Below are 83896 nucleotides of genomic sequence, written 5' to 3'. Positions count from 1 at the left end.
GGCGTGGGCGTGCTGTGCGCACACAGCGGTGTCGCGCTTGAGCGCTTCCCACCGCACTCCACGACGCTTCGCGACTTCGGCGCTTAGTAGCCTAGCGCGGTGCCGATCTGGAAGATGGCGAGGGAGAGGACGTAGGCGGTGCCGCTCATGTAGAAGAGCTGGAACCACATCCAGTACCAGGAGTTGGTCTCGCGCTTCACAATGGCCATGGTGCTGACACACTGCATGGCGAAGACGTAGAAGACGAGCAGGCTGATGCAGACGAGCGGGGTGTAGACCGGGGAACCATCGGCTCGCTTCTCGGCGTGCAGGCGCTCGCGGAGCGGCGTCATGTCCTCGTCGTCGGACTCGACGGCATAGACGACGGACATGGTGTTCACGAAGACCTCGCGTGCGGCGAAGCTACCGATGAGGCCGATGCCGATCTTCCAGTCGTAACCCAGAGGTTTGATGACAGGCTCGATGAGGTGGCCGGCACGTCCGGCGAAGCTTTGCGCTAGGTGCCGGGACTTGATGTCTGCGAGCTGGACTTTGGCGGCTTCGAGCTCGGGGCTGTCCTCGGACTTGGAGGAGAGGACTTCGATCTGATCCGCGAGAGCGCGCTCCTGCATGCGCAGGCCTGAATCTACGGGATAGTTTGCCGCGGCCCAGATGAGGATGGAGATGCCAAAGATGATGGTGCCGGCACGGACGAGGAAGGCTTTGGCACGCTGCCAGACGAGGAGGAAGATGCCTTTGAGGGAGGGCCGTTTGTAGCTCGGCATCTCGAGGATCATCGGCGCATTCGCACCGCGCATGACGCCTTTGTTAAAGAGCCAGGCGAAGGCAAAAGCGCCAAAAGTGCCGAGTGCATAGAGGCCGACCATGACGCTGGCTTTGGCCAGGAGCGAGACGGTATCCGGCATGAAGGCACTGATGAGCAGCAGATACACGGGCAGACGCGCGGAGCAGCTCGCGAGCGGTGCGATGAGAACGGTGATGAGGCGGTCTTTGGGGCTATCGATCGTGCGCGCGGCCATGACACCGGGCACGGCACAGGCATATGAACTGAGGAATGGCAGGAAGGCTTTGCCATTCAACCCTACGACACTCATCAGGCGGTCCATGATGAAGGCGAGACGGGCCATGTAGCCCGTATCCTCCATGAGGCCGATGAAGAAGAAGAGGATCAGGATCTGCGGCAGGAAGACCACGACACCGGCGACTCCGCTGATGGCACCATCAACGATGAGGTCTCGTAAATCACCGGGGGCCATCATGTTTGTCACCCAAGTGCCCAGGGCACCGAAGCCTTCCTCGATCCAGCCCATGGGGCCCTCGGCCACTTTGAAGATGAGGTAGAAAAGGAAGACAAGGAAGGCGAGCAGAGTCACTCCGCCAAAGACGGGATGAAGGAACCATGCATCGAGCTTCTGCGTGATGGTGGGCGGCTCAATTTCCGGGCGGTGAAGCACGTCCTTGCACAGCTTTTCGATGGCGGTGTAGCGATCATGGACGAGCTGGTCTTCCCAGCCTGGGTGGGCTTGTTCGAGAGCCTCGCGACCTTTCAAGATTTGACCGAGCTGCTCGTCACGAATGCCTGCATGAAGCGGATCGTGGTCCGAAAGGAGATAGAGAGGCTCCAGCAAAGACGTGCGCTCATGGGCGGCCCCTGTGAGCAGTAGCTGCGCACGTGTGCTCATAAGGGATGCACGGATCTCATCCGGCAACGGAGCAGAATGCCAGCGAGACGGCGGGAGATCCTCGCGGCTCATGGCGGCCTTGAGCTCGATCAGCCCCTTCCCGGTCGTGGCCTGCATGGGGATCACTGGCACGCCGAGTTCCTCGGCGAGCTTCTTCACATCAATGCGCCACTGTTTGGATTCGGCGATGTCGACCATGTTCAGGGCGACCACTGTCGGAAGGCCGAGCTCGAGGATCTGGGAAGCGAGGTAGAGATTGCGCTCCAGGTTCGCGGCATCCAGCACGAGCACGACCTTGTCAGGCTTCGGGGTATCGGAGCGGCGGCCGAGCAGCACGTCTCGCAACACTGCCTCATCAGGGCTGCGGGCGTTCAGGCTGTAGGCGCCGGGGAGGTCGATGAGACGGAGCTTTTTACCGTGCTGGCTCCAGCATTCGCCGATCTTCTTTTCCACCGTGACGCCCGGGTAGTTTGCCACCTTCTGGCGCAGGCCGGTGAGGAGATTGAAGAGGGTGGTCTTGCCCGAGTTCGGATTACCGACGATGGCGAGCAACGGGGATTCAGGGGCGCTCATGCTTCAACCGGGGTGATGACAATGTCCGCCGCCTCGTGATTGCGCATGGCGATGTTTGACCCGCGCACGCGGATCTCCAGCGGCTCCCCCAGCGGGGCGCGGCGCACGACCAAGACCTTCACCCCCGGTGTCAGCCCCAGCTCACGAAGCCGGGTCAGGCCAACCCTGCCGGTGGGCAGGCTCTGAATCAGGGCGCTGCTCCCGACGGGAAGCTGCGCCAAAGTGGAAGGGGGGGGCATGGCTGGGTGCAATTGAGACGCTTTTGCAGTCCAACGGGTAGCCGGGGGTGTTTTCCTTTGCAAGGGTTGTCTGGCAGCCTTCCTAGCTTTGGCGATCACCGCCACCAACCGAAGGTTGGCCGATGGCTTGCCTTCCCTTCTCTGCGCCCTCTACTAAAAACGACACCTGATCATTTCAGTGGCCAATTGACCGACTCGGGAGGCATCAGCCCCCGCTCTATTTGCCCCTGCCGGTAGCTCGCCTGCCGACGTTTTATCTCCCAATTGACCGCGCAGCCAATAGCCACCAGCGAGCCTATAAAGATGACCCGTTTGGCCCAGTCTTTGGCTCTCTCGCTGAGTCCACCCTTCTGCTCACTGGGGTCGTTTTGAGCGTCTTTCATGGTGAGGTCTCAATTTCTCGGAAGCTCGCCTGACGATTCGCTTTACTCGTCCCCGTCTTCCGCATCGCTGTCTGCGTCTTCACTGGCACCATCATCCTCTTCGGGGCGTTTGGTGAAGCGGAGCTGCTGGATGCGGCGGGTGTCGGCTTTGAGGGTGACGACTTCGTAGTCGCCGATGCGGACCTTTTCGCCGACTTTGGGGAGGTGGCCGATCAGGTGGGTGACGTGTCCACCGATGGTGGTGACTTCGTCGTTTTCGATCTCGATGCCGGCGTGATCGGCGAGTTCGTAGAGATTGAGGGTGCCGTCGACGTCGAAGCTGTTTTCGTCGATGCGGCGGAACTCGCTGACCTCGTGGTCGAACTCGTCCTGGATGTCGCCCACGATCTCCTCGAGGACGTTATCAAGCGTGACGATGCCGACGGCGCCGCCGTACTCGTCCACGGCGAGGGCCACGTGGGCGTGCTTGTCGAGGAAATGACGCAGCAGTTTGTCGATCGGCATGTGCTCGGGCACCATGGTGAGATCTCGCTTGATCTTGCGGAGGTCCGCCTGCGGCTGGCCGACGAGGCCTAACAAATCTTTGATATGGATCATGCCGATGCTGTGATCCAGGTGGCCTTCAACAAGAGGATAGCGCGTGTGCTTGTGATCGACGGCGCGTTTGAGGTTGGTGGCGAAATCGTCCTCGACATCCAGGGAGATGACCGCGTTACGCGGAGTCATGACATCACGCACGCAGCGATCATTGAGGCCGAGGGCATTGAGAAGGATGTCCTTCTCGGTCTCAGTCACTTCCTTGGACTTCTGGCTCTCGGCCACGATGTGGCGGAGCTCTTCCTCACTGTGGGCGATTTCGTGCCCGGAGACGGCCTCGATGCGGAAGAGGAACTTCAGCACGAAGTTCGTACTGGCATTGAGGATGTAGATGGCGGGCTTCAGCAGCACGTAAAAGACGTGCAGCGGCTTGGCGATGAGCAGCGTGGTCTTCAGCGACTTGCGGATGGCAAAGACTTTTGGGGTCTGCTCACCCAGCACCACGTGAAGATAGGTGACGAAGGCGTAGGCGATGACGATGGAGACGCCGTGCACCCAGGCATCACTGGTGATGCCGACTTTAAACAGGAGCGGCTGGACGATCTCGGCCACATAAGGCTCGCCGAAGATACCCAGAGCAATACTGGTTAGGGTGATGCCGAGCTGTCCGGCGGAGAGATAAGCATCGAGATTCCGGGTGACCTGGCGGGCGAACTTGGCGCCCTGCACGCCGTCTTCCTGGGCGGCCTGGAGCTGGCTGTCACGCACCTTCACGATGGCGAACTCAGCCGCGACGAAGAAAGCGTTCAGCAGGATGATGACGAAAACGATCAGACCGTGCCAAGCCAGGTTACCACCCGTGAAATGCCATTCACGCACAAGCTCCCCGGAGGAGTTGGCTAAGAGAAGAGTGAAGGCAGCAAGAGAGGAGCCCGGCATCGGCGTGGGAGAAATCAGGGATGCGCTGGCTACAGCTTCTCGTAGTTCCCATCACAACGTTTTTCGAGGATGGTGAAGCCGGCCTTCTTGGCGTCCGAAACTGAGACGGGCTTGGTGTATTTGGGGGTGGAAAAACCCGTGACCATCTTCTTCACCGGTTTCCGGCAAAGCGGGCAGTGGGTCAGCGGTTCCCGATCCATAGGGCGCCGCAAGTCAAACCCGCGACGGCAGCGCAGGCAGCCTTCCTCAGGGTTTTCAGCAATGTAACTGTAAGTGGGCACAGTAGAGTGGGTGGAACTGGGTTATTGAATCAGTTCCAGCCCAAATTTCTTCATCAGCGGTAGAATGTTGTCCATCAAACAGGATCATACACCCTTTTCCCCACAACACCAAAGCCCAGGGAGGACATCCCTGGGCTTGGAAGGGGAAATGCTGTGAAGCAGCAGCGGGGCTTACCAGCTGGACTTCGTCACTCCCGGAATGAGACCGGCGTTTGCCATCTCGCGGAAGGTCAGACGGGACATCTGGAAGCGACGGATGTAAGCGCGACGACGACCAGACACGCGGCAGCGGTTCTGCAGACGGGTTGGGCTTGCGTCACGTGGCAGCAGTGTGATGCCCACATAATCGTTGTTCGCCTTCAACTCCGCACGGAGTTTGGCGTACTTGTTCACAGTTTTTTGTTTGCGCTTTTCGCGTTCGAGCCAGCAGGTTTTTGCCATAGGGGCGGCGAAAGTGGAGGATTCCGGCTGCTTTGCAACGTAAATTTTCACTGGCGCGTGTCTAGTTATGCATTAAACACCTTTCACTATGATATCCGGAATGGTCATCGCCGTCGCTTTTCTTCTGCTTGGGGTTGTTGTTTTCGCCTTTCTGCAGAAAGCCTGATCGGCATCAGTTATTCACAATCAAGGGCGTCTGAAGACGTCTGGTGAATTTTGCCTTCGTGGGAAGTCCACGGCTGAGACGCATGGTGAGGATCAAGACTTGGAGGTGCTTCTTTTTTCAACTTCGAGGTTTCCTAGCCTTCGCTTTAGCAAGCGAGCCTGCGGCCAGCAGCCGAGCCTTTCGTTCTGGTCCCGCAGCGCGGGAAGCGTACAGCCAGATCAGTCTTCGCCGTCAGCGCGGGAGATGCCGGCGTAGAGCTCTGGGAAGCGGCGCTCGAGGGCCCTGGGGGTGATATGGCCGATGAGCTGGGCCATGCCCCACTCCGCCAAGCCCCAGAATTCGGTCGGGATGGCCATGATGACCGTGCTGCAGGTGGGCATTTTAGCCACGTGGGCACGAGCGAGGATGCGCTCAGCAAACTCATGCATGCCGGGATTGTGCCCGTAGAGCACCACGTGCTGCCAGCTTTCATCCAGATGGCGCACCACCTCAATGATGCTGCTGGCCTCCGCCAGATAAAGACGTGAGTCGAGCAGAAGCTGCTCTGGAGGAAGGCTGATGACCTCCCGCATCATCTGAGCGGTGCTCAGGGCGCGAAGGGCCGTGCTGCTGACCAGACGATCTGGCTTTGGCAGGAGGGCTTGGGCATCACCCCCGCCAAAGTAAGTCTTGTTCAGAAAGGCTGCCACAGCGGGCGCGGCCTTGCGCCCGCGTTCGTTCAGGGCGCGGTCATGATCCGCCAGACCGGGCTGGTCCCAGCTCGATTTGGCGTGACGAATGACGGTCAGGTACTTCATTCCAAGAAAGGAAGCGCGCTCTGTGACATCACGCAGGCTGGGTGTCAACGAATGTGGATACGTTCAGAAAAACCACTTCGCGGGTATGAGAAGCCCGCATTGCCCTTGCCGGAAGTTTCATCTCACTATAAATTTTATATCAATCACGAATGATCCTCTGTCTCGAATCCTCCATCCTTGGCGGCTACCTCTCCAACGAAGTCCCCGGCCTTGTCACCGGCCAGCTTCACCTTGCAGGCCTTGGGAAGCCGGTCCGGGTCGAGCTGGTGGGGAACTTTATGAGAGACATCGCCGGCTGCCGGGTGGACTTTCACAATCCTCTGCCGAATGGGGACCTGGATGATGTGGCCTGGCTGAGTCCGACACAGGTCGGCTTTACCGGGGTGATGACGGCTTCCAACCGTGTGTCCAAGCTGCCGCGCCGCCGGCGTGCCGGTGACACCGTGCTCCCTGATCCCGCGGGCCTGAAGAACCTGCTCTTTTTTGAATGGTTCAATGAGCAGTCCCAGCGGATCCTGATCCAGTCCTGGCATCTGCATCTGCGTGTCAGCGCCCCGCGCTGGCAGCTCAGCGCCGAGGAGGACGCGCTGCAGTTCCGCCAAGCCCGTGCCCGCCGGAAGCATTTTCTTCTGGCCTCCAGCAATGCCAACGACGGGACCTCCCCTGCCCTGCATGCGCCTGGAATGGCGGACCCCTTTGAGCCGAAGGCACCGGGTGGAGATCCCTTTGCTGATTTCGGGGCGCTAGAGTCGCGCTCCGCGCTGGCGAGTTCAGATGACAAATTACCGCCTGATCCGACGAAGCGGGCGATGGCCCTGGCGCAGGAGCTGCGCCGCTTTGAGCGCCTGCTTTCCCAGACACACGAAGTGCGGAACCGCCCCGCAGTCGTGCAATTGCTTTCCACGGTGGCGGATCTCGCCGCGCATCTCGTGCATGTGCTGCGTCAGTTCTCCGCCGCGGATAAATCTGGCTGGCACTATCTCGTCATCGATCTGGAGCAGTCGCTGCCGCTTTTCAGCGCGGCGCTGAATGCCACGGACCGTCTGGTACAGCAATCCACGCCGGGGACGGACAAGACCTGGTTAGGCCATGTACAGGCGAGCTTGCTGAACATCGAGCTGAGGATGCGCGAGTTGCTGGGGCTGCTGAGGTAGGAGGCAGAAAGTTTAACCGCAGATAACACAGAGGCCGCAGATGGTCTTTGCAGGAGAGCTAATGAAGTCTTGACGGGTAAACAACGTACTCGTGGGCACGAAACTCTTTTGCAAAAAGCGATGGAAGCGGCGTTACGAGTCTGGATGCGTTTTGCTTTTGTTTGGCTCTGCCTGTTTCTTGCCTGCCCCCTCTTGAGTGGAAGTGAGGTCCCTTTGACCTGGGGGCCGCATAAGGATCTGAAGGCGAAGCCTGCGGAGGGTGGGGCCATTGAGATCACGCTGGAGGCGGGTGATCCGCATTTTTGGACGGGCGTGGTGCCGAAGCAGTTTGATCCGGTGAAGCATCGTGTCTTTGAGATGGAGTACTTCGCGCCCTCGGGGATGGAGTCAGCCATCTTGAGATTTCGCATCGCGAATGGAGACATGGTCATCGCTGGCTCAGAAGCGATGCCGCTGAGCGAGACCTGGCAGCCGTGGACTTTTGATCTGAGTCGTGTGCCGGAGAAGCCAGCGGCGAATCATCCGGAGATGAGGTTTCACATCGCGCTGAATGGCAAGGCTGGTTCGGTGATGCGCATCCGCAACTTACGGGTACGGGAGATGAATGCCGCGGAACTCCAGCAAGTGGCGAATCGTGAGCAGATCAAGGCAGCACGGCTGGCTGATGACGAGCGCATTCGTGAGTATCTGGATCACCAGTGGCCCGCGCGCATTGAATCCGTGGAGATCAGTGTACAGGAGATCACGGTGCAAGGCATGTGCAGCTCAGTGGCGCGATTGCGCTTGATCGGCATCGCGCCGGAAACGGCCTCACATCTGGCGAAGGCGAGTGGTGGCGAGGAAGTGAAGCCTGATGCGGCGGGACACTTTAAGCTGTCTCTGCCCCGCCAAGATCCCACCACTCAGCGTGATCGCGCTCTCTGGCGCTGGCGGCTGGCTGAGGCCGGAAGCGAGACGTGGGTTTCCAGTGCTGAGTGGCCCACGAAGCTGGGTGAAGGGCTGGGTGGCAAACTGCCACGCATGATGGTGAAGCATCAAAAAGGACTGGGTGGTGTGCCGCCGATCCATGATGCGAACCATGAGATCTTTCAGCTCGGCATCGGCCATGTGACGCTAAACATGGTGGTGAATGCGCTGCTGCGCGACAAGGCTGCCCCCGGGCATGCGGAGTGGAAGTGCGATGGCCGAACCTATTATTACAATGAGAGCATGATCCGCGGGACGGACGTGACACTACGGAATCTTCATGACAAAGGCATCATCGTCTCCTGCATCCTGCTGGTGGGGAATCATCGCCACGCGGATGGCACACCGCACAGTGTGATGACACATCCAGAGGCTGAGGCACGAGGCATCTACGCGATGCCAAATCTGACCCAGGAAGAGGCAGCGAGGCTTTATGCGGCAGCCATTCGCCTGCTGGCAGAGCGCTATGACGGTGGCGCTGATCATCCGGGGCGCATCAACCAGTGGATCCTGCACAATGAGATCGACCAGGCAGGCACATGGACGAACATGGGGGATCAACCGCTGGCAAGGCATCTGGAGGCTTACATGAGATCGGCACGCGTGGTCCATCACACGGCGCAGTTGTTTGATCGGCAGTCACGCGTGTTCATGTCCCTCACGCATCATTGGACGAAGCAAAGCTCCGGCACGGGCACCTATGTCGTGAGAGACATGATCGAGCTTTTTGCCCGCATGGCCCGTGCTGAAGGCGACTTCGAGTGGGGTGTGGCCTATCATCCGTATCCCCGTGATCTGCGGAATCCAGACACATGGAAGGACACGGAGCTGACGACGGATTTCGACACCCATTACATCACGCCGAAGAACATCGAGGTTCTGCCGGCCTTCATGAAGCAGGAGCGCTTTTTGTATCAAGGGAAGCCACGCGGCATCCTGCTGAGCGAGCAGGGGTTTAACTCACCCACACTCAGCGAACCAGATCAAAAGCGGCAGGCGGCAGGGCTGGTGTATGTCTTTCGCAAGCTGAAGTCCCTGCCAGAGATCGAGGCCTATCATCTGCATCGCTATCAGGATGCACCTGCAGGTGAAGGTGGGCTGAGGCTGGGCATCATCACGGAAACGGGAGAGCACAAGGTGGGCTGGGATGTTTATCGTGAGATCGGGACGGGATCGGAGGCGGAGAAGAAGTTTGAGGAGATGGCGGAGGGGGTCATGACGAAGCCCGAATGACGAATGACGAAATAAGGCACACTGAATGACACACCCAGTCATTCGTCATTCGTCACCCAATAAAAAAGCCCGGCATTGCTGCCGGGCTTCTCTGGATGATTGATGAGGCGAGCCTCAGGCGAATTAGGCCTTGGCGATCGTGGTGATCTTGCCGTGGGTGCTGTCCACCTTCACGTCTTTGCCGACCAGCTTCTCAGCTTCGTCAGCGCCTTTGGAGTCAGGGGTGAGGGTCAGGGTGGCGGCTTTGCCGTCCTTGCCTTCGACCACGACTTTCTTGGTAGCGGCGTCAAAGGACTTCAGTTTGCCTTCGTTGGTGACGATCTTGCCGCAGCCAGCATAAGCGGAGCCGAGAGCGAGGGTGGAGACGGCGAGAAGCGCGAGTGCTTTTTTCATGGATTTGTTGGGTTGAATGACTGGCAACTTGTTAGCGTTGCTTATTCAGAAACGAGTATTCATAACCGTACTTAGCAAGGCAAGTCTCTTTTTTTACCCTTATGCGCGTCCTTTTTCCCCTCCTGGCCCTCTGTCTGCTGCCCTTTTTGGCCCGCGCCCACCCTGTACCAGACATTCCCGTGCGGACCTGGTTTTCCCAGGACGGCACCTGTACGGTGACCGTGGAGGTGGATCCCCGCTGCTTCGCCGCTGATCCGAACAGCGAGCCTTCCCTGCTGAATGCAGTCTTCCCCGGCATGACTGAGGAGGCCCGAACCAAGCTGAAAAACAAGGCGGCGGACCTGGTGCGCCGGTATGTGGAGTTCATCTTTGAGCCCACCGGCCCGGTGCAGCCGGACTTTCAGTTCGAGTTCACCAGCTATGCCCAGGCCCCCCTGGCCATCGAGGAGGACGTGGTGGTGATGACGGGGACCTGGAAGACGAAGATTCCCGCAGGTGGCAAGACCTGGCGCATCCGGGCCACGAAGGAGACGCCGCTGGCGGTGGTCTTCCGCAACTACCTGGAGGGTCTGGAGAACCCGAAGTTCTCGGTGTTGTTCCCCGGCGAAACGAGCTTTCCCTTTGATTTCAACCAGGCTCCTGAGCCTCTGGAGGACGTCGTTTTCGGCTCCTGCATCAACGCGGTGGAGCACCCGATGCTGGATCGTGCGGCTTCCCTGCCGATGGATCTCTTTCTTTTGATGGGAGACAATATCTACGCGGACACCACGGACATGCTGGTGATGCGGGAGAAGTATCAGGCGCTGGCCGCGAGCAGCTTTTTCCAGGCAGTGAAATCCCAGGCCCCCATCCTGGCGACTTGGGATGATCATGATCTGGGTCAGAATGATGGCGGCGCGGACTATAAGATGAAGCGTGAGTCGCAGACGGAGTTCTGGAACTGGCTCGGCGAGCCCGCGACATCGCCGAAGCGCAAGCAGGAGGGTGTATATCAGGCCCGTGTCTTTGGCCCGGAAGGCAAGCGGGTGCAGGTGATCATGATGGACGCGCGCTACTTTCGCAGCCCGCTGAAGCGTGTGCCGAAGGAGCAGGCGACACCTGGCGGCAGTGCAGTTCCGCACACCGATACTAGTACTACCATCCTGGGCCCAGCGCAGTGGGAATGGCTGGAGGGCGTGCTGAAGCAGCCTGCGGAGGTCCGGCTGCTGGTTTCCAGCATTCAGTTTGCCGCGCAGGCTCATGGCGGTGAAAGCTGGGCAAACTTCCCGCATGAGCAGAAGCGTCTGGTGGACCTGATCCGCAGCACGAAGGCGAATGGAGTCGTGGTGCTCAGCGGTGACCGGCATTGGTGTGAGTTCTCCACGCTGACTGAAGGAGCGCCGTATCCGCTGCATGACATCACCGCCAGCTCCCTGACGCAGAAGCATGAGCGCGGCACGCCCACACCTAACCAAAACCGTAGTCTACCGCAGACCTACCATCTGCCGAATGTGGGCACGCTGCACATCGACTGGCAGCAGGCGGATCCGGCGCTGGCTCTGCGCATCCTGGATGTGGACGGGAAGACGCAGATCGAGAAGGTGGTGAAGTTGAGTGAGTTGAAGCCCCGGTAACAGCAAGCCGCTCATTTGCAGGCGTTGGAGTGCAGGCTTTAGCCGATGCTTGGACTCCACGTCTCCCAGATGCGGCTAAAGCCTGCACTCCAACGTGAGGTTTCGCACCACCGAGAGCGTCCGACACCTCTTCAATCTCTCGCTTTCAGCACACCGACCATGTCGAGCTTCCGGAGCATGCGGCCAACGAGCAGGAAGCAGGCGACGGCGGCGCCGCTGACGACGATCACAGCGATGGCATAGGTCTGGTCACTGATGATCAGCGGGAGGCGCACGGTTTCGGTGCGGACTTTGGTGATGATCCAGGTGACGAGACCTTTGCCAAAGACCAAGCCCAAGGGCAGTGCTGTGACGAGAAGCAAGGTTAGTTCTCCCAGCAGCACGCCGGCGACCTCGCGCTGGGTGAAACCCACGACACGAAGGGTGGCGAGGTCGCGGCTACGTTCGCTCAGGGCAATGCGCGCGCTGTTGTACACGACGCCGAAGGCGACGATGACGGCGAGCGTGAGGTAGAGCTTGCGCAGGATGCCGATGCTCTCGCCCGTGGTGGTGCGGAAGGCGCGAAGCTGGTCCTTTTTCACCAAGGTGGCGGCCAGACGAGGCGTGTCCTTCACCTTCTTCATGAAGTCTTCCCAGCGTGTTTCATCAATAGTTAGGTAGGCGCCGCTCACGGAAGCGCCTTCCTTCATCACACGACGGAGTGCGTCGATGTCCATGAAGGCGGACACGCCGGAGAAGTCCTCGATCACGCCGCGCAGAGGGATGTGCAACGTGGGCCGCTGACCTTCCAGCACGGCCACCTGGACACTCTCCCCCACACGCAGGCCGAGCTTTTCCGCCAAGGCCTGGGACATGACGATGCCCTCCTCAGGAAGCGACACACTGCGCTGCTGCGCATCCAGGAGACGGAAGAGATCACTGCCCTTCGGCAGACCTGTGATGGCGAGCTTCTTCTCACGCTGCGCATGACGCAGGCGCACCTGCACAGAGCGGATGGGCTCGGCATAGATCACGCCGGGGAGGTGCTCGAGATCATGCAAGGCCTCGCCCGAACCAGGTTCGATGAGGATGGCGACGACATCCTGCCGCTGCGAGTCATTCCACTGGTAGGTGAGAAGGTAGTCAATACTGTCCGCCATGCTCCCCGGCAGCACCATGAGGCCGGTGGCCAGCGCCAAGCCGAGCACGGTGAAGGCGGACTGCCAGGGACGGCGCTCGATATTGCGCAATGCCATGCGCATGGAGGGTGACATCCAGTTGGTGAGGCCTGCGCGCTCCAGCAGACTGGGCTTGAAGCTGGCCGGAGGTTCCGGGCGCATGGCCTCGGCTGGCGGCAGGTTCACCGCCATCCAAACCACGCTGAGCACACCGATCATGGAGGCTACGGTGCTGACCAAAAGCGCCAGTCCGACAGCGGAGTAGTCCAGGGTGAACTCCAGCCGGGGGAAGCGGAAGAACAGCCGATACATCGCCAGCAATCCCCCGCCCATAAAGCGGCCCGCCAAGCCGCCCAGAATGGATCCGATCACCACAATCACGAAAGCGAAGCCTAGATAATGACGCCCCACCTGCCACGATGAATACCCCAGCGCCTTGAGCTGGGCGATCTGCTCCCGCTGCAAACGCACGAGACGAGCGAGCACAGCATTTACCATGAAGGCGGCGACACTCAGAAACACCACGGGATAGGCCACGGAGAGCGCATTCAGTACTTCCAGTTCATCATCCAGACGCTGGGCGCTGGCATGGTCAGAGCGTGTGTAGGCCCCGGTCGCACCGTAGACGGCCAGCAGGCGGTCCATTTCCTCCAGCACCGGGCCTGGCTCGGCCCCGGGAGAGAGATCGACGGCAAAGTCGTTGAACGCACCATCCATGTTATAGGCCACGGCAAGGGCGCGGTAGTTCATCCAGAAGACGCCGAAGCGTTTGTTGTCAGGCAGGGTCTCCCCTGGTCGGGCTTCAAAAACGAATTCGGGAGAGAGGCCGATGCCGCAGATGAGCAGCTGGTCCCGACGGCCATTGATGATGGCGGTCACGGAGTCGCCGAGCTGCAGTTTGTTGGCTTCCGCAAAGGCTTCGCTGACAACAGCCTCACGTCTGGAGTCCACCTGAGGCATGCGACCGCGCCGAAGGTAAATCTGGTTCAGCAGCGGCGTGCCTCCGTCTTCCGGCAAGGAAACGAGATGCCCGGTGCAGGGCTCCAGCACTCCCGGCAGATCCAGCACGGCATCACGAACCACTCGGGTTTCCAGCTCCGCCACCCCTGGGATAGCTGCCAGGCGAGGCTTTAGAGAAAGTGGCGCGCGCTTCATCATCCCAAACACGTCCGCCATGCGGTAGGTCTGGTAGTAGGCATCCCGCGTGCCCTCGAGCGTCAGGATCAGGCTGCGGGTCATGATCATCATCGCCAGACCGCAGGCCATGACCAATGACACAGCCACCACCTGCCCCTTCATACGCCCGAGATCACGCAGCAATTTGAGATCAAGGGGGGTGAGCATCGAGTGGCATACGCTGGCGAGCATTGGCAGGCGCTCAAGAGGCTGGTTTTTCCACGTTCGGGTGATGAGGCGCGCGATGGCGGCTCTTTCCCACACGCAGCCCGGGACGAGCATCCGCTCACTTCCGTCCGTTCCACTCTTGGAGGCCCTGGGGAGAGCGTCCGGGCCAAGCCCAAACATTCAAATATTCTAAAAATTTCAGGTTTGTGAAATTTATTCTTGCTATATTAACTATAATTTATAAAATATTCGTGAAATTCGAAATAAATTCGAACCACGATTATGAAGAAGCTCATCCTCCTCCTGAATGACTACCCTTCAACGGGCAAGAGCACTCTTGCCCGCTGCTTCAGCCATTACCTCAATCGCTTTGGCGTCCACCACCAGCTCAAGACCCTGGTGGAGGAAACCGACTGCGAAGACGTCGAGACCCTCCTCGATGCCAGCCGTCTTACCCCGCGCTCCTTCTTGGAAATGCTGGATGAGAGTCCGATCACTGTCCTCGAGGTAACTACTGGCCAGGGGGACTTCTTCGGCAAATTTTACTCCAACCACGGCCTCGACGTGGTGCTCGAGGAAGCAGGCGTGAGCCTCTCCGTCGTGCTGCCCGTCACGAGTGAAAGCGAGAGCTTTGACTCCGTGATCGAGTCCGCCGAAATCTACTCCGACCACGCCGAGTACCTCATCGCCCACCTCATCACGAGCAGCTATGAGGACGACGACAAGGTCTGGGACAGCAGCTACGCCGCGCGTGTCATGGACATGTTCGAAGCCGTGGAGCTCCACATTCCCGAAGTGGGGTTCCAGGTCGAGCACGAACTGCACGCCCGCCATCTCGAGCTCTCCGATGTCCTCCTGGATGCCGAACTCCAGGAATCTCTCGGCAAAGACTTCACCAAGTGGCACGCCCGCGTGCTCGGCCAGGTGGAAAGCGCCCGCCAGTATCTCTTTGGCGAAGCCTTCCGCCCAACCCTGCAGCCGAAGCCGCTGGAAGTCGCCAAAAAGACTCGTGGCAAAGCCCGCGCGGCCTAACCAACGGCAATACAAACAAGCAAACAATTTCTCGGGCTGATGGTTCCTTCAGTCGAGTTGTGTGGTTAAAGACAGTCACATCCCCGCAGTGCCTTCAATGGTGCGCGGGGATGTTTGCGCTTGGCAGCACACACACCAAGCAAACATTCCAATTCTTCTCCTTCTCGTCCCGCGAGCGGGAAACCTTCATCAAATCACTGCTCTGACTCCGCCACCGTCACGCTGATGACTTCATCAATGGAGGTGAGGCCCGCCAGGATCTTGCGCACCCCATATTCTCGCATGGGGCGGTAGCCATCTTTATACGCTTGCTGATAAAGCTGCGCGCTGCTGGCTTTATGCGTGATGAGCTCGCCCATCGGCGGAGTGAGGCGCACCAATTCATAGATGGACATACGTCCGCGATAACCTGTGTGACGGCAGGCTTCGCAGCCGCCTTCCTTGGCACGGTAGACGATGTGCAGCCCCAGCGGCTGGGTGTATTGCAGCTCGCGCAGACGTGTTTCAGCATCGGTATCACGCTCACGGCATTCATTGCAAAGCACACGCACGAGGCGCTGGGCGATGAAGGCACGCACGGAGCTGGAAACCAGGAAAGGCTCCACGCCCATGTCGATCAGACGCATAATGCCGCCGAGCGCATCATTCGTGTGCAGCGTGCTGAACACCAAGTGACCGGTCAGCGCGGCTCGAATGGCGATTTCCGCCGTCTCCAGATCTCGCATTTCCCCGATCATCACGACGTTCGGGTCACCACGGAGAATGGAGCGCAAACCCGTGGCGAAACTCAGATTGATCTCCGGCCTAACTGCGATTTGAACCACGCCCGGCAGCTTGTTTTCCACCGGATCCTCGATGGTCACAATGCGCCGGTGCTCGGTATTCAGCTGGCTGAGGAAAGTATAAAGCGTCGTCGATTTACCGGAACCCGTGGGACCGGTGACGAGGATGATGCCGTTCGGCTTCTTCAGCAGGGCCTCCACCTCGCTGCGCAGATCTGGCTCAATGCGGAGCTTGTCGAGATTGAACTTCTCCTGGCCGAGCAAACGAAGGCTCACGCTCTCACCTTCCACACTCGGGATCGTCGCGACACGGACGTCGATGAACTGCCCCGCGATCTGCAGGTTGATACGACCATCTTGAGGAAGCCGGCGCTCGGCGATGTCGAGCTTCGCCATCACCTTCAGACGAGCGATCACGGACTGCTGGAGCTGCTTGATGTTCTCCGGCACAGGCACCTCACGCAGACGACCGTCGATGCGGTAGCGCATGCGCAGTTTGTCCTCCATCGGCTCCACGTGAATATCCGTCGCGTGCTGTTCCAGCGCCTCACGAATCACCGTGTTCACAAACTTCACCACGGAGGCTTCTTCGTCATCGGCATCGATGATGTTCGCCTCATCTCGCTGCTCCAGGTCGGCACCATCGACATCACGACCTTTTAACAGCTCTTCAAAGGTGTCCGCGCCAACACCATAAAAGTCACGCATGGCATTCAGCAGACGCTTGCGCGGAGCGATCTCCATGCGCACGGGCGCATCCACCTCGCGGGCGATCGCCTGATGGGCGATGAGATCAAAAGGATCATACCCGGCCACCAGCAGCTTCTTCGTCTCTGAGCCCTCTTCTTGAAGGATCTTGAGCGGCAACAAACGATGCCGCAAAGCCACTCGCGGTGGCAGCAGGCGCTTCATCTCCGGGGCATCAGCGGAATCCGGGATCGGATTGGACACAAAGCCCATGCCCATGCGCACGGCGAGCTGCGAAAGAAAGCTCTCCTCATCAATGCTGCCCAGGTCCAGCAACTGGCTCACCACGGATGAGCTCGGCGTGGCTGAGGGCAGCGGAATACCTGCGCCGCCGGAGGATTCCAGACACTGGACAATAGCTTGGCGGATGTTTTTCATCGCGGGTTCACGGAGCCTTCGGCAGTGCCTCAGGCGGGAAAAGACTGGCGTCGATGATCGACCCATCTTCCTGGATGGTCTCGACCTCGAGCTTCATGGGCGCGGAACCTTCATCCGGCGCATAACCATACTTTTCCAGAAGCTCCACCACATAGGACACAGCCAGAGTCTGCGAGGTAAAATGCCGCGTCGCGATGCTTGTCAGATCCTCACGCAGCGTGCCTTTGATCACCGCGCTGCCGATCATGCCGATCGATCCATCACTGGCAGGTCCTTTGTCAGATTCATCATCTGCGGCCATCAGGCGACCATGCAGCGTCTCGGCCACACGCAGCACCTTTTGCCCACCGGTCTCTGCCACATCCAGCAGCAGCGAGCGGTTCAGATTTCCAGAGGCTGTGTAAAGAGCCTGCGCATTGCCAGAAATCGCCAGCGCGGAGAAAGCTGCCTTCCTCTGCGTGGCATTCGCCGCCAGGAAAAACTTCGCACCACTGTCCGCCACGGCGAAATAGCGACCGCCATCATCCGTGGTCAGCACCATCGTCGCCGCACCACCATTGGCCGGAGCCACAAGGTAGGCGCTCTTATAACTGCTGAAGTTCACCGAATCCTTCTCCGGCGTGAAGGTCAGCTCATAAATCAGCCACTGCGCCTGTGCCCCCACCATGGCAGTCAGCCAGAGCGCGGCAGCAAGGAAAAGGGGATGAAAGCGTGAATTCAGAACCATGAAGGCGCGGTTTGTAGCCGACACAGACCCCGTTGTCTATAGGAGCGTTGAATGAGGCTGACACATTCCTTGAAAGCCTGCCCTAATGTCTCGCCGGATTGAGAAAGCAGCCCCTTTCTCAGATGTATTCTCAGCACTTGCCAAACCACCCCAGCTTGTCCCAATCTCGCGCCCTCCCATGAGCAGCCCTGCCCCGACCCCAGACATCACACGCCTGCGCGATCTCTCGCCCCACCAAGTCCGCTCCGGCATCGCCGCCTGGCTCGGCTGGCTGTTTGATGGCCTGGACATGCATCTCTACACCCTGGTGGCCACCGCCTTCGTGGCCCAGCTCATGGCCCTGCCGGAGAGCGATCCCGCCGTCGGCCAGCACGGCTCCATCATCCAGGCCGCCTTCCTCGTCGGCTGGGCACTCGGCGGCGCCTTCTTCGGCCGTGTGGGAGATCTCCTGGGCCGCAGCCGCACGCTCACCCTCACCATCCTCACCTACGCCTGCTTCACCGGCCTCTCTTTCTTTGCGCAGACCTGGTGGCACCTCATGATCTTCCGCTTCCTCGCCGCCCTCGGCATCGGTGGCGAGTGGGCCGTCGGCGCTTCCCTGCTCTCAGAAACCTGGCCTAAAAAGTGGCGCCCATGGATCGCCGCCACCCTCCAGTCCGCCGTGAACTGCGGCGTGCTGCTCGCCTGCTTCGCGGGCTTCATGCTCGCCGGCCGCGAGCCGCGCTACATCTTCCTCATCGGCGTGCTGCCAGCCTTCATCACCCTCTGGATCCGCAAGGCCGTCCCTGAAACCGATGAGTGGGAAAAAGCCCGCGAAGGCCAGCCCGTGCCCCGCATCAGTGATCTCTTCGGCCCCGAAGTCCGCAGCACCACGTGGCGAGTGCTCATCATCTGCGCCGTCTCCCTCACCGCCCACTGGACCTTCCTCTTCTGGCAGCAAAAGCACGTCCTCAGCCTGCCCGAGATCTCCTCGCTCTCCAAAGAGGGCAAAGACAGCGCCATCGTCACCGCCCTCTTGTGGATCATGCTCGGCAGCCTCATCGGCAACTACATCGCCGGCGCCCTCGCGAAGCTCATGGGCTATCGCAAAGCCATCGTGCTCATGATGCTCGCCTACTTCGGCATCATGTACATCTCCTTCTCACGCCCTTGGGATTGGGAGACCACCAAGCTTCAATTCGCCGTCATCGGCGCCTGCCAGGGCGTGTTTGGCCTCTTCACCATGTGCCTGCCGCCCCTCTTCCCCGTGCTCCTGCGCACCACCGGCTCCGGCTTCTGCTATAATATCGGCCGCATCGTCGCCGCCGCCGGCACCGTCTACTTCGGCATCTACGTGAAGGTCGACAAGGAAGTCGGCGACTTCCGCACCGCCCTCCTCTACGCCGGCTTCCTCTTCATCCCCGCCGCCCTAGTGTCCATGTTGCTCCCCCTCGAAAAAGACGAGCCCGGCAAAGTCGACCAGCCTGCGGAGTGAAATCCGTTTGCGGTTGTTGGCAGTAGTTGACGATGGTTGGCGGTTGTTTGGCCAAACCATGCCAAGCAACCAGATCGGCTAACCACTGATAGTCACTGATGTCCATGCCCCGCTAACGGCTTATCAAAGCATGTGGTACACTCATCTCCCTGAGGTTGTTTGATAGCCTCGGTCCCTCCTGTCTTGAAGCCCAAAGGGCTTCCGGAATATAGCCCAGGGTTGGTGAGCTTTAGCGAACCTACCCTGGGACCACCGGTCCACGATACCCATTTGTCCGGACCCCAACGGGGTCCCGTATCTCAAGCCAGCCACATCATCTCATTCAACCACGCGCCTCATGCCTTGGAACCCTTTGTACCGCTTCGTGGTTAAAGAACCCCACAAAAAAAAGCGGCGCATGACATCCATCACGCGCCGCCTCCATTAAAAACATTTCGTTAGGCCCACCGATCACCGATCACCGATCACCGATCACCGATCACCGATCACCGATCACCGATCACCGATCACCGATCAAGGCCCCGTCGGAATTGGATCCACCGAAGCAGCAGAAGCCGCCGCCGGAGCCGCGTCCTCCTTCTTCTTTTCCTTCCACGTGCTCTGCACATACAGCTCGCGGAGCTGCTTGAACTCCACGTTCGTCGGCGAGTCCGTCATCAGGTCACAGGCTTTGTTATTCTTCGGGAAGGCGATGACCTCGCGGATGCTGTTCTCACCAGCCACCAGCATCGCGATGCGGTCCAGGCCCAGCGCCAGACCACCGTGCGGAGGCGCGCCAAACTTGAAGGCTTCCAGGATGTGGCGGAACTTGATCTGCTGCTCTTCAGGAGACACGCCCAGCACGCCAAACATCTTCGCCTGCAGGTCGCTCTCATGGATTCGGATGGATCCACCACCCAGCTCATAGCCGTTCAGCACCACGTCATACGCCTCAGCGCGCACCTTGCCGTACTCACCGGCATCCAGCAGCGGCACGTCTTCCGCTTTCGGACGCGTGAACGGATGATGCACCGCCACCCAGCTCTGGTCTTCAGGGCTATACGCCAGCAGCGGGAAATCCACCACCCACAGGAAGTTCAGCGCCGTGCTGTCCTTCGTCAGATCCATCATCGTGGCGATCTCCGTGCGCACCTTGCCCAGGATGTTGCACGCATCATCCCACGAGCCTGCATAGAAGAAGACAATGTCGTTCTCCTCCACACCCAGCTTCGCGATCAGCGCCTTCTGCTCCTCTTCGCCAAAGAACTTCCACAGCGGGCTCTTGTACTCCAGCACACCTTCCGCGTTGCGCTCCACCTTGATGAAAGCCAGCTGCTTCACCTTCATGCCAGCTTGGATCGCCAGCTCATTCAGGCGGATCATCTGACCCGTCGTAATGCCGGCAAAACCCTTCGCATTGATCGCGCGCACCACACCGCCGTTCTCCAGCGTCGTGCGGAAAATCTTGAAGCCGCTGGCAGCAAACACATCCGCCATGTCCACGATCTCGTTGCCATAGCGCGTGTCAGGCTTGTCCACACCATAGCGGTCCATCGCCTCCTGATAGGTCATGCGCTGGAAAGGCAGCGGAATGTCCACGCCCTGTCCGGCCTTGAACATGCTTTTGAGTAGGCCTTCCACCAGGTTGATGATGTCATTCTGCTGGATGAAGCTCGCCTCGATGTCGATCTGCGTGAACTCCGGCTGGCGGTCCGCGCGCAGGTCCTCGTCACGGAAGCAGCGGGCGATCTGGAAGTAGCGCTCCAGACCCGCCACCATCAGCAGCTGCTTGTACTGCTGCGGCGCCTGCGGCAGCGCAAAGAACTTGCTCGGGCTCAGACGCGCCGGCACCAGGAAGTCACGCGCCCCTTCCGGCGTCGGGTTCGAGAGGATCGGCGTCTCCACCTCGATGAAGCCCTCTCCATCCAGATAGTTGCGCGCCGCCGTCGTGATTTTGTGACGCTGGCGGATGTTCTTGTTCATGCGCTCGCGGCGCAGATCAAGGTAGCGATACTTCATCCGCATGTCCTCGTTGGAAAGCTCGCGGTCCAGGTGGAAAGGCAGCACGTCAGACTTGTTCAGCACCTTCAGCACCGTGCACACCACCTCCACCTCGCCCGTGCCGAGCTTGGTGTTTTCCGTACCCGTCAGGCGCTTCTCCACGCGGCCCGTGACCTGGATCACATCCTCATCACGCAGCTCATGACTCGCCGTCGCCACATCCGCATTCTCTTCCGGGCGGAAAACCACCTGCGTCAGGCCCTCGCGGTCGCGCAGGTCCACAAAGATCACCCCCCCGTGGTCACGGGCCGAATTCACCCAGCCACTCAGCGTGACGTTCTGGCCGATGTGTTCGGCGCGGATGGCGTTGCAGTGCAGGGAGCGATAATCGTTAGGAATCATGGCAAAAACAAAAGTGCTAAAAGGGGCGCGGATCATCGGGGGAAAACCCCGAAGTGCAAGCTCTCGCTAGGCGCATTCACCAGAATGCCCACCCCGCGGAGCGCGAGTGTCCCCACTCGCAGCCCTCCCCAGAATGAAAACCCAACCCCGATCAGGTCGGATCCATTCGGATAGCTTCGGAGCACGGGCTTTAGCCCGTTCTGCCCTGCCGAGCCTCGGCAAAGGCGACACCGCCCCCAACCACATCCCTCACCCTCGATCCAGCCCCCTCACCTCCCCTCCGTCCTAGTCGGATCAGGTCGGATCCACTCGGATAGGTTCGGAGCACGGGCTTTAGCCCGTTCTGGTAACGGCTGGCGTAAGCCCGCCATCCCCATCGCCCCCCGGTAGGGGCCTGCTCCGCTCTCCGTAGCAAGACTGCGAAGGACGAATGCGTCGGGCCCCACTTGTCTGCGGGCGAAGGCGGCGCGGAGCCCCTCCGCAAACTCCCCCGGCCATCCCCCCAACCCCGAGCAGGTCGGATCCACTCGGATAGCTTCGGAGCACGGGCTTTAGCCCGTTCTGGCCCACCGAGCCTCGGCAGATCCACCCGGATCTCCCCGTGGAGCGCGAGTGTCCCCACTCGCAGCGCCCCTCAAGACTAAAATCCAACGCGATCCACCTTGATCAGCCTGGATCGGCCAGCGTGGCCAACTTTCTCCGAAAGTTGAGTCCAAGCCCCGCCTCCACAAATCCACCACGATCCGCCTTGATCCACCTGGATCTAGCCCCTCTCCATCGACCTCCCCAGCGCCAAAGGCGCGCCCCATACCAGCCTAGGGCGTCAAGCCCTAGATTCCCGGCCCCCACCCAGCGCCAAGCGCTGAAAGCGCGTCCCATGCGCCCCCCGTTCCTTTCGTCTCCACCACCCCGATCAGGTCGGATCCACTCCGATCGCCCCCGGCTCAGCCTCCCTCTCAAACCACCGTAAACACCTGTCCTCCGAAGCGTTCCGCGAAGGAGGAACCGCAAACGGCTCCCGGGTTCCCGTCTCCGTCGGCCATCCCTCCCCAGTCCCCAGCACTCAAAACCTCCAATTCTCCTGTAAAAAAATCATCTTCATAATCCCCTCAATCTCCACCACCCCATCCCCCAAATCAACGGACCCAAGCGGCCCCTTTGGACACCGCCAAAAACCTCCTCAGTTCCCCCTCTGTGCTCCTCCGTGTCCTCTGTGGTCAAACTCATTGCTCCCATTAGCGTCCCATCAGCGTCCCATCAGCGGTTAAAAAATCCCCGCTCCAACCTCCCAACCTCCTGTGAAAAAACCTCAGGAGAACAGGAAACCGAGAACAGAGAACCGCCAACCGCCAACCGCCAACCGCCAACCGCTCACCGCCCACCGCCTACCGCGAACCAACCCTCCAAAGATGCCCCTCCGTCCGAATAAGCAGATCCTTCCCCACCACCGCATAGGACGCCAGGCTCTTCTCCGCCAGATCATTCTTCGCCAGCACCTCAAAGGTCTTCCCCGCCTTCACCACCACCCCCACGCCCTTCTCATCCTGCAGATACAGCTTCCCGTCCGCAGACAGGATCGACGCACTGATCGGCCCCGTGCACCGCTCCTGGTAGTGCACCGTCCCGCTCTTCGCATCCACACAGGAAAGCACCCCGTTGTCCGCCACCATAAACAAGTCATCGCCCGCCACCACCATGCTCGGGTTATGCGGGGCGAACTTGTCCAGCGTCCACACCACGTGCGTGTCCGTCACATCGCCGGCGCTCTTCTCATCCACCTTGATGCCCAGCACCGTCGGCTTGTCATACCCCGTCGCGATGAACACCATCCCGTGCGCAAACACCGGCCGCGGCACCACTGAGTAGCCCTCGCCATAGCGCACCTTCCACACCTCCTGGCCCGTCACCGGGTCCAGCGCATTCACCACCCCGCTCCCCGGCGTGATCACCTGCTTCTTCCCGCCCACCTCGATCACCAGCGGCGTGCAAAACGAAAACTTCTTCTTCGCCTCGCTCACCCGGTCAAACTTCCACCGCACCTTCCCCGTCGCCTTCTCCAGCGCGATCACCACCGGATCCGCCTGCCCGTCAGAGCTATAGATCAAGAGGTCACCCACCAGCACCGGACTTCCGCCAGCCCCATGCACCGGCGCATAGCTCAGCTCGCGATTCGTCCACACCTGGCTCCCATCCTCCGCCTTCAGGCAAGCCGTCCCCTGGTGGCCAAAGTGAACGTAGAGCTTCCCATCTTCAAAGATCGGCGTCGGGCTCGCATGACTGTTCTTCCGGTGGATGTTCGGCGCCTTCGCGGCCGACTGTGGAAACACCTCCTTGTCCCAGATCACCTTCCCGTCCGTCGCGCTCACGCACATCGCCCGCAAACTCCGGTCCACCACCGCCTGCTCCTGCCCCCCCACCGGCACCGCACTGGTCAGGTAGATCTTGTCACCCACCACCACCGGCGACGACCACCCCACCCCCGGCAACGCCGCCTTCCAGAGAATGTTCCGATTCACATTCGGATTCCACTCCACCGGCAAACCCGCCGCATCAGTCGCATGCCCCTGCCCATCCGCCCCCCGAAACTCCGGCCAGTCAGCGGCGTGGGTGAGGGATAAGACTGACAATGAGAGGGCGGCGAAAAAGACTGAGGTGGGCATGGATGAATCTTCTCAAAGAGACTGCGAATACGATTCTTTCTTTGATCCCCAACAGAATTTTCGCTTAGTTGATTGGAATGGACACTGCTCAGCTATGGTTCGACGTCGAATCCCCTCCGGTTCCCCCACCAACCATAACCCGGGAGCAAACACTTCCCTTTGGAAGTCTTTCTTGGGAAAACTTCGAGCGTCTTTGCTTTCGACTCGCACATCGGGATGGCGATGTAGAAGCCGCGAGAGTCTATGGGGAGCCTGGCCAAGCACAGGAAGGAATTGATCTATATGTTCGTGATTCGGCTGGCGGGTATGGCACTTGGCAATGCAAACGATACAGGGAAATTACAGCAACTAACATCAAGGATGCCGTCACAAAGTTTTTAGATGGAGATTGGGCAAGCAGGAGCAAGAGCTTCCGGCTTGCGGTAGCTCCAAGCTTAAACGCAACGGAGCTAGCCGAGGAGATAGAAAGACAGCACAAACGATGCAAAGATAGAGGCATCGTTTTTGAGCCTTTAGACAGGGACCGTCTTTCATTGATGTTGAAAGACCATCCTGATCTGGTTGACGATTTCTTCGACCGACCTTGGGTTCATGCATTTAATGGGCCACAAGCGGCAAACAACTTGTCAGGGCGTAAGCTCAATCGGGAAAATCGGATCAGCGCACGTCGTTTCATTTTAACTTTATATGCTACTCTTTTTCAAAGCGTTGATGGTGGTATTCCTGCGGCGTATCCTCATTTCGGCGGGGCGGTAAGGCCAGTGGCAGTCTTTGATCGCTATGTTGAGCCATCTATCGAGCTTGTTGAATCTGTGGTTGAACAAGACCGCAGACCTCGATCACAAGACAGCACTGAAGAAAGCGCTCGATCATCTATACACACGCGATTCCAAAGAAGAGAAATAAGAACCACAGTCTCATTATCCGTAGGCTTAGCTGCGAGTGATCGATTTCTATTAATTGGTGGTGCAGGCTTCGGGAAAAGCGCTGCTTTACGGGTCGTGATCTACGCACTACTGAGCGACAGCACTCGTTTCCCCACACTTGCGAAATCTTGGGCGCATCGGCTACCGCTGTTACTTCCTTTCGCATACTTAACTCATCATTTCGCCGAGAACGCAGCCCCTTCCATTGAGGGCGCACTCCATTCATGGCTAAGTGTTCTTGGAGCGAAGAGTGAAGTGCTATCGCTCCTTGAAGAAATGTTAGCAGACGAACGCCTTATTCTTCTAGTTGATGGTCTCGACGAGTGGCAGAATCAAGAAGCAGCAGCGTCGGCATTTACTGCTTTGACTGCCTATGTTCAAACTAGACACCTTCCAATTATCGCAACGAGTCGCCCGCTTGGATTTGAGCGCATCAGTGATTTTGGTCCTGATTGGAAGAGAGCGAGCCTTCTCCCCCTCACGGTCCCACAGCAACGAGAATTTGCCACCTACTGGTTCAGGCATTTTCATCAAGCTGAAGGATCTCTTGCCATGGTGGCATTGGAGTCGGCAGTAACGCGTGACGCGTCAGAGTTTACGGACGACTTATACACTGATCCTGCTTTATCCGAGTTAGGAGGCGTTCCGTTACTGCTCTCAGCAATGATCTATTTGCGCCTTATGGGACGGGTGCTTCCTAATAGCAGGCTGGCTGCTATCGAGGAACTTGTAAAAGCACTGTTGGATGATCAGCCGCATCGCCGAGCAAGAGCAGCAATGCAACGAGCCGATCTGTCCATTTTGCGCTCCAATCGAGTTCGACGTGGGATCGAGTATCTGGCATATCGCATTCATCACGAGCCTAACTCACTGGTCGTGTCGAATGAACGGGCAATTGAACTCCTTCGCGCCTATTTCCACTCTGAAATCGATTTACCTACGGGCGAAGCAGAAGAATGGTCGAATCGTGTTCTCGAATTAGGCCAACATGAGTTCGGGATATTGGTAGCGCCGCAAGAACAACATGTTGGGCTGGTTCACCGGATCTTTCAAGAGTACTTAGCTGCCAAGTATCTGTCTAGATTGCCTCTTGATCGAGTAAGAGAATACTGCGCAGAATCAGGTAGGAGGACACCATGGCATGAAGTGACGCTATCTCTCATGCAGTTGTTAGACCGTCCGGATGACGTCGACGGGCTAATTGAAGAGATTCTAAAACCACCGTTAGATCAAATCGACGAACCTACTCAACAAATTTTACTAACGCGCCTTGCCGTAGCAGAAATTAATTGTTCCCGCAGAAAAGCGCGCGAGCTCGTCAACCAAGCGTTCTCATGGATTGAATGTGGCCGTTGGATGCCTTTGCGTCTTGTACTGATAAGGGAGATGGCAAGAGGCCTGCTTTCGGAGCATGTAAGTGATCTTGTCGCGGCACGGATGAGCAGGTGGTTTCCTGGCCGTGTCGAGTGGATGAATGAGGCCCCGGCAAGTGCCGCAGAGAATCCCATGCCTGACACGGTTTCAAATTTGCGCATCGCATTGCACAACTGCACCAGTAGGTATGAGTATCGTAGGATTGCCGAAGCTCTGGCTTGTTGCGCTTCAAATGCGCCACAATTAGCCGACGAATTGCTCACAATCCTCAAAGAAGGAGCCGAGGCAACTTTGCTTGCATCCGCCTTGCACGCCTTTGCTAGAGGGTGGCCCGAACATCCAGCACTCCCCTCGGTTTTGGAATCAGCAAGTAAAGCTAAAGCACTAGAAATCCGATACGTCGCAGTGCTAGCTCAGTTTCACCGTGGCGAACGTTCTTCGGAAGTGCGTTCGGCGTTGATAGGTTTCTGTCGCCAAGAAAGCATGCTTTGGCCTTGGGGCAGGGATATAGTAAGTGCGCTGTCGGCAGGGTGGCCACACGATCTCGAACTAAAACGTGAAGCATTAGGACAGGTTGGACGTGTTGGGTTCCCGGACTCGATTCCTTCTCGGCTGGCAATACAATATCTTGTTAGCGGATGTCCAGGCGATGACGAGGTAGCCCAGATGCTAGCAACCCAGATGTCGATGCATCGCAGAAACGACCTCGATCTTGTTCTCAGCGATATACATGAATCGTTACTCGCGGGCTTCACCCGACACAGATTGCTAATTTCTCCCGCAGAGGAATGGCTCGAGAGGAATCGCACGGGCCATAACCCAATGGAGACTGCTATAATTGCAAAACTTGGAGGCACGCTAAAGTGTCGTCAAGCCTTGCTCGACTGGCTACGTCAAGGTCACTCTATGCCCGCATGGATTATCTCTACCCTATTCGATATGTATGGGTCGGAAGACGTGGAAATACATGCCGTCTTGGCCGAATACATACGCGATGAAAAGAGACGCGCAGAAGCTGCAAAGTGGCTTCCCACTATCATTCAAGAAAAGAGCAATCTGAGCGACGCGCTGCGACAAATTGCCCGGCAATCACATACTTCCGAGTCTTGTCGGGCTTTGGAGGCTCTAGTAGAGACAGAGGGGCGCGACACACCGGATATCTGGCTAATAGCTGAAACTAGGCTTATAAATGACAGTGAGGGTCATTACTGGCGCCTCGGGCATAAAACCCTTTTGGGAATTTGGCCCGAAAAACCTTTGATTCGCCAATTGGCAAAATCCAACATGTATTCGAGCGACATAATGTTGTCGTCGCTCTATGAAGTATATGCGACCGATGCCGAGATACGTCCCATGTTGGATAAGACTATGCAAGCCGTTCATGAGGATCTCAGGCTGGAGCTAGTGCGTGCTATTGATCCCTTGGCTCGAAGGGGTATAGCAAGCGCCATCACGATTCTAAGTGAATATCGACATGAGCCGAGGGGAGAAACAAGAACCGTGGCAGCTCGCGCCTATGCCCGCTCATGTATCCGCACAGGATATCCTACACACGACTTTATAGCAGAGCTTGAGTCAGACCTTAAATGTTTTGGACTGGAAGAAGCACGGCAACAAGCGGCCATAGCCGCCTTACTGGAACTCGGACGTGTTGATGTGATAGCAAAAGAGCCAAAAAATGGACGCCCGCTCGAACTGAGCACCTTTGCCAACTCTCAGAACAATTGGGAGTTCGTATCATCACTTGTAGAGCATTGGGACTCTTTGGTTACAAACATACCTGACATCTGGGCCAAATTTCGTCATGTAGCAGTTCTTGTCAGCGAGTTGGCCAAAGCTGGAAAAGGAAAGCATGCCATTGAGCAAACAAGCGCCCTTGAGGAAACCGTTAGGAATACCACCCATCTGGACCTTGAAGATGTGCAAGCTCTGATCATTCTGCATGGACGTAGCACAAATCTCCGAGATCTGTTCCTAACTAGACTCCAGCACTTTCAGTCAGGAAGGGGGCAATCGATGATGATGTTGGAAACTCGTGCATATAATGCAATGGCTTCCTATTTGGTCGATCATTTCCCTGGAGATGCGACAGCAGGCCAAGTGTTAGCATTGGTGGCAGAGGATGGACTTATACAAGAAGTTGGTTTGGTGGCATTGTGCAGGGGTTGGCCTGACTCAAATCGAATTGCTGACGCAATCGAAAATTTGCCTCGTTATATTGATGGGCCCGAACCAGTAACCGCATGGTTATTTGCTTTAAAGGCAAACGCATCCCTGATGGCAGACTATATCGAACGTTATCCGGCCAAACTAAAAAAATCATATTTCGGCGAGGCTAGGGATGGCCTCCAGGCTATAAATTCAAGACTACAGACAGATCGAGACTGCAGAGATTTGACTCTGGGTAAGTTGCAAGTTGTTGCCGATCTCGACACTCAGATCACACTAGCGGGATTGATAGCGCCAGCAGTACAGACTGATCACGTATTTCGCGAATGGATTTCTAATCAACTCTTATACCTCCGTGAGGATGCCGGACCACTTTGTCAACTCGCTCGGGATACCGCAACCAATGAGGTGAGACCTGTCAAGTTTGCACTCCTCGAGGCAGCCCTAACAACATAGTCGAGTAACTGGAGAATAGGTTTACAAACTCCACCCCTTCCTCGGCTCCCGTGACAAGAACCGGTTCGCAGCCTCATTGTTCGTGATCTTCATCGCCTTCGCATCCCACAGGATCTTGCCACCGGCACGGAACGCGACATTCCCCAAATGGTTCGCCTCACTGAGCGGCCCGGCATAACTGAACGGGCTCGCCGTCGGCGTGCCATTCTTGATCGCGTTGATCCACTCGGCGTGCTGGCCGGGGCTGTCGGCGATGAAGGGCTTGGGCGGTTGGAAATCCTTGAACTGGGCTTCGGGCAGCAGGACGTGCTTGCTGTAGTCGGAGAGCAGCATGCCTTGGTCACCGATGAAGAGCACACCGCTGCCCCACTGGCTGATGAGGGGATCGTTCTTCCACACGTCCGGTTTGCTGCTGCCCTGGTGCCAGTGCAGCGTGCAGGCGGGCATCTCCCCGCGCGGACCGTATTCATACACCGCATGCATGTTCGCCGGGGCGATCTCCGGGTGCGGCTCGGGCCCAAAGGCCTCGATGCTCAGCGGCGCGTCCAGCTTCAGCGCCCAGAACGGCAGGTCGTTCCAGTGGCTGCCCAGATCAGACATCGTGCCATTGCCGAAATCCCACCAGCGATACCATTTCGGCCCCGGGAAATAAACCTCGTTGTACGGGCGATACGGCGCCGGGCCTAACCAAAGATCCCAATCCAGATACGGCGGCGGAGTCTGCTCCTCCTTCGGCCGTTCCGTCACAAAGACAATGTCCTTGTTCTTCTCCGCCTCCTCCTGGCTCTGCAAACCCCAGGAGCGCGACACACACACATGCGCCTCCCTGACCTTGCCGATGGCCCCGCTCTGGATCAGCTCCACCACCCGGCGATAGTTCGGCATGCCATGGATCTGCGTGCCCATCTGCGTCACCACACCCGCGTCCGCCGCCGCCTTCGTGATCAGCCGCGCCTCCGCCACATCCCGCGTCAGCGGCTTCTCGCAATACACCGGCTTCTTCATCTTCAGCGCCGGCATGGTGGCATACGCATGCGTGTGCTCCGTCGTGCTCACCACCACCCCGTCTATCTCGCTCTCCTTGATCGTCTCATACAGCTTGCGGAAATCCCGGAACGCCCTCGCCCCTTTGAAAGCCGCCGCCGCCCGGTCCAGGTTCTCCCCGTTCACATCACAGATCGCCACCACATTCTCGCTCGGCTCCGGAATCGGCGCGCTGCTCGTCTTCTCATTCGCACCCTTCCCCCTCAAAAGCGGCACCCCCACCAAACTCTGCACATTCGAAGCCCCCCGTCCCCCCACCCCGATGAACACCAAGTTCAACTTCGAGTTCGGCGACCGCGCACGAGTGATCGCCGGAAACCCCAGCGTCCCGGCAGCAGCGGCCAATGAACTCTGAGCAAGAAAACAACGACGGGAAGAAGTCTGGCTGGGCATGCAGACCAAACGGTTCCTCAATTCGGTGTCTTGCGTGCACTCCAGCTCCGGGGTTATTCGCGGGTGATTTTGACAGGATTAACAGGATGATAAGATGAACAAGATTCGAACCCCTTTCTTGTTTGGGTTCCCGTGATGGTCACGGCCTTGGACAGGAGCGTGGACACTCTTGTCCACGGCTTGGATGGTGACCGAACGAGCGTCCGCTAGACACCGCTCACAAATTCCGTCTCCGATCCCCCAAAAGCCCAAAACCTAACCAAAAGACCTTCCGGAATCCTGTTAATCCTGAATCCTGTAAATCCTGTCAAAAAAAGCCCCGTTACATTCACGAGCCAAGCCCTGCCTTCTCACCACTCCAACCACAACCGTCTCTGCCTGAAATCAAACGTCACGCGGTAATCCTTCAGAAAGAACGACCCCACCCGCGGCAGCCCCGGCGAGATATCAATCTCCGCCTGCTTGTACTTCCCGCCGAGCAGCGAGATCTCCGGCAGAGTCACCGTGCGCAGCCGCGCCTTGTCAGACGTCACCGTGCCACCCACCGCCACCAGCACCAGCCCCTCCACAATCTTCCCCTGATCCTGCACCCCCAGCTTCGTCGCGATCGTCTCATCGATCTCGATGCCATTAAAAGAACCCGTATCCAAGAGGCACGACCACTTCACCCCCTTCGACTCCAGATTGATAAACGCCACGCCTTGCTGAACGCGAAACGGCGCCGTCGAACGCCTCAGCATCGAATTCGGCCGGAACGCCTCACGAAACCCAAACGTCGCCTTCTTCGTCCGGTAATCGATCGTCAGATACGAGCAGTACCGCGTCGGCAGATCAAAGCCCAGAATGTTCGCCGGGTAATGCACACCCTGGCCAAAATTCTCAAACGTCCGCACAAAACACGGATACGCCGGCAAGCTCCACGCCCCGATCTGCAGCGGCGAAAGCAGCCCCACCAGCCCCTGCTCCTTCCCCACCACACCCAGCATCGTCGCCTGCACCTGCCGTGAGTCGATCGTCGCCACACCGGCCTTCACCGCATCCTGCGCGCCCATCACCAGACGCGCCGCGCCGCTGTCCAGCAGCATCTCCATCGGCTCATCCTTCGGTCCCGTCGCCTGGATCACCGGCGTGCCCGAGCGCAGCACAAACGGCACCGTCACAGGATGCGACGGCAAGTCAGCGCGGATGGCCTTGTCCAGCCCCGTCAGACGGCTCTGAAACTCCGCCTTCGAAATCGTCCCCGCCTGCAGCTTCCGCATCGTCCCCGCGCTCACCGGACCATGTCCGGAATTCACACACCCCGTGCCCAACAGCGCCAGAAGCGCGACACTGAGAGGAACAAGACAGCGAAGCATAGAGAGATAGAAACAAAGACAGAGCGAGAGCAAAACCGCGACCGCAATCTAGCGAAGACTTCCCCGCCGACAAGACTTCAACGCACGCGGGCATCTCGCGGATGCCCGGCGCTCATCAAGCCGCATCACAAGAAGCGCTTCATACGATCCGCCACATCCTTTTCCAGACGGCGCACATAGTTCAGCGTGTACTCTTCCACGTCGATCTTGTCATCCTCGGCCAGCGGCGTCAGATCCATCGCATACGTCAGCAGGCTGGTCTTGTCCGTCGTGTGGGAGTCAAAATACGTCGCGTTCGCATGACGCAGACCTTCTTCAGCGAGGTCATAGCGCTTGCCACCGCTGATCTGGCTGTCAAACACGCCTAACAAAGGACGCAACAAATGCGGATACTTGTCCACCCAGAGCATCACCTTGTCATCCGTCAGCATCCAGTCCAGCTTGCGCCAGACCTCGCAGCCATAGACCTTCTTCGGGCGCATCTCCGGCGGCAGCTCGCGGATGGCCTCGATACAGCGCAGAAAGGTCGCCACATGCGTGTCATGACGGTCGCAGGGATTGTGCACATACAGGATCTGCGGCTGCGCATGCTCCAAAATGAACTTCAGGTCCGCGACGACACCCGGGCGGTTCTCGCGCTTCACCTCATCACTCGGATAGCCAAGCTGGATCATGACGCTGTACTCACCCACATAGGCCGCCTTGCGCTGCTCCGTGAGACGCACCTTCTGCATCTCCTCGTCCGTGTAGTTTTCATACGGCCCCTTGCGCGGGCTGCCAGCGCCGTCCGTCACCACCACACCACCGAACCATTTGTCCGCCGTGTGAAAGCACTCCGTGATGCCGTGGTAGGCCGCGATCTCCAGGTCATCCTGGTGAGAAACGATGCCCAGGTGCGTCACGCGATGCAGCGCAGTCCAGGGGTCGGTGTTATCAGGGATGAAGACGTCGTTTTTGGGGTGTCGAAAAGTCACTGGACCCCCAATAAGCGCAGCGGTCCCCCCGGTGCAAGATGCGATCCCGGTGCATTTGGACCGCCTCTCGGCCCTTCTGTTACCCTCCTCCCGAGGGAAGCCCCGCCTCACCCTCGCCCCGCTTCCCTTGCTCATTGTTCTCCGCCTAATGACCACCACCCCACCCTTCCCCCGGCAAACGCGCTCCCCATTTCACGACCGGCCATCCCTCATCCCTCCAATTCAAACTTTCCCCGCAACCGTCTTCTACGACCGATGTTGAAGGCCTGCATGATTGCCGCTAGCGTCGCCGGTCTCCTGCCCACCACACCCGTCATGCCGGAACCGGAATGGCCCTCCTCCGTCACACCCTCCGTGTCCGCTGACACGGAGGATTCGTCATGCGATCTGGAGAGCGTCCGCCTCATGCTGCGAGTCAAAGAGGGCGATGTGAAGGCCTTTGAGATGCTCGTGGAGCTTCATCAGGGTGTCATGATCGGCACAGCCGCGCGCATGCTCGGGAACATTGATGACGCGCATGACATCGCCCAGCAGGTGTTTCTGCGCGTGTGGAAGAGCGCCCCGCGCTATGAGCCGACGGCCAAGTTCACGACCTGGCTCTTCACCATCATGCGGAACCTCGTCTTCAACGAGACCCGCCGCCGCAGCCGCCGGAAAGAAACCTCCCTCGAAGGTGACAGCGAGCAGGATGATGGCCTCCAGCGCCAGTTTGCCGATCACACCTCCCCTGCCCCCGACCACATCACCCAGCAGGACGAGCTCGAAAAAGCTCTCGATAAAGCCATCGCCGCTCTTCCTGAAAAACAGCGTCTCGCCGTGGTCCTGCGTCGTCACGAAGAGATGCCCTATGAGCAGATCTGCGAGATCCTGAAGATGTCACTCCCCGCCGTGAAAAGCCTCCTCTTCCGCGCCCGCACCGAGCTGCGCAAACACCTCGTCAGTTACCTCGGCGAAGATCCGATGGAGTAGGCAAGGGCTAAATCATCGCTCAATGACAGGAGCAGCTGCCGCAGCCCTTCTTGAGGCCTGCGAGCCGCTTCTCGATCGCCAACGAGGTCGGCGTCACCGCCAGACCGCCCAGTGAGGTGCAGCGATGCTCACGCGGCATCCGCTCGGCCACCGCTTTCGCGGCATCGATGACTTCATCCAGCGGGATGAGAGGGTCAAAACCCGCGAGCGCCATGTTCGCGCAAGAAAGGGCATTGCTGGCAGCCATGACGTTCTTGCCCAAGCAAGGAGCTTCGACACGGTTCGCGATGGGATCACAGATCAAGCCCAGCATGGATTGAAACGCCATCGAAGCCGCGGCAATGGCCTGATCACGCGTGCCACCTGCCAGCGTCACGAGAGCCGCCGCTGCCATGGATGATGCCGCCCCGCCCTCGGCCTGACAGCCGCCCACCTCCGCCGCAAAAGTCCAGCGCGTGGCAATGAAGACGCCGATCAAGCCAGCGGCGAGCATCGCCTTCGCCATCTCATCCTCTCCGCGATTCATGGATTCTGCCATGCCGATCACCGCCCCGGGAAGCGCGGCACATGCACCCGCCGTGGGCGCGGCCACGATCACGCCCATGCTGCTCTTCACCTCCATCAGAGCCGTGACGTAGAGCACCATGCGGTTCAGCGCACCACCATCGAGCAACAGGCCCGCATTCAGCATGTCCTGAAAGCGCCCGCTTTGATGCCCCAGAACACGATCCTCATAACTCGTCCCCGCAATCCCTTGCGTGATCGACTTTCGCAAAATGCGCACAATCTCGACCATCTTGGCGATCACTTCCTTCTCAGTAAAACTGCCTCGCGCGCATTCATACTCCACCGCGAGCTGCCACAGCGGCGTGTGCTTCGCGGCATCATGCGCTAGCATCTCCGCACAACTCGCAAACGGCACGCGCACATCCTTGCGTGACGGCACAGGCAGCACCGGCGCGAGCCTCTTGACTGAGGCCGGCTTCAATCCCTCCGTGGAAACAAAGCCAGCCGCCTCGATCTGCACGATCACCCCCTTTTCTACCGGGTGGATGATGATCTCATCAGTTTCAAAGCGTCCTGAGATTCCATTGGGCAGCCAGATCAGTGTCTCATGATAGCCGCCGTCCATGTGCATCGGCACACCATCAATGCTGAGCACCTCCATCATGCCACCACCGGTGGAGACAGCGATGAGCGAGTGCTGCTCCCGCCTGTTCTTGAGCGTGAGCCGATACGTGTTCGGGTGCGCGTCACCGACATCGATCGTTTCGATGCGCATCTTGATCCCCGCATCGGCCAGTGCTTGCGCAGAGTCCGGCAGGCGTTCATCATCAGCCTCCCAGCCAAGCAAGCCACCAAAGAGCCCCATGTCACTCCCCTGGCTCTCATGCGTCGTTGGCAGCGAGCCTGAGACGTCAAACTCCACGAGCACCTCCGTGATCTCACCGTCCATCAGATCCCTCGCCAGTCGTCCGATGCGCAGCGCCGCCGCGCAGTGAGAGCTTGATGGCCCTCTCATCACAGGACCGATCACGTCGTTGAAAATGGAGACAGGTGTCATGGCGTTTCCAGTTCCTGTTGGGTTGCGATGGGCACGTAGCCGATTTCTAAACCCTTCGGCGGCGTGAGGATAAGAGCTGGGTCGATCTCGGCGAGCTTCCCAAAATCAGGCGGTGGCAGATAGTCACGGTCCTTCGTCCAGGCACGATGCAGTTTCTCGGCACGTTTCTGCACCTGTTCGCGCTCTTCGTCGGTGAGGTCAGCATTCAGCATCGCCGGCTGGTCGGCGAAGCGATACCAATAATACGTCACCACACTGCCATCACCCAGGCGCGCCTTGAATGGACCAGCCGCAGGCCCGGGTTTCTTCCAGCAGCTCGCGGCATCATCCGGTGTCGTGCGTGGCTCCTGCGGCTTCTCCTTCGGCGTTTCAAAGCGGTGCTGGGTGAGGCCTAGATGGGCAGGCACATCCTTGGACGAGATCACCTGCCACTGCGGCTTTTTGCCATTCGAATCCAGACGAAAATATTCCGGCAGCGTGACGAGCGGACCGTGGGCAGATGTCGTCTGCTCATTCCATTGGTAGCCAAACGTGATTGCGTCTGGAGAAAAGGACGTGGCAAAGGAATTCCACGCTAGCGAGATCTTGTCTTCGCGCTTCGTGCCCGGCGGATAGATGCTCCAGTTCGAGCCACCGCCCTGACGAAACTTGTGCACGGCGGCAGCCTCTGATTGGATGCGCCCCTCAGACGCGGCACCACCCTCAAACCAGCGCTGCACATCATCCCACAGCGCCGCTTTTTGATACGCGGTGATGCGGTGCAGCACCCTCGAATGTCCATCCGCCCCCCGGGGAAACGAGGTCGGGGCCACACGTGCATACTGAGTGCCATCGTTGTCGGTCGCCAGCATGGCGGGCACATGCTGGGTCTCCATCTGGATCGCCTTGTTAGGCCCGGCTGGGCATGAGTCGAGCATCAATCCAGCCCACTCAGGATGCTCCACCGTTGCCTGCGACCAGAAGAACGGCGTGAAGAAAGCCACCGGGCCTTTGAAGTTTCCGGTGCTCAGAAACAACGTCCAGCAATGGTTGCCCGTGGGCACATCCTTGCCTGCGGTGGTCCTTTTCGGATTCGTCAGCGGCAGCGGCAGGTAGCCATAGCCGAAGAGCTCGCCGCACGTCCCTTGCTTCAGGTTCAGACCATCGAGCGGAAACAGCACCCACGGACTGAGCTGTGCCACGCCATATTGCCCACGCGGCTTTTCCCACGTGCCTGCGCCATAACCCGGACCATTCGCGATCACGGAGAAGTTCGGCCCCACACCACCCATGATGAACTTCGGCGTGATCGTCGGGAAGTGTGTGTCCCTCCACCAGCCGAGTCCGCCCTCGATGTCGGTGTAGCATTTTTCCTTCGGCTTCTGCGCCTCCGTCCACTGCGGATGCATCCATGTGCCGCAGAGTCCGGTTTGAAACTTGTGTCCAGGATAAGTGCCGACCAGCGGCCATGCCGCAGCATACAGGGAAAAGCCGCCATTGAACTCCTCCGGCACCTTTTCTGCCGGACCAAAAAGATAGCCCGCCATCTCACCCTCTTTTGGTGCGTTCACCGCAGCAGTGGGTTGGCGCAGCAGAGTCTCCGCAAACGCCTTGCCCATGAGCGCGAAGGTCTTCGCGCAGCCGAGATAATGATAGCCTGCATTCGAGGCCCCGCGCTTCCACAGAGCCTCTTCAGCGGGCGAGATCAGCTTGGCTTCATAGTCTTGGAGATATTCGCGCTTCTGCTCCTCGCTCATGTGACCGTCCGCGTTCGCATGATCCTTGTGCTTGTTGTTCAGGTAAGAGCCCATCTGGCGGACCTGGGCGCGCTTGTCATCGATCACGCCGAGTTCCTCGGACCAAAACGGCGCGGTGGGCACCGCGAAGACATTTCCGTTGAACTCAGGCATCTGCGAGGGAGCCGTCATCGCCTCACGGAAGACCAGCGTTTCTGGATTGGCATTCAAGCCACCGACTCCCATGACACCGATGACGAAAGGCATCTTCGGCGCTCCGAAATCCTTGCGCACATCACGGATGAAGTGGGCAAGCGCATCACTGTAAGCCGCGAAACGGTTCGGCTTGCCGCGATCGGGATAGGTGTGGCCGTCCACCATGTCATTCCAGCCTTGCAGCCACACGAATCCAGCAATCTCATAGCCCTGCGCAGCATCATAGGCAGGACACACGCGCTTGGGATCAGCCAGCACCCTTTTCACATGGTCCACCATGAACCGGTAAAAGACACCCGTCTCCTTCACCTTGTCGGCCTTCCACTTCTCCAAGTTCTTCGGGATGCCATGGCCCTCCTGTTTAGGGTAGTTCTCCTTTTGCCACTCACTCATCTCGTAGGGCCCGGCGCTCGGCGGGCGGAAGTCGGTGTGAAGACTCCTTCCACCCCACGCTGTCTTGATGATGAGCACCGGCTCCTTCAGCGCTGCATCCATTGTTAGGCCGAAGGTAAACTCCGGACCGATCTTGCCGCCATCCTTCGTGGGATCACCTCCGCGAGCACCGAAACCCGCCGTAAGCTTCCCGGTGCCCTCACCATTCGCGCTGCCATCGAACTTGCCGGTCAAATAGGAAATCCATGTGTGGTCGCACACCTTGGGTTTACCATCCGCACCCCGCATCTGCTGCAGCAGCGGAGCTGTGGCCGGGTCATCGCCGATGTAGTCAAACGTCTCGATCTTCGCATGGCCTTCCATGTTCGACTGTCCGGCGAGGATGAAGACCTTCAGCGGTTTAGCATGCGAATGGCCGCCAAGGAATGCCGCGAACGCAGCGAGGGTGAGAATGAGCTTCATGGTTTCGATGGGTAGGTGGGCGCGATATGTTTGGGCGCGAGCAAACGCATTTCAGCGAGCCTGGCAGTGTGATCGGGCTTGGTGGCGAGGTTGTTCCATTCGTGCGGATCAGTCTCGATGTCGTAGAGCTCTTCCTCGCTGCCGGCATAGTGAATGTAGCGCCAGCGCTGCGTGCTGAGCGCGTAGTTCTCCGGCTTGTCGAGATGGGTGATGGCTGCGTGAGGCCATTCGATTCTGGGGTTGCGCAAAAGCGGCGCGAGGCTGCGACTGGCGATGCCCGGCTTCGCTGGAAGGCCGCAAAGCTCGGTGAGAGTGCTGAACAAATCGACAAGGCTCACCGGGCGATCACAGATGCCGCCTGGCGCAGTGCCTTCGGGCAAACCGGGTGCGCCTTTGGGCACCCGGATCATGAGCGGAACGCGGGCGCACACACGCCAGCCAGTGAATTTTTGCCAGTGCTCCTTTTCGCCAAGATGCCAGCCGTGATCGCTCCAGAGTACCACGATGGTGTTGTCGCGCCCCGGGCTGCTTTCCAGCGCATCGAGCACACGGCCGAGCATCGCATCCGCGAAATGAATGGACGCAAGGTAAGCCTGGATGGCATTCTTCCACTGCTCGTTCTTCTGAATGTGTTCAAAGTAGCGATTCCGCGCCAGGCGCTGCCCTGCGGGCGGCACATCCACGAGATCTCCCTCTTTATATCCAGGCGGCAGCTGGATGCTTTCGAGCGGGAATGGTTCGAAATACTTCTTCGGCACAAACCACGGCTCGTGCGGCCGGTAGATGCCGCAGGCGAGAAAGAATGGGTTCTTGTGCTCGCGCTGAAGTTGCTCGCCAATCCACTTCGTCACGGTCCAATCACCGCCAAACTGCTCATCGGTCACGTCCAGCTCGGCCCAGTCGGTCTCAATGTATTGCCAGTCACCAACCCTTGGCAGACTCACCGGGCGCTCCTTGGGATAAAACGTGCGCGGGAAGGGATCATCCTTCGCTTTGTCCGGGAAGTAGTCATCCCAACTCTGCGGATCAATGATGTAGTGGAGCATCTTCCCGGAACCTGCGGACCAGTAGCCGTGGCGTGAGAAATAGCGCGGCAGGAGTTCCGCCTCCGGCAGCACCTCACGCATCTTTTGCACGTTGTTGTATAGCCCTGAGCGATGCGGCGGCAGGCCGCTGAAGATCGCACTGCGCGAGGGGTTGCACGATGCCGCTGCCGTGTAGGCATTGCGAAACAGCATCCCGCTCGCCGCCAGACGATCAAGATTTGGCGTCTTCGCCTGCGGATGTCCACCGAGGCAGCCGATCCAATCATTGAGATCATCCAACGCGATGAAGAGGACGTTAGGCCTTGGCTCTGCGCCAGACAGCGGCACACTGCCGAGGACACTGAGAACACAAAGAATGGTGAGCAGAGTTCTCATGGACGGCTGCGGCCCGCAGTTTTGGAAAGGTCCAGCAGGGCTTTGAGTTCCCTCACGATCTCAGGCTTCCTTGAGTAAAGATTGGTCGTCTCGCCGGGGTCAGTGGCGAGGTCGTAAAGTTGGGCGGGGACTTCCGGCGTGGCTTCAGCCAGGGCATAGGAGGCCATCTCGCCTCTCTCGTAGTTGTTTCCGCCGGATCCGCGGTGGTGGATGTATTTCCACTGACCGCGACGAATGGAAAGCGTGCGAGAGCCGCTGAAGGCTTGAGTGATCAAATAGGGGCGGATAGGAGCAGTGGCTTTGCCTTCGAGGGCGGCAAGGAGATTGAAACTGTCCTCCGCAGCATCGCGCGGCAACTCGCAGCCAGTGATGGCGGCGACGGTGGCCATGATGTCAGTGAGGCACGTCAGTTGATCACTCGTCGTGCCCCCTTTGACGCGGGCAGGCCAGCGCACGATGAACGGCACGCGGTGCCCGCCCTCCCAGGAGTCGCGCTTCACCCCGCGCCAGGGTTTGGCACCGTCATGGGCGTGATCGGCGCGCATGTGGACGACGGCCGTGGTTTCAGGGCCGTTGTCACTACTCAGGATGACCAGCGTGTTGTCGGCGAGGCCGCTTTTCTCAAGCTCGCGCATCAACTCGCCAACGACGTGATCGAACTCGGCGATGAAGTCACCATGCGGCCCGGCCTGCGTTTTTCCACGGAAGTCCTTTCCAGGGAAGGACGGCAGATGCACGGCCTGCGTGGCGTGGTAGAGAAAGAAAGGCTGCTTCGGTGACTTGCTCGCGTGCTGCGTGATGAACTCACGGCTCTTTTGCAGAAACAGCATGTCCACCTCTTCCATCGGGTAATCCGGCGCGATCAGACCTCCGCGGCAGTCATTCGCATACGGATGCTTCGGCAGCGTGGAGCGATCGATCGGTCCCATTGGCGGCGCGGGAATACGATCACCGTCGATAAATGCATAGAGCCAGTCGGTGGTGGGACAGCACGCAGTGCCAAAGAAGTGATCAAAACCATGATCAAGCGGCCCGCCTTCGATTCGACGTGAAAAGTCGGTGCGGCGGACGGCTTCGATGCCGTCCTTGTGGATGGGTTTGCCTTCGGAATCACGAAACGTTAGGCCGATATGCCATTTGCCGATCGCGGCAGTCGCGTAGCCCTGCTGCTTCAGCATCGCCGGCAGCGTCAGCCTCCCCGGAGAGATCAATGACGGCCCGCCCGCTCCCGTGAAGACCGTTCCACCTCGTGGCACACGGAAAGCCATCTGCCCTGTCATCAGACTGTAACGTGACGGCGTACAGACGGTGGCCGGACTGTGTGCATCCGTGAAACGCATGCCCTCGCTCGCAAGCTTGTCGATGTTCGGCGTCGACACCTTCGAGTCGGTATTGTAGCAACGCACATCGCCATAACCTAGATCATCGGCAAGGATGATGACGATGTTTGGCTTGTCCGCCGCCAAGGTGCCGCAGAGCAAAGCCAGCGAGATGATGAAGGTGAGCAGGCAGTTCATGCAGTCGTCATTTCCTTGATCGCTTGAGCCCTCACAGATGTCAGGGGCGGGTCACCATGCTGGCCTGGTCCCTTGCCAGCAGATCGGCGAGGTGTTGGCCTTCGGCGGATCGTCCGGGTAGCAAGTTCTGGGTTTCGCCGGAGTCTTTGGCGAGGTCGTAGAGGCCGGGGAGATTGCGGGCTGTGGCGCTTTTCTTTTTGTTCGCATACCAGCCATCAGCAAGGGAGAGGTCGGGGACATATTTCAAATGGCCACTCCGGATGGCAAGGTCGCCGTTGCCGCTCATGAGGATGAGGTGATCGCGTTTGGGCGCGTCTTTTTCGCCAAGCATCGCGGGCAGCAGATTGTAGCTGTCGGGCAGTGAGCCTTTCGGCAGCGTGATCCCGGCGGCAGCGCAGATGGTCGCAGGCATGTCGAGCGTGGAGACGAGGTCCGCAGACACACCAGGCTGGATGCGCGCGGGCCAGCGGACGACGAAAGGCACGCGGTGCCCGCCCTCCCAGAGCTGGGATTTTTTGCCGCGAAAAGGACCGCCGGGCTTGTGGCCTTTTTCGTCGATCACGTAGGCACCATTATCACTGCTGTAAAGTATGAGCGTATTTTTCGTTAGGCCGAGACGGTCGAGTGTCTGGAGCAGCTCGCCGATGCATGCATCCAGTTCCTGCAGCATGTCAGCACGCGGAGTGAGGCCGCTGCTTCCGGCAAATCGGGGGCCGGGAATGGCGGGCGCGTGCACATTGTGCGGGGCGTAGAGCAGGAAAAACGGCTTCTCCTTGCTGCGCTCGATGAACTGCACACTCTCGCGGACGAGCGTCTCGGCAATCTCGGTGTCCTTCCACCACGCGGCCTTCCCGCCCGTGCCCCACCCGATGCGGTTGCGCCCGGCGGCCCAGGGACTCATGCCCTGAGCCTTGGCCTCGGCAGCATCGTAGCTGTAGCGGATGGGATCAGCGGGATCGAGCCCCACCACACGATGATCTCGCACAAACACGACGGGGATGCGGTCGTTCGTCGCGGGCAGGCCGAAGTATTCATCAAAGCCAGTCTCGAGCGGCCCGGGACGCAGCTCTTGATTGAAATCCGGCTTCGTCAGACCAAACCCGAGATGCCATTTGCCAATGAGCGCTGTGCGGTAGCCCGCCTGCTTCAGCAGTCCAGGCGCGGTCGTCATCGTGGTTGGGATGAGAAGCGGCGCATCCCCTTTGGCCACCCCTTTGTTCAATCCCTCCGCCTGATGCCGCCACGAATACTGCCCGGTGATTAGCGAGTAGCGCGTGGGCGTGCAGACAGCCGCCGAGGCATGACCATTGACAAAGCGCTGCCCCTCACGGGCGAGGCGGTCGATGTTAGGCGTCTTCACCAGAGTGGCCCCGTAGCACCCAGCATCCCCCCAGCCCACATCATCAGCGAAGATCAAAAGTATGTTAGGCTTCGCGCTGTCAGCGGCGTCGGCTTGCCCGCCAAAGAACGCAAGGAGCGCAAGGAAGGTGGAGGCGATCGGTTTCATGAGCGATCAATGACAAACGCGGGACGGGAGAGCACGCCTTTGGACAGCGCGCCATAGTGGTCGGAGCGCCAGAAATCCTTCAAATCCGCGGCGGTGATGAGCTGCAGCCCAGGTGTGGCCACGGCGGGATTGCAGAGGATGTAGAGGTCCTCCTCCGCGATGTAGCCGCAAACACTCAGCGTGTGCCCCGCACTGCCGTTCGGGTATTGCGGGCCGATGTATTTGAAATCGACCACGACCGGGCGGCCATCATCCAGCTCGCTTCGCAGCATGGCGGTGGCCTTTTCGAAACCTTCCTCATCAGGCGTGAAGGTCGTGAGCTTCCACTTCTGGCCGATCTTCGCCGAGGCATCCAGCAGATGTCCCCAGTCCGTGCCGGTGCCGAGAGGTGAGGGGCAGAGTTTCTTAAAATCCCAGCCGCAGATCTCGCTGCCTTGGAAGCGCGCAAACGTCGCGCACGCGGTGGAGCCGCAGTTGTTATAGCCCTGAAGGATGTGTGGCATCGGCACATGGGCGAACTTGCCCGGCTCGCCCTTGCGCTGGCGGTAGTTCATGATCCTCAAAAGGTCCGCGGCCTGCTGCGCGGAAGCATTGTCAGAAGGCTGCGAAGGATGACCGGTCGCTTGCGTGGGAAGGAGTTTGGAAGCCCGAATCCAGCTCGCCTTCGCGGCCTCGAATTCACCCGCCTGGAATTGCAGCTCCCCCAGAAAAACGAGGCCGGCCGGATTGTTCAGCTCTGCGGCACGTTCAGCCAGGCGGCGGGCCTTCACCGCATCGCGTGGGATGCCTTCGCCCGCATGGTAAGCCATCGCTGCCGTGGCGGCCGCGCGGCCGTGACCTTGATCCGCGGCCTTCACCCACCATTCCAGCGCCCTCGTGCAATCCTGGGCCGTGCCTTGCGCGCCGAAATAGCACTGACCGAGGTTGAAGGCGGCCTGCGAGGATTCATCCGCCGCTGCTTTGAAGTAGCCAAACGCGACCTCGGGATTCCGTTTCACCACCGCACCGCGCAGATAGGCGAAGCCGATGAAATCCATCGCGCCCGCATGTCCCTGATCCGCCGCCTTGTGAGCCCACTGCATGGCCTCGGCATCGTTTTTCTCGGCGCCTTTGCCATCACGCAGCGCCATGGCGAGCGAGAGCTGCGCGGCGGCGTCTCCACTCGCCGCCTTGGCCCGCAGAGATGAAGGTGCATTGAGTTCAGCGGCAGCCGCCAGGGAAGCAGAAGAGTGCATCAGCATGGCAGCAACGGTCAGGATGAGTGATGGCGGAAAAGTTCTCACAGCAACGCCGACCATGACTGAGTTTGCCGCCAGCGTCTTGACTCGAATGGCCGCCACAGGCAGTGAAAGCCGCACAAATGCGTGTGTGGATGCAAAGGCGTTCACCCCAGGGCCGTTGCTCAACCTCGCATCGCATGAAAAAACCGAACACGGGTCTCCCAGGACTGTTCTCTGACAAGGGAGCCTTGCTCATCGACACGACTCACATCGAGCAGATCGCCGATCTCATGCACGACACGGCGTTTTTCATCAAGGATGCCGCAGGGCGCTACGTCGTCGTCAACCACTCCCTCGTCGAGCGGCACGGACTCAGCGAAAAAGCCCAGATGATCGGTAGACGTCCCTGTGATGTCTGCCCAGGCGACTTCGGCCGCATCCCCACCGAGCAAGACGCGCAGGTCCTGCGCACCGGGCGGCCCATCATCGAGCGCCTGGAGATGTTCTGGCGGAAGCCTCACAAGCCTGTGTGGGGTCTCACCAGCAAGATCCCCATCCGCGACGAGCACGGCCGCGTCACCGGACTCATCGGCATCTCCAAAGATCTCACCGCGCTGGTAAGCCGCGACGACGTGCCACCCGCGATCGCCGTGGCCCTGCGCCATCTCGAAAGCTCGTTTGACCAGCCCCTGAGTCCTTCGTCACTCGCCAAAAAATCCGGCATGAGCTCCGCGCGCTTTGCCCGCGTGATCAAGCGCATCCACGGCATCAGCCCCATGCAGTTGATCACCAAAACCCGCATCACCGCAGGCTCGCGTCTATTACGGGAAACAGATGCTTCCATCGCCGAGATCGCGCTGGAGTGCGGGTTCTCAGATCACAGCGCATTTACCCGTGCCTTCCGCGCCGTCACCGGCATGTCGCCAAGCGAATGCCGGAAAAGCGCCACGACCGCCGGTACCTGAGCCAAGCCAAGCAGCGTCTGCTTGGCTCTGCACGAAGGCGTCAGCTCACTTGAACAGCTTTGCTGCTGCCTTGAGATGCGGACCGTATTCTTCCATGCGCACTTCCACACGCTCGCGGATGGTCCGCTCGCCGATGCCATCATGCTTCGTGGCTACGAGAGCCTTCAGCAGATCGATCAAGGAACGCACGTCATTCATCATCACGTACTCAGGAGCGATCTCCTTGTTCGCGTCCAGATTGTGGTAGTTGCCCAAAGGCACCGAGACACCGACAGCGCGATAGCCAGCAGCCTGCACCGCCGTGGCTTCACAAGCACCGGCATCCAGCAGACAACGCTGCACGCGGATGCCCTGCTCCTTCGCAGTCGTCATCAGCACCGCCACGCCTTCACTATCAAAGACCGACATGCGATCTCCCACGCGCACCACCGGGCCGCTGCCCATCACCGCGCCATTCACCGGACGGCTCGTCTCGATGGAAAGGAAAACGTCATTCTTCCCGAAAGGCCACTTCTGCGCCAGATGCCAGGCTCCGAGGAAGCCCACCTCCTCCGCACGCGTGAAGACCGCATGACAGGTGGTGCTCAGGTTCAGGGAGGCCAGCTCCCAGAAAGTGGCCACGATCACCGCGCAACCGATGAGGTCGTCACAGGCGGTCGCCTCGATCTTTTCAAAACTGATCTGCGTGGGGAAATTCCATGTAGCGATAGCTCCCGTGGGCTTGCTGCGCAGGCCGCGCTTCACACCGGCATCCACCAGATCCTGCGGCACACCGCCCAGGAAATCCCACTCGCTCTTCTTGCTGTTCGGCTTCTTCACAAAGGCCGGGTGATCCATGTGCGCGCCCAGCACCCAGGTCGGGCTGCTCTTGCTCTTGCCGCTCTTGTAGGTCGCCATCAAGTTGCCGAACTTGTCGCGCTTCAGCTTCACATTGGGGCAGTCTTTCAGCAGTGCCTCGATCTCCGCCCGGACATGATATTCATGAAAAGGAGCGGTAGGCGCTTTGAGAATTCTCTTGAGAATGGATGTGAGGTTGGGCACTGCCATACCTGCACCTGTAACGCCTTTTTCCATTCGTCCAACTGCCAAGGTGAAGAAGCTCCGATATTTCTTTGAAACCGCCCTGGTGGCATTCGCCGCCTGGCTGCTGCCGCGCCTGCCGCGCTGGTTCATCATGGCCTTGGCCCGTGGCGTGGGCCGGATCGCCTATCTGGCGGACTCCCGCGGCCGCCGCACCGCGCGGCAAAACCTCCGCGCCGCCTTTCGCGGCACCTTGAGTCATGCTGACGTCCGCCGCATCACGATCGGCTCCTATCAAAACTTCGCCCGCACCTTCCTCGATCTCTTCTGGGCCCAGGCCCTGACCCAGGAAAACTGGCAGAAGCATGTCAGCATCCGCATGGATGATCCCGAAGCCGAGACGAAGGCGCGCGAAACCGGCGCCGTCTGGGTCACGCCGCACTTCGGAAACTTCGAGTTCGTCAGCCTCATCTGGGGATTTCGCAAAGTGCCCTTCACCGTGGTGGCGCAGGATTTTAAAAATCCGGAACTCACCCTTATCTTCAAGCGCCTGCGCGAGCACAGCGGCCACACCGTCATCTCACAGGAGAGCGCCATGCTGAAGCTCATGAAGGCGCTGAAGCGCCAGGGCCACGCCGGCCTGCTCACCGACCTCAACATCAAACCCGGCAGAGCCGCCACCGTCATCGAATGCTTTGGCATGAAGACCTGTGTGCCCACGCTGCATGTGGAGCTCGCGAGGCGCCTCGGCCTTTCCATCATCACCGGCGTCTGCCAGCCCGCAAGCGATGGCACCTACCAGGTGCAGATTTTCGAGGCCATCCGCCCCCAGCCCGATGACGATACTCAAGCCCTCACCCAGCGCGTGTGGGATCACTTTGAAAAAGCCATCCGCGCCTACCCCGAAGGCTGGCTCTGGATGTACAAGCACTGGCGCTACCTCCCCGGCACCGAACGCGATCCCGCGTATCCCGACTATGCGAACCGCTACGAGCCTTTCAGGAAGCTGGTGGAAGGGGAAGGAAAGTAGCAATCGCAGATCGCCTTCAATGCTATTGACTCCACCGGGTAGATCGCGCTCACATAGTGTGGATTCAGAAAGACCCGGCACCTCATGTCACTGTTCTTCCGGCTCAGACTCGCTTTACTTCGCAAGCCCAAGATGATCGAGGCGCCTCTGGGCGAAGACTTTGCATCCCTGCAAAACCGGCTTCCAGAGCTATCGCCCAGCGATTCGCCGAGTGAATGGATGGACAGCACTGACTACAGACTCGAGCTGCCCGACTACCTCCTCCACGTCACAGCCAAAGAGGGAAAGGTCGTGGCGGTCATCCACAATACCGACCGGTATCGGAACACGGGGGCACAACGCATCAAAAAGCTGATCTATTTTCTGGAGGCCTACGCAGGCGAATCTTCATTCGACCAGGTGCTCGATAATGGTTTCGGCCTCAGCTACAAGACCGAGGACGACGAGAGATGGGCAACTTATAGTTATGCTTGCGACATCTTCTCCACCTACTTCAAGGATTTGGAGAAGACCCCAATGTAGCCATGGCTCCATGAGTGCTGATCTCGATGAGCATATCGTGGGGGCACACCTTTGTTTCCTCGAACGGGCTGGACGAAACCGACACTGCGTAGATTCAACGGCGCTCAACATTGCCTGTCCCACTCACCCCATGAGCGCGATCCAACCGCCAGACTTAGAACAGAGTGAGCAGCCACAGTCATCGCCGAAGCAGAGGTATCCATTCGTGTCCGTGGCGCTGGCATTGATGATCGGATTTGGATTGTGCACGGTCGGGTTTCTTCGTCTCGCGGAGATGGCAGACTCCATGGTCTACGTCGATGAAACATACGCCATCCCGCCATTCGCTGCCGGGCTCTACTTCCTCCTTCTGGCAGTTGTGTCTTCGGCCATGCATCCCCGCCCTCCAGCCCCGAGGCTGCCCCTGCCTCGGATCTTGCTCTTAGCCGGGGTGCCCGCATGCACATGCATCGCGATCGCGTTCGTCTACATTTCTACTCGCTCACATGACCATGTCGTCCTTGGATTCTGGGACTCGCTCGGTGCAGACGGAATGTATGCCTGGAACATGCTCGCTCTCCATTCAGTCTGGCTCATTTCCTTATGCATTTTTGCCTGGAGCTTGCCAGTCACCCGTCATCGACTGGAGTCACGTCGGTCAACTCTATGCAGCACAAACCGCGGCGTCTGAAAGCGCGCCAGAAGCCGACTCGTCGTGATTTCAGTCACTGTTGGACCAAGTCAAAATCGCAGGCCGTGGATAGGGGCCAAAACCCGCGAACACTCCCAAGCTTGGATCATTCCACTCGTCTTGAATCAGAGTCACATGAACCCAAGCCTCATTGGAGTCTCGAAGCCGACCTCGATCCACCATGACGGCACGGCTTAGATTCGCTCGCTGAAGCACTCCATCAATGAAATCAGCATCTATGACGTCCAGGCCTGAGACGGCACCAGATCCGCGATGCTTCGGTCCACGGAAATAGGCGCTCAGCTCAATCTCGGGTGACTCGAAGACGAGACCCTCGATCCGATAGTCATTCCGCAAAGGAACATAGATCCCCTCCATCTCAGGCTGCAGGCAGGAGAATCCTCCCGTCTGATTTGAAATAATGACACCACTCTTCCAGCCGATGATCAGGCCAGTTCCTACCGTGTCATAAAGTCGAATCGTTGGCTTCGGCATGCCCACCCAGAGTAAAGCCAAAGCGGATCGTGGCCAGAACATCCTTTCGAAGGCACAGCTTCCGCATCAAATCCCAAGCTCCTTCCTCACCATCTCCGCCGTCCACCCCTGCTCTCGCAGGGTACGCAGCGACCTCGCATCATCCCTCTTCGCGAGTCGTCGTCCCTGATCATCCAAAATCAGCCGATGATGCTCCCACTCAGGCACAGGAAGACCTAACAAATCAATCAACAAGCGATGCAGATGCGTGGCAGGAAGCAAATCCTCGCCGCGAGTAACCCGCGTCACTCCCTGCCTTGCATCATCGAGCACGACCGCCAGATGATAACTCGCCGGCGTGTCTTTACGGGCCAGCACCACATCACCAAAAATGGCCGGAGTCGCCGTGAAGGCGCCATGAGCACGATCAATCCATGACAGCTCCTTGCCCGCCAGAGCCATGGCCTTGACCACATCCAGGCGCAGGGCATAAGCCTCACCACTGGCGATGCGCTCCTCTCCCTCAGCCGCACTTTTGCCGCGACAGGTGCCGGGGTACAGCGGACCATCGGGACCATGCGGCGCATTCCCCGCCTGCGCGATCTCATGCTGGATCTCCTTGCGTGTGCAGAAGCAGGGATAGAGCAGCCCCAGGGCTCGCAGCTTTTCCAAACCCGCGCGATACACCGCCACATGCTCCGACTGCCGGATCACCGGCTGCTCCCACTTCAGGCCTAACCAAGAAAGATCCTCAAAGATGCCCGCCTCATACTCAGGCCGCGCACGTGTGGCATCAATATCCTCGAGGCGCACCAGAAACCGTCCATCCCCTGCCCTGTCAGCCGCAAACAGCGCCGCATACGCATGCCCCAGATGCAGCCACCCCGTGGGGCTGGGAGCGAAGCGGGTGGTGTGGGTGGGCATGGAGTGTGATTGAGCGATTCAATCGTCATCACGTCAAGCGTAGGAGTCGCGACTTACTCACCCTCCGCCAAACAACCGGTTGAAGAATCCTCCACGACTCGACGAAGGCCTCGAAGACGCGGCCACCAATCCCGGAATGCGCCCATAGCCATAGATTGCAGCCTTGGCACCCGGCTTCGGCATCACAAAATCAAACAGACTGACCCCCGTGCGCTTCTGGCCTTCATAGCGGCGGCCATCACTCGCACCGAAGACCACCGGCTTGCCGGTGCTGCGGCTTCGGCCCAGGTAAATCATGACATGCGTCACCGGCAGGACGCGGCGTCCCGCGCTGTAGGTGCCGGACCAGAAGACAAGATCTCCCGGCTGAAGATTCGCGAACTCGGGATGACTCAGCGAGGTGGCGGTACGCGTGCGGTAAAAACGCGACTTTGCCTGCACCCACGCACACATCTCATCCGACTGGCGGGGCAGCTCGTTAAATCTCACACCTCCTTGACCTAACAAATAATAGATCGTCCCGGAGCAGTCCATGCCACCGCGCGCCGGATTGGATGAGCCAAAGATATAGGTCAGCTTCCGTCGTGTCAGGGCGAGCGCATCTCGGATGAGCCGCTTCACACCCTCGGGCTGGCGCTCGAAGTCCACCAGATCCGTCTCGGACATGGTGCTGACGGCAGCCTGACGCGCCTGGGCCGCACTGGACCCGGCAACCAAAAGCATCGCAGAGAGAACACGCCGCCGGTTCATCCTTGCGCGGCGAGGGCTGCCTCGGCTCTGGCTTTCGCCTGCGCGGCCTTGCGGAGGATTTCATCGGGGCTGGGCAGACTGGCCAGCACATCTGCGGGAATGAAGCCGTCACCCACAAGCTTGGTGAGGCACTTTTTACGCTCATCCAGTGCCTTGTCCGGACTGCGTTCCTTGCTGAAGCGGGACTTCGCAGCAGCACTGCGATCCTTTAGAGCGGAGTAGATGTCGCCACCGAGCAGGGAGGAAATGTCCACCTTGATCTTTTCACGTCCGGCCTCAGTCGCATTGACCTCGTCACCATTGATGGGCCCCTGCTGATACTTGGGGAACATGATCGCCACTTCCGGACAGACACGGGAGCAGGCAGGGCAGTTCGTTTTGCAATTGTCGTTATTCTGCACCTGGATCTTGTTGTCCGAGCTCACGCCATAGACATCAAAGAGGCAGAAGCTCAGGCACTGCATGCAGTTCGTGCAGCGGGTGTAGTCGATCACCGGGAACCAGGGCTTCCATTTGCCCGGCTCGTTCATCGTCGTGGTGCCGCGGTTCTTTTCCACCAGCGCCAGGATGCCTTCCACATCCAGCCCGCTGATGTCACGCGTCTCGATCTTCACCTGGCCGGTGGCGTCCTCGATCTGCGGAGCGGTCTGGTCAGGGAACAGGCCGAGCACGAGCAGGCTGCGGTCATCATGCGGCATGGCCGGCGTGCCCCCATTGCTTGCACGGGTGACAGCATAGCCCTTGTCCAAAAGCGCCATCATCACCTTCGTGCGGGCTTCCGCCGGCAGAGCGATGGCCCCCTGCCCTTCATAAAGGACAACCCGGAGCGGACGATGAGTGTGGGTGATCATGAATGGAAAACGTTTAAGCCGTCAGGGCCGTTGCAGAATCGGAGGAGAGAAGCGCCTCGGTGATCTCCACCGCCGTTTGCGTGCGCATGTTCAGTACCTCCGTGTCTTCAGGAAGCGGTGCCCCTGCCTGCTGGAAGAGCCCCTTCACCGCACGCGGATAGCAGGCGGCGATGCGCAGCTTGCCACAGGAGGCCAGCGCCGTCAGACGCGGATCACGGTGCGCAGCCATCTCACAGAGGTCAGACACACTCTCAAAGCTGGCTCCGGAATCACAGAGGCGCTGCAGCACCTCGTTCTTCACTCCACTGGGCACGACCTGCGCATACGCACAGCGGCAGTAAAGGAGGGTGGATGGGGATTCTGGCATGTTGGGGGTTGAGGATGGAAAATGGAGCCACCCAGCGCATCTGCAAGCGCGGGCATGCCCCTTCCGGGATAAAACAAAAAACAAGCGAGGCGGGCCAGAACGGCCCGCCTCGCGGAAAATAAGAATCCTTAGTCAGATGCTATTAGCGCACTGGGATGTGGGAGCGCTCAGGATGCGTTGGCTGGTAGAGCCAATGGATCACATTGCCGTGCTGCACCAGGGCGCGGGCCTTGGAGATGTGCACTGCATTGGAGCCGGGCTTGCCAGCATAGGTGTTCGGGCCGGTGAAGCCGTCAGCCAGGGTCACAGTGATCGCCCAGTAGTACTGGTCACCGAACTTCTCGAGGGTGGCATCTTCATAATAGACGATGCGGTCACGGGTGACGGAGGTCTCGCCGCGGTTGATGCTGCGATTGATGGAGGTGTAACCACCGAAGATGCTTTTGCTAGGGCGTTGACCGCAGTATGGGGTCGCGTCCGGGGAAGGAAGCGGCACATAAGCGATGTTGGAGTTCATCGGAGCGGCGAAGCTGCTCGTGACCACGGTGAGAGCAATGAGGGAGAGGATGTGTTTCATGAGGGATTGAGGCAGGTGACGCTAATTTAAGGAGTTTAAACCGCTTTCGGCAAGTGTGAATTTCATACAGACCGTGACATTTTCTATTACACTTTGGGACTATATGCGGACGGGTCCAATTTCCGGTACACCCCAAAATCATGGTAAAAGAAGCGTTTGGCGACTTTATACATCCAATGCTTCTCGGGAATTTCCTCTTCTTCCCGCCATTGACTGGTGCGGGATTTCATGGACTCGATCTCGGCCATGGCCGTCTGGCGGATCGTCGTGTCCTTGGCGGAGTGCTTGATGGCCAGGGCCTTCACAAGATCCGGGCGCTCCAGCACCACGCACCCTCGCGTGTGCTGCGCCGCCGTCTCGCGGAAGTCCTTTAAAAAGGCGGACTGGGTGAAGACATCAAAAAGATCCCGGTCCGTGCGCACATTCTCCGTGGCAAACTGGATGATCGGGCACGGCTCCAGCCCCCCGGTAGGCCCGATGTGATGGCTGATCCCCGTGGCCATGGGACACAGCGCCTTGCCATTGTGATCATAGTAGGCATCCACAATGGCGATCGGCATCTCCGCGCGCATGTCGGTGACAAAGCGCCGCGTCTGCGTGATCTGGTCCGGCGTCAGGGCGAGCTGCTCATTGATCTTCGGCCCCACGGGCCGGTAGGTATGATACCAGGTGTAGTGCACACCCATGTCGATCAGCTTCTGCAGCCATTCACGGGTGAGCAGATCATTGATGTTCGTTTGGCACAGGCTCGTGGCCACACCGGTCAGCAGCTTGGCATCCAGGCAGTTCTGCAGGCCGCGCAGCGTGCGGTTCAGCACATCTTTTTTGCCGCGACGCTCATCACTCACCGTGCTGTTCCCTTCCACGCTGACCAGCGGCGTGGCATTCCCCAGCTTGCGCAGCGCGGTGGCCACCTTCTCCGTGATGAGCTGGCCGTTCGTGAAGATCTGAAAGTAGCAGTCCGGATGCATCGCCAGCAGGTCCAGCAGCTCCGGATGCATGAAGGGCTCCCCGCCCAGCAGGCCAAAGAAGGAGTTTCCATGCTTCTTCGCATCATTCACGATCTTGTTCAGCTCATCGAGGTTGATGGCCTCTCGCGGCTTGTCCACATCCACCCAGCAGCCCTGGCAGCGCAGGTTGCAGGAGTTCAGGATGGAGATGTAGAGGAAGGGCGGGAAGAACTCCCCCTTCTCCATCCGCTGCTTGAAGAGCATCACCGAGCGGGCACCTTTAAAGCCAAAGTTCCAGCCAACCTTGGCCAGGCAGACAGGATCAACGGTGCGCAGGATGCGTGATGTGAGGGAAAAGATCATCAACGGGGGAAATTCAGAATACGAGGCAAAACGGCACCAAGGAGAAGAGAACGGTCATGGAGCGGCTTTCTTCACAGTCGTGCTCCATGAGGTAAACTCGGGTGACTTCTTGAAGTCATCATACACCGATTCCGTCAGCCTGTCAGGCGTGATCGTGGCCCCTGTAAAGGCCTTGAAAGCATGGATGGCCTCAATCACACCCGCGTAATCTTTTTCCGCCGCACGGATCTGCATCTTCAGATCCACCAGATCAAACAGGTCCGGCTCGAGGCTTTCGGCACGTTTGAGCGCGTCCCTGGCGGTTGGCAGGTCGTTCGTTCGCACACACATCAAGCCCTGCAGATGAAGAAGGTAGGAATCGTCCCCGATGGTCTTGAGAGAGGCCTCCACCGCCTTCCGTGCGGCCGTGTAGTCCTCCTTCAACAAATGGCGGTCCATCAAGAGCAGGTCGATGGTGACCTCCTCGCCTAGGATCCCTCGTGCCTTTTCCAGCGCCGCCACATATTCTGCCTCCCCCACTTCCCCCAGCCGCTGGAGTGCCGTCACATACTGAAGAAAGATCGTGGACTGGTTTTTCATCTCGGGAGAGAGCTTGTGAAAAAGGGTGATCAGGTCTTGAAAACGACCCTCGCGGCTCGCCTGGGCAATCTCTGCCAAGGCATCCATGTCATTCTTTCTCGCCACCCGTCCCATGATCTGCTCCAGCACACCCGCATCCGCTCGAGTGATGAAGGCCATCGTCTGCCGGAGTTGCTTGCTGAACTGCACGCCGAAAAGGTAGCTGTAAAAGTCGCCGACTTTGAAGCCTCCCGCCTTCTGCCGGATCAGCAGGATGTCGAAATAGGAGGCTCCGCCATCGTCCGGCAGGAAGCGCAGCGTGATCGTCGGGATGCCGCCTCGCTTCCAGTGGCGCACGATGCGTCCAGATTGCCCCACCACCTCCCGGAAAATCCCCCCCTCATTGTTGGTCGCCGAATCCATGAAACCCTTCTTTGCCTGGGTGAAGTCCCTGAAACCATGGAAGATCTCCTCAGCAAGGAAATCATAATCCATGCTGGCATGGATCTTTGCATTGTCGCTCTTCTCCACCGCCTGGATCAACTCTTTCACAAAGGCCTCGGCCTGCACTTTCTCCGCTTCAGTTAAGGGCACCATGAGTTCCTTCACACGAGTTTCCGCCCTCAGTTTCTCAGCCTGTTCCTGGATCTTGTTGAAGGTCGGAACCGCCAGCGCGGCAAGGATTGTCACCCCGACAATGGCCGCGATGGCGCCTCCAGACAGGCCTTGCTTCGGCGCTTGGGGAAGCGGAGGCGGTTGGGAGAACAGCGGCGGAGGTGTGGAAGCTGGGGGCGAGTCCATAAGCCGTCCATGTAGCTCTCTCACCAGACGGCAGCAATGCATTCCCGGGTCGCGCCGACCGCCACGATTCGAATTTCACCCCCATTTTCCACTCAACATTCCTCCTGACTCCGCTTTCTCTTTTCCCTCGTAGAACCTTATATAATCCCCCCCGATTCCATGACATTCCTGTTCATCATTGCCGCCATGCTCCTCGCCTTCTACGCCCAATGGAAGGTCAGCTCCAATTACAAACGTTACTCCCAGGTCCGCGCCAGCTCCGGTTACACCGGCGCGGAGATCGCCCAGCGCATCCTGGATCTGAACGACATCCGTGACGTGTCCATCCAGGCCGCGCCAGGGCACTTGATTGACCATTATGACCCCAGCAACCGACGTCTGGTACTGTCCGAGGAGAACTACTATGGCCAGTCCGTCGCCGCCCTCGGCATCTCCGCTCATGAGTGCGGTCACGCCATCCAGCACGCCAAAGCCTATGCTCCCCTCCAGTGGCGCATGGCCGCCGTGGGCATCACCACGGCTGCCGGTTACATCATCGGCATCTTCGGCCTTGCCGCCATGTTCGCACCGAAGATCTTCCTGCCCATCCTGGTGGTCGCTTTCGGCATCATCACCCTCTTCCAGCTGGTCACTCTGCCCGTGGAGTTTGATGCCACCGCCCGCGCCAAGAAGATCCTCGCCAGCACCGGTGCCGTCACCCAGGGCGCCGAGTTCAGCGCCATGAGCAAGGTGCTGGATGCCGCAGCTCTCACCTACGTCGCAGCCTTCCTCAGCGCCCTCGCGAACCTTCTTTACTACCTGCTGCCCCTGATCATGGGCCGTAGTGATGATGAACGATGAGCATTTAATGCTCATTCAGGCAGCTTGAGCAGGTCAAAACTTGCTCAAGTCGTCATTGCAGTGGGGAAATCCTGGAATGAGTTTCGTGCATGAACTCTCATCCACGTTCTCCCCTGCCCTTGCGTTTGCTGACTGCCATCACCGCCCTTGGACTGCTGAGCGCTCACGCCCAGCAGCCGGCTGCGCCTGCGGCTCCCGCTCCAGCTCCATCCTCATCCGCCACACCTGCGGTCGATGGCGCCAAACAGCTCGCTGAAGCCCAGCAACGGCTGAAGAAGATCTCCGCCACCGAATATGATCTTGATGGCATCCGCATCAATGCCTCCACCCGCGAGGTGCGCTTCCCTGCCCAGGTCTGCCTGAAAAAGGCCCCGATCGAGTACATGCTCACGACGGACACGGGCAAGACCCACGAGACCGTCCTCACCACCACGGTGCAGCCCACTTCCATCCAGGTCGCGTTGCTGCTCGCAAACTACCAGGCCGCCACAGAAGGCCTGCTCAAACATGTGCCGCAGGACGAGCGCCCCACCGTTTGGAAGGAAGAGCCTCCAAAGGACAAGGGCGGCAACCTGGTGAAGATCAGCGTCGAATGGAAAGTCGGTGAGGAGATCAAGAAGGAGCCGCTGAACGCCATGGTGCAGAACATTGACACCCGGAAGTCGCCGCCCGATCTCGATACCTGGATCTTCAACGGCTCCTACATCGATGAGCGCGGTTTCATCGCCCAGCACGAAGGCAGCATTGTCGCCGTCTGGCTCGACCGCGGTGCCATCCTCAACTCCGGCGCCAAAGGCAACCACCGCGACGAGCTCTGGATTGCCCTCCCCGACAACATCCCCGACGAAGGCACCCCTGTGACCGTCGTCATCTCACCAGCCACATAAGCCGTTTACGATAGTTTACTGTTGTTGACGGTGGTTGACGATTGTTTCCCAAGCCTCCGATTCCATTCCTTCCGACCTTCATCTTTTCCCCGCCAACCACTGTAAACAATCGTCAACAACCGTAAACCACCGTCAACTTTCTTCCCATGAAAACCACCGCCCTCGCGCTGCTTCTCGCAGTGCCCCAGATCGTCTTCTCCCAGGCTGCCACCCAGCCTGCGCGCCAGGAGTCCTTGAAGCAGGAAATCCGCCTCGGTTATGACCGCGGCCTCGCCTTTCTCAAGTCGAAGCAGAACGCCGAAACCGGCCAGTGGGGAGATGCCGAGCCCGTCGCCTTCACCGCTCTCGCCATCACCAGCATCCTGCTGGCTCCCGAGCGCAAGCCCACCGATCCCATCCCCGCTGAAGTGGAAAAGGGCATCGCCTTCATCCTGAAAAACGTGCAGCCTGATGGTGGCATCTACGTGAAGGCCCGCGCGAACTACAACACCTCCCTGGCCCTCACCGCCCTCATGCTCGCCCCCAGCAAGGAGCGCGAGCCCATCCTCATCGCCGCGCGCCGTTTCATCATCGGCCAGCAGAACGACCATGATGAAAAGGGCAAGCTCGACAACCCGAACGATGGCGGCATCGGCTACGGCACTCCAAAGCCTAACAATCCGGCTCACGCTGACCTTTCCAACACCCATTTCGCCCTTGAGGCCCTGTACTACGCGCAGGCACTGCTGGCTGACAAAGGTGATGCCGCCAAGGACGAGCCACAGCTCAACTACTCCGCCGCCATCCAGTTCGTGAAGAACTGCCAGAACCTGCCAGAGAGCAACAAAGCCGCCTGGGTCAGCACAGATGCAAAAGACAAGGGTGGTTTCATCTACAGCCCCGGTGAAACCCGTGGCGAGGAAGCCAAAGGTCCGGACGGCAAAGTGGCCCTGCGCAGCTACGGCAGCATCAGCTACGCCGGTCTCCTCAGCTTCATCTACGCCGGTCTCGGCAAGGATGACGCCAACGTGAAAGCCGTGCTTCAGTGGCTCAACGAAAACTACAGCCTCAATGAAAACCCCGGCATGGGCGCCAAAGGCCTGTACTACTATTACCACACCATGGCCAAGGCCCTGAGCATCGCCGGCACCGACTTCCTCAAGACCAAGGATGGCAAGGTCATCGACTGGCGCGCCGACCTCGCCGGCAAGCTTCTCAGCCTGCAGACTGGCGACGGCTCCTGGACCAACGCCGAAGGCCGCTGGATGGAGAGTGACTCCACTCTCGCCACCACCTACATGCTCATGGCCCTGGCCCGCATCCACGCCACGATGTAATCTCTTTTTAGTTAGGCCTGTTGAAGGTCGTTGTTGATGAAGCCCCGGATGCCGTGAGTATCCGGGGCTTTTTCGTGGATGGATGAAGGTTGCGTGCGGTGCTTTACCCTCAATCTTCCTGCCAAACTCTGACTCCGTTCACTGCGGCGTCGCACCAGACTCGAGCTTCTTCAGCAGTTCCTCGGCTACGTGATGTTCTGCCTCATCGTGGCAGTACTTCACATAAACACGCAGCGGTTCCTTGGCCTCCTCGGTCCGCTTCAGTTCCACCAGAGCCTTGGCCTTGAACCAGGAGTGGGCGTAAAAGGTCGGATACTTTTCCATGACCTCCGTCGCCGCTTTGAGCATCCCTTCCCAGTCCTTGTTCATGCGCGCGATGAAGATGGCCAGCGTCAGTTGATCCTGCCGCTCTGGATAAGCCTTCTCACAGAAAGCGACCCATTCTTTCGGCAAGGCATCAGGCTTTCCGAGCAGCTCCGCCAGGGTCACGGCACGGCGCACAGCATAGACATCATTGCCGCCCCAGCTGTCCAGGATGGCTTCCTTCATCGCAGCCGGGGCCTCCTCCAGCGCCAGCGTCAGCTCATCTTTGCGCCCGGCTTTCTTCAGCGCCGGGATGATGATCGGCAGTTCCTCATGCTCCAGCAGCGCATCAGCCCCCATCTCATCCAGCGCACGCTTGATGCTTGGCACATCACCACGGCTCATCGCGCGTGAGAGCGCCAGACTTTGCAGGAAGCTGCTCATGCCCGCATCCTTGAGCTGCTCCTGAATGGCCTTGAAATCAAAGTCTCCACCGGTGCGCAAGGCCCACTGTGCCTCCTCAGAACGGATCTCGGCATAGGTCTCGGGCAGTTTCGGATCACGCCACGGCTTCACCAGGGACAGCGCAAACTCACGCTCCTCCGCATTATCAAAGTCGATGGCAGACAGAATGAGATTGGCGGCCAAGCGGCGGGTTTCATCCTCCACATCATCAGCCGCAGCTGCGCCAAACACAGCCTTGGCCAGGGCCAGCCGCAGCGGCCTCATGCCATTGGTATCCACTTCCGCACAAGCCTGTCCGAGGAGGTTCCAGACGTGCAGCCCTCCGCGGTCATATTCACCCTTACGCACCGCCTCGCGCATCCAGGCCATGTAGGCAGCCGAGCCCACGTTGGACGGATTCACAGCACCGAGCACATCCGGGACTTTCACCTTCGGCACAGCAGCATCATGTTCCACCAGCACTTTCTCCAGCGCCTCATGCATCGCCATGGAGCGCCTCACCTCGCTGATGCTTTTCATCAGCGTGAGGCGCAGGCTCTGCAGCTCTTTCGTCGGGATTCCTTCGCTGTTGCGCAGTTGCGTGAGGGCCACCGTCACAGCTTCCGCACGATCGACCTTGCCCTTCGCCAGCGCGCGATCCACCAGCGTGGTGGCAAACAGCTCCACCAGCACCATGGCGTTGTTGTCCTTCACCTGTGCCAGCAAAGATTCGGCGATGGAGGTGTTCGAGCCAAGGTCCGTGGCATGCACACGGTCCAGGCAGAGCATGTAGGCCCGGGTGTCATCCAGCCAGTCCTTGTCAGCCATGCGCTTCCGCAAAGTTGGGTAGTCTTCCGCCGTCCCCACCTCCGTGGCAAAGAGCACCGCCATGCGCAGCGTGGAGTCTTTCAATGAGACGGGAGCCTCCGGATCATCCAGGATGGAGAAGATGCACGCCTCATAGGCTGCGCGGCTCCATTGCTGCGCCTTCAGGTAACGGATCAATCCCTGCCGCCACCATTCAAGGCGCAGATCGATCGAGCCCTGACGCTCCGCTGCCGCCAGGATGTAGACCTTCGCCTGCTCCTGGAACGGCAGGTTCTCCACCGCGCTGGAGATGTCTTCTTCATCTGCCTTCAATCCGGCATCCGCCAGCGTCTTCGGTCCCGCATACGCCCACCATGGCGGCGCATGCTTGGTGATCCAGTTTTGGAGAGTGCTGCCGAGAGCCTCCGTCTCGCCCGCTCCCCTGAGCATGCCCTTCAATTCCGCCAGCGCGCTTTCATCCACGCTGAAGACCGGGCTCTTCAATTCCGCCGTCAGGAGTGACTTGAGGTCCGCCGTGCGCTTCTGCACGCGCAGCAGGTCCACCATGGCTTTCACGCTCGCCATCCGGTCATCCCGCAGTTCAGGAGATGCCAGGTGCTCCCGCAGGCTGGCCTCGGCGGCAGGGCGCTCCGCTTCCTTCTCCATGGCGATGAGCGCCCACAGACGCGCCATGACGAAGCTGATCACATGTACATCTTTTGGATAGGCCTTGAAGTAGTCATGCACGTCCACCAGCGCCTGCGTTTTCAGGTTGGAGTCGATGCCGCACATGGCCAGGTACATGAAGCGTGAGCGCTTGTCGTTGTCCAGCATCACCGGTGCATCTCGCAGGATGGTCAGGATGAACTTCCGGCATTCCGTCCGCAGATTCGGCCGCACCTGGGCGATGCGGTACAAACTCAGCCACGAAACAGACACCGTGTTTCCTGGCACCCAGCGCGCCTGATGCGCTAGGCGCTGCATGATCTGGCCGCAGCGCACACCGTCCTTCGCTTCCATGGCCTCGCTCAGTTCCGTTCCCAGGGTTCCAGGATCCGTGACCATCGGCTCCACCTCAGTCTCCATGACACCGAGCTGTTTCGCCAGGTCCTGCCAGGCCGGCCACCAGGCGGGTTTCGCCTGCCATATGGCAAGGGCGTGCTTCTCATCCTTGGCCAGGTCTAACAACTGGGTCAGCACTTCCTCCATCGTCGTGTTCTTGAGATGAAACTCACGGCTTGTCTCCACCACACGCAGCAGACGCAGCGCTTTTTGCGGCTCTCCCATCTCCAGATGCAGATGTGCCGCACGGGCAAGGCCGTCTCCGGCGCTGGCATAGGTCTTCCAGCGTTCCAGGCGGGCCAGCATCTCCAGCGCCTTCTTCCACTCCTTCAGCTTTTCATAGTTGCTCGCGGCGCGGATGATGATGGTGGAGCGGAAGCCGTCGGGCAGTCCCGCATCAGCATCCATGGCGGCAAAGTGTTCCGCCGCTCCGCGCCAGTCCTGGCCGCGATACTCAAACACGGTTCCTTCGAGAAAGCGTATTTCCCAATGATGATCCTCCGTCTCAGGCAGCTTCTTGCCGAGCTTGATGAGCAGCCGCAGCAGCGTTGAGGCGGTCTTCGCTTCCGGACCGCGCTCATAGTGCTCCAGATGCGAGGCGGCGCGCCAGAGCACGCGGGGAAAGTCCGCATCAGGTGGATACTCCGTGAGCAGACGCAGGGCCAGCCGGTGCCCCGCATCTGAATTGCTGCTTTCGTCCGCGGCCTTGAAGGCGGCGGCACAGGCCTCCCGATTCTCCGGCCAGCCCGCCGTGGGCGGCTGCAGCGCTGTCGGGCTCAGCCTCAAATAAGCCTTTAGCTCCTTCTGCAGCTCACCAGAGACTTCCTGCCCCGCCAACGCCCCACGCGCGCTGTCCATGAACTTCTGATAGTCGGCGTCTGCGGACTTGAAGTTCAGCGCTTCGAGAGCTTTCAGCGTGCCTTGCGCATGCTGTGGCTTGTCATTCTTGGCCCAGGCATCCGCGAGCTTTGCCAAATGCACAAGCAAGGGCGTGGCCTTGTCAGCCTGCGCATCTGCCAGCTTTTTAAGTTCGGTCTCAAGCTCCTTCTCCTGCTTCAGCTCGATCAAAAGGAAGGTGATCTGGGCGATCAGCCCCTCCGCCACTTCCTCATGATTCAGCGCCATCCCCTTGCGGGCCTCCGTCAGCGCACGGGCGAAATCCTTCTCCTTCTCATACACATAGGAGAGCTGCAGGAAGGCCCACGCGCGGCGGTATTCCGAAAGACTCGCCTTCTGGGTCAATGCCTCAAAGATCGCCGCGGCTTCCTTGGGCTTCTCCATGTCCGCCAGCACCAGCCCCTGCATGTAGCGGCCCCACGCGGCGGTCTCCTCATCCACCTTGCTGTGAGGCTTTTGGTTAGTCTCACGCAGGGCCTTTTCCGCCTCGGCATCCTTGTCATCGCTCCAGTCCGCCAGTGCCAGCCGCACCTTCGCCATGAAGACCGTCAGCGGATCATCCGCGAAATGCTCCAGCACCTTCCGCAGGGCCATGCGGCGCATGTCGCGGTTGCCCTGGCTTGGAAACTTCTCCTCCACAAAGGCCAGCTGCCCCTCGCCGGTGGGCATGAGCGGGAACTTGCCCAGGGTGAGCGCAGGCTCGGCAGGTGCAGGGCTGGCGGCGCCTTCACCACGCTTCAGCCAGAGCGGCTTCTGCAACCAGCCCATGAGCGTCTTCGTGCCACGCCAGGCCGTGCCATGCTCCGTCGCCGACATGGAATTCCGGATCACCTTCGCCTCAAAATGCGGCAGGCAGGCACCGTCCTTCATCTCCCAGCGGGCAGACACCTCATAAGCTTCCGTGCTGAAATCAAAAGAGGCGGGCACATCCGCCGCCACCCAGCCCTCCGGCAGTCGGATGCTGCCGCTGACACGCCAGTCGACCGGCCAGAGAAACCTTGTGGTCTGCCGCTTCTCATCATCACCCATCCTCAGCATGACAGCTCCACCAGCTGGAAAGGTGATCGGCAGACGCTCGTCGTTCCCGCTGACCTGCGTCGTCAGGGTGAAAAAGACACGCCAGGCCACATCGCCCTCCAGCTTGCCTTTCTCCACATCGATCAAGCGCGCACCAGGCAGCAGAGAGTTGAGGCTGCTCTGCACATCACGCTTCAGCTCATCCTGCCCCATGCTTTCATAATAGCTGCGCTCAGAAGCCAGATAGTACCCGCTGTTCCGCAGTTCCAGCCAGCCCTCGATGGAACCGTCCACCTCAAAGTCCGCATCCAGCCGGTAGTGCACCTCGCCCCCAGGAGACACGGGCGTGCGTGTCCACTCGATGCCGTCCGGCTTCATCAGCAGCACATCACGATCACAGCTCGAAGGTGCCAGCATGCCCGGCGTGACATAGCGGATGGTCGGATCCGTGAACTGCCAGCCATTCGCCGATTTCACCGCCAGGATGGCATGATTGAAATGCCGTGTGTCAGGACTGCGCCGCTCGATGCGGCCCAGGTGATCCGTTTGAATCAGGGCCAGACTCGCCTCCACACCCACAGACCGCAGCAGTAGAGCAGAGAGGTTGGACTTGTCCTTGCAGTCGCCATAGGCCGTCTTCCACACCTGCTCTGGAGACCTGGGCTGCAGGGCGCCAAGCCCAAACTCCAGCCCCGTGTAGCGCACATCACGCGCCACATGGGTCACGATGGCCTGCACCTTCTCCTGATCGGTCTTCGCATCCTTCGTCCACTCACGCGCCAGATCCAGCAGCGGCTGGGGCACTTCAGACCGCTCTTTCAGCAGCTTCCGGTACCACTCGCCAAAGGTCTCCCAGTCCGCCAGCGTGCTGAGAAACAGCACCGGGCCCATCTGGTCCATCGGCGGACGTCCGCCCTCCGCATAGTCAGGCATGATGCGCTCCTTCTCATACTTCCAAAGGTGAGTGCCGTCTGGCTGCGTGGATTTCACGGCCTCGGGATATCCCGTGCCAAGCCGCGTCTCCTTCACCCGGCTCACCACGGAGTCCGGCATGAGCAGCACAAACCGGGACTGCCGCACCGGCCAGTAGGCTGACATGTATTCCTGCGCTGTGAAATGCCCGTCAATGCGCACCTGCGTCTCCTCATAGCAGGTGATCACCTCCCGCACGATGCCAGGCTTCATGGCGGAGAAGATGAGCCGCATCTGGCCGCGGTCCCCGTACACACTGGCGCCAGAGTCGTTCTGCGCGGACTCCATGATCACACCCCGGTCGTCCACCGGCACCTCCTTGCCATCCTTGAGGATGGAACGTGCCAGCACCAGATGCAGTTTCTGGTCATCCGTGCGGAAATCATGCGTGTCCTCCGCCAGGGTCTCGGCTCCTGACTCGTTCACAGCCTCCTCAATCATATGGTGGGCCCAGACACGTCGCCCCGAGGCATCCGTGTACATCAGAGTTTCATCCAGCAGGATGACGCCGTCCTTGCCCTGCGAATCGAAATCACCACGCCGTGCCAGGACCTCCTTCAGAGGCGTCAGCAGCGGCTTGAGACGTTTCTCATAATCCGCAGGTGGCTTTCTGGACAAGGTCAGGGAAACCGAGGAGAGCCCCTTGCCCTCCATTCCCCCCTTGGGGGAAGCCTCCTGGGCCAGCCCAGAAGCAGAGAAAACCAGCAACCCGAGGGAAAGTGAGGAAAAACAGCGCCAAAGCATGCACCCCCATGGAAACGAAACCTTGGGAAAGGCGCAAGATCAAAGCGGCCAGACCTCGGAGAAACACCTATCAAATTTGCTTCAAGCCAGGTGACGAAAGCGTCAGCAAGCCGCTTCCCGGAAATGCGCCTCCCCCGGCTGAGATTCCATCTTGCCACCGCCCCCACAGCCTGCTAAATCCCGAAACGCTATGGCAAAAATCCAATTCACGACCCCTGAAGGCCAGTCTGGCGAAGTCGAACTCACCTCTGAGCGTCTTTCGCTCGGACGCGCTGAGGACAACTCCATCCAAATCGCTCACGACTCGGTCTCCAGCAATCATGGCGAATTTATCTTCGACGGTAACAACTGGGTCTTCACCGATCTCGGTTCCACCAACGGCACCTCCGTCAGCGGCCAGCGTGTCGAAAGCCTGGAAATGGCGAACGGCGGCACCTTCAACATCGGCCACGTGGAAGTCACCTTCTACGGCGACTATGCGGAGGAAGCTCCGTCCTACGCTGCCCCTGCTCAGACCGTGACTCGTGGCGGCTACAGCGCCACGGCCATCGACAAAGGCCGCCGCAGCGGTTTCGGCCCCAAGGCCAAGCCCAAAAGCAGCGGCTACGGCCCGCTCTATGCCGTCGGCCTGCTGGCGCTCGGAGCTGTCGGTTACGCAGTCTTCACTTTCCAGAACCTCTCCGCCTGATGCGGTAACTTAGAGGCCCGGTTTTACGCTGTCGGCCAAGTGGCCGGCAGCGTTTTTTTCTCCCCCCAACTCAACCAGCGGCAGTGAGCCGCGCACTCTCCAGAAATGTCCAATACCATTGTTGTCGGCGCCCAGTGGGGCGATGAAGGAAAAGGCAAGATCGTCGATTTCCTCACTGAAAAAACAGATGTCGTCGTGCGTGCAGCAGGCGGCAGCAACGCCGGCCACACCGTCATCAACAACGGCCAGAAGTACATCCTGCATCTCATCCCCAGCGGCATCCTTTGGGAAGAGAAGCTCTGTGTCATCGGCAACGGCGTCGTGCTCGACCCCATCGGTCTCCTTGAGGAGATGGCCAAGCTCCGCGGCCAGGGTGTGAAGATCACCGCGCAGAACCTGCGCATCAGCGAGACCTGCCATCTCGTCATGCCTTACCACAAGGCTCTCGACCGCGCCCGTGAGGCCCGTCGCGGCAAGAACGCCATCGGCACCACCGGTCGCGGCATCGGCCCGGCTTACGCGGACAAGGTGGAGCGCAACGGCCTCCGTGCCATCCTGCTCACCCAGCCTGAGAAACTCGCCGAGGCTCTTCGTGAGCGTATCGCAGTGAACAATGAGTTCATCGTTGCCTCCGGCATCGAAGCCGTGCCGGTCGAGGAGACCATCGAGAAGATCCTCGCCGCTGCCAAGGATCTGGCTCCGCACATCACCAACACCACCGTCGTCTGCCACGAAGCCATCCAGGCCGGCAAGAGCCTCCTCTTTGAAGGCGCCCAGGGCACTTACCTCGACATTGACCACGGCACTTATCCTTTCGTCACCAGCTCCAACACCACCTCCGGCGGTGCCTGCACCGGTTCCGGCGTGCCTCCGCGCATGATCGACAAAGTGGTGGCCGTCTGCAAAGCCTACACCACCCGTGTCGGCAGCGGTCCGTTTGTCACCGAGAACGATGACATCGGCGACATGCTCCACAACATGGGTCGTGAGTTCGGCGCCACCACCGGCCGTGCCCGCCGCTGCGGCTGGCTGGATGCCGTGCTCCTGCGCTACGCCGTCATGGTCAATGGTGCCGACGAGCTCGCCATCACCAACCTCGACGGTCTCGACGGCCTCGATGAAGTGCAGATCTGCACCGCTTACAAACTGCGTGGTGAAACGATCAAGTATCCGCCGAGCACGGTGGAGGACATCGAAGCTTGCGAGCCGATCTATGAAACCCACCAGGGCTGGAAGGTCGACCTCAGCAACACCAAGAACTTCGCCGACCTGCCTCCGCTGGCCAAGGCCTACCTGAAGCGCGTGGAAGAACTCACCGGCGCCAAGATCAGCCTCCTCGGCATCGGACCTGCCCGCGAGCAGACCCTCGTCGCCTAAAGAATCACGAAGCTCGAATGACGAATGACGAACCTTGAGGCCTGCCAGCCAGGTCTTGGAGTTCGTCATTCGTCATTTATAGTTCGGCCTTCCTTCGTCATTCAGTTTTCGTCATTCGTCATTTCCATTCATGTCTCCTGAACTCACCTGGCTCTACTCCACCCAGCTCTTCGGCATCAAGCTCGGCCTGGAGAACGTGCACAAGCTGCTCGCAGCGCTCGAACTGCCCGGAGCAGGCATGAAGTTCATCCACGTCGCCGGCACGAACGGCAAGGGCAGCACCTGCGCCTTCATGCACGCCATGATGCAGGCTGCGGGCATCAATGCAGGCATCTTCACCTCCCCGCATCTCATCCGCTTCAACGAGCGCATCCGCGATGCCGAGCGCGAGATCACCAATGACGAGATCGAGTCCGGCCTGAAGAAGATCCGCGAGCTCGTCGCGAACTGGGAAACTCATCCCACCTTCTTTGAGATTGCCTTCGCTCTCGCTCTCGACTGGTTCCGGCAGCGTGGTCATGAGTGGATCATCCTGGAAACCGGTCTCGGTGGCCGTCTCGATGCCACGAACGCGATCACGCCCGAGGTCAGCGTCATCACCCGCATCGGTTATGACCACATGGAACAGCTGGGGGATAGCCTAACCAAAATCGCTTCTGAGAAGGCAGGCATCATCAAGCCCGGCGTCCCCGTCGTCACCGGCATGCAGGACCCCGCTGCGCTCGCTGTCATCGAAAGGACCGCCAAGGCTCAAAAGAGTCCGCTCCTCCTCGTCGATGCACCTCTGACCGAATCCAAGCTCGGCCTCGCCGGCCCGCATCAAGCCTGGAACGCCTCCATTGCCCTCGAAGCCGTCCGCGAGGCTGGCATCCGCCTTCCCTCCGTCATCCTCGAGCAAGCCTTGCTGGATGTCCGCTGGCCCGGCCGTTTCCAAAGCCTCTGCGATGGCGAAGTCATCCTCGATGGCGCGCACAACGTCGAAGCCGCCATGGTCCTCGCCGGCACCTGGGAGCAGCAGTTCGAGCGCGAGAAGGCCGAGATCATTTTTGCTTCTGCCAAGGACAAAGACACCCCCGGCGTCATGGAAGCCCTCAGCCCCATCGCCGCCTCCTGGAACTTCACCGCCTTCCAGTCCCCCCGTGCGAGCACGCCCGAGCAGCTCCGCCAATACCTCACGCACTTTGATGCCCCCAAAGTGCCCGTGACCCTCCACGAGAACCTGGCAGCAGCCCTGAAACCCCGCGCCAGACACCGCCGCCTCATCTGCGGCTCGCTGTATCTGGTGGGAGAGGCTCTGGCATTGCTCGAAGGCGAGGCGAAGGCATTCCAGTCCAGTTTGCAGTAGATAATCCCTCCAGGGCTCCCAAAAAGGAGGCGTGCCACTGCACGCTAAAGAAAACCTGCCGCGGGCGAAAGGTGGCCTGGATCAAGGGGGAATCTGGACATCTGACCAACAAAAAAAATCAAATTTTTTTGTTCTTCATTCTGTTATACAGCCTTGACCATTTTTGTGCTGCCGCACTAAAACACAGGTCCTGTTAGGCAAGTATAACCATCAACTCATACTCCCGATGATGTCCATGAAGATGCTTCGTTACAGCGTGACTGCCCTGTCCGCGCTCCTGCTCGCCGCCTGCTCCTCCGGCGTTGGCGGTAAGAAAGACCCAGTCCAGCTCGGCGTGACCTCTCCGGTCACTGAGGCGCCGACCATCGTGGTCCTGCCCTTTGAGACGGCCGACCTGGCGTCTCTTCCTGAGGATGAGCAGGGCATGCGCGGCTTTGAGCGCCTCTACCTCGCGAGCCGCCTGGTTCGGCAGCTTCGCGTGACTCCGGGTGTGGCCGGGGCCTATTTTTCCCCGGTGACCACCCCTGCGGCCGATCTTGTGGTGCAGCCCCGCATCGTGAAGTCGGACGGCAAGACCACGAGTGTCTCCTTCACCGTGCTGCGTTCGGACGGCAGTCGCGCCTTCCGCTCCACGAAGCCTTTTGTGGTGACGGCAAGCTCCTCGGAGTTTGCCGACAATGGAGACCCCTCCTCGGCTCTCTGGGGCCAGATTGCCAGTTCAGTGGTCCACACCAAGCAAAAGCCCGGCGAATTCATTGTTAGGCGCGTGAAAGGCTTCATTGGTAATGAGACCCAGCTTCTCGTCACCGATGACAAGGCCCGCCTCGCTCAGGAGGGCGTGGCCGTGGAACGGGAGAAGGTCCTCGCCGCCTACACGGACAATCTCCTGACCAAGGCCGTGATCCCTGAGGTGGATGCGAAGTATCTGGCCTGGCAGCGCGAGTCGACCCCTCTCATCGAGGAGAAGCAGCGTGCCCAGACCCAGCAGACAGTGAACATTCTCATGGGAGCAGCCTCTGCTTTTGCAGCAGGCTACGGCGCAGGCATGGCCACGCAGTACGGCAATACCTCGCTCATGCAGAGCAGCACCCAGATGATGGGTGCCTCCATGCAGTTCATGCAAAACTCCGAAGTCGCCGCCACGAAGGTTCAGGAGATCAAGCAGACGCTCAGCCAGCTTCGTCTCGACAGCAGCCTGGTTGCCGGCCTGCCCATCTCCGTGGCCCTCTATGACCGCACCTACAAGCTCGAAGGATCTCCCGAGACCCAGCTGAGCGCGCTGCATCAAATTGTGGCCGAAAAACTGCGTGAGCAGACAACTCCCGTCACAGCACCTGCCTCCACGCCTCCGGGTTCAGCCCCTGCCTCCACCAGCCCTGCAAACGCTCCCGCAGCAAGCCCCGAAACGACTCCCGTCCCGACACCCATCCCCGCACCAACCGCGCCCTCCCGGGTGCGCACGCCAGCGCCTCGTGTGACGGCATCTCTTTAACCTCCAATGCGCCAGTTTTGGAACCGCCTGATGAAACCGGCTGCCACTGCGGCAGCCGGCCTGCTTCTTGTCAGCACAGCGCCTCTGACGCTCGTGCTGACGATCGGCGTCTCGGGGGAGGCAAAAGCGGACTACTCCCAGGTTCAGGCCATCCAGAAGCGGGCCTATAACCTCCGCTCCAAAAAGCAGCGGCTGATCGAGGAGCATAAGATCAAGGTCGTGGAGCTACGCGCCGGGCTTTATTGCAGTGAATGCCGCCGGTCAAAATCTGAAATCGAGAAAGGTGGACAGCCGTTTGGCAAACATCTGAAAGACGTGAAGGGGCATGCCATCCCCATGTCCGAGGAAGAAATACGGGAAATCACCAAGCGGCTCGAACGAGAGCTTGCCGAGATTGACCGTGAACTCGCCAGTCTGGAGCAGGAGGCGAGGCAGGCGGTGTATGACGAGCAGAAGCGTGAATTCGAAAACTGGCAGCGCCAGCAGCAGGCCAACCGGGACAAATTGAAGGCTGAGAACGACAGGCGGCAGCAGGACTTCAAGGACCGGCAGGAAGCCATGCGTGAGCAGGCCGAGCAACGCCAGGAGCAAATGCAGCGTGATCAGGAGGCACTCAGATCCACGCTCGATGATGTGATGCAGAAGGTGCAGGAAGGCGCCGCCCGCGCACGTCAGCAGATCGCCGAGATCCGTGATTACTACAACAATGAGCGGCAGCGCCTCTCGGATCAGAGCCGGCAGCTCGACAATGATATTTTGAAGGGTTGGGCGAGAGTCGATGCCCAGAGCAAAGCCAGCAGTTCCCCAGGCTCCGGCAAGATCGCCCAGGCCCAGCAGAAAGCTGATGATGAAAGCTTCATCGCCAAGGTGAGCAATGTTTTTGCCGACAGCTACAACTCGCTCTCGACGCTCGTCCGGGACAACTACAGCGAGATCAAGGAGTACGCAGTCGACAAGATCACTGATGCGCTGCCCATCCTGGGGCTGGTCCAGGGAGACAGCACGCTGTCCATGTCCGAATCCCTCAAAAACATCGGCGGCAAGGTCATGGATGTCATCAACCCCTTGAGTGAGACGTCGTTGATGGACGAGCTGCGGAACTTTGACGGCAACTTCTTCGCCGATGGCAAGTCACTCAGCCAGCGCCTGGAGAAAACGGCCGAGACGCTGACAGAGTGGGCGGGAATCAAGTCGGGCAAGGAGCTTTACGAATACAGCAAGGAAGCCATCAAGGGTGAGATCAAATCCCAGGTGATCGAGAAGGCCACGCAGTGGTATGATGACCTCACCTGGAAATACGCGCCTGAGGCGAAGATGACCTCGGAGTATATCTCAGGCATTCTCGATGCGCGTGCCGGAAACTTTAAAGGCGGCGTGGAGCGTGCTGCCAACGGACTGACTCGCGGGTTTGATGAAATGGTGGCCAAGCCCATGAACAAGTTCATGGATGAAATGGGCAGTCAGGGATCCAGCAGGGCCCCATCATCACTGTCATCTTCCTACAGTCCTTCCGGAGGCAGCATGAGGCAATCAGGCGGCGGCACCTTCATCCCCTATCGCCCGCAGGTGGATCCTGTCCCTGATACGGCCGCTACCACGCAACCACCAGCCAGCACCCAGGCCATGATCCCTTACCGGAGCGGCCCCTCACGGTCAGGCACCGCCCCCCCTGCTGCCGCCAGCAGTACCACGGGCGGCTACAGCACCACGAACTATCACGTCTACCAAGATGTGTATGAGGAGTTCAACGATCATGCATCACCCCAGCCCGGCGCCAGCCAGCCGACTTCGAAGGGCACCGTCTCCACCCAGCAGGCCGTTCAAGTGATCCATCAATACCGCGAGACACAGGGACAGATCACGAACCTCATCAAGGAAGAGGAATCCCTGAAAGCCGCGCTGGAAGAGCCTGGAGTGACCAGGAGCCGCCGCACCGAGCTGCAGAAATCCCTAAAGAGCACCACTGATCAGCGCGTGAAACTGGAAGCGTATGGGAAGGCCAGACGGGCCGAGGTCAGGCTGGCTGGCCAGCATCTGGCGCTTGCAGGCATGGATCAGGAACGTTCACGCTGCAGCCGCGTGCTGACCCAGGTGCGCTACAAGGTCTCCATGGTCGAGCAGGAAATCGAGCTGACGAATCGGCGTCTGCTCGTTCTCGGCAACAGCAGGCTTAGAATGACCTGGGAGCTGAGGCTCACTGAAAAGATGCGCGAGCTCGCCACTCTTCAGACTGAGGAAATGCAATGTTTGAATGCCATGAAAGACATGGGAGTTTCCGTCTCCGACCCCTGATCCCAAATGCGCCGGCTCTGCCAGATTCTTTTCATCCCATACCTGATCATGGCCTGGCTGGCCGCGGACCTCGCAGGCCAGCAGCCAGCAACCGCTCAGGAGCAGGCATCGCCATCATCAGCCAGGGAGACACCGATCTCCGCCGAACAAGCTTTGGAACAATATCAGGTCCACGAGAGCCCGAAACGTTTCTATGAGGACATGATCACCCTTCTGGAAAAGGAACCTGAGAATGCCCGCCTCTGCCAATGGCTGTACCAATTTTGCATCTCGCTCGGTGATGCCAGGCAGGCCCACATCTGGCTGACGGATTACCTCGCCCTGCAACCGGAGCTCGCCCAGGAACCCAAGTTTGAACAGCTCAAACAACAGCTGGCTGAGGCATCACCGCGCCAGGCCATCACGGGCCCCGTCCTGCTGGAATATCATGACCTGATCAGCCAGGGCAAACGCTCCCTTGAAAAGGGTGAAGCCGGTGTGGCCTTGGATCTCAGCACCCAGGCGTGCTTGTTGTATCGCGAGGGATGGGAAGCTCTGGCGCTTATGTCCGCAGCGCACCTGAAACAGGGTTTCTTCCCCGAGGCGCTGGCGGAGATCGAAGCAGCTGCTCAAAGCGCCCCCGACGCCGTGAAGGAGAAACTGGCTGCGCTGGTCAGCGAGGTCACCCTCGTCGAATCTGGCCTGCGCTTGAACCCCGAGGCCGTGCAGATGGCCTCGGCAGGCAAGGTGGAAGAAGCCGCCAAACTCTGCGAGGCAGAATGGCGTGCCGACAAAACCCAGACTCAAAACGGCTTTGGCGCTGTGGGATACTGGTTCCAATGCAAGAAGTACACCAAAGCGCTCGAGCTCGCCAAAGAGGTGGGAACTGAGGCCGGGCGAGTCGCCAAAATCTCGCCAGAGAAGCTCGAGTCCGTGTACAAACCGCTCTCCCAACTGGCTGGTGGAGGAGCATCCTCCTCTCAGACAGCGAGCCGCTCCACCACCACCAAATCATCATCGTCATCCAGGTCGAAGTCGTCAGGATCCTCCACCAAACCTTCGGCTCCCAAGAAGAGCGGTCTCGTGGGTGACTTTCTCAACCGGATCAAGTGAGAGCGCACATTTTGCGGCACTCAGATAAAAGCCGTCTCAAGGCTCCAATTCGCGAACTGTGTTATCTTGTCTTCAGTCTATACGACCACGCATGGCCCAGAACGATCGGAGGCACAAAGATCGCAGCCACGATGGCCCAGAGATTCATGCCCGAAGAGTCCGCATGAGGGATATGAAGTGCTCGCACAACCAACGTCGTCACGATCACTCCCAGGCAAAGCCCAAGCCCTAGATGGGCGGGGCGGCTCTTAGACTTCCGCAGCAGCCACTGGCTCAGAAATCCCAGGAGAAGCTGAAACAGGAGAGCCGCCAGAGGAGCCATGAACACGGCACCCATATACATCATGTTTGAATTGGATGGCCCCGTTCCCGAAGTTGGGGCAGACCAGTTGAGACAACCATCCAAAATGACGCCCAACCACATCCAAATCGTCAATGGCAGGAAGATGGGATGCAGGAACCTCATGCGCCACTTTTGATCTAAGTCCGATGCCTCAGCGCTCCCAGAAAAACAAAACCCTCCGCCAGAGAGGGGGCTCAAAGCAGATTCCACCCATGATCTGCTTGCCCCCCAGTTTCGCGGGAGCGGAGACCTCGGAAGTCGGCGGCGACGGCGGTGTGGGTGGCGGAAGATTCTTCGAGGAAGGAGAACTGCAACTTGCCAACAAGGCCGCGACGATAGCTGACAACGAAAAGGCCACACGCCGAAACGGCCTGAACAATCTGTGCACCGCCACCCAGGTGTTCGTGCACACACGCATCTCGTTCCCCTTCTCCAAGTACGTGATGCAGCTCTTCTCATCGCGATGGGAGAAAACCGCCAATTGCTCATCCGGCGTCATGGCCGAGAGATTGTGCACATGCAGCTGGCAATGGCTGCAAAATCTCTTCTTCTCATCTCCTGTCATAGCATCCCAGTTCTGCTGACAAGGCTTGGTGATTTGGGGAAGGATTTTCATGGGTGTTGAAATACGTAATCCGGCGTGAGGCTGCCTACTCATACTGAGACAGCTCATCTCTCAACTCCTGCTCGAAACGATCAAGTTCAGGAGACACACCTTTCTCAGAAGGACTTGGAAAAATGCCAATCCTTGTTCCCCGCTCCATCAAGCTCGGGAGAAGTTCCTCCAGCAGCTCATCGACATCGATGTCGCTCGGCTCATACCCAGCCCACTCACCCACTGCACACAGAGCGGCATACTCCTTCGCAGGCCACAGTGGAAAAACTGGATTGCCATCATCATCCGCTGCCAACGCCCATCCATCTTCATAAAGCCCCCAAGCACTCTCCTTGTCCGCCACCACCTTCAGAAAATGACGATAGCGATCATGCCCCGACAGCTTCAGCACCGCTTCAATTTGCTTGGGGTTCATTGAATCAAGTTGGTTATAGAGTCTCGCCTACAAGCCCGCTCAACCTCTGTCGAAACTCAGCAGCAGATGCATTCATCGTCTCCATCGGATCTTGATACCACAATCTTAACGCAGGACGCAGTTCAGGAGAGGTTAGTTTTTGAATGATATCCCGCACCTTGTCCGAGTCCTCTCCTTCAAGATGTTTGAAAAGGTCATATGCATCCATCAACGCAAACACTGGCCAGAGTTCTTCCGGCAACCCCATCAAAATGGACAGCGTCGAAACAGTCCGCTCATATCGTCGCTGCAGTTCTGGATCGGAGAACTTGATGTCACTCATGGGGAACCAGAATTTAGAACCGCTAATCAGACGCTAACAGAACGCTAATAATGAAAGGATCCCATTAGCGTTTAATTAGCGTCCTATTAGCGGTTAAAAACTGCTGACTAACCAGGATCAATGCGCCACAGCCTTCTCCGCCCCAAGCCCCGTATGCGCACGCACGGTCAGCTCGGCGAACTTCGCCTCAGCCTCAGGATCACGCTTGGTCAGGATGGTGCCGAGGTAGGCGGCCAGGAAGCCCAGCGGGATACTGACGATGCCAGGATTCTCCAGCGGGAACGGATGTCCCAGGAAAGCCGGACCATTCTTGCTCAGCAGAATCAGAATGATCGCCGAGGCCAAGCCCACGCTGAGACCGGCAGTAGCACCGGTAGTGTTGAAGCGCTTCCAGAACACGCTCAGCACGATGACCGGCAGGTTCGCGCTCGCCGCCACGGCAAAGGCGAGTCCAACAAGGAACGCCGCATTCACGCTAGGCCCGAGGTAGATCGCAATGCTGATGCTGACCGCACCGACCACGAAGGCGGTGATGCGGGCGACTTTCACTTCCTGACCTGGGCGGTTCTCTTTGCCGTGATGAATCACGTTGGAATAGAAGTCATGCGCGAACGAGGCCGAAGCACTCATGGTTAGGCCGGCCACCACCGCAAGGATTGTCGCGAAGGCCACGGCGCTGATGAAGGCGAAGAAGAGCTCGCCACCCAGGAACTGCGCCAGCACAGGCGCCACCATGTTCGGGTTCGGTTTGCCGTCGGAAAGGATCTGCGCCTTCTGCAGGATCGTGGCTGCACCGAAGCCGAAGAAGGTCGTGAGGATATAGAAGATGCCGATGATGGCCATGGCCCACACCACGCTGGAGCGGGCGGTCTTGGCATCAGGCACGGTGTAGAAACGGACCAGGATGTGCGGCAGACCGGCGGTGCCGAGCACCAGAGCGAGACTCAAGGAAAGGAAATCCGTCGGACCCCACGGCCCTTTGACCGCCTTGCCGTATTGCAGACCCGGCTCCAGCAGGTTCTTCGCGGCTTCCGTGCCGGCATAGGTGGCAGCGCTGATGGAATCAAAGAAGTTAACGATGCTGTATCCATGATGCTTCAGCACCAGGAAGCTCAGCATGAAGGCACCGATCATGAGCAAGATGGCCTTGATGATCTGCACCCAGGTGGTGGCCAGCATGCCGCCAAACACCACATACACGAGCATCAGCACACCCACGCCAATCACAGCGACGTGGAAAGAAGCACCGATGAGCTTCTCAATGATCACACCGGCGCCCACCATCTGGGCGATCATGTAAAACGTGGACACCGTCAGCGTGCTCAGCGAGGCCATGGCGCGCACTGGCCGCGGCTTCAGACGATAGGCGAGAAGATCCGCCATGGTGTACTTGCCCGCATTGCGCAGCGGTTCAGCCACCACCAGAAGCACCGTGATGTAAGCGACGAGGAACCCGACGCTGTACATAAAGCCATCATAACCATTTAGACAGATGGCTCCGGAGATGCCGAGGAAGCTGGCGGCGCTCATGTAGTCACCGGCGACCGCGAGACCGTTCTGCCAGCCAGTGATGCTGCGGCCAGCGGCAAAGTAAGCGCTGGCGCCGGTGTTCTTTTTCGCGGCCCAGAAAGTGATGAGCAGTGTCAGCCCCACAAAGCCGAAGAACATGGTGAGGGCGATAGGGGAACCCGCCTTGGGCTGGGCTGCTACCTGAGCGGCGGCTTCGGCGAGCATCGAGAGAGTAATGGACATGAGGAGAGAGAGTGACGAATGACGAAATCCGGATGACGAACGAACCCGCGAATCAATGGTGATCCTTGATCACCGCAGCGGCTTCCTTGTCCCAGGCAGAGGCCTTGCGGACGTACATGAAGGCGATGATCCAGGCCATGAGGAACTGTGACAGCGCGAAGATGTAGGCGATGTTCACCTTGCCCAGCACTTGTGTCTTCATGAGCTCTGGGAACCAGCCGACCAGCACCGGCAGCGCGAGATAGTAGGCCATGAAAAAGATCGTGGCGCTGACGATGAAGCGCGTCTTGCGGCTCACTAAGCTGCGAAATTCGGGCTTCGCTTCGAGTGCGTCCCAGTTCACGGGGGATTTTTGATCGGACATGGGCGCGGAGGCTAGGGAGTACCTGCCGATGTGGCAAGAGGGGAAATTGTCTCATTCATCAATCCAGACCGGCGTCCCCACCGGCACCAGATCGAAAAGCTCGATCACCTCGCGATTGCGCATGCGGATGCAGCCATGACTGGCGATCCGGCCGATGCTGGCCTCGTCATTCGTGCCGTGGATGTAGATGTAGCGCTGGTAGGTGTTCGCATTCCGCGGCTCCAGCCCGCCCAGCCACAGGATGCGGCTCAGCACCAGATCACTCTGCGTCTCCATGCCCGGAGTCCATTTCCCCACCGGCTGGCGGGATTTGAAAATGGTGCCCATCTCGGCCCCGTCACCATGCTTCTCCTGCACCACAAAGCTGCCCAGCGGCGTCTTGTTGCTGCCCTCGGTGAAACCGAGACCATACTTCGAGGTGCTGCACGCCCAGTCACGCACGATACGGTGCCCGTCATACAGGCGCACCTGCTGCATGCCAGCGCTGATCTCAAGGCGTGGTGAGGCGAGGCTCATGGGTTGGATCAATCAAACGGTGGCACTCTTGTTCTGCGGCACATACGCATCCTCATGAAGGATGGCCACCTTCTTGCCGCTGAGGAGCTTGATCCACTCACGCAGGCAGCCCAGGAAGATGATCGCCACCGCGAGCAGGAAGAAGGCCGTGACCACCGTGTCCACATTGAAGTTAAACTGCTGCGCGCCCCACTCCGCCAGTTCCTTCTCCGTGCCACCCGCGACAATCTTGTCGCCATAGAACTTGGCCCCGGCGATGAAGCCCATCTTCGGATTCGCGTCGAAGAGCTTGATGTAGCCCGCGCTGAAAGTGGCGCTCATCAGAAACACCAGCGGGATCACCGTCACCGCCATGTAGCGTGCCTTGCCCATCTTGATCAGAATGGTCGTACCCAGGCAGAAGGCGATTACCGCCAGGAGCTGGTTGGCGATGCCAAACAATGGCCACAGCGTGTTGATACCACCGAGCGGATCCACCACCCCTTGATAAAGGAAGTACCCCCAAGCTCCCACCAGTAGCGCGCTGGACAGCACATTGGAGGGCAGGCTGCGGGTATTGCCCAGAGGCTTCCAGATGCCGCCGAGGAAGTCCTGCAAAATGAAGCGTCCCACTCGCGTGCCGGCATCGATCGTGGTCAGGATGAAGAGCGCCTCAAACATGATGGCGAAGTGGTACCAGAAGGCCATCCAGCCAGGACCAAAGGCGCGTGCAAACATCTGCGCCATGCCCACCGCAAAGGTCGGGGCACCACCCACGCGACCAAACATGGTCTTTTCACCGATGTCCGTCGCCAGCTTTTCCATCCCCGCCACCGTCACCGGGAAACCGGCCTCGGTGATCATCTTGGTCACAGCCGCAGCCTGGGAAGGATCCGTCTGCACCACCTTGGCAGCGCCCGCATTGATGGCGAAGTATTCACCCGGCATCAGCGCACAAGCCGCCACGAGCGCCATCAGCGCCACCAGCATTTCAGTGACCATGGCACCATACGCCACGCTGCGGATGGACTCTTCACGGTCCAGCAGTTTCGGCGTGGTGCCGGAGGAGATCAGCGCATGGAAGCCCGAGATGGCACCACAGGCGATGGTGATGAACACAAACGGAAACACACTGCCTAGGAACACCAGTCCGGTGCCATCGATGAACTTCGTCACCTTCGGCATCTGCAGATCAGGCGCCACCCAGATCACCACCACGGCCAGCACCGCCACGGTGCCAATCTTCATGAAAGTGCTCAGATAGTCACGCGGCGCGAGTAGCATCCACACCGGCAGCACGGAAGCCGCGAAGCCATAGATCATGATCGACCACGCGATGGTCTCGCCCTTGTAGTCAAAGAAGTGCTCGATGCCCCAGTCCTTCAGATGGCTGCCTGCCCACACACTCACCAGCAGGCCCACGATGCCAAAGATGGTGATGTTCCGCACGCTCACCTTGAAGATCGTGTGCCCGAAACCCATGATGAAGGCCAGCGGAATGGTCATCGCAATCGTGAAGAGGCCCCAAGGGCTCTCTGCCAGCGCCTTCACCACCACCAAGCCGAGCACGGCGAGCAGGATGGTCATGATCGTCAGCACGGAGATCATGGCCACGAAGCCGACCACCGGATTCACCTCTTCCTTCAGCATCTGGCCCACGGATTTACCACCACGGCGGATGCTGGCAAACATCACGATCGCATCATGCACACCACCGCCCAGCGTGGCACCGATCAAAATCCAAAGCGTGCCCGGCAGATAACCAAACTGGGAAGCCAGCACGGGGCCAACGAGTGGCCCAGGTCCCGCGATGGCTGCGAAGTGATGGCCGAAGACCACCCACTTGTTCGTCGGCACAAAGTCCTTCCCGTCCTGCTTGGTGTGGGCAGGCGTGGCACGCGAGTCATCCAGCACCAGCACCTTCGTCATCAGCCACTTGCTGTAGAAGCGATACGCCACCGCGAAGGAGCATACCCCGGCCACCACCAGCCACAGCGCATTGATCGTCTCCCCTTTGTGGAAAGCAGTGAAGGCGACAGAGCCCGCGCCGAGCGCGGAAATGGCGAGCCAGAGGAGAATGCTGAGAGGTTTGGGCATACGGGGCGCGGATGGTATAGAGGGGCAATCAGGGCTTCAAGGTGGATTCACGGACTTCCAGGCTTCGAAACCAAAACAAAACAGGGCCGGATAAGACGTCCGTACAGCCGTCATCTCTGTCAGTTCGGACATCTTTTTGCACACTCTCTGCAGTTGAGCCCTCAAGTCGTTTCTACAGGTAACGCCTGACCGAGGGCACATCCGCTGCCTAAGGGCATCAGGCGAGGCCGCCAGAGGCGTATGTGTGCGTGGCTGTAAAGTTTCCTCGCTTTTAAATCCAGGATTCACGTTTAGTACAGGCCGCCCACCCCCCCATGCGTCTTTTTCTCCAGATTATCCGCACACTTTTGCCCATCGTCATCGTCGGGGCGTGTGTTTGGGTGGTGTGGTGGCTGGTCAAAAACCCGCCCAAGCCTGAGGAGAAAAGCCTGCCGCCGACACAAGTGCGGGTGGAAGGCACCCTCTTAAAGAAGACAAGCTACGACCTGCATGTGCGCTCCCAGGGAACCGTGCAGCCGCGCACCCGCAGCACCCTGCTGCCAGAGGTGAGCGGCAAGATCGTGGAAATGAGCCCGTCCTTCCGCCCAGGCGGTTTTTTTGCCAAGGACGAGGTGCTGCTGAAACTCGACACCACGGACTATGAGACGGCCATCGTCATCGCCAAAGCCGAGGTCGCGCAGGGTGAGGTGGTGCTGGCCGAGGAAAAAGCCCGCGCCGACCAGGCTCGCGAAAACTGGAAGGCCATGGGACGTGGCGGTCAGCCATCCTCCCTGGTGGTGCGCGCGCCTCAACTGGCCCAGGCGGAGGCCAGCCTGGCGGCCACGCGAGCCCGGGTGCTTAAAGCCGAGCGTGACCTGGAGCGCACCGTGATCCGCGCGCCCTACGCTGGTCAGGTGATGGAGCAGAGTGTGGATGTAGGGCAGTTCGTCTCCCAGGGCACGGTGCTGGGCCGCGTCTTCGCGGTGGATTATGTGGAGATCCGCCTGCCGCTGCCGGAGCGCGAGAGCCAGTTTTTAAAGCTGCCCCAGCCTTTCCGCGATCAAGCGAGCACGGATAACCCGAAGGTCTTTCTCAAAGCCACCGTGGCCGGTAAGCAAGTGGCCTGGGAGGGCAAGGTGGTGCGCGTGGAAAGCAGTCTGGATGAGCAGACCCGTCAGGCTACCGCAGTGGCCCAGGTGACGGATCCCTATGCGAAGAAGGCCGATGGCACGCCACCCCTGACGATCGGCGCCTTTGTGGAGGCAGACATCGCCGGAGACGCTCTGCAGAATGTGTATGTGATCCCCCGCCAGGCCGTCCGTGCAGGCAACGAGATCATCCTGATCGAGCGCCCGCAAAACACCCTGCGCCGCATGACCGTGGATCCGCTGGTCAGCACGGAGAAGCACATCGTGGTCTCCGCGAACGCTGAGAAGGCCCCGAAGGATGGTTCCGTGCTCTGTCTGACTCCCATCCCCTTCCCTGCAGATGGTGCGCGAGTCACCCCGACCATCGACGGTGTGGCACCGCCCCCACCGGCTGACAAAGAGCCAAAAGCCGCAGACAAATCCAAGGACGGCAAGCGGCCCTTCGTGAGCCAGAAAGCGGACACGTGAATGTGAACCACTGAATTCAACCGCAGAGGGCACAGATGTATGAAGAAAAGCTCTGAGCCCCGCCTTGAGACCCCGGCAGCGTAAACCAGGCTTAACCACGTTTTCTACTCCCGTGTCTTCACCAGCCTCTCCCGACCGCTCCCAAGGCATCTCGCTCATCACAGCCACGGCGATCGTGATCGCGAACATGATCGGCACGGGCATCTTTACCAGCCTGGGTTTCCAGGTCGGTGACCTGCCTTCAGGCTTTGTCATCGTGGCGCTGTGGGCTGTCGGTGGCATCTGCGCCTTCTGCGGGGCCCTGGCCTATGGTGAACTGGCCGCTGCCATGCCACGCTCAGGTGGTGAGTACCACTTCCTCTCTCGCGCCTTCCATCCCTGCGTGGGCTTCATCGCCGGATGGCTCTCCGCCACCGTGGGTTTTGCGGCGCCCATCGCGCTCGCGGCAATGGCACTGGGCAAGTATTTCGGCGGCATCACAACCAGCGTCCCGCCCCTGGCTGTGTCCATGACCGTGGTGATTCTGGTGACACTCGTCCACACGCGCGGGATCAATGTGGGGGCGAAGTTTCAAAACACCGCGACATGGCTGAAGGTGGCGCTGATTTTGGTCTTCATCGCCACGGGATGGATGATCGGCGAGGTGCAGCCAGTGTCGTTCCTGCCGAAGCAAGGCGACTGGAAGCTCATCACCAGCCCGCCCTTTGCCATCAGCCTGGTGTTTGTGATGTACTCCTACGCCGGATGGAACGCGGCCACCTACATCGTGGACGAGGTGCGGCAGCCGCAGCGCAATGTGCCGCTCGCCGTGGCCATTGGCACATTCTTTGTTAGTCTTCTCTACATCGCGCTGAACTCCATCTTCCTCCGTGTGGCTCCCATGAGCGAGCTGGCGGGCAAGGTGGATGTGGGGCATGTGGCTGCGGATCACATCTTCGGCACCACAGGCGGAAGCATCATGTCCGGCCTCATCTGCCTGGGGCTGGTGTCCAGCATCAGCGCCATGACCTGGGTCGGCCCACGGGTGACGATGGTTCTCGGGCAGGACATCCGCCTGCTGGCCCCCTTTGCGAAGCGTACGGCAAACGGCGTCCCCCTTCGTGCCCTGCTGGCCCAGCTTGCCATCGTCATCGTGCTGCTGCTCACGGCCAGCTTTGAAAAGGTGCTGGGCTACGTGCAGTTCAGCATCCAGCTGTGCTCCTTCCTCACGGTCTTCGGCCTGATCCGCCTGCGCCAGACACACCCAGACATGCCACGACCCGTGCGCTGCTGGGGCTACCCGGTGACACCGCTGCTGTTCCTGGGCATCAGCATGTGGATGATGGCCTACCAGATGAAGGAACACCCGTCCGAGTCCCTGGCAGGCCTCTTCACCATCCTGGCCGGCCTGGTGATCTGGAAGATCTCACCCAAGCAGGCGGATCCGGAGAAGTATTGATACTGATACCGATCAATCACTCCGGGCATCTGTGCCCTCTGCGCTATCTGCGGTTAAATCAGAGTTCTGTTCAAGGATTCACCTTCGGAGCCTGCGGCGGCACTTCTGGGTCGAAGTCCAGGATGTCCTGATGAGTGCGCAGGGCTTGGCGAGCCTTGTTAAAGTAGGAGGAGAGGTCCTCAGCATTCGCATCCTGCTTGCCCTGGATCAGGTCATCCAGCTTCTTGAGGAGTGCATTGGTGTCCAGGTTCACCGCGCGCATGGACTGCTGGGCGGAGGCGTACACGGCGTCAAATTTGACCTGGGCCTCCTCAAAGGCACGGCGGGCGCCTTCCTCACGAAGGTACTCCTTCTCAGCCTCACGGAAGTTTTTGCTGAAGATGCGTTTGAAGAAACCGAATTGCGAGGTGGGCTTGTCATTCGGGCGCTTCGCCACCTCCTCAAAGTAGTCCTGGAGGGCGGTGAACTCCTGGAGCGGCTTTTGATACTGTTTTTGCAGGAAACCCACGCCGCTGGCGATGACGGTCATCTTCTCCAGCTCAATCTTGGAGAGAGCCTGACCGGCCTTCACCTTGTTTTCCAGGGCGGTGATGTAGTCCAGCGTCTGCTTGTTGCCGCTGAAGATGTTCTCGAACTCCTTGTACGCCTTGGCCATCTGCTGGCGCTGCTCGCTGCGCAGGTCGGTCAGCTTTTTGTCATGGTCGTCATTCAGGGATTGCAGGGCTTTTTGATGCTGGTCGTTTTGGGCGTTCAGCGCACGCTGCATTTCCTCATCCTTCGCCTGCAGGGCCAGTTCGTAGGAGTCCTTCATCTGATCCATCTCCTGCCGGAGACGGCCAGCGTCCGAATGGAAGTGCCAGTTGCCATAGCCAAGGGCCAAAACGACGAGGATCAGGGGGATGAGGCGGGGGTTCATGACGGGGAGGGGGAGGCGTACAGTCCACGCTCCAGGAAAATGCGCAAGACACAGGACGGCGCCTCCCTGGCTTTCCTTGCGCCTGATCCTTGCCCCTCAGACTGGGAAAAAGGCCGCTTTCGTGACCTGCGCTCCCTCCCATAACAAGCCCTGCGCGTTACCCCTGTTAGAAAGCCCAGAATTGAATATTCCGAGGGGCCAAAAATTGGTGTTGTCGAAAAAGCGTGGATTCGGTAGAACAACGCTCTAATTCCCATTTAACTCACACAATCATGGTCTGGAAGATCCTCTCTATTCTCGCCGCCGGCTGCCTCGGCGCCTCCTGCTATTTCGCCTGGTCCAATCAGAAAGACCTTGCCACAGAGCGTGATCGTGAAAGCAGCGCCAAGGCCAACCTGAAGTCCTCCCAGGAACGCAAGAAAGAGGGAGATGAAGCTCTTGTGGTCAAGAAAACAGCCTTGGAAACCGTGCAGAAAGACCTCGCGACCGCGAAGGACGAAACGGTGAAATTTGCCGCTCAGGTGCAGGAAAAAGAGGTCTCCCATGGTGTGATCAAGGGAAACCTGGACCAAGTGCAGCAGCAGGTCACCGCGGTGGAAAAACAGATCGATGACGCCGGTGATATCGAGAAGCTCATCGCCCAGATCGAGAAGCTGAAAAAGGATCAGGCCGAGGCTGAATCCGCAGTCGCCAATCAGGCCCAGCGCTTTGCCGCCGCCCAGGAAGCCTTCACCAGCCTCACCGCCCAGACCGCCAAGCTTCGTGAAGACGAGACTCGTGGCCGTCGCGGCATCGTGGCTCCTGAGTTCACGGCTCGCGTCTCCCAGTACTTCCCTGAGTGGGATGTCGCCATCCTCAACAAGGGCAATACCGGTGGTGTTTTCGCCAACGCCGACCTCGAAGTGAAGCGCGGCAAAAACGTCATCGCCAAACTCAAGGTCAAGAACGTCGAGCAGTTTGGTTCCGTCGCTGAAGTCGTTCCTGGCAGCATCGCCTCTGGTCAGGCCATCCAGGCAGGTGACACCGTCGTCGCCGCCGCCACCCAGTCCGCCTCCACGCCTCCGCCGCCACCCGCTCCTACAGGTGGTTCCGCTCCGGCTCCTGGCGCAGCCCCGGCTGCTCCTGCCGCTCCCGCTGCTAGTGATCCATTCGGCGCTGCCCCAGCCGCCGCCCCTGCTGCTCCCGCCATGAGTGATCCATTCGGCGCGGCTCCTGCGCCAGCCCCGGCCCCTGCCGCTCCTGCGGCTGATCCGTTTGGCGCAGCCCCCGCGCCAGCTCCGGCTCCTGCCGCCCCTGCTGCTGATCCGTTTGGTGCCGCCCCGGCCCCGGCTCCTGGCACGGCTGCAAAACCTAACACGGCTGATCCTTTCGCCCCTGCCCCAAAGCCCTGA

Annotated in this window: 62 protein-coding genes; 23 read left to right on the top strand and 39 right to left on the bottom strand. The window is 59.4% G+C overall.

From position 1 onward, the window contains the following. Nucleotides 1-83: 83 nt before the first annotated feature. The 7 genes from feoB to BGE01nite_RS08540 all read right to left on the bottom strand — a co-directional run bounded on the left by feoB (nt 84) and on the right by BGE01nite_RS08540 (nt 6038). Complete coding sequence (feoB, locus tag BGE01nite_RS08570) at nt 84-2255, bottom strand: ferrous iron transport protein B (RefSeq protein ID WP_146850025.1); 2172 nt, start codon at nt 2253-2255, stop codon at nt 84-86. Then, nucleotides 2252-2494: a FeoA family protein gene (locus BGE01nite_RS08565; protein WP_146850024.1), complete on the bottom strand. Its 243-nt coding sequence runs from the start codon at nt 2492-2494 to the stop codon at nt 2252-2254. The genes feoB and BGE01nite_RS08565 overlap by 4 nt, the downstream gene beginning before the upstream one ends. Before the next feature lie 170 nt (nt 2495-2664). Continuing rightward, nucleotides 2665-2877, bottom strand: a complete 213-nt coding sequence (locus BGE01nite_RS08560; RefSeq protein ID WP_146850023.1) for a hypothetical protein — start codon at nt 2875-2877, stop codon at nt 2665-2667. A gap of 42 nt (nt 2878-2919) precedes the next feature. Continuing rightward, a complete protein-coding gene (locus BGE01nite_RS08555; RefSeq protein WP_146850022.1) occupies nt 2920-4353 on the bottom strand; it encodes a hemolysin family protein in 1434 nt (477 codons plus the stop codon). A 29-nt stretch (nt 4354-4382) separates the two neighbouring features. Beyond that, the gene (locus BGE01nite_RS08550; protein ID WP_246145685.1) at nt 4383-4553 is read right to left on the bottom strand and encodes a hypothetical protein; all 171 of its coding nucleotides are present in this window, start codon (nt 4551-4553) and stop codon (nt 4383-4385) included. 252 nt (nt 4554-4805) lie between these two features. Next, nucleotides 4806-5075: a 30S ribosomal protein S14 gene (gene rpsN / locus BGE01nite_RS08545; protein ID WP_146850020.1), complete on the bottom strand. Its 270-nt coding sequence runs from the start codon at nt 5073-5075 to the stop codon at nt 4806-4808. A 384-nt stretch (nt 5076-5459) separates the two neighbouring features. Continuing rightward, on the bottom strand, nt 5460-6038 hold the full coding sequence (locus tag BGE01nite_RS08540; RefSeq protein WP_146850019.1) for a SixA phosphatase family protein: 579 nt from the start codon (nt 6036-6038) through the stop codon (nt 5460-5462). 149 nt (nt 6039-6187) lie between these two features. Here BGE01nite_RS08540 and BGE01nite_RS08535 point away from each other — a divergent pair, with 149 nt between their 5' ends. After that, entirely contained in the window at nt 6188-7192 is a 1005-nt protein-coding gene (locus BGE01nite_RS08535; RefSeq protein ID WP_146850018.1) for a hypothetical protein, read from the top strand. Between the two features lie 213 nt (nt 7193-7405). Further along, nucleotides 7406-9391: a DUF5722 domain-containing protein gene (locus tag BGE01nite_RS08530; protein WP_146850017.1), complete on the top strand. Its 1986-nt coding sequence runs from the start codon at nt 7406-7408 to the stop codon at nt 9389-9391. 123 nt (nt 9392-9514) lie between these two features. On the opposite strand, the gene BGE01nite_RS08525 is transcribed toward BGE01nite_RS08530, so the two are convergent. After that, nucleotides 9515-9784: a hypothetical protein gene (locus BGE01nite_RS08525; protein ID WP_146850016.1), complete on the bottom strand. Its 270-nt coding sequence runs from the start codon at nt 9782-9784 to the stop codon at nt 9515-9517. Between the two features lie 101 nt (nt 9785-9885). Between BGE01nite_RS08525 and BGE01nite_RS08520 the strand changes: the two genes are divergently transcribed. Then, complete coding sequence (locus tag BGE01nite_RS08520; RefSeq protein WP_146850015.1) at nt 9886-11397, top strand: alkaline phosphatase D family protein; 1512 nt, start codon at nt 9886-9888, stop codon at nt 11395-11397. Between the two features lie 131 nt (nt 11398-11528). Here BGE01nite_RS08520 and BGE01nite_RS08515 read toward each other — a convergent pair whose 3' ends face one another. Further along, the gene (locus BGE01nite_RS08515) at nt 11529-13898 is read right to left on the bottom strand and encodes an ABC transporter permease (RefSeq protein ID WP_146850014.1); all 2370 of its coding nucleotides are present in this window, start codon (nt 13896-13898) and stop codon (nt 11529-11531) included. 282 nt (nt 13899-14180) lie between these two features. Between BGE01nite_RS08515 and BGE01nite_RS08510 the strand changes: the two genes are divergently transcribed. After that, the gene (locus BGE01nite_RS08510; RefSeq protein WP_146850013.1) at nt 14181-14930 is read left to right on the top strand and encodes a hypothetical protein; all 750 of its coding nucleotides are present in this window, start codon (nt 14181-14183) and stop codon (nt 14928-14930) included. 194 nt (nt 14931-15124) lie between these two features. Here BGE01nite_RS08510 and BGE01nite_RS08505 read toward each other — a convergent pair whose 3' ends face one another. Continuing rightward, on the bottom strand, nt 15125-16837 hold the full coding sequence (locus BGE01nite_RS08505) for a GspE/PulE family protein (RefSeq protein ID WP_146850012.1): 1713 nt from the start codon (nt 16835-16837) through the stop codon (nt 15125-15127). A gap of 7 nt (nt 16838-16844) precedes the next feature. Then, complete coding sequence (locus BGE01nite_RS08500) at nt 16845-17564, bottom strand: hypothetical protein (protein ID WP_146850011.1); 720 nt, start codon at nt 17562-17564, stop codon at nt 16845-16847. A 178-nt stretch (nt 17565-17742) separates the two neighbouring features. Between BGE01nite_RS08500 and BGE01nite_RS08495 the strand changes: the two genes are divergently transcribed. Next, complete coding sequence (locus BGE01nite_RS08495; protein ID WP_146850010.1) at nt 17743-19038, top strand: MFS transporter; 1296 nt, start codon at nt 17743-17745, stop codon at nt 19036-19038. Between the two features lie 513 nt (nt 19039-19551). Here BGE01nite_RS08495 and aspS read toward each other — a convergent pair. Both aspS and BGE01nite_RS08485 read right to left on the bottom strand, forming a co-directional pair. Continuing rightward, entirely contained in the window at nt 19552-21420 is a 1869-nt protein-coding gene (aspS, locus tag BGE01nite_RS08490; protein ID WP_146850009.1) for an aspartate--tRNA ligase, read from the bottom strand. A gap of 1385 nt (nt 21421-22805) precedes the next feature. Further along, complete coding sequence (locus BGE01nite_RS08485) at nt 22806-24080, bottom strand: PQQ-like beta-propeller repeat protein (RefSeq protein ID WP_146850008.1); 1275 nt, start codon at nt 24078-24080, stop codon at nt 22806-22808. Nucleotides 24081-24157: 77 nt separating this feature from the next. On the opposite strand from BGE01nite_RS08485, the gene BGE01nite_RS08480 reads away from it, so the two are divergent. Beyond that, nucleotides 24158-29005: an NACHT domain-containing protein gene (locus tag BGE01nite_RS08480; protein WP_146850007.1), complete on the top strand. Its 4848-nt coding sequence runs from the start codon at nt 24158-24160 to the stop codon at nt 29003-29005. A gap of 21 nt (nt 29006-29026) precedes the next feature. Here BGE01nite_RS08480 and BGE01nite_RS08475 read toward each other — a convergent pair whose 3' ends face one another. From BGE01nite_RS08475 to BGE01nite_RS08465, 3 genes are all read right to left on the bottom strand, one after another. Next, a complete protein-coding gene (locus BGE01nite_RS08475) occupies nt 29027-30265 on the bottom strand; it encodes a Gfo/Idh/MocA family protein (RefSeq protein ID WP_218032937.1) in 1239 nt (412 codons plus the stop codon). Between the two features lie 527 nt (nt 30266-30792). Continuing rightward, the gene (locus BGE01nite_RS08470; protein WP_146850005.1) at nt 30793-31797 is read right to left on the bottom strand and encodes an aspartyl protease family protein; all 1005 of its coding nucleotides are present in this window, start codon (nt 31795-31797) and stop codon (nt 30793-30795) included. A gap of 125 nt (nt 31798-31922) precedes the next feature. After that, on the bottom strand, nt 31923-32771 hold the full coding sequence (locus tag BGE01nite_RS08465) for a PIG-L deacetylase family protein (RefSeq protein WP_146850004.1): 849 nt from the start codon (nt 32769-32771) through the stop codon (nt 31923-31925). 270 nt (nt 32772-33041) lie between these two features. On the opposite strand from BGE01nite_RS08465, the gene BGE01nite_RS08460 reads away from it, so the two are divergent. After that, nucleotides 33042-33740 (top strand): RNA polymerase sigma factor, encoded by a 699-nt coding sequence (locus BGE01nite_RS08460; protein WP_246145684.1) that lies wholly within the window; start codon nt 33042-33044, stop codon nt 33738-33740. Nucleotides 33741-33759: 19 nt separating this feature from the next. Here the strand turns inward: BGE01nite_RS08460 and BGE01nite_RS08455 are convergent, their stop codons facing one another. The 6 genes from BGE01nite_RS08455 to BGE01nite_RS08430 are packed head-to-tail and all read right to left on the bottom strand — an operon-like array spanning nt 33760 to nt 43776. Beyond that, nucleotides 33760-35304, bottom strand: coding sequence for an L-serine ammonia-lyase, iron-sulfur-dependent, subunit alpha (locus tag BGE01nite_RS08455; protein ID WP_146850003.1), 1545 nt, complete (start codon nt 35302-35304; stop codon nt 33760-33762). Beyond that, nucleotides 35301-38090 carry a sialate O-acetylesterase gene (locus BGE01nite_RS08450; RefSeq protein WP_146850002.1) on the bottom strand — a complete coding sequence of 930 codons (2790 nt, stop codon included), beginning with the start codon at nt 38088-38090 and terminating at the stop codon, nt 35301-35303. The genes BGE01nite_RS08455 and BGE01nite_RS08450 overlap by 4 nt, the downstream gene beginning before the upstream one ends. Next, nucleotides 38087-39511 (bottom strand): sulfatase, encoded by a 1425-nt coding sequence (locus BGE01nite_RS08445; RefSeq protein ID WP_146850001.1) that lies wholly within the window; start codon nt 39509-39511, stop codon nt 38087-38089. The genes BGE01nite_RS08450 and BGE01nite_RS08445 overlap by 4 nt, the downstream gene beginning before the upstream one ends. Further along, a complete protein-coding gene (locus BGE01nite_RS08440; RefSeq protein WP_146850000.1) occupies nt 39508-41028 on the bottom strand; it encodes a sulfatase family protein in 1521 nt (506 codons plus the stop codon). The genes BGE01nite_RS08445 and BGE01nite_RS08440 overlap by 4 nt, the downstream gene beginning before the upstream one ends. A 40-nt stretch (nt 41029-41068) precedes the next feature. Next, nucleotides 41069-42535 (bottom strand): sulfatase family protein, encoded by a 1467-nt coding sequence (locus BGE01nite_RS08435; RefSeq protein WP_146849999.1) that lies wholly within the window; start codon nt 42533-42535, stop codon nt 41069-41071. Continuing rightward, complete coding sequence (locus tag BGE01nite_RS08430; protein WP_170266680.1) at nt 42532-43776, bottom strand: SEL1-like repeat protein; 1245 nt, start codon at nt 43774-43776, stop codon at nt 42532-42534. Before BGE01nite_RS08430 ends, BGE01nite_RS08435 begins: the two co-directional genes overlap by 4 nt. A gap of 176 nt (nt 43777-43952) precedes the next feature. On the opposite strand from BGE01nite_RS08430, the gene BGE01nite_RS08425 reads away from it, so the two are divergent. Continuing rightward, nucleotides 43953-44720 carry a helix-turn-helix domain-containing protein gene (locus BGE01nite_RS08425; protein ID WP_146849997.1) on the top strand — a complete coding sequence of 256 codons (768 nt, stop codon included), beginning with the start codon at nt 43953-43955 and terminating at the stop codon, nt 44718-44720. 45 nt (nt 44721-44765) lie between these two features. On the opposite strand, the gene BGE01nite_RS08420 is transcribed toward BGE01nite_RS08425, so the two are convergent. Next, a complete protein-coding gene (locus BGE01nite_RS08420) occupies nt 44766-45767 on the bottom strand; it encodes a M28 family peptidase (RefSeq protein ID WP_170266679.1) in 1002 nt (333 codons plus the stop codon). Between the two features lie 43 nt (nt 45768-45810). Between BGE01nite_RS08420 and BGE01nite_RS08415 the strand changes: the two genes are divergently transcribed. Beyond that, nucleotides 45811-46770: a lysophospholipid acyltransferase family protein gene (locus BGE01nite_RS08415; RefSeq protein ID WP_170266678.1), complete on the top strand. Its 960-nt coding sequence runs from the start codon at nt 45811-45813 to the stop codon at nt 46768-46770. Nucleotides 46771-46854: 84 nt separating this feature from the next. Next, entirely contained in the window at nt 46855-47292 is a 438-nt protein-coding gene (locus BGE01nite_RS08410) for a hypothetical protein (protein WP_146849994.1), read from the top strand. Between the two features lie 700 nt (nt 47293-47992). Here the strand turns inward: BGE01nite_RS08410 and BGE01nite_RS08405 are convergent. The 8 genes from BGE01nite_RS08405 to BGE01nite_RS08370 form a co-directional block, all read right to left on the bottom strand. Continuing rightward, a complete protein-coding gene (locus BGE01nite_RS08405) occupies nt 47993-48457 on the bottom strand; it encodes a DUF6210 family protein (protein WP_146849993.1) in 465 nt (154 codons plus the stop codon). Nucleotides 48458-48523: 66 nt separating this feature from the next. After that, nucleotides 48524-49360 carry a tRNA glutamyl-Q(34) synthetase GluQRS gene (gene gluQRS / locus BGE01nite_RS08400; RefSeq protein ID WP_146849992.1) on the bottom strand — a complete coding sequence of 279 codons (837 nt, stop codon included), beginning with the start codon at nt 49358-49360 and terminating at the stop codon, nt 48524-48526. 57 nt (nt 49361-49417) lie between these two features. Further along, nucleotides 49418-50026, bottom strand: a complete 609-nt coding sequence (locus BGE01nite_RS08395; RefSeq protein WP_170266677.1) for a C40 family peptidase — start codon at nt 50024-50026, stop codon at nt 49418-49420. Nucleotides 50027-50106: 80 nt separating this feature from the next. Continuing rightward, the gene (locus BGE01nite_RS08390; protein WP_146849990.1) at nt 50107-50961 is read right to left on the bottom strand and encodes a 4Fe-4S dicluster domain-containing protein; all 855 of its coding nucleotides are present in this window, start codon (nt 50959-50961) and stop codon (nt 50107-50109) included. Between the two features lie 13 nt (nt 50962-50974). After that, nucleotides 50975-51328: a hypothetical protein gene (locus tag BGE01nite_RS08385; RefSeq protein ID WP_146849989.1), complete on the bottom strand. Its 354-nt coding sequence runs from the start codon at nt 51326-51328 to the stop codon at nt 50975-50977. A gap of 142 nt (nt 51329-51470) precedes the next feature. Continuing rightward, entirely contained in the window at nt 51471-51905 is a 435-nt protein-coding gene (locus BGE01nite_RS08380; RefSeq protein ID WP_146849988.1) for a hypothetical protein, read from the bottom strand. An 86-nt stretch (nt 51906-51991) separates the two neighbouring features. Further along, nucleotides 51992-53218 carry a radical SAM/SPASM domain-containing protein gene (locus BGE01nite_RS08375; protein ID WP_146849987.1) on the bottom strand — a complete coding sequence of 409 codons (1227 nt, stop codon included), beginning with the start codon at nt 53216-53218 and terminating at the stop codon, nt 51992-51994. 54 nt (nt 53219-53272) lie between these two features. Continuing rightward, nucleotides 53273-54577: a tetratricopeptide repeat protein gene (locus BGE01nite_RS08370; protein ID WP_146849986.1), complete on the bottom strand. Its 1305-nt coding sequence runs from the start codon at nt 54575-54577 to the stop codon at nt 53273-53275. A gap of 159 nt (nt 54578-54736) precedes the next feature. Here BGE01nite_RS08370 and BGE01nite_RS08365 point away from each other — a divergent pair, with 159 nt between their 5' ends. The 3 genes from BGE01nite_RS08365 to BGE01nite_RS08355 all read left to right on the top strand — a co-directional run bounded on the left by BGE01nite_RS08365 (nt 54737) and on the right by BGE01nite_RS08355 (nt 57620). After that, the gene (locus BGE01nite_RS08365) at nt 54737-55417 is read left to right on the top strand and encodes a zinc metallopeptidase (RefSeq protein ID WP_146849985.1); all 681 of its coding nucleotides are present in this window, start codon (nt 54737-54739) and stop codon (nt 55415-55417) included. 89 nt (nt 55418-55506) lie between these two features. Further along, a complete protein-coding gene (locus BGE01nite_RS08360) occupies nt 55507-56304 on the top strand; it encodes a YdjY domain-containing protein (RefSeq protein WP_146849984.1) in 798 nt (265 codons plus the stop codon). Nucleotides 56305-56450: 146 nt separating this feature from the next. Continuing rightward, nucleotides 56451-57620: a prenyltransferase/squalene oxidase repeat-containing protein gene (locus tag BGE01nite_RS08355; RefSeq protein WP_146849983.1), complete on the top strand. Its 1170-nt coding sequence runs from the start codon at nt 56451-56453 to the stop codon at nt 57618-57620. A gap of 138 nt (nt 57621-57758) precedes the next feature. Here the strand turns inward: BGE01nite_RS08355 and BGE01nite_RS08350 are convergent, their stop codons facing one another. After that, nucleotides 57759-63740 (bottom strand): transglutaminase family protein, encoded by a 5982-nt coding sequence (locus BGE01nite_RS08350; protein WP_170266676.1) that lies wholly within the window; start codon nt 63738-63740, stop codon nt 57759-57761. 316 nt (nt 63741-64056) lie between these two features. Between BGE01nite_RS08350 and BGE01nite_RS08345 the strand changes: the two genes are divergently transcribed. From BGE01nite_RS08345 to BGE01nite_RS08315, 7 genes are all read left to right on the top strand, one after another. Continuing rightward, on the top strand, nt 64057-64554 hold the full coding sequence (locus BGE01nite_RS08345) for an FHA domain-containing protein (protein ID WP_146849981.1): 498 nt from the start codon (nt 64057-64059) through the stop codon (nt 64552-64554). A gap of 105 nt (nt 64555-64659) precedes the next feature. After that, a complete protein-coding gene (locus BGE01nite_RS08340) occupies nt 64660-65931 on the top strand; it encodes an adenylosuccinate synthase (RefSeq protein WP_146849980.1) in 1272 nt (423 codons plus the stop codon). 130 nt (nt 65932-66061) lie between these two features. Beyond that, on the top strand, nt 66062-67276 hold the full coding sequence (locus BGE01nite_RS08335; protein WP_146849979.1) for a bifunctional folylpolyglutamate synthase/dihydrofolate synthase: 1215 nt from the start codon (nt 66062-66064) through the stop codon (nt 67274-67276). A 235-nt stretch (nt 67277-67511) separates the two neighbouring features. After that, on the top strand, nt 67512-68768 hold the full coding sequence (locus BGE01nite_RS08330) for a hypothetical protein (protein WP_146849978.1): 1257 nt from the start codon (nt 67512-67514) through the stop codon (nt 68766-68768). A gap of 30 nt (nt 68769-68798) precedes the next feature. After that, nucleotides 68799-71060 (top strand): DUF4175 domain-containing protein, encoded by a 2262-nt coding sequence (locus BGE01nite_RS08325; RefSeq protein ID WP_146849977.1) that lies wholly within the window; start codon nt 68799-68801, stop codon nt 71058-71060. Between the two features lie 6 nt (nt 71061-71066). Continuing rightward, nucleotides 71067-72152, top strand: coding sequence for a hypothetical protein (locus tag BGE01nite_RS08320; RefSeq protein ID WP_146849976.1), 1086 nt, complete (start codon nt 71067-71069; stop codon nt 72150-72152). A gap of 555 nt (nt 72153-72707) precedes the next feature. After that, nucleotides 72708-73079, top strand: a complete 372-nt coding sequence (locus BGE01nite_RS08315) for a hypothetical protein (RefSeq protein ID WP_146849975.1) — start codon at nt 72708-72710, stop codon at nt 73077-73079. A 66-nt stretch (nt 73080-73145) separates the two neighbouring features. Here BGE01nite_RS08315 and BGE01nite_RS08310 read toward each other — a convergent pair whose 3' ends face one another. The 6 genes from BGE01nite_RS08310 to BGE01nite_RS08285 form a co-directional block, all read right to left on the bottom strand. Further along, on the bottom strand, nt 73146-73526 hold the full coding sequence (locus tag BGE01nite_RS08310; RefSeq protein ID WP_146849974.1) for a DUF2750 domain-containing protein: 381 nt from the start codon (nt 73524-73526) through the stop codon (nt 73146-73148). A gap of 13 nt (nt 73527-73539) precedes the next feature. Beyond that, nucleotides 73540-73848, bottom strand: coding sequence for a hypothetical protein (locus BGE01nite_RS08305; RefSeq protein WP_146849973.1), 309 nt, complete (start codon nt 73846-73848; stop codon nt 73540-73542). 117 nt (nt 73849-73965) lie between these two features. Continuing rightward, nucleotides 73966-75582, bottom strand: a complete 1617-nt coding sequence (locus BGE01nite_RS08300; RefSeq protein WP_425485685.1) for a solute symporter family protein — start codon at nt 75580-75582, stop codon at nt 73966-73968. Nucleotides 75583-75652: 70 nt separating this feature from the next. Next, nucleotides 75653-75964, bottom strand: coding sequence for a DUF485 domain-containing protein (locus BGE01nite_RS08295; protein ID WP_146849971.1), 312 nt, complete (start codon nt 75962-75964; stop codon nt 75653-75655). A 51-nt stretch (nt 75965-76015) separates the two neighbouring features. After that, nucleotides 76016-76480: a L,D-transpeptidase gene (locus tag BGE01nite_RS08290; protein ID WP_170266675.1), complete on the bottom strand. Its 465-nt coding sequence runs from the start codon at nt 76478-76480 to the stop codon at nt 76016-76018. A gap of 12 nt (nt 76481-76492) precedes the next feature. Beyond that, nucleotides 76493-78556: a carbon starvation CstA family protein gene (locus BGE01nite_RS08285; RefSeq protein ID WP_146849970.1), complete on the bottom strand. Its 2064-nt coding sequence runs from the start codon at nt 78554-78556 to the stop codon at nt 76493-76495. Between the two features lie 314 nt (nt 78557-78870). On the opposite strand from BGE01nite_RS08285, the gene BGE01nite_RS08280 reads away from it, so the two are divergent. After that, on the top strand, nt 78871-80151 hold the full coding sequence (locus BGE01nite_RS08280; protein ID WP_146849969.1) for an efflux RND transporter periplasmic adaptor subunit: 1281 nt from the start codon (nt 78871-78873) through the stop codon (nt 80149-80151). Between the two features lie 112 nt (nt 80152-80263). After that, the gene (locus BGE01nite_RS08275; protein WP_146849968.1) at nt 80264-81589 is read left to right on the top strand and encodes an APC family permease; all 1326 of its coding nucleotides are present in this window, start codon (nt 80264-80266) and stop codon (nt 81587-81589) included. Nucleotides 81590-81659: 70 nt separating this feature from the next. Here the strand turns inward: BGE01nite_RS08275 and BGE01nite_RS08270 are convergent, their stop codons facing one another. Then, entirely contained in the window at nt 81660-82505 is an 846-nt protein-coding gene (locus tag BGE01nite_RS08270; protein ID WP_146849967.1) for a hypothetical protein, read from the bottom strand. 272 nt (nt 82506-82777) lie between these two features. On the opposite strand from BGE01nite_RS08270, the gene BGE01nite_RS08265 reads away from it, so the two are divergent. Beyond that, nucleotides 82778-83896, top strand: a complete 1119-nt coding sequence (locus BGE01nite_RS08265) for a coiled-coil domain-containing protein (RefSeq protein WP_146849966.1) — start codon at nt 82778-82780, stop codon at nt 83894-83896.

Source organism: Prosthecobacter gellanilyticus, from assembly GCF_007992435.1.
Taxonomy (GTDB): Bacteria; Verrucomicrobiota; Verrucomicrobiia; order Verrucomicrobiales; family Verrucomicrobiaceae; genus Prosthecobacter; species Prosthecobacter gellanilyticus.
This window is presented reverse-complemented; position numbering and strand designations above follow the sequence as displayed.

Bases quoted from the DNA above. Each gene is read 5' to 3' on its own strand.
- feoB (WP_146850025.1), bottom strand. From the start codon at position 2,255: ATGAGCGCCCCTGAATCCCCGTTGCTCGCCATCGTCGGTAATCCGAAC.
- BGE01nite_RS08565 (WP_146850024.1), bottom strand. From the start codon at position 2,494: ATGCCCCCCCCTTCCACTTTGGCGCAGCTTCCCGTCGGGAGCAGCGCC.
- BGE01nite_RS08560 (WP_146850023.1), bottom strand. From the start codon at position 2,877: ATGAAAGACGCTCAAAACGACCCCAGTGAGCAGAAGGGTGGACTCAGC.
- BGE01nite_RS08555 (WP_146850022.1), bottom strand. From the start codon at position 4,353: ATGCCGGGCTCCTCTCTTGCTGCCTTCACTCTTCTCTTAGCCAACTCC.
- BGE01nite_RS08550 (WP_246145685.1), bottom strand. From the start codon at position 4,553: ATGGATCGGGAACCGCTGACCCACTGCCCGCTTTGCCGGAAACCGGTG.
- rpsN (WP_146850020.1), bottom strand. From the start codon at position 5,075: ATGGCAAAAACCTGCTGGCTCGAACGCGAAAAGCGCAAACAAAAAACT.
- BGE01nite_RS08540 (WP_146850019.1), bottom strand. From the start codon at position 6,038: ATGAAGTACCTGACCGTCATTCGTCACGCCAAATCGAGCTGGGACCAG.
- BGE01nite_RS08535 (WP_146850018.1), top strand. From the start codon at position 6,188: ATGATCCTCTGTCTCGAATCCTCCATCCTTGGCGGCTACCTCTCCAAC.
- BGE01nite_RS08525 (WP_146850016.1), bottom strand. From the start codon at position 9,784: ATGAAAAAAGCACTCGCGCTTCTCGCCGTCTCCACCCTCGCTCTCGGC.
- BGE01nite_RS08520 (WP_146850015.1), top strand. From the start codon at position 9,886: ATGCGCGTCCTTTTTCCCCTCCTGGCCCTCTGTCTGCTGCCCTTTTTG.
- BGE01nite_RS08515 (WP_146850014.1), bottom strand. From the start codon at position 13,898: ATGCTCACCCCCCTTGATCTCAAATTGCTGCGTGATCTCGGGCGTATG.
- BGE01nite_RS08510 (WP_146850013.1), top strand. From the start codon at position 14,181: ATGAAGAAGCTCATCCTCCTCCTGAATGACTACCCTTCAACGGGCAAG.
- BGE01nite_RS08505 (WP_146850012.1), bottom strand. From the start codon at position 16,837: ATGAAAAACATCCGCCAAGCTATTGTCCAGTGTCTGGAATCCTCCGGC.
- BGE01nite_RS08500 (WP_146850011.1), bottom strand. From the start codon at position 17,564: ATGGTTCTGAATTCACGCTTTCATCCCCTTTTCCTTGCTGCCGCGCTC.
- BGE01nite_RS08495 (WP_146850010.1), top strand. From the start codon at position 17,743: ATGAGCAGCCCTGCCCCGACCCCAGACATCACACGCCTGCGCGATCTC.
- aspS (WP_146850009.1), bottom strand. From the start codon at position 21,420: ATGATTCCTAACGATTATCGCTCCCTGCACTGCAACGCCATCCGCGCC.
- BGE01nite_RS08485 (WP_146850008.1), bottom strand. From the start codon at position 24,080: ATGCCCACCTCAGTCTTTTTCGCCGCCCTCTCATTGTCAGTCTTATCC.
- BGE01nite_RS08480 (WP_146850007.1), top strand. From the start codon at position 24,158: ATGGACACTGCTCAGCTATGGTTCGACGTCGAATCCCCTCCGGTTCCC.
- BGE01nite_RS08470 (WP_146850005.1), bottom strand. From the start codon at position 31,797: ATGCTTCGCTGTCTTGTTCCTCTCAGTGTCGCGCTTCTGGCGCTGTTG.
- BGE01nite_RS08460 (WP_246145684.1), top strand. From the start codon at position 33,042: ATGATTGCCGCTAGCGTCGCCGGTCTCCTGCCCACCACACCCGTCATG.
- BGE01nite_RS08455 (WP_146850003.1), bottom strand. From the start codon at position 35,304: ATGACACCTGTCTCCATTTTCAACGACGTGATCGGTCCTGTGATGAGA.
- BGE01nite_RS08450 (WP_146850002.1), bottom strand. From the start codon at position 38,090: ATGAAGCTCATTCTCACCCTCGCTGCGTTCGCGGCATTCCTTGGCGGC.
- BGE01nite_RS08445 (WP_146850001.1), bottom strand. From the start codon at position 39,511: ATGAGAACTCTGCTCACCATTCTTTGTGTTCTCAGTGTCCTCGGCAGT.
- BGE01nite_RS08440 (WP_146850000.1), bottom strand. From the start codon at position 41,028: ATGAACTGCCTGCTCACCTTCATCATCTCGCTGGCTTTGCTCTGCGGC.
- BGE01nite_RS08435 (WP_146849999.1), bottom strand. From the start codon at position 42,535: ATGAAACCGATCGCCTCCACCTTCCTTGCGCTCCTTGCGTTCTTTGGC.
- BGE01nite_RS08430 (WP_170266680.1), bottom strand. From the start codon at position 43,776: ATGCTGATGCACTCTTCTGCTTCCCTGGCGGCTGCCGCTGAACTCAAT.
- BGE01nite_RS08425 (WP_146849997.1), top strand. From the start codon at position 43,953: ATGAAAAAACCGAACACGGGTCTCCCAGGACTGTTCTCTGACAAGGGA.
- BGE01nite_RS08420 (WP_170266679.1), bottom strand. From the start codon at position 45,767: ATGGCAGTGCCCAACCTCACATCCATTCTCAAGAGAATTCTCAAAGCG.
- BGE01nite_RS08410 (WP_146849994.1), top strand. From the start codon at position 46,855: ATGTCACTGTTCTTCCGGCTCAGACTCGCTTTACTTCGCAAGCCCAAG.
- BGE01nite_RS08405 (WP_146849993.1), bottom strand. From the start codon at position 48,457: ATGCCGAAGCCAACGATTCGACTTTATGACACGGTAGGAACTGGCCTG.
- gluQRS (WP_146849992.1), bottom strand. From the start codon at position 49,360: ATGCCCACCCACACCACCCGCTTCGCTCCCAGCCCCACGGGGTGGCTG.
- BGE01nite_RS08395 (WP_170266677.1), bottom strand. From the start codon at position 50,026: ATGTCCGAGACGGATCTGGTGGACTTCGAGCGCCAGCCCGAGGGTGTG.
- BGE01nite_RS08390 (WP_146849990.1), bottom strand. From the start codon at position 50,961: ATGATCACCCACACTCATCGTCCGCTCCGGGTTGTCCTTTATGAAGGG.
- BGE01nite_RS08385 (WP_146849989.1), bottom strand. From the start codon at position 51,328: ATGCCAGAATCCCCATCCACCCTCCTTTACTGCCGCTGTGCGTATGCG.
- BGE01nite_RS08380 (WP_146849988.1), bottom strand. From the start codon at position 51,905: ATGAAACACATCCTCTCCCTCATTGCTCTCACCGTGGTCACGAGCAGC.
- BGE01nite_RS08375 (WP_146849987.1), bottom strand. From the start codon at position 53,218: ATGATCTTTTCCCTCACATCACGCATCCTGCGCACCGTTGATCCTGTC.
- BGE01nite_RS08370 (WP_146849986.1), bottom strand. From the start codon at position 54,577: ATGGACTCGCCCCCAGCTTCCACACCTCCGCCGCTGTTCTCCCAACCG.
- BGE01nite_RS08365 (WP_146849985.1), top strand. From the start codon at position 54,737: ATGACATTCCTGTTCATCATTGCCGCCATGCTCCTCGCCTTCTACGCC.
- BGE01nite_RS08360 (WP_146849984.1), top strand. From the start codon at position 55,507: ATGAACTCTCATCCACGTTCTCCCCTGCCCTTGCGTTTGCTGACTGCC.
- BGE01nite_RS08355 (WP_146849983.1), top strand. From the start codon at position 56,451: ATGAAAACCACCGCCCTCGCGCTGCTTCTCGCAGTGCCCCAGATCGTC.
- BGE01nite_RS08345 (WP_146849981.1), top strand. From the start codon at position 64,057: ATGGCAAAAATCCAATTCACGACCCCTGAAGGCCAGTCTGGCGAAGTC.
- BGE01nite_RS08340 (WP_146849980.1), top strand. From the start codon at position 64,660: ATGTCCAATACCATTGTTGTCGGCGCCCAGTGGGGCGATGAAGGAAAA.
- BGE01nite_RS08335 (WP_146849979.1), top strand. From the start codon at position 66,062: ATGTCTCCTGAACTCACCTGGCTCTACTCCACCCAGCTCTTCGGCATC.
- BGE01nite_RS08330 (WP_146849978.1), top strand. From the start codon at position 67,512: ATGAAGATGCTTCGTTACAGCGTGACTGCCCTGTCCGCGCTCCTGCTC.
- BGE01nite_RS08325 (WP_146849977.1), top strand. From the start codon at position 68,799: ATGAAACCGGCTGCCACTGCGGCAGCCGGCCTGCTTCTTGTCAGCACA.
- BGE01nite_RS08320 (WP_146849976.1), top strand. From the start codon at position 71,067: ATGCGCCGGCTCTGCCAGATTCTTTTCATCCCATACCTGATCATGGCC.
- BGE01nite_RS08315 (WP_146849975.1), top strand. From the start codon at position 72,708: ATGATCTGCTTGCCCCCCAGTTTCGCGGGAGCGGAGACCTCGGAAGTC.
- BGE01nite_RS08310 (WP_146849974.1), bottom strand. From the start codon at position 73,526: ATGAACCCCAAGCAAATTGAAGCGGTGCTGAAGCTGTCGGGGCATGAT.
- BGE01nite_RS08305 (WP_146849973.1), bottom strand. From the start codon at position 73,848: ATGAGTGACATCAAGTTCTCCGATCCAGAACTGCAGCGACGATATGAG.
- BGE01nite_RS08300 (WP_425485685.1), bottom strand. From the start codon at position 75,582: ATGCTCGCCGAAGCCGCCGCTCAGGTAGCAGCCCAGCCCAAGGCGGGT.
- BGE01nite_RS08295 (WP_146849971.1), bottom strand. From the start codon at position 75,964: ATGTCCGATCAAAAATCCCCCGTGAACTGGGACGCACTCGAAGCGAAG.
- BGE01nite_RS08290 (WP_170266675.1), bottom strand. From the start codon at position 76,480: ATGAGCCTCGCCTCACCACGCCTTGAGATCAGCGCTGGCATGCAGCAG.
- BGE01nite_RS08285 (WP_146849970.1), bottom strand. From the start codon at position 78,556: ATGCCCAAACCTCTCAGCATTCTCCTCTGGCTCGCCATTTCCGCGCTC.
- BGE01nite_RS08280 (WP_146849969.1), top strand. From the start codon at position 78,871: ATGCGTCTTTTTCTCCAGATTATCCGCACACTTTTGCCCATCGTCATC.
- BGE01nite_RS08270 (WP_146849967.1), bottom strand. From the start codon at position 82,505: ATGAACCCCCGCCTCATCCCCCTGATCCTCGTCGTTTTGGCCCTTGGC.
- BGE01nite_RS08265 (WP_146849966.1), top strand. From the start codon at position 82,778: ATGGTCTGGAAGATCCTCTCTATTCTCGCCGCCGGCTGCCTCGGCGCC.